The organism is Pseudomonas sp. NPDC087185, assembly GCF_044744955.1.
Taxonomy (GTDB): Bacteria; Pseudomonadota; Gammaproteobacteria; order Pseudomonadales; family Pseudomonadaceae; genus Aquipseudomonas.
Genome location: NZ_JBIUZK010000001.1, coordinates 500611 through 612323, shown reverse-complemented (window position 1 = coordinate 612323; position 111713 = coordinate 500611). Strand labels below are relative to the sequence as shown.

Sequence of the window (111713 nt, the reverse complement as noted above, 5' to 3'; positions counted from 1 at the left end):
GTGCTGGCCAGCCTGGGTTGCCAGATGACCCTGATCGAGCGCCAGCCGCTGATTGCGGCGTTGCTTGAGGATGGCCTGACACGGGCCAGCGCTGACCAAGAGGTGGGGCCGATTGTCGGCCGCATGCGCCTGCTCAATGGCAACGCCATCGAATGCATGCGCGCCTGGGAAGGCGAGCCGCCACAGGTGATCTACCTCGACCCGATGTTCCCTCATCGCGACAAGAGCGCATTGGTGAAGAAGGAAATGCGCGTGTTCCGCCCGTTGGTCGGTGATGACCTGGACGCGCCGGCATTGCTGGAAGCCGCATTGGCGCTGGCCAGTCACCGGGTCGTGGTGAAACGGCCGCGCAAGGCGCCGATCATCGAGGGGCCCAAGCCCAGCCATAGCCTGGAAGGCAAATCGAGCCGCTATGACATTTACCCGAAAAAAGCCTTGAAGGCCTGATTCAACCTGTATTGGGCTCTTCGCGGGCTTGCCCGCGAAGAGCCCATGGCAGGCGATATCAAGTCTCAGGGCTTGAACGCCCGAATGAACACCCCCACCACCTCGCGCACGTGCGCCTCGGCCTCATCCCCCTCCAGCGGCCCCGCACACCCCAGCAGCAAGCGATAATCCGGCGCCCCTTTGACCAGGCAGAAGAAGTGCTCGGCCGCGTGCAGCGGGTTGTCGATGCGCAGCAAGCCGCGTTCGGCCACCCCGCGCAGCAGCGCTTCCATGCCCGCCAGCACCCGCTTGGGCCCTGCCTCGTAGAAGAACTCGCCAAAGCCCGGGTCCTGGCTGCCCAGCGCCATGATCAGGCGGCTCAACTTGACGGCTTCATCACTGCTGATCAGCGCCTGGAACCCGCGGGCGATATTCAGCAGCACGTCTTCGACGGGCGCGCCCTCGGGGTACTCGAACATCAGGTCGGGCAACTGGTTCTGGCAGGTCGCCATGACCGCCGAGCCGAACAGCGTCTGCTTGTCGGTGAAGTGGCTGTACACCGTCAGTTTTGAAACACCTGCCGCCGCAGCGACCGCATCCATGCTGGTGTTGGCATAGCCAAGGCTAAGGAACAGCGTCTTGGCCGCTTCGAGGATCGCCTCGCGCTTGGCCAGGTCCTTGGGGCGACCTGGGCCGATGGGTGCGTCGTTGGGCATTGGAGTCCGCATCTGGTTCAAGGGGCGCCCATCTTACCGGCTCGGCTGCCATCCGGCTTCAGGGAATGCCCCATCGTTAATATTGATTTTCTTTCCGACGCTGGCTTCCCGGCTTCGGTTCCCTGACTTAATATACTCGCCAGTATAAATATTCGATGCGCTCGTCGCGAAAGGATTCATCATGTTGCGTCATGCCTTGTCCCTCGCCCTGCCTGCCGCCGCCGTGCTGTTCCTGGTGGCCTGCGGTCAGGAAGCCACCGCCCCGGCGGCGCCTCGCCCGGCGCTGGTGATTCAGCCGCAGCCGGCCGCCGCCGCCGCCGACAGCTACCCGGGCGAGGTGCGCGCGCGCCTGGAGCCGGAGCTGGCGTTCCGCATCGCTGGCAAAGTCAGCAAGCGCCTGGTCGAGGAAGGGCAGCGGGTCAAGGCCGAACAGCCGCTGGCCGAACTCGACCCCCAGGACGTGCGCCTGCAACTGGAGGCCAATCGGGCGCAACTGGCTGCCGCCGAGGCCAACCTGGCGCTGGTGCGCGCCGAGCGTGACCGCTACCAGAAGCTGCTAGACCGGCAAATGGTAAGCCACTCCCTCTACGACAATGCCGAGAACCTCTACCGTGCCGGGCTGGCGCGCCTGAAGCAGGCCAAGGCCGAATTCGACGTGGCCGGCAACCAGGCCGATTACGCGGTGCTGCGAGCGCCGCAGGCCGGGGTCATCGCCAAGCGCCAGGTCGAAGTCGGCCAGGTGGTGGCTGCCGGGCAGACGGTGTTCACCCTGGCCGCCGACGGTGAGCGGGAAGTCGTGATCGGCCTGCCGGAGCAGCAATTCGCCCGCTTCGCCGTGGGCCAGGAGGTCAGCGTCGAGCTGTGGTCGCATGGCAACGAGCGCTTCCCGGGCCGCATCCGCGAGCTGTCGCCGGCTGCCGACCCGCGCTCGCGCACCTTCGCCGCGCGCATCGCCTTCACGTCGGCCAAGGTGCCGGCAGACATCGGCCAGAGCGCACGGGTGTTCATCGCCCATGATGGGTTGATCCCGCTGGCAGTGCCGCTGTCGGCAGTCACCGCGGAGAACGGCCAGGCTTATGTCTGGCGGGTGAACCAGGACCGTCGCCTGGAGCGGGCGGCGGTGCGCCTGGGGCCTTATGGCACCGACAGCGTGCCCGTGCTCGAGGGCCTCGACCCTGGCGACTGGGTGGTCGCTGCCGGCGGCCATGTGCTGCGCGAAGGGCAGGAGGTGCGGCCTGTGGATCGCACCAACCGTGTGGTGAACCTGACGGCCAAGGAGTAAGTCCCGATGGGTTTCAACCTTTCCGCCTGGGCGCTGCGCAATCGCCAGATCGTACTGTTCCTGATGATCCTGCTGGCTGCCATTGGCGCCATGTCCTACACCAAGCTCGGCCAGAGCGAAGACCCGCCCTTTACCTTCAAGGCCATGGTCATCCGCACCCTGTGGCCGGGGGCCACGGCCGAGGAAGTGTCGCGCCAGGTCACCGAACGCATCGAGAAGAAGCTGATGGAAACCGGCGAGTACGAGAAGATCGTCTCGTTCTCGCGCCCCGGCGAATCGCAGGTCACCTTCATGGCCCGCGACTCCCTGCACTCCAAGGACATCCCCGAACTGTGGTACCAGATCCGCAAGAAGGTCGCGGACATTCGCCACACCTTGCCACCGGAGATCCAGGGCCCGTTCTTCAACGATGAGTTCGGTACCACCTTCGGCAATATCTATGCACTCACCGGCGCCGGCTTCGACTACGCGGTCCTCAAGGACTACGCCGACCGTATCCAGATCCAGCTGCAACGGGTCAAGGACGTGGGCAAGGTCGAACTGGTCGGCCTGCAGGACGAGAAAATCTGGATCGAGCTGTCCAACCTCAAGCTGGCCACGCTGGGTGTGCCGCTGCAGGCCGTGCAACAAGCCCTGAGTGAGCAGAACGCGGTGAGCACCGCCGGCTTCTTCGAAACCCCCAGCGAGCGCCTGCAACTGCGGGTCAGCGGGCAGTTCGACAGTGTCGAGCAGATCCGCCAGTTCCCCATCCGGGTCGGTGACCGTACCTTCCGTATCGGTGATGTCGCCGAGGTGCACCGTGGCTTTAACGACCCACCCGCGCCGCGCATGCGCTTCATGGGCGAGGACGCCATCGGCCTGGCGGTTTCGATGAAAGACGGCGGCGATATCCTGGTGCTGGGCAAGGCCCTGGAAGGCGAGTTCGAGCGCCTGGCGCACAACCTTCCAGCCGGTATGGAGTTGCGCAAGGTCTCCGACCAGCCGGCAGCGGTAAAGGCGGGGGTTGGTGAGTTCGTCCAGGTGCTGGTCGAAGCGCTGATCATCGTGCTGCTGGTGAGTTTCTTCACGCTGGGCCTGCGCACTGGCCTGGTGGTGGCGCTGGCCATCCCGCTGGTGTTGGCCATGACCTTCGCCGCCATGCACTACTTCGGCATCGGCCTGCACAAGATCTCGCTCGGTGCACTGGTGCTGGCCCTGGGCCTGCTGGTGGACGACGCAATCATTGCCGTGGAAATGATGGCGATCAAGATGGAGCAGGGTTTCGACCGACTCAAGGCGGCAAGCTACGCCTGGACCAGCACGGCGTTCCCGATGCTCACCGGCACCTTGATCACGGCTGCCGGCTTCCTGCCGATTGCCACGGCGGCGTCGAGCACGGGGGAGTACACCCGTTCGATTTTCCAGGTTGTGACCATCGCGCTGCTGACCTCGTGGGTCGCGGCGGTGGTGTTCGTCCCTTATCTGGGGGAGCGACTGCTGCCGGACCTGGCCAAGCTGCATGCGGCCCGTCACGGCAGCGACGGGCAGGCGCCCGACCCGTATGCCACGCCGTTCTACCAACGTGTGCGACGCGTGGTGGAGTGGTGCGTGCGGCGGCGCAAGACGGTTATCCTGCTGACCATCGCCGCCTTCGTCGGCAGCATCCTGCTGTTCCGCTTCGTGCCCCAGCAGTTCTTCCCAGCCTCTGGGCGCCCGGAGCTGATGGTCGACCTGAAATTGGCCGAAGGCGCATCGCTGGCCAACACCGCCGAGCGGGTCAAGCAATTGGAGGCACTGCTCAAGCAGCAGGACGGCATCGACAACTACGTGGCCTATGTTGGCACCGGCTCGCCCCGCTTCTATTTGCCCCTGGACCAGCAGTTGCCTGCCGCCAGCTTTGCCCAGTTCGTGGTGCTGGCCAAGTCGATGGAAGACCGCGAACGCCTGCGCAGTTGGCTGATCGATACTGTGGACCAGCAGTTTCCCGACCTGCGCGCCCGCGTCACCCGCCTGGAGAACGGCCCGCCCGTGGGTTACCCGGTGCAGTTCCGGGTGACCGGCGAGCATATCGAAAAGGCCCGCGCCCTGGCCCGTGAAGTGGCGGACAAGGTGCGCGAGAACCCGCACGTTGTGAATGTGCACCTGGATTGGGAAGAACCGAGCAAGGCGGTGTTCCTGTCGATTGACCAGGACCGTGCGCGCGCCCTTGGCGTCAGCACTGCCCACCTGTCGAGCTTCCTGCGAAGTTCGCTGACTGGCACCACGGTCAGCCAGTACCGCGAGGACAACGAACTGATCGAGATCCTCCTGCGCGGTACGCAGCAGGAACGCGGCGAACTGGGCAACCTCGGCAGCCTGGCGCTGCCCACCGACAACGGCCAGAGTGTGGCGCTGTCGCAGGTAGCGACCCTGGAATACGGCTTCGAGGAAGGCATCATCTGGCACCGCAACCGGCTGCCGACGGTCACCGTGCGCGCCGACATCTACGACAAGGAACAGCCGGCGACCCTGGTGCGACAGATCGAGCCGACCCTTAGCGAGATCAAGGCCAAACTGCCGGACGGCTACCTGCTGGAGGTGGGCGGCACCGTGGAGGATTCCGAGCGCGGGCAGAAGTCGGTGAATGCCGGCATGCCGCTGTTCATCGTGGTGGTGTTGAGCTTGCTGATGATTCAGCTGCGCAGCTTCTCGCGCACGGTAATGGTGTTCCTCACCGCGCCTCTGGGGCTGATCGGCGTGACCCTGTTCCTGCTGGTGTTCCGCCAGCCGTTCGGCTTCGTCGCCATGCTGGGCACCATCGCCCTGGCGGGGATGATCATGCGCAACTCGGTGATCCTGGTGGACCAGATCGAACAGGACATCGCTTCAGGGATGGACCGTTGGCAGGCGATCATCGAGGCCACGGTGCGGCGCTTCCGGCCGATCGTGCTGACGGCGCTGGCCGCGGTGCTGGCGATGATTCCGCTGTCACGCAGCGTGTTCTACGGGCCGATGGCGGTGGCAATCATGGGCGGTTTGATTGTCGCGACCGCGTTGACGCTGCTGTTCCTGCCGGCGCTGTACGCGGCGTGGTTCAGGGTCAGAAAAGGCTGAAGACCGCAGGGGGCTGCACAGCAGCCCCCTTGGCCATCAAAGGGCGCCGAAGACCTTCTTGGCCAGGCTGGTAGCCGCCTGCGCCGGGTTCTGGCGAATGCTCTGCTCCTGCTTGGCGATCATTTCGAACAGGCCGTCCAGCGCCTTTTCGGTCACATAGCTCTCGACATTGGCGCTCTTCGCGTTGCCCAACCCCAGCGCCGAAGCCTGGCCGGCAAAGCTGTTGTATTGCTGAACCACGCCGACCTTGTCGGTCGCCGCCTTGACGATCGGCAGGAACTTGGCGCGGATCTGCTCGCGGCTGCTCTTGTTCAGGTACTGGGTAGCCGAATCATCGCCACCGCTGAGGATACCCTTGGCATCAGTCACGCTCATGTTCTTCACCGCATCCACCAGGATTGCCTGGGCTTGCGGCACCGCCGCTTCGGCGGCTTTGTTCATGCTGTCTTCCAAGGCTGTGACTTGGTCACCTTTGCCGAACATCTTCATGGCCTTGGCGGCCTTGCCGAGGTTGCCCGGCAGTTCGATGCGCACGTCCGGGTTGTTGCTGAAACCGCCAGGGGTGCTCAGCTGTTTGACAGCGACCTGCGCACCTTGAGTGAGGGCGTCTTTCAGGCCGCCGGTGGCGTCCTTCTGGGTCAGGTCGCCCAGCGACAGGGCCAGGGCGCTGGCCGACAGCAGCAGGCCGGTGCACAGGGCAGTGAAGCGCAGGGAGGAGCGAATCATGAAGCTTTCCTTATCAACAGAAGTAGGCGGGTATCAACGCACGGGATCGACTTTGATCCGCACCGGCTGCGTGTCGCTGCCATCGAGCGTGACGCCGTGGTGTTCGATGTTGATGAACAGCAACTTGCCATTCAACTCGATGCGCGCGCTGACCGCGTAGCGGTGGCCGGGCTTGATCTGGGCAGGGTCATACGTGAGGTGGAACGGCAGTGGCACGTTGCCTTTGACCGGGCCGGCCTGGCGCGCCAGGGTCACGGCGGGCGCGTCCATCAGCGACACGTCCTGCAATTCCACGTTGAGGGTGGCGGCGGGCGGCAGGGCGATGCGCTGCAGGTAGAAGACTTCGCCATCCAGGCTGGCCTGGGTGGACGGGGTGTGGCTGGAACAGGCCGCGAGCAGGGATGCGCAACACAGCATTACGAGCTTTTTCATGGAATCTCCATTGTCCTTGGGGCTGGCTTGTGGCCAACCCCACGGACTTTAGCGGATTTTCCCCGCAGATGAAGCTTCAGAGGGCTGAAGTTTCCAGTGAGTCTTCGCGGTGCAGTGCTACCTGGCGGATCGACAGCCGCAGCTCGGCCGACAGCACGCGCTTGGCCGCGCCTTCGGCAAGTTCACCCAGCTTGTCGTGGTAGCCCAGCTTGCCGTTGCCATCCGGGCGCAGCACGCCTTGCTCGATCAGTGTCTGGATGAAGTGGCGGAACAGGGTCTTGTCGAAGAACTCCGGAGCGTTGAGGCCATGCAGGATCGACAGGCGCTGGGCCATCATCACGCAGAGGTCTTCCAGCTCTTCGGCGCTGAGCGTGTGCTGGCCGCTGTTGAGCAGCAGCGAGGTGGCCATGTAGAAGCGCTGCAGGGTCTGGGTGATGGTGCGGGCCAGCAGGGTCAGCAGGACGAACGGGCGCGAACTCGGCGCGGGGCGGATGTACAGGTCGTTTTCCCGGCGCAACAGGCCCTGTTCGACCAGCGCCGCCAGCCATTGGTCGATGACCTCGTCCAGCTGTTCGGGCGCCCAGCGCAGGAACAGTTCGGCCTGCAGGTACGGGTACAGCGCATGGACGTACTGGCCGAGCAGTTCGCGGCTCATGCGCGAGCTGCTGTGGAAGAAGCTCGCCAGCAACGCCGGCAAGGCAAAGATGTGCAGCACGTTGTTGCGGTAGTAGGTCATCAGCACCGCGTTGGCTTCGTCCAGGTACAGGATGCGGCCAAGGGCATCCTTCTGCTCGGACAGCAGGTCCATGCCCCTGACGTGTTCGATCAGTGCCTGGCCGTCACCCCCTGGCAGGGTGGTGTGCTCGGAGTAGGGCACCTTGCGCAGCAACGCCAGGTACAGGTCGAGCACGCGGGTCAGGGCGCTTTCGTCCAGGGCCAGGCGGCTGGTGGACAGCAGCGCCAGGGCCACCAGGTTGACCGGGTTGACGGCCGCGGCCTCGTTGAGGTGACGGGCTACGGTTTCGCCCAGGCGGGTGGTGGTTTCGTTGAGCCAGGCCGGGCGGAACTGCGGGCCCAGGTCCTGCTCGCGCCAGCCGGGTTGCTGCTGGTCGAGGAAGCCCGCCAGGCGGATCGGTTCGCCGAAGTTGACGTAAACCTGGCCGAAACGCTGCTTCAGCGCACCGATGACCTTGAAGATGTCGAAGATCGACTCCTTCTTCTTGCTCGCCCCGCGCAGTTCACCCAGGTAGGTACGGCCTTCGAGTACCCGTTCGTAGCCGATGTACACCGGTACGAAGACGATCGGCGTGCGCGATGAACGCAGGAAGCTGCGCAAGGTGATGGCCAGCATCCCGGTGCGCGGTTGCAGCATGCGCCCGGTGCGCGAGCGCCCGCCCTCGACGAAGTACTCGACCGGAAACCCCTTGGTGAACAGGGTGTGCAGGTATTCGTTGAACACCGCGGTGTACAGCGGGTTGCCCTTGAACGTGCGGCGCATGAAGAAGGCGCCACCACGGCGCAGCAGACCGCCGATCACCGGCATGTTGAGGTTGATGCCGGCGGCGATGTGTGGCGGCGTCAGGCCGTTGCGAAACAGCAGGTAAGACAGCAGCAGGTAGTCGATGTGGCTGCGGTGGCAGGGCACGTAGATCACTTCGTGGCCTGGCGCGATGCCTTGCACCTGCTCGATATGGTTGACCTTGATACCGTCGTAGATCTTGTTCCAGAACCAGCTGAGCACCACTTCGAGGAAGCGGATGGCGGTGTAGGTGTAGTCCGAGGCGATCTCGTTGCCGTAGCGCAGGGCTTGCGCCTCCGCCTTGGCCAGGGGGATGTTCTCCCGTTGCGCTTCGTCGCTGATCGCCTGGCGCACCATCGGCGCATGCACCAGGCCTTTGACCAGGTTGCGCCGGTGCGAGATGTCCGGGCCTATCACCGCGCTCTTGAGGTTGCGGAAATGCACGCGCATCAGGCGCTGGGCCATGCGCACCGTGCGTTCATGGCCTTTGTTGTGCTGCACCAGCTCGCGCACGTGGATGGGCGCGGAGAACTGCACACGGGTCTTGCGCCCGAGGATCAGGATGGTCAGCAACCGGCGCAGGCGCCCGGTGACCGCCCAGCTGTCCGCGAACAACAGCTTCCAGGGGCTGGACTCGCTGGCCGGGGTCTGGCCCCAGAACACACTGACCGGGATGATCTGCGCGTCTTCTTCGGCATGCTGGCTGACGGCGGCGATCACCCGCTCCAGGGTCGGTGGGGCGCCGCGCTTGTCGTGGCGGCCGAGCCAGTCCGGGTCGGGGGTGAGGTAGAAGAACCCGGCAGGTTCGTGCAGCGTGCCGACAGCCACCGGCAGCACCGGGCGCGGCAGCCCCGCCTTGGTGCACTCGTGGTCGAGCACGGCCAGGTCGGTGAGCGACGGCGAGGGCAGGGCATAGAACACCGGGCGGCTGCGGTCGAGCTGCAGGCTCATGGCGGACTGGTTGATGGTCTCGGAGCGCACCCACAGGTACAACAGGCGACGCAGAGCGCCGAAGATCAGGCGGCGCAGGGGGGAACGGGTCATGGGGTGAGTGCCCTGGGTGTGATTTTTAGTGAGTGTGCAATCAGTTAGTCTGCCGTATCTGCGTAAGTTCAGCAAAAAGCTGCAAATGGCGCGGCGGTCATGAAAATTATTTGTTCTGTGTCATATACTCGGCCTGCCACTTGCAGGATATTTCGGCAAGCGGCGTCGGCACGGGGAGGACACCCTGTGTCTACAAGGCGATCTTCACAATAAAAATCCGGAGTAGTTCAGATGTCGTCTCGTGAGACTGGGAATGTAAAGTGGTTCAACGATGCCAAAGGCTTTGGCTTCATTCAGCGCGAAGGTGGTGCGGATGTGTTCGTCCACTATCGGGCGATCCGCGGTGAGGGGCATCGTACCCTGGTCGAAGGGCAGCGGGTTGAGTACTCCTGCGTGCAGGGCCAGAAAGGCCTGCAAGCCGAGGATGTCGTCGGGCTCTGAGCCTCCTGAGGTTCTCAAGCTGTAGGAGCTGGCTTGCCGGCGATCACCGGCGAAGCCGGTGCCATTTGCCGCGGTGGCTGCATCGCCGGCAAGCCGGCTCCCACAAAGAATGCTGAGCATTCATGTGCGCCAGGTGATTTCCTCTTCACCGTCGGCGCTGATGCGGACCCAGCGGTCGGCATCTTCTTCACCATCTTCCTCGACCCAACCACCCGGTGCGCAGCGCACCTCGACGCCGAGTGCGGCGAATGCGGCGCGGGCGCAGGCGATGTCATCGTCCCACGGGGTGTGGTCACTTTGCAGGTACAAGCTGTTCCATTTCCCTACAGCTTTGGGTAACCAGGTGACCGGAATGTTACCGGCTGTGCATTTGAAGGTCTGGCCTTTTTGTTGCCAGTCGCTGCAAGGGCCGATCGCTTCGCCGAGCCACTGGGCAATCTGCTTGTGGTCGACGTCGGCGTCCTTCAGGTAGATCTCGATATCAGGTTGGCGCATAAGGGCTCCGGGTGTGCTCAGTCTTGGCGCACGAAATAGTCATAACGCATGGAAACCGTGACCTCGAACGGCTCGGGCTGGTCGATCACCCGTGCGCGTTTCTCGGCGCTGGCGCGCCAGCCGTGCGGGGTCATGGCCAGCAGGTCGGCGCGGGCCTTGGGGGCTGCCAGGCTCAGGCGGAACTCGAGGGTTTCACTGTGGGCGTGGACCATGCCCTCCGGGACCAGGGCCAGGTGCTTGTCGTCGGCGTAGGGGCGTACTTCATCGTAGAGCACCTCGCGCAGTTCCATCAGGTGGCCGCTGGTCGGGCCCACCCGCATCAGGCCGCCGCCCGGGCTGAGCAGGCGCTTGGCCTCGGCCCAGTCCAGCGGGCTGAACACGCTGGCGATGAACTGGCAGCTGGCATCGGCCAGCGGCACACGGGCCATGCTGGCGACCATCCAGGTGACCGAGGGATCACGCCGGCAGGCACGCTTGACGGCTTCGCGCGAGATGTCCAGGGCGTAGCCGTCAGCGTGGGGCAGTGCCTGGGCGAGCTGCGCGGTGTAGTAGCCCTCACCGCAACCGATATCGAGCCAGGCGCCGGGCTGGCGCTCGGCGGCCAACTGCGCCAGGCGGCGGGCCACCGGGGCGTAATGGCCGGCGTCGAGGAAGTCGCGGCGCGCTTCGACCATGGCTTGGTTGTCACCTGGGTCGCGGCTGTTCTTGTGCTGCACGGGCAGCAGGTTCAGGTAACCCTGGCGAGCGCGATCGAAGCGGTGGCCGGCCGGGCAGGTCACACCGTTGTCGAGCCGCGTCAGGGCCGCCTGGCAAATAGGGCAGGCGAGCATCAGGCGAGCAACCGGACCAGGGTCTGGTAGTAAATCTCGGTCAGCAGGTCGAGGTCGCTGGCCAGGATGCGTTCGTCGACCTGGTGGATGGTGGCGTTGACCGGGCCCAGTTCGACCACCTGGGTGCCCATGGTGGCGATGAAACGGCCATCGGAGGTGCCGCCACTGGTGGACGGTTGGGTGTCACGCCCGGTGACGCCCTTGATGCTCGCCGACACGGCATCGAGCAGTTCGCCCGGTTCGGTGAGGAACGGCAGGCCCGACAGCGCCCAGTCGATCGACCAGTCCAGTTCATGCTTGTCGAGGATGGCCGAGACCCGCGCCTGCAGGCCTTCGACCGTCGACTCGGTGGAGAAGCGGAAGTTGAACAGCGCGGTCAAATCGCCCGGGACCACATTGGTGGCGCCAGTGCCAGAGTTGAGGTTGGAGATCTGGAAGCTGGTCGGCGGGAAGAACGCGTTGCCTTCGTCCCAGTGCTCGGCGGCCAGTTCCGCCAGTGCTGGGGCGGCCAGGTGGATCGGGTTGCGCGCCAGGTGCGGGTAGGCCACATGCCCCTGTTTGCCACGTACGGTCAGCTTGGCGCCGAGCGAGCCACGGCGGCCGTTCTTGACCACGTCACCGAGCAGGGTGGTGCTCGATGGCTCGCCGACGATGCACCAGTCCAGGCGCTGGCTGCGCGCTTTCAGGCGCTCGACCACCGCCTTGGTGCCATGATGCGCCGGGCCTTCCTCGTCACTGGTGATCAGGAAAGCGACCTGGCCACGGTGGTCGGGGTAGTCACGCACGAAGCGCTCGCTGGCAACCACCATGGACGCCAGGCTGCCCTTCATGTCGGCGGCGCCACGGCCACAGAGCATGCCGTCGGCGTCGATCAGCGCCTCGAACGGCTCATGTTGCCACTGCTGCACCGGGCCGGTGGGGACCACATCGGTGTGGCCGGCGAAGCACAGCACCGGGCCATCCTGGTTGCCGTGTGTCGCCCAGAAGTTGTCGACGTCCTCGATGCGCATCGGTTCGAGCTGGAAGCCCACGGCGCCCAGGCGGTTCATCATCTGCGCCTGGCAGTCGGCGTCGACGGGGGTGACCGAGGGGCGGCGGATCAGGTCGCAGGCCAGTTGAAGGGTAGGCGAGAGCTCGGCTGGGGCCGTCATGGGGAACTCCGGGGCAAGGCAAGGCGGAAAAACGAGGGGCGTTATCTTATATCAAACCAGGGGCATCGGCACGGGCCAATGGGGCCGCTGCGCGGCCCCATTGGGTTTCAGGTTGCCTCAGCTTCCACCCCCTTGTCGCTTGGCTTGGGCAGTGACGACAGAAACGCCATCACCAACGCCGCCAGGTACGGCAGCGACTGCACCAGCAACATGGCCACCCAGAAGCGCATGTCCGAGCTCGGCAACCCTTGCACCAGGCAGATACCCGCCGCCGCCCCCCACAGCAGCAACATGATGAACAGCTCTTCGCGCGCTTCGGCAATCGCCACCAGCAAACCATGGCTGTCGGCATGCTTCGGCGTGCGGATGAACGGCATGCTGCTGGTGAAGAACCCGTACAGCACCGCCTTGGCGATGGTGTGCGACAGCGCCAGCCCTGCCAGCGCCGCGGCGAAGGCATCCTTGAGGTTGACGCCTACCGCCCGGCGATACAGGAAGATGATCTTGCCGACCTTGAAGAAAAACAGCGCCAGCGGCGGGATGGCGAAGATCATCAACGGTGGGTCGACCCGGTGCGGCACGATGATCATCGCCGCCGACCACAACAACGCACCGACAGTGAAGAAGATGTTCATGCCATCGGCGACCCACGGCAGCCAGCCGGCCAGGAAGTGATAGCGCTGGCCACGGGTCAGTTCGCTGCCTTTGCCGCGCAGCAGGGCCGCGGCGTGGTGCTTGATGATCTGGATGGCGCCGTAGGCCCAGCGGAAGCGCTGCTTCTTGAAGTCGATGAAGGTGTCGGGCATCAGGCCCTTGCCATAGCTGTTGTGGGCGTAGGCGGCCGACAGGCCCTTCTCGAACACCCGCAGGCCCAGTTCGGCATCCTCGCAGATGCACCATTCGGCCCAGCCCAGCTCCATGAGCACGCTGCGCCGGGTCATGGTCATGGTGCCGTGCTGGATGATCGCGTCACGGTCGTTGCGGGTGACCATGCCAATGTGGAAGAAGCCCTTGTACTCGCTGTAGCAGAGCTTCTTGAACGCGCTTTCGTGCTGGTCGCGGTAATCTTGCGGCGACTGCACCACGGCGATTTTCGGGTCGGCGAAGTGCGGCACCATGTGCTTGAGCCAATTGCGGTCGACGCAGTAGTCCGAGTCGATCACGGCGATCACTTCGGCATCCGCGGCGGTGTGCGGGATCAGGTAGTTCAGCGCCCCCCCTTTGAAGCCGGCCAGCGGCGCCACGTGGAAGAACTTGAAGCGTTCGCCGAGCTTTTCGCAGTGAGCCTTGAGCGGCTCCCACACGGCCGGGTCCTTGGTGTTGTTGTCGATCACCAGCACTTCGTAATCTGGGTAGTCCAGCGCGGCCAGGGCATCGAGGGTCTGTTTGACCATTTCTGGCGGCTCGTTGTAGCACGGCACGTGCACCGAGACCTTGGGCCGGTAGGCGCTGTCGCCCTGCACCGGCAAGAACTCCCGGCGGCGCTTGTGCGTCCACACCGCCTCCGCCAGTTCATGGGCCTCGGTCAGCAGCACGATGAACACCCCCAACGCGCCCAGTGCCAGCAACACGCCGACGGTCAGGCTGAACCAGGTGCTGTACTGCTGGCTGTAGTCATAACCGATCCACACCAGCACCGACCCGCAGAGGAAGGTGATGAAGGTCAGGAAGGTGCGCCCGCGCTGGCGCAAGGCCGAGCCGTCGATCAGCAGCACGGTCAGGGCGATCATCGCCAGCACCACCGAGGCGACCGCCAGGGCGCGCCATTGGGGGATCGCCACGACCGGCCCGTCGAAGTTGAATTTCTGCTGGCGCTCGGCGTTGAACACGCCCCAGTAGGCGCCGACCGAGCCTTCGTCGCTGGCCTTCCACGGCTGGTCGTAGGCTTCGATGACGAAGTAGTTGTAGCCGCGGCGGTTGAGGGTGTTGACCAACGTACGCAGGTAAATGGCCTGGTCGGCCTGGGTGGCGTCGGCGCCGCCGCGCATACGGCCATTGCTCGGCCAGCCGACTTCGGACAGCAGCAAGGGCTTGCGCGGGAACTGCTGCTTGAGTTCGCGGGCGCGGTCGAGGACGAACTCCACCGAATCCTTCATCGGCACGAATTCCCAGTAGGGCAGGATGTGCGCGGCGATCAGGTCGACGTGCTTGGCCAGTTCCGGGTGTTCTTTCCAGATGTGCCACTGCTCGCTGGTGGTGACCGGCACCTTGACGGCCGCGCGCACGCGGTCCAGGTATTGAATCAGCGCTTCGGGGGTAACCTCTTCGCGGAACAGCGCTTCGTTGCCGACCACCACGCGCACCACGCTGCGCGAGCTGTTGGCCAGTTCGATGGCTTTGGCGATCTCACGCTCGTTGCGCTCCAGGTCCGGGCTGATCCAGATGCCTAGGGTGACCCGCAGGCCAAGCTCTTCGGCCAGCCGCGGGATCTCGGCCTGGGTGCCTTCGACGGTGTAGATGCGGATGTTGTCGGTCAGCTTGTTCATCTGCTCCAGGTCCTGGCGCATCTCGTCGTCGCTGGGGTACTGGCCCTTCTGCGGGCTTTCTCCAAGACGGAACGGCGAGTACGAGAAACCGGCGATCTGCTCAGGCCAGGCAGGTGCGGAAACCGGGCGATTGACCAGCGCCCAGAACCCGGTGAACAGTGCGGCGATGGCCAGGACCACCACCAGGTTGAGGCCGAATTTGCGTGATGACATTGTGGTCCATTTCTATCTAGGTGGTAGGACATTAAAGCAGTATTAATAGGGTCTTTCCTAACGATGGAGCTCAAAGCGGCCAGTGGCCTATAATGCGCGCCGGTTTTTGGGGTATAGGTTTCGGGGTAGCAACATGAGCACAGAAGATCCACGCTTCGCCGGCGTTGCCCGGCTGTACGGCGACCAGGGGCTGCAGCGCCTCAGCCAGGCCCATGTGGCGATCGTCGGTATCGGCGGGGTCGGTTCGTGGGCGGCCGAGGCGCTGGCGCGCAGTGGCGTGGGTGAAATCACCCTGTTCGACCTGGACGACGTCTGTGTCAGCAACACCAACCGTCAGGCCCATGCCCTGGAGGGGCAGGTGGGGCGGCCCAAGGTCGAGGTCATGGCCGAGCGCCTGCGGGCGATCAACCCGGCGTGTACGGTGCATGCGGTAGCCGACTTCGTCACCCGCGAGACCATGGCCGAATACATCAGCGAAAACCTCGACTGCGTCATCGACTGCATCGACAGCGTGATGGCGAAGGCAGCGCTGATTGCCTGGTGCCGGCGGCGCAAGATCGCCGTCGTCACCACTGGCGGCGCAGGCGGGCAGATCGACCCGACGCAGATCCAGATCGGCGACCTCAACAAGACCTTCAACGACCCGCTGGCCTCGCGCGTGCGCTCGACCTTGCGCCGCGACTACAACTTTTCGCGCAATGTCAGCCGCAATTATGGGGTGCCTTGCGTTTTCTCAAGCGAGCAGCTGCGTTACCCCAAAGGCGATGGCAGCGTGTGCCTGCAGAAAAGCTTCGTCGGTGAGGGCGTGCGCCTGGACTGTTCGGGGGGCTTTGGCGCGGTGATGATGGTCACCGCGACCTTCGGCATGGTGGCCGCCAGCAAGGCGGTGGAAAAGCTGGTGGCGGGGGCACGGCGGCCGTCGGAGCGGGTCAAACCTGAGTGATTGTGTGGGCCTCTTCGCGGCGGTTCAACTGACTGAAACCAGCTCCGCCATTCGCAGCAACACCGCATGCAGCCCATTGCTGCGCGACGGCGACAACTGCCGCTCCAGCCCCAGCTGGGTAAACCACTCGCGCAGATCCAGCCCTGCCAGCTCTGCACTGTCGAGCCCCTGCACCCGCATCAGCAGCAGCGCCAGCAGCCCGCGCAGCAACCGCGCATCGCTGCCGGCCTTGAACCGCCATTGCCCTTCGTGCTGCTCAGCCACCAGCCACACCACGCTTTCACAGCCATGCACGCGGTTGCGCTCGGCCTTCTGCTCATCGCTCAGCGGTTCCAGCCGGTCGCCCATCTGCATCAGCAGCCGCGCTCGCTGCTCCCAGCCGCGGGCCTGCTCGAAACTGTCCAGTGCCTCCTGGGCCGCTGCCGGCAGGCTCATCGCAGCAGCTCCAGGCCTTGATCGAGCGCCTCGAAGAAGCGCTGCAGGTCGTCACTGTCGTTGTAAAGCCCCAGCGACACACGAATCGCCCCTTCCAGCCCAAGCCCCTTGAGCAGCGGCATAGCGCAGTGATGGCCGGCCCGCACGGCAATGCCCTGTTCCGTCAGCAGGTGAGCGATGTCGGCGTTGTGCACGCCGTCGATGACGAAACTGGCCAGGGCCGCCTGCGGTGTACCCAGTACCCGCACGCCATCCCGGTCGACCAGCCCGCGCAGCAAGTGTTGATGGAGGCTGGACTCATGGTTTTCGACCGCCAGGGCATCCAGGCTGGCCAGGTAATCAAGGGTTGCGCCCAGGCCGATCACTCCGGCGATGGGTGGCGTGCCAGCCTCGAAACCGAGTGGGGCCGGGCGGAAACTGGCGCTGTGGTAGTCGGCCAGTTGCACCATCTCACCGCCGAACTGCCAGTGGCGCAGCAGCTCCAGCGCCTGTGGGCGACCGTACAGCACGCCGACGCCTTCAGGGCCGTACAGCTTATGGCTGGAAAACACGTAGAAGTCGCAGCCCAGCTGCTGTACATCGTGGCGACCGTGCACCACACCCTGGGCACCATCGACGACGGTCAGCGCCCCTTGTGCGCGGGCATGGGCGAGCAGCGCGGGCAGCGGCTGCCAGGTGCCAAGCACATTGGACAACTGGCTGACGGCCAGCACGCGCGTGCGCGGGCCAATCAGCTGCAGGGCCTGGTCGAGGTCGATGCGGCCATGCTCGTCCACCGGCAGCACGACCAGGCGCATGTTGCGCCGCCGTGCCAATTGTTGCCAGGGCAGCAGGTTGGCGTGGTGCTCCAGGGCGCTGACGGCAATTTCTTCGCCCGCCTCGAAACGGTATTCCAGGCCATACGCCAGCAGGTTCAGCGCCGAGGTGGCGCCATGGGTGAAGATGATCTGCCTGGACTGGGCGGCATTCAGCCACGCAGCAACCTTGTCGCGGCTGGTCTCGAACGCCTGGGTGGCCAGCGCGCCGGGCAGGTGCTGGGCACGGTGTACATTGGCCGCGCCGTGGCCGTAGTAATGGCTCAGGGCGTCGAGCAGGGCCTGGGGCTTCTGGGTGGTGGCGGCGCTGTCCAGGTAGGTCTGGTGCTGCCGTTGCAGGGCGGCGATGGCGGGGAAATCGGCACGCCAGGGGGAGGGCTGGAACATGATCACGGGGCCTGGAATGAAAATCGGGTCTGGCGTGAGTGCGCCAGACCCGATCTTAACACTTCGAACCCGCGGGGAGTTCTCAGTTGTGGGCGTGCAGCGCCTCGTTCAGCTCGATCGCCGACTTGTGCGTCTTGCACTCGACCGCGCCATTGAGCGAGTTGCGGCGGAACAGCAGGTCGGTCTGGCCGGCCAGGTCACGGGCCTTGACCACTTTGACCAGCTCGTTGTTCTCGTCGAGCAGGTTCACCTTGGTGCCAGCAGTGATGTACAGGCCGGCTTCAACGGTGTTGCGGTCGCCCAGCGGGATACCGATACCGGCGTTGGCGCCGATCAGGCAGCCTTCGCCAACCTTGATGACGATGTTGCCGCCGCCGGACAGGGTGCCCATGGTCGAGCAGCCGCCGCCCAGGTCCGAGCCCTTGCCGACGAACACGCCTGCCGAGACGCGGCCTTCGATCATGCCTGGGCCTTCGGTGCCGGCGTTAAAGTTGACGAAGCCTTCGTGCATGATGGTGGTGCCTTCGCCGATGTAGGCGCCCAGGCGCACACGGGCGGTGTCGGCGATACGCACGCCAGCCGGGACCACGTAGTCGGTCATCTTCGGGAACTTGTCCACCGAGAACACTTCCAGCAGCTCACCCTTCAGGCGCGCTTCCAGCTGCAGCTCGGCCAGCTCGGCCAGGTCGACCGCGCCCTGGTTGGTCCAGGCGACGTTCGGCAGCAGCGGGAAGATACCCGCCAGGCTCAGGCCGTGCGGCTTGACCAGGCGGTGCGACAGCAGGTGCAGCTTGAGGTAGGCCTCTGGGGTCGAGGACAGCGCAGCGTCTTCGGCCAGCAGGGTGGCGACCAGCGGTTTGTGGCTTTCGGCCAGGCGGGTCAGCAGGGCGGCCTGGGCAGCATCGACGCCTTTCAGGGCTTCGGCCAGTTGTGCGGCCTGGGCATTGCTGAAGGTGATGGCCTGGTTGCCGCCTTCATAACCGAGGATCGGCGCAACTGCGGCGACCAGCTCGGCGCTCGGTTTGAGCAGGGGCTGTGCGTAGAACACTTCCAGCCAGGTGCCCTGGCGGTTCTGGGAGCCGACACCGAAGGCCAGGCTGAACAGGGTATTGGACATGTGATTACCTCGTGCGAAATAGGGTATGAAGCGCCAGCGCGCTCAGGCCAGCGCGGCGGCGTACAGGTCTGGCTTGAAGCCGACCAGCGTGCGCGTGCCCAGGTCAAGCACCGGGCGCTTGATCATCGACGGCTGGGCCAGCATCAGTTCGACGGCCTTGGCCTGGTCGAGGTCGGCCTTGCTGGCGTCGTCGAGCTTGCGGAAGGTGGTGCCGGCACGGTTGAGGATGACTTCCCAGCCGTGTTCGTCGCACCAGCGGTTCAGGCTGTCACGGTCGATGCCTTGAGCCTTGTAGTCGTGAAAGTCGTGGGCGATGCCTTTGTCTTCGAGCCAGGTACGCGCCTTTTTCATGGTGTCGCAGGCTTTGATACCGTAGAGCGTGTAGGTCATTGTGTGCATTGAGGCCACAGGATGCCCCAATCTCTCCGTATCCGAATGTCAGTCGCGGGATTATGCGGGAACGATGCTGTGAGCGCCACGGGTGTGCGCCCAAGCACACGTATCATCGTGTTACATATTCAGGCAGCACCTGCGACTATCGTGCAGCGGCCCTGCATTGCCATACGCCGCTAACATATTGTTTCAATGGCGATGTCTCGCCCCGCTGTGGTTATTGATTCATAAAGGAAGCCTTCACGGATGCAGTCAGCCTATACCGTCCTCATCCTGCTGACGCTGGTAAGCGTGTCGAAACTGGTCGGGCGGGTCGTCCCGCTGCCGCTGCCATTGGTGCAGATCGCCGCCGGTGCGCTGCTGGCCTGGCCAACCCTGGGCCTGCACGTGGCCCTGGACCCTGAGCTGTTCCTCTTCCTGTTCCTCCCGCCGCTGCTGTTCGCCGACGGCTGGCGTATCCCCAAGCGCGAGCTGTGGCGCATTCGCGGGCCGGTCGTGGCTCTGGCCGTGGGCCTGGTGCTGTTTACCGTGGTCGGTGCCGGTTACTTCATTCACTGGCTGCTGCCGAGCATCCCGCTGCCCGTGGCCTTCGCACTGGCGGCGGTGTTGTCGCCGACCGACGCCGTGGCCGTTTCGGCGATCACCCAGGACCGCCTGCCCACCCCGCTGATGCACATGCTCCAGGGCGAGGCGTTGATGAACGACGCGTCAGGCCTGGTGACCTTCAAGTTCGCGCTGGCAGCGGCGATTACCGGGGTATTTTCCTTTGCCGATGCCAGTTTCAGCTTTGTCCTGGTGGCCCTGGGTGGCCTGGCGGTCGGTGTGGCCCTGAGCTGGCTGATCGGCCGCCTGCGCGCCTGGATGATCGCCCGTGGCTGGGATGACCCTGCTACCCACGTGGTATTCATGCTGCTGCTGCCCTTTGCCGCCTATGTGCTGGCGGAACGCCTTGGGGTCTCGGGCATTCTTTCGGCAGTGGCGGCCGGCATGATGCAGAGCTGGCTTGACTTGCTGCCGCGTCAGACCAGCACCCGTTTGCTCAACAGAAGCGTCTGGTCGCTGCTGGAGTTCGCCTTCAACGGCTTGATTTTCCTGCTGCTGGGCCTGCAATTGCCGGACATCATCAAGGCCGTGGTCAGCCACGAAGCGACCGTCTGGCCGACCCTGGCGTGGCGCTGCCTGGATGTGCTGGCGATTTTCGCGGCGCTGATCTTGCTGCGTTTCATCTGGGTGCAGAGCATCTGGCGAGCGATTGGTGTAGTGCGGCGCTGGCGCGGCAAGCCGGCGTTGGTGCTGATGCCGACGGCACGCTCCTGTTGGCTGTTGACCCTCGGCGGTGTGCGCGGCGCGGTGACCTTGGCGGGTGTGATGTCGGTACCCCTGCTGATCGGCGCGGGCACAGCGTTCCCCGAGCGCGACTTGCTGATATTCATCGCTGCCGGGGTCATTCTGCTGTCGTTGATCAGTGCGTGCATCGCGTTGCCGATACTGCTGCGTGGGGTCACCAAGAGCCCGGACGAGCGCTTGCACCAAGAGGTCCAGGAAGCCTGGCGGCGCACTGCCGAGGCGGCCATTCACGCGCTGGAAGCGGAGGAGGTGATCGACGCCAGCTCGCCCCAGGATGCAGCGCAGGCGACACTGGCCACCGAGCTCAAGGCCAGATTGATGGCCGAGTACCGGGATGAGCTGGACAGCTACAACGACACGGCCGAAGCGAGGGCGCTGGCCGAACAGATGGACTTGCTGGAGCGGCGTTTGCGTTTGCGCGCGCTGCGGGCGCAGCGGCTGGAGCTGTACAACCTGCATCGCCAGCACCTGGTAGGCGATGAGGTGGTGCGGCAGGTGCTTGGCGAGCTGGATATGAGTGAAGCGAACCTGGGCGCGGTCAAGTAGATCGGCGGCGTTCGCTTCGCGCGTACGGCGCAATGCTCAAGGGCGGCCGATTACCTGTGGGACCGGGCTTGCCCACGAAATGGGCCGCATGGCGGCCCCGGTTCACTCAGCGGTTCTGCAGAAACGCACGGATCCGCTCGGCCGCCTCGATGCATTCGGCCAGCGGCGCAACCAGCGCCATGCGCACGCGGCCGGCACCTGGGTTGATGCCTTCCACTTCACGCGACAGGTACGACCCCGGCACCACGGTCACATGCTGGGCTTCGAACAGATCGCGGGTGAACGCGGCGTCGCAGCCCGGCACCTTGGCCCACAGGTAGAAGCTGCCATCCGGCCGCTGTACGTCCATCACCGGCTGCAGGATGTCCAGCACAGCATCATATTTGGCCCGGTACTGGTCACGGTTCTCGCGTACATGCGCCTCGTCCTGCCAGGCAGCAATGCTGGCCAGCTGGGTTTGCACGGGCATGGCGCAGCCATGGTAGGTGCGGTACAGCAGGAACGGCTTGATGATCGCGGCGTCACCGGCGACGAAGCCCGAACGCAGGCCTGGCAGGTTGGAGCGTTTGGACAGGCTGTGGAACACCACGCAACGCGCAAAATCGCTGCGGCCCAGTTCGGCGCAGGCGCTGAGCAGGCCCGGTGGTGGCGCGTCCTCGTCGAAGTACAGTTCGCTGTAGCACTCGTCGGCGGCAATCACGAAGTCGTGTTCGTCGGCCAGGGCAATCAGCTTTTTCAGGGTGTCCATCGGCACCAGTGCGCCAGTCGGGTTGCCCGGCGAGCACAGGAACAGGATCTGGCAACGCTTCCAGACCTCGGCCGGCACGGCATCGAAGTCGGGGTTGAAACCGTTGTCTTCCAGGCACGGCAGGTAGTGCGGGGTGGCACCTGCCAGCAGGGCTGCGCCTTCGTAGATCTGGTAGAACGGGTTGGGGCTGACCACCAGGCCGTCATCGGCGCGGTTGACCACCGCCTGGGTGAAGGCGAACAGCGCTTCACGGGTGCCGTTGACCGGCAGAATATGCCGGTCGGCGTCCAGCCAGCCGGCTGGCACCCCGAAGCGGCGCTCGCACCATTGGCCGATGGCCTGGCGCAGGGCTGGCAGGCCGATGGTGCTTGGGTAGACCGCCAGCTTGTCGAGGTTGTCGGCCATCGCCTGGGCAACGAATGCCGGCGATTCGTGCTTCGGCTCCCCGATCGACAGGGCGATGGCGCGCTTGTCCGCCGCAGGCTTCACGCTGCCCAGCAGGGCGCGGAGTTTCTCGAACGGGTAGGGCTGCAGCTGGGTCAAGGCATGGTTCATCGGCGCAAGGTCTCGTCAATCGTCTAATCGTTAAAAGGTCACGCGGTTCGGGCTGGTGTCGCTGGCCTGGCCGGCCTGCAGCTGCTGCACGATGGCTTCCTGCAGGCGGCTGCACAGCTGCGGGTCGGACAGCGGCTGGTTGTCGGCATCGGTAATGAAGAACACGTCCTCCACGCGCTCGCCGAGTGTGGCGATCTTGGCGTTCTGCAGCGACAGGTCGAACTCCAGGAAAATCCGCCCGATCCGCGCCAGCAGGCCTGGGCGGTCGGGGGCGGTGATTTCGAGGATGGTCACCGGCCGCTGGGCATCGTTGAGGATGGTCACCTGTGGCGGGAAGTTGAAGTGCTTGAGCTGGCGGGGCACCCGGCGCTGGATGATGGTCGGGTAGTCCTCGGGGTTGCGCAGCGCATCGGTCAGGCCGTCGCGGATCTGCTTGACCCGCTGCGGGTTGTCGCCAATCGAGCCGCCGTCGTTGTCGAGCACGATGTAGGTGTCGAGGGTGAACTGGCTGCTCGAGGTGATGATCCGCGCGTCATGGATGTTCAGGTTGAGCTGCGACATGGCCGCCACGGTCACGGCGAAGAAGTCGTGCTGGTCGGGGGCATAGATGAAGATCTGCGTGCCGCCCTCGAATTCGCGCTGGGTGGTTTCCTTGATCAGCACCAACGGCCCGCCGTCGGCCGGCTGCTGGAGAATGGCGTCGGTATGCCAGGCCACATCGGCGGCGTTGTGCTTGAGGAAGTAGTCGTCGCCCAGTTGCGACCAGAGTTGCTCGACGTCGTCTGGATCGGTGCCCTCGCGCACGAGAATATCCAGCGCAGCGCTTTGCGTCTGGCGGATCTGCTCTTCGCGATCCAGCGGGTTTTCCAGGCCCCGGCGCAGGGCGCGCTTGGTCTCGGTATACAGCTGGCGCAACAGGCTGGCGCGCCAGGAATTCCACAGGCTGGGGTTGGTGGCGTTGATGTCGGCCACGGTCAGCACGTAAAGGTAGTCCAGGCGCGTCTCGTCGCCGACATGCAGGGCAAAATCGTTGATCACCTGCGGGTCGGACAGGTCCTTGCGCTGGGCGGTGGTCGACATCACCAGGTGGTTCAGCACCAGCCAGACGATCAGGCGGCTGTCCCAGGCCGGCAACTGGTGGCGTTCACAGAACTGCTGCGCATCCACCGCGCCCAGCTCCGAGTGGTCGCCTTGGCGGCCTTTGCCGATGTCGTGATACAGCCCGGCCAGGTAGATCAGTTCTGGCTTGGGCAGGCGGCCCATGAGCTTGCTGGCCAGCGGGAATTTCTCGGACACCGGCGTGTACTGCAGCTTGCGCAGGTGCTTGATGAGGTTGAGGGTGTGCGCATCGACGGTATAGATGTGGAACAGGTCGTGCTGCATCTGCCCGACGATCAGGCCGAATTCCGGCAAGTAGCGGCCAAGGATGCCGTAACGGTTCATGCGCCGCAGGTTGCGATGGATGCCGATCTCGCACTTGAACAGCTCGATGAACAGGCTGGTGTTGCGGATATCGTTGCGGAAGGTGTCGTCGATCAGGTGCCGGTGCTCGCGCAGCAGGCGTACGGTATCGGCGCGCACCCCCTTGATCTCCGGGTGCTGGGCCATCAGCACGAAAATCTCCAGCATGGCGAACGGCGTGCGCTTGAACACGTTCGGGTTGACCGCCTCGATATAACCGTCGTGCAGACGGAAGCGCGCATTCAGCGGCTGCGTGGTGCCGCTGTCGTCGTCGGCAAGGATGACTTCCTCGAAGTGCTGGATGATCAGGTCGCACAGCTGGCTGATGCTCATCACCACCCGGTAGTACTGCTGCATGAACTGTTCGATGGCGCGCTTGGGGTTCTCGTCGCTGTAGCCCAGCAACGCCGCGATGCTGCGCTGGTGATCGAACAGCAGCCGGTCCTCGGCGCGGCCGGCGAGCATGTGCAGGGCATAGCGCACCTTCCACAGGAAGTCCTGGGAGGAGGCCAGCAACTCGTTCTCGCTTTCCAGCAGAAACCCTTCGCCAGCCAGGGCGTGCAGGTTCAGCGTGCCGTACTGGCGGCGGGCGACCCACAGCACCGTCTGGATGTCGCGCAGGCCCCCGGGCGAGCCTTTGACGTTGGGCTCGAGGTTATACTCGGTGTCGTTGTACTTGTGGTGGCGGGCCTTGAGTTCGGCGCGCTTGGCCAGGAAAAACTCCTTGCTCGGCCACATGTGCGCAGTGCCGATGACCTCGAGCATGCGCTGGCGCAAGGCTTCGGGGCCGGCGATGGTGCGGCTTTCCATCATGTTGGTGATGACTGTCAGGTCGGCACGTGCCTGTTCTGCGCATTCAGCGACGGTACGCACACTCTGTCCCACTTCCAGGCCGATGTCCCACAGCAGGGTCAGGAAGCGTTCGATGGCGTCGCGGTACTGCTCGTGCTCGGCGGCGCCGAGCAGGATCAGCAGGTCGATGTCCGAGTGCGGGTGCAACTCGCCGCGCCCATAGCCACCGCACGCCACCAGGGCGATGCCGCTGGTGTCGCCCCAGTCGAACTGGTTCCAGGCCTGTTGCAGGATGTTATCGACGAGCCAGGCGCGGTCCTCGATCAGCCGGCGGATGTCACGGCCGTCGCGAAAGCGCTTGTCGAGCACCTCGCCGGCCTGGCGGATGGCTTTCTTGAAGGCGGCGATGGGGCTCGCCTTGAGGGCTAGTTCCGCCTGGAACTGGCCACGGTCGAACAGCTCGGGATCCACCTGGGGCATCGAGTCGCGTTCCTGTGTTTGAAATCAGGCCGAGGTGCGCGGGATGGTGTCGTCCTTGCGCAGGGTGAAGATCTCGTAGCCGGTCGCAGTCACCACCAGGGTGTGCTCCCACTGGGCCGAGAGCTTGCGGTCCTTGGTGATGGCGGTCCAGCCGTCGCCCAGCACCTTGGTGTCGGCCTTGCCCTGGTTGATCATCGGCTCGATGGTGAAGGTCATACCTTCTTTCAGTTCCATGCCGGTGCCGGCGCGGCCGTAGTGAAGGATCTGCGGCTCTTCGTGGAACACCTTGCCGATGCCATGGCCGCAGAATTCGCGCACCACCGAGAAGCCATTCTTTTCGGCGTGCTTCTGGATCACTTCACCGATGTCGCCCAGGCGGCAGCCCGGCTTGACCAGTTCGATGGCCTTGTACATGCATTCCTGGGTGACCTGCGACAGGCGCTCGGCCCAGACCGGCACGGTGCCGACATGGAACATGCGGCTGGTGTCGCCGTGGTAGCCGTCCTTGATCACGGTGACATCGATGTTCAGCGTGTCACCGTCCTTGAGTGGCTTGTCGTTGGGGATGCCGTGGCAGACCACATGGTTGATCGAGGTGCAGATCGATTTCGGATAGCCCTTGTAATTGAGCGGTGCCGGGATGGCCTGCTGGACGTTGACGATATAGTCATGGCACAGGCGGTCGAGCGCTTCGGTGGTGACACCGGGCTTGACGTGCTCTTCGATCATTTCCAGCACTTCGGCGGCCAGGCGGCCGGCGATGCGCATCTTTTCGATGTCTTCTGCGGTCTTGATGGTAACGGTCATTACAGGCTCTCTACGGCGCCGCTGGCGGCGCGAACAAACGGGAAAGGCCGGATTCTAGCAGAGCAGGGCGGCATTCTGTCGGGATAAAGGCGGCCATGCTGCTGTCTATAGGAGGCATTCTGGCCTGTTTGGCGGGGTGCTGCAAAAGCCGCTGACGGACGTGAGCGTATCTGGGTTCCGTTCGTTCGCGGTCTGTGGTATAAAATGCGCCGCTTTCGGGGACGACCCCGTAAGCCTAAACCCACACACGTGTCGACACGATGACCTGGGTGCCCCGAATTCCAGAATTTGCGGGTTGGTCATTGGGATACGTGGAGGCCCAACCCGACTTATCAAGGAACTATCATGTCCCAAGTCAACATGCGCGATATGCTGAAGGCCGGTGTGCACTTCGGCCACCAGACCCGTTACTGGAACCCGAAAATGGGCAAGTACATTTTCGGCGCGCGTAACAAGATCCACATCATCAACCTGGAAAAAACCCTGCCAATGTTCAACGAAGCTCTGGCTTTCGTAGAGCGTCTGGCCCAGGGCAAGAACAAGATCATGTTCGTCGGCACCAAGCGTTCCGCCGGCAAGATCGTTGCCGAGCAAGCTGCTCGCGCCGGTTCGCCATACGTTGATCACCGCTGGTTGGGCGGCATGCTGACCAACTACAAAACCATCCGTGCTTCGATCAAGCGTCTGCGCGACCTGGAAACCCAGGCCGAAGATGGCACCTTCGCCAAGCTGACCAAGAAAGAAGCCCTGATGCGTTCGCGCGATCTGGAAAAGCTGGACCGCAGCCTGGGTGGTATCAAGGACATGGGCGGCCTGCCTGATGCCCTGTTCGTGATCGACGTTGACCACGAGCGCATTGCTATCACCGAAGCCAACAAGCTGGGCATCCCGGTTATCGGCGTTGTCGATACCAACAGCAGCCCGGAAGGTGTTGATTACATCATCCCAGGCAACGACGACGCCATCCGCGCCATCGAGCTGTACATGACTTCGATGGCTGACGCCATCATCCGCGGCCGCAACAACGTTGCTGGCGGCACCGAAGTCTACGCTGAAGAAGCGGCTGCACCTGCTGCTGAGTAATAGGCGCTAGCGTCTACTTGGCACGCAAAAAGGGGGCTTTGCCCCCTTTTTGCCACCTTGAAATCCTGCTGTCAGCAACGCCCCCGCATCATGGGCTGGCTGAGATAACAACAGCGGATTCGCAGAATTGAACGCCCGTGACGAGCGGGTGGAATGGTTGAAAAACTTTCCAAGAGGATTTTGAAATGGCAGCAATTACTGCAGCGCTGGTCAAAGAACTGCGCGAGCGTACCGGCGAAGGCATGATGGATTGCAAAAAGGCCCTGGAAAAGGCTGGCGGCGACATCGAAAAAGCCATTGACGACATGCGCGCCTCGGGCGCCATCAAGGCCGCCAAAAAGGCTGGCAACGTCGCTGCTGAAGGCGCTATCGCGGTCAAGACCGACGGTAAATCCGCCGTTCTGCTGGAAGTGAACTCGCAGACCGACTTCCTGGCCCTGCAAGACGACTTCAAGACCTTCGTCGCTGAAAGCATCGAAGAAGCCTTCGCCCAGAAACTGACCGACGCCGCTCCGCTGATCGCTTCGCGTGAAGCTGCTCGTGAAGCCCTGGTTGCCAAAGTCGGCGAGAACGTCAACATCCGTCGCCTGGTGCGCGTTGAAGGTGACGTTGTCGGTGCTTACCTGCACGGCAACAAGATCGGTGCCGTTGTTGTCCTGAACGGCGGCGACGTCGAGCTGGCCAAGAACATCGCGATGCACGTTGCAGCGTCGAACCCGGAGTTCCTGGATGCGTCGGAAATCTCCGCCGAGGCCATCGAGCGCGAGAAGGGCGTCTTCCTGCAGCTGAACGCCGACAAGATCGCCGGCAAGCCGGAAAACATCGTCGAGAACATGATCAACGGCCGTATCACCAAGTTCAAGGCCGAAGCCTCGCTGAAAGAGCAAGCCTTCGTCATGAACCCGGAAGTCAAGGTCGGCGAACTGGCCAAGAAAGCCGGTGCTGAAATCGTTTCCTTCACCTACTTCAAAGTAGGCGAGGGCATCGAGAAGCCAGTCGACAACTTCGCTGAAGAAGTTGCTGCTCAGCTGGCTGCTGCCAAGCAATAAGACAGACTCGTCTGTCGCCCCAAAGAGGCTGCCCGCTCACGCGCGCAGCCTCTTTGTCAAAGCGGGAGCGGTTTTCAAGGCCGTGCTCGCTGACGCAGTCGCTGCGTCACGTTAGAGTTACACGCAGGCTCAAGCAGCCCGCCAGAATTTTTACAAACGCCGCAGGAGAGATTCGCAATGGCTCAGCAGGGCAGTGGTTATCAGGCTCGCTATAAACGCATTCTACTCAAACTTAGCGGCGAGGCCCTGATGGGCTCGGAAGAGTTCGGGATCGACCCCAAGGTCCTGGATCGCATGGCGCTGGAGGTCGGCCAGCTGGTCGGCATCGGTGTTCAGGTAGGCTTGGTGATCGGTGGTGGCAACCTGTTCCGTGGCGCGGCGCTCAGTGCAGCCGGTATGGACCGCGTCACCGGCGACCACATGGGCATGCTGGCCACCGTGATGAATGCCCTGGCCATGCGCGATGCGCTGGAGCGGGCGAACATTACCGCCATCGTCATGTCGGCTATTTCCATGGTTGGCGTGACCGATCACTATGATCGCCGCAAAGCCATGCGTCACCTGAACGCCAAGGAAGTCGTAATCTTCGCTGCCGGTACCGGCAACCCGTTCTTCACCACCGACTCCGCCGCTTGCCTGCGCGCCATCGAAATCGATGCCGACGTGGTATTGAAGGCAACCAAGGTCGATGGTGTATACACTGCAGATCCGTTCAAGGACCCGCATGCCGAGAAGTTCGATCATCTGACCTACGATGAAGTGCTGGATCGCAAGCTGGGTGTAATGGACCTGACGGCAATCTGCCTGTGCCGAGACCACAAGATGCCGTTGCGCGTCTTCAATATGAACAAGCCCGGCGCCCTGCTGAACATCGTGCACGGCGGCGCGGAAGGAACCCTGATCGAGGAAGTTCAAAAATGATCAACGATATCAAGAAAGACGCCCAGGACCGCATGGGCAAGTCCATCGAGGCACTGGGTCGTAACCTGGCGTCCATCCGTACCGGTCGCGCCCACCCAAGCATCCTGGATAGCGTCAAGGTCCCTGCCTGGGGCAGCGACATGCCACTGAACCAGGTCGCTGCCGTGTCTGTTGAAGATGCGCGTACCCTGAAGATCGTCGCTCACGACAAGAACCTCAGCGCTGCCATCGAAAAGGCCATCCTGACTTCCGACCTGGGCCTGAACCCGTCCAGCGCCGGTACCACCATCCGCGTACCGATGCCTGCCCTGACCGAAGAAACCCGCAAGGGCTACACCAAGCAGGCCAGCGCTGTTGCCGAAGATGCCAAGGTTGCCGTGCGCAACGTGCGTCGCGACGCACTGGCTGACCTGAAGAAGCTGACCAAGGACAAGGAAATCAGCGAAGACGAAGAGCGTCGCGCAGCTGACGAGATCCAGAAGCTGACCGACAAGTTCGTCGCCGAAATCGACGCTGCGTTCAAAGCCAAGGAAAAGGACCTGTTGGCCGTCTAAGGCCGAGGTTTTTTAATGGAAAAGACCAAGCTGGCGGCACCGTCTTCGGTGCCGCGTCACGTCGCGATCATCATGGATGGCAATAATCGCTGGGCGAAGAAGCGCCTGTTGCCCGGCGTCGCCGGGCACAAGGCCGGCGTCGATGCCGTGCGTGCGGTTATCGAAGTCTGCGCCAAGTCCGGGGTCGAGGTACTGACCCTGTTCGCCTTCTCCAGCGAGAACTGGCAGCGCCCAGCCGAAGAGGTTGGTGCGTTGATGGAACTGTTCTTCTCGGCACTGCGCCGTGAGGCCAAGCGCCTCAACGAGAACAACATCAGCCTGCGCATCATTGGTGACCGTTCGCGCTTCCACCCCGAACTGCAGGCCGCCATGCGCGAAGCTGAGGCGCAGACCGCGGGTAGCAATCGCTTCATTCTGCAGATCGCCGCCAATTACGGTGGTCAGTGGGATATCGCGCAGGCTGCTCAGCGCCTGGCGCGTGAGGTGCAAGCCGGGCATCTGCGCCCGGACGACATCACCCCGGGCCTGCTGCAAACCTGCCTGGCCACCGGTGAACTGCCGTTGCCAGACTTGTGCATCCGCACCGGTGGTGAGCACCGCATCAGCAACTTCCTGCTGTGGCAGCTGGCTTATGCCGAGCTGTACTTCTCCGACCTGTACTGGCCGGACTTCAAACACGAGGCCATGCGCAACGCCCTGGCCGATTTCGCTTCGCGCCAGCGCCGCTTTGGTAAGACCAGCGAGCAGGTCGAGGCTGGAGCTCGTGCTTAATGCTTAAACAACGCATCATTACTGCGCTGATCCTGCTGCCGGTCGCGCTGGGTGGTTTCTTCCTGCTCAATGGCGGGGATTTTGCCCTGTTCATCGGCTTCGTGGTCACCCTCGGTGCCTGGGAGTGGGCGCGCCTGGCCGGGCTGATGGCCCAGCCGCTGCGCATTGCCTACGCCGCCGTGGTCGCTGGAGCGCTGATGCTGCTCTACCTGATGCCTGACCTGGCGCCCTGGGTGCTCGGTGCTTCGGTGATCTGGTGGGGGCTGGCCACCTGGTTGGTGCTTACCTACCCGCAAAGCAGCGAGCTGTGGTCCAGTGCGGCGTGCAAATTGCTGATCGGCTTGCTGATCCTGCTGCCAGCCTGGCAGGGGTTGGTGCTGCTCAAGCATTCCCAGCTGGGCAACTGGTTGATCCTGACGGTCATGGTGCTGGTGTGGGCCGCCGATATCGGTGCTTACTTTTCGGGCCGTGCTTTCGGCAAGCGCAAGTTGGCGCCGCAGGTTAGCCCGGGCAAGAGTTGGGAAGGTGTCTATGGCGGCCTGGCCGTGAGCCTGGTCATCACACTGGTGGTCGGGGTGAGTCGCGAATGGTCCTTCGGCCAGATTCTCCTGGGGCTGCTGGGTGCCGCGCTGGTGGTCATGTCCTCGGTGGTCGGCGACCTGACCGAGAGCATGTTCAAGCGCCGTTCCGGCATCAAGGACAGCAGCAACCTGCTCCCTGGCCATGGCGGGGTACTTGATCGTATCGACAGCCTGACGGCAGCAATCCCGATTTTCGCCGTGCTGCTGTGGGCAGCCGGGGGTGGGATGTGAATACGCCGCAACGCATTACCGTGCTCGGTGCCACCGGCTCGATCGGGCTCAGCACCCTGGATGTGATCGCGCGTCATCCCGAGCGTTATCAGGTGTTTGCGCTCAGCGGCTATTCGCGCATCGACGAACTGCTGGCTTTGTGCGTGCAACATCTCCCGGCCTTTGCCGTGGTGCCCAATGCTGAGGCGGCCGCGCGCATGCGTGAGGGTTTGGCTGCCCGCGGTTGTGCCACCGAAGTGCTCGAAGGCGAGGCGGGGCTCTGTGAAGTCGCGTCCGCTGGCGAGGTGGATGCAGTGATGGCGGCTATCGTCGGCGCGGCAGGCCTGCGCCCGACATTGGCTGCTGTCGAGGCTGGCAAGAAGGTGCTGTTGGCCAACAAAGAGGCGCTGGTGATGTCCGGCGCGCTGTTCATGGAGGCCGTGCGGGGCAGTGGCGCCGTATTGCTGCCGATCGACAGCGAGCACAATGCAATCTTCCAGTGCCTGCCCGGCGATTATGACCGTGGCCTGACCCAGGTAGGTGTACGCCGTATCTTGCTGACCGCTTCCGGCGGGCCGTTCCGCGAGACGCCACAAGCCGCCCTGGCCGATGTGACGCCAGAACAGGCCTGTGCTCACCCGAACTGGTCCATGGGGCGCAAGATTTCGGTGGACTCGGCGAGCATGATGAACAAGGGCCTGGAGTTGATCGAGGCTTGCTGGCTGTTCGATGCGGCGCCGGCCAAGGTCGAGGTGGTGGTGCATCCGCAAAGCGTTATCCATTCCCTGGTGGATTACGTCGACGGTTCGGTGCTGGCCCAGTTGGGCAACCCGGACATGCGCACCCCCATCGCCAATGCCCTGGCCTGGCCCGAGCGGATCGATTCCGGGGTTGCGCCGTTGGACCTGTTCGCCATCGCTCGTCTGGATTTCCAGGCCCCCGACGAACAGCGTTTCCCCTGCCTGCGCCTGGCGCGGCAGGCCGCCGAAGCCGGCAACAGTGCGCCTGCAGTGCTCAATGCGGCCAACGAGGTCGCGGTCGAGGCATTTCTTCAGCGGCGTATCCGCTTCCCGGAGATCGCGGGTATGATCGAACAGGTGCTCGATCAGGAACCGGTGGTGCCGTTGCCTTCGCTGGATGCGGTGTTCGCCGCCGACCAGCGCGCTCGGGAGCTGTCCCGTGAGTGGCTGAGGCGCAACGGTCGTTGATCTTGGTCGGCCTACCGCTTGTACGAAACGCCGTTCCGCTGAACGTCATTCGGAGAAAGACATGACTGCGCTGTACATGATTATCGGCACCCTGGTGGCCTTGGGTGTTCTGGTGACTTTCCACGAATTCGGCCACTTCTGGGTGGCCCGGCGTTGCGGCGTCAAGGTGCTGCGCTTTTCGGTAGGCTTCGGCCCGGGGCTGCTGCGTTGGCATGATCGTCACGGTACTGAATTCGTGGTGGCGGCGATTCCCCTGGGCGGCTACGTCAAGATGCTCGACGAGCGTGAAGGCGATGTGCCCCCCGCGCTGGCCGATCAGTCTTTCAATCGCAAGTCGGTGCGCCAGCGTATCGCTATCGTCGCCGCCGGTCCGATTGCCAACTTCCTGCTGGCCATCGTCTTTTTCTGGGTGCTGGCGATGCTCGGCACTCAACAGATTCGTCCGGTAGTCGGTGCGGTCGAGCCGGGCAGCCTGGCCGCATCGGCCGGCCTGCTCGCCGGTCAGGAAATTGTATCCATCGATGGCAAGCCGACCAGCGGTTGGTCGGCGGTCAACCTGCAGTTGGTTCGCCGTCTTGGCGAGAGTGGCACCCTGCAGGTCGGGGTGCGCGACGAGGGGGCCAGCGCCGAGCGTCAACTGCAGGTGAAACTCGACAACTGGCTGCGCGGCGCCGATGAGCCGGACCCGATCCAGTCGCTGGGCCTGCGCCCATGGCGCCCGGCGATTGCACCGGTGCTCGCCGAGATCGATCCCAAAGGCCCGGCCGCTGCCGCCGGCCTGAAGACTGGCGACACGCTGCTGGCCCTCGATGGCGCCGCGCTGAGCGACTGGCAGCAGGTGGTGGACAGTGTGCGGGCTCGCCCGGACGCCAAGGTGGTATTGCGCGTCGAGCGCGATGGCGCAGCCCTGGATGTGCCGGTGACGCTGGCCCGCAAGGGCGAAGGTAAAGCCGCGGGTGGCTACTTGGGTGCGGGTGTGAAAGGCGCCGAATGGCCGGCCAGCATGCTGCGCGAAGTCAGCTATGGCCCACTCGATGCCGTGGGCGAGGGCCTGTCGCGGACTTGGAACATGAGTGTTCTGACGCTCGAATCGCTGAAGAAAATGCTGTTCGGTGAGCTCTCGGTAAAAAACTTGAGCGGACCGATAACCATTGCTAAAGTGGCGGGCGCTTCAGCCCAGTCCGGCGTGGGGGATTTCCTGAATTTCCTGGCCTACCTGAGCATAAGCCTGGGGGTTCTTAACCTGCTGCCCATTCCAGTACTGGATGGGGGGCATTTGCTGTTTTACCTGGTCGAGTGGGCGCGCGGTCGTCCGCTGTCGGATCGGGTACAAGGTTGGGGGGTCCAGATCGGTATCAGTTTGGTCGTAGGGGTGATGTTGCTCGCCCTGATCAACGATCTGGGTCGACTATAAAAGCTTCGCTCAATTGCAAACCTGCCGCCTTTTTTGCGGCAGGTTGTTTATTGCCAGTTGGAATAAAAGGACTTCATGAAACGTCTGCTGCTAACTGCGGTCATGTCCGCACTGATGATCGCTGAAGTTCACGCCGAGTCCTTCACCATCTCCGATATTCGTGTCAACGGCCTGCAGCGGGTATCCGCCGGCAGCGTGTTCGGCGCCTTGCCACTGAACGTCGGTGATCAGGCCGATGACCGGCGCCTGGTGGATTCGACCCGTTCGCTGTTCAAGACGGGCTTCTTCCAGGACATCCAGCTGAACCGTGACGGCAATGTCCTGATCATCAACGTGGTCGAGCGCCCGTCGGTGTCGAGCATCGAGATCGAAGGCAACAAGGCGATCAGCACCGAAGACCTGATGAAGGGCCTGAAACAGTCGGGCCTGGCCGAAGGCGAGATCTTCCAGCGCGCCACCCTCGAAGGTGTGCGTAACGAGCTGCAGCGCCAGTACGTGGCCCAGGGCCGCTATTCGGCCGAGGTCGACGCCGAGGTAGTGCCGCAACCGCGCAACCGCGTCGCGCTGAAAATCAAGATCAACGAAGGCACCGTCGCTGCCATCCAGCACATCAACATCGTCGGCAATACCGTGTTCGACGATGAGGAGCTGTCGCAGCTGTTCGAGCTGAAGACCACCAACTGGCTGTCGTTCTTCAAGAACGACGACAAGTATGCCCGCGAGAAACTCTCCGGTGACCTGGAGCGCCTGCGCTCGTACTACCTGGACCGCGGCTACATCAACATGGACATTGCCTCGACCCAGGTGTCGATCACCCCGGACAAGAAGCACGTCTACATCACCGTCAACGTCAACGAAGGCGAGAAGTACACCGTTCGCGACGTGAAGCTGTCCGGTGACCTCAAGGTGCCGGAAGACCAGGTCAAGTCGCTGCTGCTGGTGCAGCCAGGCCAGGTGTTCTCGCGCAAGGTGATGACCACCACGTCCGAGCTGATCACCCGTCGCCTGGGTAACGAAGGCTACACCTTCGCCAACGTCAACGGCGTGCCACAGCCGAACGATGAAGACCACACCGTCGACATCATGTTCGTGGTCGACCCGGGCAAGCGTGCCTACGTCAACCGCATCAACTACCGCGGCAACACCAAGACCGAAGACGAAGTGCTGCGCCGCGAAATGCGCCAGATGGAAGGCGGCTGGGCGTCGACCTATCTGATCGACCAGTCCAAGACACGCCTGGAGCGCCTGGGCTTCTTCAAGGAAGTCAACGTCGAGACCCCGCCTGTGCCAGGCACCGACGACCAGGTCGACGTCAACTACAGCGTCGAAGAGCAAGCCTCCGGCTCGATCACCGCCAGCGTCGGCTTCGCCCAGAGCGCGGGCCTGATCCTGGGTGGTTCGATCAGCCAGAGCAACTTCCTCGGTACCGGTAACAAGGTGTCGATCGGCCTGACCCGTTCGGAATACCAGACCCGCTACAACTTCGGCTTCGTGGACCCCTACTTCACGGCAGACGGCGTCAGCCTGGGCTACAACGCGTTCTACCGCAGCACCGACTACGACGACCTCGACGTCGACGTGGCCAGCTATGCGGTCGACAGCCTGGGTGCAGGTGTGAGCCTCGGCTACCCGATCAGCGAAACCTCGCGCCTGACCTACGGCCTGAGCGTGCAGCAGGACAAGATCAAGACTGGCCGCTACACCGTCGATGAGATCTTCGACTTCCTCGATGAAGAAGGCGACAACTTCCTGAACTTCAAGGCGTCGGTCGGCTGGTCCGAATCCACCTTGAACAAAGGCGTGCTGGCGACCCGTGGTCACTCCCAGAGCCTGACCTTGGAGTCCACCATTCCGGGCAGCGACCTGTCGTTCTTCAAACTCGACTACCGTGGCCAGCTGTTCAAGCCAATCAACAACGACTATACCCTGCGCCTGCACACCGAACTGGGCTATGGTGATGGTTTCGGTGGCACTTCCGGCCTGCCGTTCTACGAGAACTACTACGCGGGTGGCTTCAACTCCGTGCGTGGCTTCAAGGACAGCAGCCTGGGCCCACGCAGTACGCCTAGTACTGGTGCGGCTAACAGGCCGGGTACCGAACTCGACCCGGATCAGGATCCGCTGCCATTCGGTGGCAACGTGCTGGTGCAAGGTGGTGTCGAGCTGCTGTTCCCGCTGCCGTTCGTCAAGGACCAGCGTTCGCTGCGCACCTCCGTGTTCTGGGATGTGGGTAACGTGTTCGACACCAACTGCGGCAGCAAACCGGATTGCGAAAAGGTCGGTTTCTCGGGTATGGCCAGCTCGGTCGGCCTGGGCGTCACCTGGATCACTGCCCTGGGCCCGTTGAGCTTCAGCCTGGCAATGCCGATCAAGAAGCCGGACGATGCCGATACCCAGGTGTTCCAATTCTCTCTGGGCCAGACCTTCTAAGGTCGGCCCTAGCTTAACGACAACGGTTTATCCAGGAGTGCATCGTGCGTAAATTGGCTCAACTGGCCGTAGTGGCCGCGGCGCTGGTCGCCACCCCGGCGTTCGCCGAAATGAAGGTTGCCGTGCTGAACTATCAGATGGCCCTGCTCGAATCCGATGCCGCCAAGAAGTACGCGGTGGATGCCGAGAAGAAGTTCGGCCCGCAACTGACCAAGCTCAAAGGCCTGGAAAGCAGCGCCAAAGGCATCCAGGACCGCCTGATTAAGGGTGGCGACAAGATGGCCCAGCCAGAGCGTGAGCGCCTGGAGCTCGAGTTCAAGCAAAAGGCCCGTGACTTCCAGTTCCAGTCCAAGGAGCTGAACGAAGCCAAGGCTGTTGCTGACCGCGACATGCTCAAGCAGCTCAAGCCGAAGCTCGATGGCGCTGTCGAGGAAGTGATCAAGAAGGGCGGTTACGACCTGGTCCTCGAGCGTGGTGCGGTCATCGATGTCAAACCTCAGTACGACATCACCCGCCAGGTCATCGAGCGCATGAACCAAGCCCGTTGATATGACCGTGACCATGACGCTCGGCCAGTTGGCCGAGGCCCTCGGGGCCACACTCCAAGGCTCCGAAGGGCTGCAGATTACCGGGCTGGCTACCTTGCAGGAGGCCGGCCCCGGTCAATTGAGCTTCCTCGCCAACCCGCAGTACCGCAAATACCTGGATAACTGCCAGGCAGCTGCGGTATTGCTCAAGGCTGCGGACGCCGAAGCCTTTGCCGGCAATGCGCTGGTTGTGCCAGACCCGTACCTGGCCTATGCGCGCATTTCCCACCTGTTCGACCCGAAGCCCAAGGCTGTGGCGGGAATTCATCCCAGCGCCGTGGTTGCCGAGGATGCACAGGTGGATGCCAGTGCCAGTATCGGGCCTTTCGCAGTGGTCGAAAGCGGTGCGCGCATCGGCGCGAACGTCAGCATCGGTGCGCATTGCGTGATCGGTGCTCGTTGCGTGGTGGGTGAGGGCGGTTGGCTGGCACCGCGTGTCACGTTGTATCACGACGTGACCATCGGCAAGCGCGTGGTCATTCAATCGGGCGCCGTGATCGGTGGCGAGGGCTTTGGCTTCGCCAACGAGAAGGGCGTCTGGCGCAAGATCGCCCAGATCGGCGGTGTCACCATTGGTGATGATGTCGAAATTGGCGTGAACACCGCCGTAGACCGTGGCGCGCTGTCCGACACGCGCATCGCCAACGGGGTCAAGCTCGACAACCAGATCCAGATCGCGCACAACGTGCAGATCGGTGAGCACACGGCCATGGCGGCCTGCGTCGGGATTTCCGGCAGTACGCGCATCGGCAAGCATTGCACCATCGCTGGCGGTGTCGGCATGGTGGGTCACATCGATGTCTGCGACAACGTATTCGTTTCCGGGATGACCATGGTCACCCGTTCGATCACCGAACCGGGTGCCTATTCTTCCGGCACTGCCATGCAGCCATTGGCTGACTGGCGCAAGAGCGCCGCGCGTATCCGCCACCTGGATGACATGGCCAAGCGTCTCCAGCAGCTGGAAAAACGCGTCGATACCGTGACCTCAGATGGCCAGCCGACATCAGAAGGCTGATACCATTTTCTGAGCAAGAGTGAACAGTCGCTTACTGGCTCCTCTTTGGATTGCAAAAGGAGCGTGTGGTCAGCACCTGCGCTCCCTATTCTTATTACAGGCTTCCCCCCGAAATGATGGACATCAACGAGATTCGCGAATACCTGCCTCACCGTTACCCGTTCCTGCTGGTGGACCGGGTAACGGAGCTGGACTTCGAGGCCCAGAGCATTCGTGCCTACAAGAATGTCAGCATCAACGAGCCGTTCTTCAACGGGCATTTCCCGGAGCACCCGGTCATGCCAGGCGTGCTGATCATCGAGGCCATGGCGCAGGCTGCAGGCATTCTCGGTTTCAAGATGCTCGATACCAAGCCGGCCGATGGCACCCTGTACTACTTTGTCGGCTCCGACAAGCTGCGTTTCCGTCAGCCTGTATTGCCGGGCGACCAGTTGGTGCTGGAGGCCAAGTTCATCGGCCGCAAGAAGACCATTTGGAAGTTCGAATGCCGTGCCCTGGTTGACGGTAAGCCGGTGTGCTCGGCCGAGATCACCTGTGCGGAACGTGCGCTATGAATTCGATTGATCCGCGGGCGATCATCGACCCTTCGGCCAAACTGGCCGACGGCGTCGAGGTCGGCCCGTGGTCGATCGTTGGCCCCGACGTTGAAATCGGGGAGGGTACCGTCATCGGTCCCCACGTGGTGCTGAAGGGCCCGACCCGGATCGGCAAGCACAACCGCATCTACCAGTTTTCCTCGATCGGTGAAGACACCCCTGACCTCAAGTACAAGGGTGAACCGACGCGCCTGGTGATTGGTGATCACAACGTGATCCGCGAGGGAGTGACCATCCACCGTGGCACGGTCCAGGACCGCGCGGAAACTACTTTGGGCGATCACAACCTGATCATGGCCTATGCCCACATCGGCCACGACAGTGTGATCGGCAACCATTGCATCCTAGTCAACAACACCGCGCTCGCGGGGCATGTGCATGTCGGTGACTGGGCGATCCTGTCCGGCTTCACCCTCGTGCACCAGTATTGCCACATCGGTGCGCATGCGTTCTCTGGCATGGGTACGGCAATCGGCAAGGATGTTCCGGCCTTCGTCACAGTATTCGGCAGCCCCGCAGAAGCCCGCAGCATGAACTTCGAAGGCATGCGCCGTCGCGGTTTCAGCGACGAGGTGATCCATGCGCTGCGTCGCTCCTACAAGATCGTCTACCGTCAGGGCCTGACCGTTGAAGAAGCGATCAAGGAGCTGGACGAGCTGGCCGGCAAGCACCCCGAGGTCGACCTGTTCCGTCAGTCGATCGTGAATTCTGCCCGCGGCATCACCCGCTGACATGGCGCAGCTTTGCGTAGCCCTGGTCGCGGGTGAGGCCAGCGGCGATATTCTCGGTTCCGGTTTGATGCGCGCCTTGAAGGCGCGCCATCCCGATGTGCGCTTCATCGGTGTCGGCGGCCCGCTGATGGAGGCCGAAGGCCTGCAGTCGTACTTTCCCATGGAACGCCTTGCGGTCATGGGCCTGGTCGAGGTGTTGGGGCGCCTGCGCGAGCTGCTCAAGCGGCGCAAGGCGCTGATCCAGACGCTGATCGCCGAAAAGCCCGATGTATTCATTGGCATCGACGCACCTGACTTCACCCTCAATATCGAATTGAAACTGCGCCAGGCCGGTATCAAGACCGTGCATTACGTCAGCCCGTCGGTCTGGGCCTGGCGGCAGAAACGCGTGCTGAAGATCCGTGAAGGCTGCGACTTGATGCTGACGCTGCTGCCTTTCGAGGCGCGCTTCTATGAAGAGCAGGGCGTGCCGGTGCGCTTTGTTGGCCATCCATTGGCCGACACCATCCCCCTGACCGCTGATCGCCAGGCCGCCCGCGCTGCGCTGGGGCTGGATGCAGGCCCGGTGGTGGCGCTGATGCCCGGCAGCCGGGGGGGGGAGGTGGGGCGCCTGGGCGCGCTGTTCCTCGATGCCGCCCAGCACCTGCTTGAGCGGGTACCCGGTGTACGCTTCGTATTGCCCTGTGCCAACGCGGCGCGGCGTGCGCAGATAGAGCAGATGCTCGAAGGGCGCGACTTGCCCCTGACGTTGCTCGATGGTCAGTCGCACCAGGCCTTGGCCGCCTGTGATGCGGTGCTTATCGCCTCTGGCACCGCCACCCTGGAGGCCATGCTGTACAAACGCCCCATGGTCGTGGCCTACCGCCTCGCGCCGCTGACCTACTGGATTCTCAAGCGCCTGGTAAAAAGCCCCTACGTGTCGTTGCCGAACTTGCTGGCCCAGCGCGAGTTGGTGCCCGAGTTGCTGCAGGACGCCGCCACCAGCGAAGCCCTGGCGCAAACCTTGGCCCCTCTGGTGGTCGATGGCAGCCAGCAGACCGAGCGTTTTGACGAAATCCACCGCACCCTGCGCCGCGATGCCTCCAACCAGGCGGCAGACGCGGTGCTCGCTTTACTGAAGGACCGCTGACATGCAGATTGGACTGGATTTCAACCTAGTCGAAGACCTGGTCGCGGGCGTCGATGAAGTCGGCCGTGGTCCGCTGTGCGGCGCAGTGGTGACGGCTGCGGTGATTCTCGACCCGGCACGGCCGATCCTCGGCCTGAACGATTCGAAGAAGCTCACCGAAGCCAAGCGTGAAGCACTGTTCGACGAGATTTGCGAAAAGGCCCTGAGCTTCTGCATTGCCCGCGCCGAAGTCGAAGAAATCGACCGGCTGAACATCCTTCAGGCCACCATGCTGGCCATGAAACGTGCGGTCGAAGGTTTGCATGTCACGCCCAAGCTCGCGCTGATCGACGGCAACCGTTGCCCCAAGCTGGCGGTGCCGGCTGCGCCGGTGGTCAAAGGGGATAGTCAGGTGCCGGCCATTGCTGCTGCATCGATCCTGGCCAAAGTCACCCGTGACCGTGAGATGAGCGCCTTCGAGCTGATCTATCCGGGATATGGGATGGGCGGGCACAAGGGGTATCCGACACCCGTACACCTGGAAGCATTGGCGCGGCTTGGGCCGACGCCGATTCATCGGCGCTCCTTCGCGCCAGTGCGGGCCGCCTGGGATGCCCGTGAAGGGATCACCGATTCTCTGATCTAGTACGTTGGGGCCGCTTTGCGGCCCTTTCGCGACACAAGGCCGCGCCTGCGGAAATGACGCGCCCCCCTGCAGAAGCGGCCTTGTGTCGCGATGGGGTGCGAAGCAGCCCCAAATCCCCCCCGCATTTACGCTACAATCCCGCCCTTGTCGTTCAGCACTGCTACAGGATCTTCCATGTCGGTTCCCTTCGTTCACCTGCGCGTCCACTCCGAATTCTCGCTGGTCGACGGCCTGGTGCGGATCAAACCGCTGGCCAAGGCGCTGGCCGGGATGAACATGCCGGCGGTGGCGATCACCGACCAGAGCAACATGTGCTCGCTGGTGAAGTTCTACAAGACGGCCATGGGTGCCGGCATCAAGCCGATCTGCGGCGCCGACCTGTGGCTGGCCGGTGCCGACCCGGAGGCGCCGCTGTCGCGTATCTGCTTCCTGGCCATGAACCCCAAGGGCTATCGCAACCTCACCGAGCTGATCTCGCGCGGCTGGACTGACGGCCAGCGCAACGGCCTGGTCATTCTCCAGCGCGACTGGATCGCTCCGGCCAGCGAAGGGCTGATTGCCTTGTCCGCCGGCAAGGAAGGCGATATCGGCATGGCCTTGATGGCAGGGCGGGCCGATGAGGCCGAGGTGCTGCTGCACGACTGGCTGGGCATGTTCCCCGAGCGCTTCTATGTCGAGGTGCAGCGCACCAACCGCGCCGGTGACGAAGAATACGTGCACGCGGCCGTGGCGCTCGCCGACAAGGTCGGCGCGCCGCTGGTGGCGACCAACGATGTGCGCTTCATCAAGCAGTCCGACTTCGATGCCCATGAAAGCCGCGTGTGCATCGGTGAAGGCTGGACCCTGGACGACCCGCGTCGCCCTCGCATGTATAGCGACCAGCAGTACCTCAAGAGCGCGGACGAAATGGCCGAGCTGTTCAGCGACCTCCCGGACGCCATCGCCAACACCGTCGAAATCGCCAAGCGTTGCAACATCCAGGTGCAACTGGGCAAGTACTTCCTGCCCGACTTCCCGACGCCCAACGGCATGGGTATCGACGACTACCTGCGCCACGTCTCCCACGAAGGCCTGGAGGAGCGCCTGGCGGTGCTCTGGCCCAAGGAGACCACGCCGAATTACGAAGAGAAGCGCCAGGTCTACCTGGACCGCCTGAAGTTCGAGCTGGACATCATCATCCAGATGGGCTTCCCCGGTTACTTCCTGATCGTAATGGACTTCATCAAGTGGGCGAAGAACAACGATGTGCCAGTAGGCCCTGGGCGTGGCTCGGGTGCCGGCTCGCTGGTGGCCTATGTCCTGAAGATCACCGACCTCGACCCGCTGGCCTACGACCTGCTGTTCGAGCGTTTCCTCAACCCTGAACGTGTTTCCATGCCCGACTTCGACGTCGACTTCTGCATGGATGGCCGTGACCGGGTGATCGACTATGTGGCCGAGGCTTATGGCCGCAACGCGGTCAGCCAGATCATCACCTTCGGCACCATGGCCGCCAAGGCGGTGGTGCGTGACGTGGCGCGGGTGCAGGGCAAGTCGTACGGCCTGGCCGACCGCCTGTCGAAGATGATCCCGTTCGAAGTGGGCATGACCCTGGAGAAGGCGTACGAGCAGGAAGAGATCCTGCGCGATTTCCTCAAGGGCGACGAAGATGCCCGCGAAATCTGGGACATGGCACTCAAGCTCGAGGGCGTCACCCGCGGTACCGGCAAGCACGCCGGCGGGGTGGTCATCGCCCCGACCAAGCTCACCGACTTCTCGCCGATTGCCTGTGACGAAGAAGGCGGCGGCCTGGTAACCCAGTTCGACAAGGACGACGTCGAGGCCGCCGGCCTAGTGAAGTTCGACTTCCTCGGCCTGCGTACCCTGACCATCATCAAATGGGCGATGGAGACGATCAATCGCGAGCAGGCCAAGAACAACCTGCCCGACCTCAACATCGACTTCATCCCGCTGGATGACCGCAAGACCTACGAGCTGCTGCAAAAAGCCGAAACCACGGCGGTGTTCCAGCTCGAATCGCGGGGCATGAAGGAGCTGATCAAAAAGCTCAAGCCCGACTGCCTGGAAGACCTCATCGCCCTGGTGGCACTGTTCCGCCCCGGCCCGCTGCAGTCGGGCATGGTGGACGACTTCATCAACCGCAAGCACGGCCGCGCCGAATTGGCGTACCCGCACGCGGACTACCAGTACGAAGGCCTCAAGCCGGTACTGGCGCCAACCTACGGCATCATCCTGTATCAGGAACAGGTGATGCAGATTGCCCAGGTCATGGCTGGCTATACCCTTGGCGGCGCGGACATGCTGCGCCGGGCCATGGGTAAGAAAAAGCCCGAGGAGATGGCCAAGCAGCGCGGTGGTTTCATCGAGGGTTGTGTCGCCAACAACATCGAGGCGGATCTCGCCGGTAACATCTTCGACCTGGTAGAGAAATTTGCCGGTTACGGCTTCAACAAGTCCCACTCGGCGGCCTATGGCCTGGTTTCTTACCAGACCGCCTGGCTCAAGACCCACTTCCCAGGGCCGTTCATGGCCGCAGTGCTGTCGGCGGACATGCACAACACCGACAAGGTGGTGGTACTGATCGAGGAAGTGCGCAGCATGAAGCTGCGCCTCGATGCGCCAGACGTGAATGCCTCCGAGTTCAAGTTTACGGTCAATGACGACGGCCGCATCATCTATGGGCTGGGCGCCATCAAGGGCGTGGGTGAAGGCCCGGTTGAGGCGATCGTCGAAGCGCGTGCCCAGGGCGGCCCGTTCAAAGACCTGTTCGACTTCTGCGAGCGCGTCGACCTCAAGCGTGTCAACAAGCGTACCCTCGATGCGCTGATCCGTAGCGGTGCCCTGGACCGGCTCGGCCCGCACTTCCATGATGAACTCAAGGCCTACCACGCCAGCATCGACCTCAACCGCGCAACCTTGCTGGCGGCACTGGAAGAGGCCATCAAGTCCGCTGAGCAGACGGCGCGTACCGCCGACAGTGGCCATGTCGACCTGTTCGGCGGTCTGTTTGTCGAGGAAGACTCCGACGTCTACGCCAACCATCGCAAGGTGCGTGAACTGACGCTCAAGGAGCGTTTGAAGGGCGAGAAGGACACCCTGGGCGTGTACCTCACCGGGCACCCGATTGATGAATATGAAGGTGAGATCCGCCGTTTCGCCCGCCAGCGCATCATCGACCTGAAACCGTCGCGCGAAACGCAGACCATCGCCGGGATGATCATTGCGCTGCGCGTGATGAAGAACAAGAAGGGCGACAAGATGGGCTTCGTCACCCTCGACGACCGCTCAGGCCGCATCGAGGCGTCGCTGTTCGCCGATGCCTACATGGGGGCCCAGGCATTGTTGCAAAATGATGCGATGGTGGTTGTCGAGGGTGAGGTCAGCAATGACGATTTCTCCGGTGGCCTGCGCCTGCGCGTGAAGCAGGTGATGACCATGGAGGATGCCCGCACCAAGCTGGCCGAGAGCCTGCGCCTGAAGATCACCCACGAGGCGCTCAAGGGCGACCGCCTGAATTGGCTGGGCGAGCTGATCACCCGCCACCGCGGCGGTTGCCCGATCACGCTCGAATACACCGGCAGCGACGCCAAGGCCATGCTGCAGTTCGGCGAGCAGTGGTCGATCGACCCGGCTGATGGCCTGATTCAAGCGCTGCGTGACCAGTTCGGGCGTGAGAACGTCTTCCTGCAATATCGTTGAACCGACGAAATTTAATCTCGACCTGAATGCGCCTGATCCCTTAAGGTAGGGCGCCAAACGGATCAACCGGCCGGCCGCCTGGCCGTAGACCCAAGACGGATGACTATGAACCCGAATTTTCTCGATTTCGAACAGCCGATTGCCGACCTGCAAGCCAAGATCGAAGGGCTGCGTTTGGTGGGTAACGACAACTCGCTGAACATCAGCGATGAAATTGCCCGTCTGCAAGACAAGAGCAACACCCTGACCGAAAGCATCTTCGGCAACCTGACCAGCTGGCAGATCGCCCGCCTGGCCCGCCACCCACGTCGTCCTTATACCCTGGACTACCTGGAGCACATCTTCACCGAGTTCGAAGAGCTGCACGGCGACCGCCACTTCTCCGACGACGCCGCCATCGTGGGTGGTACCGCGCGCCTGGATGGCAAGCCGGTCATGGTCATCGGCCACCAGAAGGGCCGCGAAGTGCGCGAAAAGGTGCGCCGCAACTTCGGCATGCCGCGCCCTGAGGGCTACCGCAAGGCGTGCCGCCTGATGGAAATGGCCGAGCGCTTCAAGATGCCGATCCTGACCTTCATCGACACCCCGGGCGCGTACCCGGGTATCGACGCCGAAGAGCGCAACCAGAGCGAAGCGATCGCCTGGAACCTGCGCGTCATGGCGCGTCTGAAAACCCCGATCATCGCCACCGTGATCGGTGAGGGTGGTTCCGGCGGTGCGCTGGCCATTGGTGTGTGCGACCAGCTGAACATGCTGCAGTACTCCACTTATTCGGTGATCTCGCCGGAAGGCTGCGCCTCGATCCTGTGGAAGACCGCCGACAAGGCGGCTGACGCTGCCGAGGCCATGGGCATCACTGCCGAGCGCCTGAAGAGCCTGAACATCGTTGACAAGGTCATCCCGGAGCCGCTGGGCGGCGCCCACCGTGACCCGGCGAAGATGTCCGAAAGCATCCGCGCCGACCTGGTTCAGCAGCTGGACATGCTCGGCAAGTTCGACAATGACGCGCTGCTGGCCCGTCGTTATGAGCGCCTCATGAGCTACGGTATCTGATGTAGTCTCGGGGCCGCGTTACGCCCCTTTCGCCGGCAAACCGGCGAAAGGGGCGTAACGCGGCCCCGGCGTTTTCGAATATGTGAGGCTTCAATGATTAACCTCACCCCCTGGCTCACCGCGCCCGCCTGGCACATCGCCTTCTCCGGCGGCCTCGACTCCACTGTCCTCCTGCACCTGCTGGCCGACCACGCCCACAGCCACGCAACGCCCCCGCTGCACGCCATCCATATCCATCACGGCCTGCAACCCGCCGCCGACGGCTGGCCTGCGCATTGCAAAGCGGTCTGTCAGCGCCTGGGTATCCCGCTTACCGTCATCCACGTCCAGATAGTGCCCGGTGCCAGCCTCGAACAGGCCGCCCGCGATGCCCGCTATGCGGCATTCAAGAACGTCCTCGGTCCTGGCGATGTGCTGTTTACCGGCCAGCATCGTGACGATCAGGCCGAAACCGTGCTGTTTCGGCTATTGCGCGGTGCCGGCCTGCGTGGGCTGTCCGCGATGCCGGCGCAGCGTCCGTTAGGGCAGGGCAAGCTGGTCAGGCCGTTGCTGGCGGTTTCGCGTTCGCAGCTGCGCACCTATGCACAAGGCCACGGGCTGAGCTGGATCGAAGATCCCTCAAACAGCGACACGGCCTTTACCCGCAACTTCCTGCGCGCAGAGGTGTTGCCGTTGCTACAGCAGCGTTGGCCACAAGCCAGCCAGAACCTTGCACGCAGTGCCGAGCACCTGGGTGAGGCGCTCGGGCTACTGGAAGAGCTGGCTCACGCTGACCTGGCCGAGGCCGGGGAAGGAGCCCCCGTAGCCTGGGCGGGCCTGGACTCACTCGGCCTGGCCAGCCTCACAGCGCTTTCGCCGGCCCGTCAGCGCAATGCGCTGCAATATTGGCTGAGCCTGCGCACCCGCTTGCCCGACAGCCGCCATTGGGCCGGCTGGGCAGATCTGCGTGATGCTGCAGGCGATGCCCAACCGGTCTGGCACCTGACCGACGGCAAGCTGGAGCGCAGCCACGGGCGTATCTGGTGGTTGAGTGGAGACTGGCTGCAGCCAGTCGCGGGGGCGTTGTGCTGGGCGCAGCCCGGCAGCACGCTGTCGTTGCCGGGTAACGGCAGTGTCCGCCTGCGGGGTGCGGCTCAAGGTGACGTGCGCATTGCCTACCGTCAGGGCGGCGAGGTACTGGACGTTCCCGGCCGTGGCAAGCGTGACCTCAAACGCCTGCTCAACGAGCTGCAGGTCCCGCACTTCGTGCGCCCGCGGCTACCCTTGCTGTACGCCGGCGAGCGTTTGCTGGCCGTGGCCAACCTGCCCGAACTCGGGCAGGCGAATTGCCAGCTGCTTTGGCAACCTCCGACGAACGCGCAAGGTTTGAGCTGAAGGGTACATTCCGGTAGACTACCCTCCCTTCTTGATACAACTTCTGTGCGTTCCTCGGAAACACGGCAGTTGCCGATTACCAAGCAGTTTTTTGCTGGGCTGATTCTGGAAATGACGAGCGAACTCCATGCCGGGGATACCCCTGGTCTGTACAGACGCGGCAGTTTTTCGAGATGCACTGTAATTGACGCAGGTGATCGGGGGCTTCGGCCTTCCTTCGCTTTCTTCGGCGGCGCTGGCCGCTTTAACGCAGACTTCTAGGGTTTTTCATGACGCGCTACATATTCGTCACGGGCGGTGTTGTTTCTTCATTGGGGAAAGGCATTGCCTCGGCTTCCCTGGCGGCCATCCTGGAAGCGCGGGGGCTCAAGGTCACCATGCTCAAGCTGGATCCGTACATCAACGTCGATCCTGGCACCATGAGTCCGTTCCAGCACGGTGAGGTTTTCGTCACCCACGATGGCGCCGAGACCGACCTTGACCTGGGCCACTACGAGCGGTTCATCCGCACGACCATGACCCAGAACAACAACTTCACCACCGGCCGCATCTACGAGCACGTGCTGCGCAAGGAACGCCGTGGTGATTACCTGGGCGCGACCATCCAGGTCATCCCGCACATCACCGACGAAATCAAGCGCCGCATCATCAAGGGTGCCGGCGATGCCGACGTGGCCCTGGTAGAAATCGGTGGTACCGTGGGTGACATCGAGTCGCAGCCGTTCCTCGAGGCAATCCGCCAGCTGCGTGTCGAAGTGGGCTCCAAGCGCGCCATGCTGATGCACCTGACCCTGGTGCCTTACATCGCCACCGCGGGCGAAACCAAGACCAAGCCGACCCAGCACTCGGTCAAGGAGCTGCGCTCCATCGGCCTGCAGCCTGACGTGCTGATCTGCCGTTCCGACCACCCGGTCGATGCCTCGTCGCGCCGCAAGATCGCGTTGTTCACCAACGTTGAAGAGCGTGCGGTCATCTCCCTGGAAGACGTCGACACCATCTACAAGATTCCTGGCGTGCTGCACGCTCAGGGCCTGGACGATTTCGTCGTCGAGCGCTTCGGCTTGCAGTGCAATGGCGCCGACCTGTCCGAGTGGGACAAGGTGGTCGATGCCAAGCTCAACCCTGAGCAGGAAGTGACCATCGCCATGGTCGGCAAGTACATGGAGCTGCTGGACGCGTACAAGTCGCTGATCGAAGCGATGAGCCACGCCGGCATCACCAACCGCACCAAGGTCAACCTGCGTTACATCGACTCCGAAGACATCGAGAATCAAGGCACCAGCCTGCTCGAAGGCGCCGATGCCATCCTGGTTCCGGGCGGTTTCGGCCTGCGCGGTGTGGAAGGCAAGATCACCGCGGTGCAATACGCGCGTGAAAACAAGGTGCCGTACCTGGGTATCTGCCTGGGCATGCAGGTTGCCGTGATCGAGTTCGCCCGTAACGTGCTGGGCTGGAAGGACGCCAACTCCACCGAGTTTGACCGCAACAGCGGCCACCCGGTCGTCGGCCTGATCACCGAGTGGGCCGATGCCACCGGTGCCGTCGAAACCCGTACCGAAGCTTCCGACCTCGGCGGCACCATGCGCCTGGGCGCACAGGACTGCCAGCTGGCTGCCGGCTCGAAGGTGCATGACTGTTACGGCAAGGACGTGATCACCGAGCGTCACCGTCACCGTTACGAGGTCAACAACAACCTGCTGCCTCAACTGATGGACGCCGGCCTGGTGGTTTCCGGCCGTTCCGAAGACGGCGCGCTGGTGGAAGTGGTCGAGTCCAAGGACCACCCATGGTTCGTCGCCTGCCAGTTCCACCCGGAGTTCACCTCGACCCCGCGTGACGGCCACCCGCTGTTCAGTGGCTTCGTCAAGGCCGCTCTGGCCCAGAAGAACAAGGCCTGAAAAAAGGCTTTGGTGAGTTTTCCGACGGTAGAAACCGCGCAAAGCTCATTTCTCGGGTAAAGTACCGCCCGTTCTGCCCCTGACCTGCCGGTCAGGGGCTGCTTCTGCCAGGCCTGCCTGCTGCATATCCGCCTGGTGCAAGGCAAGAATTTCCTAAAGCTGCGTTGTTTTCGTCAATTCTGGAGTGCTTACAACAATGGCAAAAATCGTCGACATCAAAGGTCGTGAAGTTCTCGATTCGCGTGGCAACCCCACCGTGGAAGCCGATGTACTGCTCGACAACGGCATCATCGGCAGCGCTTGCGCGCCGTCCGGTGCTTCCACCGGCTCGCGCGAAGCGCTGGAGCTGCGTGATGGCGACAAGAGCCGTTACCTGGGCAAGGGCGTGTTGAAGGCCGTCGGCAACATCAACGGGCCGATCCGTGAGCTGCTGCTGGGCAAGGATCCTTCCGACCAGAAGGCCCTGGACCGCGCCATGATCGACCTGGACGGTACCGAGAACAAAGCCAAGCTGGGCGCCAACGCCATCCTGGCGGTTTCCCTGGCTGCCGCCAAGGCCGCTGCCCAGGACCAGGACCTGCCGCTGTACGCGCACATCGCCAACCTCAACGGCACCCCGGGCCAGTACTCGATGCCGGTACCGATGATGAACATCATCAACGGTGGCGAACACGCCGACAACAACGTCGACATCCAGGAGTTCATGGTACAGCCGGTTGGCGCCAAGACCTTCTCCGATGGCCTGCGCATGGGCACCGAAATCTTCCACCACCTGAAAGCCGTGCTCAAGGCCCGTGGCCTGAACACCGCCGTAGGTGACGAAGGCGGCTTCGCGCCGAACCTGGCGTCCAACGAAGACGCGCTGGCTGCCATCGCCGAAGCCGTTGAGAAAGCCGGCTACAAGCTGGGCACCGACGTGACCCTGGCCCTGGACTGCGCGGCTTCCGAGTTCTACGAAGACGGCAAGTACAACCTGTCCGGTGAAGGCAAGTCGTTCGACGCCGAAGGCTTTGCCGAGTACCTGAAAGGCCTGACCGAGCGTTTCCCGATCATCTCGATCGAAGACGGCCTGGACGAGTCCGACTGGGCTGGCTGGAAAATCCTGACCGACAAGATCGGCGAGAAGGTACAGCTGGTCGGTGACGACCTGTTCGTGACCAACACCAAGATCCTCAAGGAAGGCATCGAGAAAGGCATCGGTAACTCGATCCTGATCAAGTTCAACCAGATCGGCTCGCTGACCGAGACCCTGGAAGCCATCCAGATGGCCAAGGCTGCCGGCTACACCGCCGTGATCTCGCACCGCTCCGGTGAAACCGAAGACTCGACCATTGCCGACCTGGCCGTGGGTACTGCTGCTGGCCAGATCAAGACCGGTTCGCTGTGCCGTTCCGACCGCGTCTCGAAGTACAACCAGCTGCTGCGCATCGAAGAGCAACTGGGCGCCAAAGCGGTTTACCGTGGTCGTGCCGAGTTTCGCGGCTAAGCAAGAGATGGTAAAAAGACAGCAGCCGAGGCTGTCGGATCTTTCGTACTGAGCTTTCGTACTGAATCATCTGACGCTTCATGCGGGTTTCTGTCTACGAAGCCTGGCCTCGGCCAGGCTTCGTGCTATTTGAGGCCTGCCCGTAGCTGGCGGTCTTTTTAACCTGGATACCTTGATGCGCAGTCCCTATTGGTTGTTTCTTGTCCTGCTCCTGCTGCTTGGTGGCCTGCAGTATCGCCTTTGGGTGGGTAATGGCAGCCTGGCGCAAGTGACCGAGCTCAAGCAGCAGATCGACGAGCAGCATGCCGAGAACGAGCGGCTGCTGGAGCGTAACCGCGTGCTCGACGCCGAGGTCCTGGAGTTGAAAAAAGGTATGGAGACCGTCGAAGAGCGGGCTCGTCATGAATTGGGAATGGTCAAAGAGGGCGAAACCCTCTTCCAGCTGCCGCAAAAATGATCGAAACACTACCGGCTTTCTGGGCCGTGATTCCTGCTGCGGGTGTGGGTGCCCGCATGGCTGCCGACCGTCCCAAGCAATATCTGCAACTGGGCGGGCAGACCCTTCTCGAGCATAGCCTCGACTGTTTTCTCGGCCATCCCACGCTCAAGGGCGTGGTGGTCAGCATTGCCGAAGATGACCCTTACTGGCCAGCCTTGCGTTGTGCCAACGATGCGCGTATCCAGCGTGCTGCGGGTGGGCGCGAGCGCGCCGACTCGGTGCTTAATGCCTTGCTGTTGCTGCATGCCCAGGGGGCGGCGGACAGCGACTGGGTGCTGGTGCACGACGCGGCGCGGCCGAACCTGGCGCGTACCGATCTGGACCGTTTGTTGTCGGAATTGGCCGATGACCCGGTCGGTGGCCTGCTGGCGGTCCCGGCACGCGATACCCTCAAGCGGGCGGATGCCGGCGGGCGAGTCAGTGCCACGGTGGACCGCAGCACCATCTGGCAGGCCTACACGCCGCAGATGTTCCGCCTCGGGGCTTTGCATCGGGCGTTGGCTGAATGCCTGGTGTCCGATGTGGTGGTTACCGATGAAGCGTCGGCCATCGAATGGTCCGGCCAGTCGCCCCGTTTGATCGAGGGGCGCAGCGACAACATCAAAGTAACCCGGCCGGAAGACCTGGAGTGGCTGCGCCAGCGGTGGGCGGGACGGCGCTGATCTTTGTAGGCCTGTGCCGGCCCCTTCGCGGGTAAACCCGCTAAGAGGCCAACAAATCTTTCATACCTGCCTGTACTCCGGCAACCCCGCCAACCCTTCCTTCAGATAATCCACCAGCCGCCGAACCTTGGGCGATAGATGCCGCTGCTGCGGGTAAAGCGCCCACACCGCCGTATTGGGCGGCTGATGGCCCTCCAGCAACGACACCAGCGCGCCGCTGTTGAGGTGCTCGAGCACGTAGTAGTCCGGCAGCTGGCACAAGCCCATCCCCAGCAGGGCAGCATCGAGCACCGCCTGGCCACTGTTGCAGCGCCAGTTACCCTGCACCCGCTGGCTGACCTCGCGGCCATCCTGCTGCACGGCCCAAAGATCGGAGCTGCCAATCAGGCAGTTGTGCCGCGCCAGTTCCGACAGGCTGTGTGGCCGCCCATAACGTTCAAGGTAAGCGGGGGAGGCGCACAGGTACATGCGCCTTGGCGCCAGGCGCGTCGCCACCAGCCGGGAGTCGGTGAGCCGGCCCAGGCGGATGGCCAGGTCCATGCCTTCGTGCAGCAAATCCAGGGTGCGGTTGCTCAGTTCCACATCGACCCGTAACTGCGGGTACAGCGCCATGAAGCGCGTTACCAGCGGCACGATGAAGCGTTCGCCATAGGCCACGGCGCAGGTCATGCGCAGCAGCCCCTTGGGCTCGCTGGCCAGGTCGCCCATGGCGCGCAGCGCTTCTTCGCGCCCATCCTGCAGGCGCTGGCAGTGTTGCAGGAAGGTCTGCCCGGCTTCACTCAAGGTTACCCGGCGGGTGCTGCGGTACAGCAGGCGCGTTTGCAGGCGCTCTTCCAGGCGGGCGATCTGCCGGCTGATATGCGACGACGACACGCCCATGCGCTCGGCCGCTGCGGTGAACTGGCCAGACTCGGCGACGGCGACGAATTCATCGATGCCTTCCCAGCGACTGCTCATTGATTATCCCTGTGTGGCAATAATGTTTTGTCTTGGCCTGGATTATTCATCAAAAGCACTTGAATTACACTGTGGGACTGAATCGACACTCTGTCTGGAGACCCGTGATGATCAAGTCCCGTGCTGCCGTTGCCTTCGAGGCCAAGAAACCCCTGGAAATCGTCGAAGTCGACGTGGCCATGCCCAAGGCAGGCGAAGTGCTGCTGCGCGTGGTCGCCAGCGGTGTCTGCCACACCGACGCCTACACCTTGTCGGGCGCCGACCCGGAAGGTATCTTCCCGTCGATCCTCGGCCATGAAGGTGGCGCGATCGTCGAGGCCGTGGGCGAGGGCGTGACTTCGGTGGCCGTCGGCGACCACGTGATCCCGCTGTACACCCCGGAATGCGGTCAGTGCAAATTCTGCCGCTCTGGCAAGACCAACCTGTGCCAGGCCATCCGCGCCACCCAGGGCAAGGGCCTGATGCCCGACGACACCACTCGCTTCTCGTACAAGGGCCAGCAGCTGTTCCACTACATGGGCACCTCGACCTTCTCCGAGTACACCGTGCTGCCGGAAATTTCCGTGGCCAAGATCCAGAAGGAAGCGCCGCTGGAGAAGGTCTGCCTGCTCGGTTGCGGCGTGACCACCGGTATCGGCGCAGTGCTCAACACCGCCAAGGTCAAGCCAGGTGATACCGTGGCCATCTTCGGCCTGGGCGGCATCGGCCTGTCGGCGATCATCGGCGCGGTCAAGGCCAAGGCCTCGCGCATTATCGCCATCGACATCAACCCGGCCAAGTTCGAGATCGCCCGCCAACTGGGCGCTACCGACTGCATCAACCCGAAAGAATACGATCGCCCGATCCAGGACGTGATCGTCGACCTCACCGACGGCGGCGTGGACTTCTCCTTCGAGTGCATCGGTAACGTACAGCTGATGCGCGCGGCCCTGGAATGCTGCCACAAAGGTTGGGGCGAGTCGGTGATCATCGGCGTCGCCGGTGCTGGCCAGGAAATCGCCACCCGTCCGTTCCAACTGGTGACCGGCCGCGTCTGGCGCGGTTCGGCCTTCGGTGGCGTGCGCGGCCGCAGCGAGCTGCCAAGCTACGTCGACATGGCCGAGAAGGGCGAGATCCCGCTGGACACCTTCATCACCCATACCATGGGCCTGGAGGACATCAACAAGGCCTTCGACCTGATGCATGAAGGCAAGAGCATCCGCAGCGTGATCCACTTCTGAGGTCTGCCATGAGCCTGGATAACATCTCCTGCCAAAAGAGCTTCGGCGGCTGGCACAAGCGTTACCGGCATCACTCCAAGGTGCTGGGCTGCGACATGGTGTTCGCCGTCTACCTGCCGCCGCAGGCCGAGCAGGGCGAGAAGCTGCCGGTGCTGTACTGGCTCAGCGGCCTGACCTGCACCGACGAGAACTTCATGCAGAAAGCCGGCGCCCAGCGCCTGGCCGCCGAGCTTGGGCTGATCATCGTCGCCCCCGACACCAGCCCGCGTGGCGAGCAGGTGCCGGGAGACCCTGACGGTGCCTGGGACTTCGGCCTGGGAGCGGGCTTCTACCTCAACGCCACCCAGCAGCCCTGGGCGCAGCACTACCGCATGCACGACTATGTGGTGGACGAGCTGCCCGCGCTGATCGAGGCGCATTTCCCGGCCTCCGACCAGCGCAGCATCAGTGGTCACTCCATGGGCGGGCACGGCGCGCTGGTCTGCGCCTTGCGCAACCCCGGCCGCTACCGCTCGATCTCGGCGTTTTCGCCGATCAGCAATCCGATGGATTGCCCGTGGGGCGAGAAAGCCTTCAGCCGCTACCTGGGTGAAGACCGTGGGCGCTGGCGCGAATGGGATGCCTGCGTGCTGCTGGCCGAGACGCCAGCGGGCAAGTGCCCGCCGTTGCTGGTGGACCAGGGCGACCGTGATGACTTCCTGGAAAAGCAGCTCAAGCCCGAAGCGCTGAAGCAGGCGGCACGCAAGGGTGGCCATGGGTTGAGCTTGCGCCTGCAGCCTGGCTATGACCACAGCTACTACTTCATCGCCAGCTTCATCGATGACCACCTGCGCCATCACGCAGTGGCACTTGGGCGGGTTTGACGAGACGGTCCAAAAGCCGCCCAACCACCTGCAAAGCAGGTAGAATCACGCCCTGACTCAATCAGGGCGTTTTTCTATGCGTATTGGCCACGGCTACGATGTGCACCGTTTCTGCGACGGTGATTTCATTACCCTGGGTGGGCTGCGTATCCCCCACACATTTGGCCTCCTGGCCCATTCCGACGGCGACGTGCTGCTGCATGCCCTGAGCGATGCCTTGCTCGGCGCCGCGGCGCTGGGTGACATCGGCAAGCACTTCCCCGATACCGACCCGCAGTTCAAGGGCGCCGACAGCCGTGTGCTGCTGCGCCATGTGGTCGGCATTGTCCAGGCCAAGGGCTGGAAGGTCGGCAATGTCGACGCCACCATCGTTGCCCAGGCACCGAAAATGGCCCCGCACATCGAGACCATGCGCCAGCTGATCGCCGAAGACCTGCAGGTTGAACTCGAGCAGGTCAACGTCAAGGCCACCACCACCGAAAAGCTGGGCTTCACCGGCCGCGAGGAGGGCATCGCCGTGCACGCGGTCGCCCTGTTGCTGGCAGCATGACCGAACTGGAACTGCTGGGCCCGCGTGCATCGGGTGAACCACTGGGTACCGCGGTACTCAAGGCAGTGGCCGAAGACTTCCAAGTTGATGAAGTGCTCGACATTCCGTTGTCCGGCCAGGGCGAGCACCTGTGGCTGTGGGTCGAGAAGCGCGACCTCAATACCGAAGAGGCTGCCCGCCGCCTGGCGCGCGCCGCCGGCGTGCCAGTGCGTTCGATCAGCTATGCCGGCCTCAAGGACCGCCAGGCGCTCACGCGCCAGTGGTTCAGCCTGCACTTGCCGGGCAAGGCCGACCCCGACCTATCGCGTGCCGAGGACGCTACCCTGCGCGTGCTCAAGCAGGTGCGTCACCAGCGCAAGCTGCAGCGCGGCGCCCACTCGGCGAACGGCTTCACCCTGCGCCTGACCGCGCTGGCAGCTGACCACCAGGCCCTCGATGCCCGCCTGGAGTGCCTAAAGCTGCGCGGAGTGCCGAACTATTTTGGCAGCCAGCGCTTTGGATTCGCTGGCGGCAACGTTCAGGATGCCCAGCACTGGGCCGAGCGCAAGGCCCTGCCGGAGCAGCGCAATGTGCGCTCTCGGCTGCTGTCGGCCGCGCGCAGCTACGTCTTCAACCAGGTACTGGCCGCGCGCGTTGCCGACGGCAGTTGGCAACGCGCGCAGGTCGGTGACTTGTTGGCCTTCACCGATAGCCGCAGTTTCTTTCCGGCGGGCGAGCAGGAATGTTCCGATCCGCGCCTGGCCATCCTCGACTTGCACCCCACCGGCCCGATGTGGGGCGAGGGCCCTTCGCCCGCAGCCGGCGCGGCCTCGGCGCTGGAGTCGAAGGTTGCCGAGGCGCATCCGGCACTGTGCCAATGGCTCGCCAATGCGGGCATGAGTCACGAACGGCGCATCCTGCGGCTCCCTATTGGCGGCCTGACGTGGCATTATCCCGAGCCTGATATCCTGCAACTGGAATTCGTCCTTCCGGCCGGATGCTTCGCCACCGTGGTGGTGCGCGAACTCGTCGATCTGGTGCCGGCAGGGCAGACGGACAGCCCATGCGTATTCTGATTTCGAATGATGACGGTGTTACCGCACCTGGCCTCGCCGCGCTCCATGGGGCGCTGGCGGATTATGCCGAGTGCGTGGTAATCGCCCCGGATCAAGACAAGAGCGGCGCCGGCAGTTCGCTGACGCTGGACCGGCCGCTGCACCCGCAGACCCTGGCCAACGGTTTCATCAGCCTCAATGGCACGCCAACCGATTGCGTGCACCTGGGGCTCAACGGCCTGTTGCCGGAACCACCGGACATGGTCGTGTCGGGCATCAACCTGGGGGCCAACCTGGGTGATGACGTGATCTATTCCGGTACGGTCGCCGCCGCGCTGGAAGGGCGCTTCCTGGGTGGTACGTCGCTGGCGTTCTCGTTGCTGTCGCGCCTGCCCGACAACCTGCCGACCGCGGCCTTCATCGCCCGTCGCCTGGTCGAGGCACAGTCTCGCCTGGAGCTGCCGCCGCGCACGGTACTCAACGTCAACATCCCCAACCTGCCGCTGGAGCACATCCGTGGCATCCAGCTCACCCGCCTCGGCCACCGGGCGCGGGCGGCAGCGCCGACCAAGGTAGTCAACCCGCGCGGCAAGGAAGGCTACTGGATTGCCGTGGCCGGCGATGCCGAGGATGGTGGGCCGGGTACCGACTTCCATGCAGTGATGCAAGGCTACGTCTCGATCACCCCGCTGCAGCTGGACCGCACCTTCAATGACGCCTTCGAGCAGCTCGACGGTTGGCTGGAGGGCCTGCTCTGATGCGTGAACAGGACGATCTGCAGCGTCGTGGTATCGGCATGACCTCCCAGCGTACCCGGGAGCGGCTGATCCAGCGCCTGTGCGAGGAGGGCGTGTCGAACCCCAAGGTGCTCGATGCCATCCGCCGCACGCCGCGCCACCTGTTCGTCGATGAGGCCCTGGCCCACCGCGCCTACGAAGACACCGCGCTGCCGATCGGGCACAACCAGACCATCTCGCAGCCGTTCATGGTGGCGCACATGAGCGAACTGCTGCTGGAGGCCGGCCCGCTGGACAAGGTGCTGGAGATCGGCACTGGCTCCGGTTACCAGACGGCGATCCTGGCACAGCTGGTCGAGCGGGTGTTCTCTGTAGAGCGAATCAAAGTACTGCAGGACCGGGCCAAGGAGCGCCTGATCGAGCTGAACCTGCGCAATGTGGTGTTCCGCTGGGGCGATGGTTGCGATGGCTGGCAGGCGCTGGCGCCCTACAATGCCATCATCGTCACCGCTGTGGCTGCGGAAGTACCGCAGGCACTGCTCGACCAGCTGGCGCCGGGGGGGCGCATGGTCATCCCGGTGGGGCCGGCAGGCGAGGTGCAGCAACTGATGCTGATCGTTCGCGAGGAGCAGGGCTTTTCCCGCCGCGTGCTGGGCGCTGTGCGCTTCGTGCCGCTGCTCAATGGCCCGTTGGCCTGAGCAACAGGGAATATTTGCCACGGCGACGAATTCTTGCCGCTTCGCCCTGTCTATCTGGCGGGGCATCAAGGCTATTCACCGGGCCATGCTCCGAGCCTGCCAATGCCGTTGGGCTCGGTTATAATTGCAACATTATTGCATTTCTTGTCGTATTATCGATTTTCGGCACCATGAGGGGAGCGCGGGTGGGTCACACAGTCATTCGGCAGCGCAAGGATCGGTCGGGTTTCAAGCTTCTGGTGATTGCACTGGCCATGGGTACCCTGCTGACAGGTTGCTCCAGCACCAGTTCGACTGGTGCGCGCGTGGTCGACCGCAACAATGCGGCACCCAAGCGGCCAACCGTGACCTCTGGCCAGTACGTGGTCAAGCCCGGCGACACGCTGTTCTCCATCGCCTTCCGCTACGGCTGGGACTACAAGGAACTGGCCGCGCGCAACGGCATCCCGGCGCCCTACACCATTCGCCCAGGCCAGGCGATCCGCTTCAGCAGCGGCTCCACCGGCAGCACCACGGTGGTCTCCAACCCGTCGTCCTCGAGCAAGACCACGGTCATTCGTCGCCCTGTTGGAACCGCTATCACCCCGCCGGCCAGCGGCGGAAAAACGACGCCAACTTCGCCCACCACGCCTGCGCCGGTGGTTACCACGGTGCCCGCCGCAGAGCGGGCCGTGGGCGGCTGGACGTGGCCGGCCAATGGCGTGCTGATTGGTAAATTTGCTTCAAACGGTAGTTTGAATAAAGGCATTGATATCGCGGGTGATTTGGGACAGCCTGTTTTTGCTGCGTCTGATGGTGCGGTGGTCTACGCCGGGAGTGGCTTGAGGGGCTACGGCGAGCTGATCATCATCAAGCACAGCGACACCTATGTCAGTGCCTACGGTCACAACCGCAGGCTGTTGGTTCGGGAGGGGCAGCAGGTCAAGGCAGGGCAGTCGATTGCTGAAATGGGGTCCACGGGCACTGATCGGGTGAAGCTGCATTTCGAGATTCGCCGCCAGGGCAAACCCGTCGATCCACTCCAGTTCCTGCCACGCCGTTGATTGTTGTACCCGGCCTGTTCCTGTGATGTAGAGGGGACGGGCTCCAGCGATGCCAGGGATGCAGGCGCCGCTCGAGTCTGAGTTCGAACTCAGCAAAGGACTATAACAATGGCTCTCAATAAAGAAGCGCCGGAGTTTGACATCGACGATGACGTCCTCCTCATGGAGACGGGCATCGTTTTGGAAACGGATGTGGTGTCAGACGAACCTGCTGTACCGTCGGTTCGGACCAGGGCCAAATCAGGCTCTTCGCTCAAGCAGCACAAGTATATCGATTACACCCGGGCGCTTGATGCTACCCAGTTGTATCTCAACGAGATTGGTTTCTCGCCTCTGCTTTCGCCGGAAGAGGAAGTGCACTTCGCGCGCCTGTCGCAGAAGGGCGACCCCGCTGGCCGCAAGCGCATGATCGAAAGCAACCTGCGCCTGGTTGTGAAAATTGCCCGTCGTTACGTCAATCGCGGCCTGTCGTTGCTCGACCTGATCGAGGAAGGCAACCTGGGGCTGATCCGTGCGGTCGAGAAGTTCGACCCGGAGCGCGGTTTCCGTTTCTCGACCTATGCGACCTGGTGGATCCGCCAGACCATCGAACGGGCGATCATGAACCAGACCCGCACCATTCGCCTGCCGATCCATGTGGTCAAGGAGCTGAACGTCTACCTGCGTGCCGCGCGGGAACTGACACAGAAGCTCGACCACGAACCTTCCCCTGAAGAAATCGCCACCTTGCTCGAGAAGCCGGTTGCCGAGGTCAAGCGCATGCTCGGCCTGAACGAGCGGGTCTCTTCGGTGGACGTTTCGCTTGGCCCGGATTCGGACAAGACCCTGCTCGATACCCTGACCGACGACCGGCCAACCGACCCTTGCGAGCTGCTGCAGGATGACGACCTGTCGCAGAGCATCGATCAGTGGTTGGGCGAGCTGACCGACAAGCAGCGTGAGGTCGTCGTGCGTCGCTTCGGCCTGCGCGGTCATGAGAGCAGTACCCTGGAAGACGTTGGCCTGGAGATTGGCCTGACCCGCGAGCGAGTCCGGCAGATCCAGGTAGAGGGGCTCAAGCGCCTGCGCGAGATCCTTGAGAAGAATGGCCTGTCCAGCGAGTCGCTGTTCCAGTAAGCATTACCCCTCGCATGCAAAGCGCCCCGACGACCTCGGGGCGTTTTTGTATGTGCGTGTTCGCCATGCCTGCCCAGGCCGGTGCCATGTGGCGGGGGAGCAATATGTACCGCGCTACCCCAGATGCTTTGCGTGTAAGCCTTTGCTTACTCGTGTTGTAAGACATCCATGTAAGGATGAGTAAATCATTGTCGTTTCCAGTGCCACAAAATTCATAAGCCCTTGAAGTAATAGAGGATTTTAGATTTGTGGAAATGTGTCCCTGGTAATGTCTTGTGAGGTTTCGCAGTTGCCCGGCCCACGGAAGTCGCTAGTATTCGAACTGTGCACACGGACATGCACAGGCTTTCAGGAAGAAGGCCAAGGACATCGCAAGAAGCGATTTCATTAAGGACGATGTTTGGGACAAGCAGGGACTACGGAAAAAAATGTGGGCGGGTCAAACCGCCCCTTTTTTTTGCCTGCAGAAAATGAAAAAAGGCCCGTTGCGGGCCTTTTTCGTATCCGGGCGCTTAGCGCACCAGGTCGGCAATCTTGCCAGGCTTGCCATCCCACTCTTCGGCGTCAGGCAGGGCATCCTTACGCTCGGTGATGTTTGGCCAGATTTCCGCAAGCTCGGCGTTGAGCTCGAGGAAGTTCTCCATGCCCGCAGGCACTTCGTCTTCCGAGAAAATCGCCTGGGCCGGGCACTCAGGCTCGCACAGTGCGCAGTCGATGCACTCGTCCGGGTGAATGACCAGGAAGTTCGGGCCTTCGTAGAAGCAGTCCACCGGACAGACTTCCACGCAGTCGGTGTATTTGCATTTGATGCAGTTGTCGGTGACGACGAAGGTCATTTCTAGTTCTCTCCTCAGGCAACGGCGGCGGCCCTTCCTCTCAGGGCCGCGCGGTTTACGGGTATGTGGCTGCAGGCCAGGCTAATAACCTGCAGCACCAGCAAACCGCGGCGGATTCTACCAGCTTGTAGTGGGCGCCGTTATAACAGGTTCTTTAGTTGATATAGCATTTCGATAGCTTGACGTGGGGTCATGTCGTCAAGGTCCAGCTTGCCCAGCTTGTCGATGGCCGGGTGCGGCAGGCTGGCGAACAGGTCGCTCTGGTGCGGTGCTTGTGGCTCGCCCTTGGCTTTTTTCGACACGGGTAATTCATGCGGCAGGCTGCTGGTTTCCAGGCGCCCCAGGTGTTCGCGGGCACGCTGGATGACCGGCGACGGCACACCCGCCAGTTGTGCCACGGCCAGGCCGTAGCTTTGGCTGGCGGGGCCAGGCAGCACGTGGTGCAGGAACACGATGCGTTCATTGTGCTCGGTGGCGTTCAGGTGCACGTTGGCCACCAAGGGTTCGCTCTCCGGCAGCACGGTCAGCTCGAAGTAGTGGGTGGCGAACAGCGTGTAGGCACGCAGCTGGGCCAGGCGCTCGGCAGCCGCCCAAGCCAGCGACAGGCCATCGAAGGTACTGGTGCCGCGGCCCACCTCGTCCATCAGCACCAGGCTGCGGTCGGTGGCGTTGTGCAGGATGTTGGCGGTTTCGCTCATCTCGACCATGAAGGTCGAACGCCCGCCGGCCAGGTCGTCGCTGGAGCCGATACGGGTGAAGATGCGGTCGACCAGCGACAGCTCGCAGCTGGCCGCCGGTACGAAACTGCCGATGTGCGCCATCAGCACGATCAGCGCGGTCTGGCGCATGTAGGTGGACTTACCGCCCATGTTCGGGCCGGTGATGATCAGCATGCGGGTGCTGTTGTCCAGGCCCAGGTCGTTGGCCACGAACGGCGTGGTCAGCACTTGCTCGACGACTGGGTGACGGCCCTGGTCGATGCGCAGGCAGGGCTCGTCGACGAAGCGCGGGCAGTTCAGGTCCAGGTTCAGCGCACGCTCGGCGAGGTTGCTCAGCACATCCAGTTCGGCCAGTGCGGCGGCGCTGTCCTGCAGCGGCGCCAGGTGGCTGATGAGGGTTTCCAGCAGCGCGTCGTAGAGCATCTTCTCGCGAGCCAGGGCGCGGCTCTTGGCCGACAGCGCCTTGTCCTCGAAAGCCTTCAGCTCCGGCGTGATGAAGCGCTCGGCGCCCTTGAGGGTCTGCCGGCGAATGTAATCGCCCGGAGCCTGTTCGGCCTGCTTGGTCGGCAGCTCGATGAAATAGCCGTGCACGCGGTTGTAGCCGACCTTGAGGTTGGCAAGGCCGGTGCGGGCCTTCTCGCGGGCTTCCAAGTCGATCAGGAACTGGCCGGCGTTCTCGCTGATCGCCAGCAACTCGTCCAGTTCGTTATCGTAACCGGCCTTGAGCACACCGCCGTCACGGATCACCGCTGGTGGGTTGTCGACCACAGCCCGCTCCAGCAGGCTGGCCAGCTCGGGATAAGTGCCGGTGATGGCGGCCAGGCGCGCCAGGTGCGGCGCCTCCAGTTCGGACATGGCGTTCTGCAGCTCGGGCAGGGCGCCGAGGGCATCGCGCAGGCGCGCCAGGTCGCGTGGGCGGGCGTTGCGCAGGCCGATACGGGCGAGAATCCGCTCGATATCGCCAATTTCCTTGAGCTGCGGCTGCAGTTTTTCGAAACGGTAGCCGTCGAGCAGGCAGCGGATCGAGTCCTGGCGCGCCTGCAGGACCTTGAGGTCGCGCAGCGGGCGGTTCAGCCAGCGGCTAAGCAGGCGGCTGGCCATGGCGGTCTGGCAGCGATCGATCACCGACTGCAGGGTGTTGTCACGCCCGCCGGCCAGGTTGATGTCCAGCTCCAGGTTGCGGCGGCTGGCGCCGTCGAGGATTACCGTGTCGTCCAGGCGCTCGTGGCGCAGGCTGCGCAGGTGCGGCAGGGCGGTGCGCTGGGTTTCCTTGGCGTAGGTCAGCAGGCAGCCGGCAGCGCCGATGGCCAAGGTCAGCTTGTCGCAACCAAAACCCTTGAGGTCCTTGGTCGCGAACTGCTGGCACAGGGCCTTGCGCGCCGAGTCACGGTCGAAGTCCCAGGGCGCGCGGCGGCGCGCGCCTGGGCGCTTCTCGGCCGGCAGGTCACGCGGCCAGTCGTCGGGGATCAACAGCTCGACCGGGTTCAGGCGCTCGAGCTCGGCCAGCAGGTTTTCCCAGCCTTTGATCTCCTGCACGCTGAAGTTGCCGCTGGTGATATCCAGCACCGCCAGCCCGAACAGGCGCTCGTCACCGAGCAGCGCGGCAATCAGGTTGTCGCGGCGCTCATCGAGCAGCGCTTCGTCACTGACCGTGCCCGGGGTGATGATGCGCACAACCTGACGCTCGACCGGGCCCTTGCTGGTGGCGGGGTCGCCAATCTGTTCGCAGATCACCACCGACTCGCCGAGCTTGACCAGTTTGGCCAGGTAGCCTTCCAGCGAATGGAACGGAATCCCGCACATGGGGATCGACTGGCCCGCTGACTGACCGCGCGCGGTCAGGGTGATATCCAGCAGTTTCGCGGCTTTTTTCGCATCTTCGTAGAAGATTTCGTAAAAGTCGCCCATGCGGTAGAACATCAGCTGGTCTGGGTGCTGGTTTTTCAGCTTCCAGTACTGCTGCATCATCGGGGTGTGTGCGGAAAGATCAGACATTCAGGGCCTTACAGCGGGTGATCTGGTTGGCGATTGTGAAACCGGCAATGGTACAGGCTTTTTCACCGAGATGCAGGCGGCGCAAGGCTGAGCACTGTGCTCAAGTGCCGCGCAGTAAACCGGGTGAACTGCCGGTGATCCGGGTGCTGACCGATCAGCCCCGATCGACATGCGCCAGCTGAACGCTTTCGACTGGTCGGGTGAGTGGCCGAACGGGCTGCCGCGCCTGGGCCGGCAGGATGAACACGCCTTCGGCGCAATCGCTCGCGAAGGCCTCAAGCGCGGCGACGTGCATTAACACAGCGATGCATTGCATTTCCTGCGGCGTGCCTGCATTATGCACGTTATGCAAAAACGCAATGTAGCCACCGTACTCAGAGAACTGCTCGACCGCCACGGCCTGTCCCCCACAGAGCTGCACCGGCGCACGGGCGTACCTCAATCCACGCTGTCTCGAATCCTCGCCGAGAAGATCGTCGACCCTTCGGACAAACATGTCTCGAAGATCGCCGACTATTTCGGCGTCAGCACCGAACAATTGCGCGGCCGTGCCGAACTGGGCGCGTCGCGCGAGGCCGCGCTGCCAGCACACGGCCATGCGGACCTCAGCGATATCAGCCTGTGGGACGATGAAACGCCCGTCGAGGACGACGAGGTGTCGGTACCCTTTCTTCGCGAGGTCGAATTGGCAGCAGGATCAGGAAGATTCGTCATCGAGGAAAGCGAGCGCGCTTGCCTGCGCTTCGGCAAGCGCAGCCTGCGCCATAACGGCGTGCAGTTCGACCACGCCAAATGCGTCACCGTGCGTGGCAATAGCATGCTGCCAGTACTGCGCGATGGGGCGACGGTCGGGGTCAACACCGGCAAGTGTTCGATCGGCGACATCATCGATGGCGACCTCTATGCCATCAACCACAACGGCCAGTTGCGGGTGAAGCAGGTTTACCGGCTGCCCACCGGCATCCGCCTGCGTAGCTTCAACCGTGATGAACACCCCGATGAAGACTACAGCTTCCAGCAGATGCAGGAGGAGCAGATCAGCCTGCTCGGGCATGTGTTCTGGTGGGGCATGTACGCCCGCTGACTGTTACGCCACATCAAAAACCCGCTTCGGCGGGTTTTTTTTCGGCTGCAGAAAAGCCCTACAGGCCTGACCGCACAAGGGCTTCATGCATAACAGCAAAATCCAATGCATAAAAATACGAAGAAATGCATTGACTGCATATGCATCAATGCATAGCCTGTGTCTCAAGCCGGACGGAAACCGGTTGTTACACAGGCAGCGATGAACAGGCCTCAACTGTTCAGAGGGTTGGCAACTGGCCCGGGTGCGCAGCGTAAAGCACCACGATCAGTTATCCGGCGGGCAAGTGGCCGCGGTCGGAATCACCAATTTGAAGCGGAACCGCTTGGCGTCACCAGTCGTGGCCGACGGTTCGACAACGCATTACTGAAAAGCCTGACACCCGGGCTTTTTGGAATGCCGAGTCATTTGAAATTCAGAGCATCCACAAACACCTGTTGGCCTCCGCCAGCAGGCTTCACACAGGAGACAGGACAGTGACGAACGAGCAACAAGCGTTGCTGGAGATGCCGCTCTGGCTGGTAATCGTCCTGGCATTGCTGGGCGGCCTCAGCGGCGAAATGTGGCGGGCCGACAAAGCGGGGGCCACCGGCTGGTCGCTGTTGCGGCGGTTGGTGTTGCGGTCCGGGGCCTGCGTGGTCTGCGGGGTGTCGACGGTCATGCTGCTGTATGCCGGCGGCCTGTCGATCTGGGCAGCCAGCGCGTTGGGTTGCCTGACTGCGGTGGGCGGGGCCGATGTTGCCATGCGCCTGTACGAACGCTGGGCGATCAGACGGCTGGGGCTGCGCGACAGCGCCCCAGGCGACGAGCGATAAGGAGGATAGGCATGAGCGAACTGGCCATTTTACAGACGGCAGTGACCGCAACCATTCGTGAGGCGATGCCGCAGCTGGCATCTGTCGATGCTTACACAGCGGTAGGCAATGCACCTGAGCGGCCAGCCTTGCGCCATGGCATCGTGCGCATGACGGCCGATGCGGCGCCGCGTGATGGGCGTTCGGTACTGATCGCCACCTTCGAGGCAGACATCACTGCCGACAGCGCCAACCCCGAAGCCCGCCTGCAGGGCAGCCTGCTGGCCGCGCAACTGATGGACCTGTTGCGCCAGCAGCACTGGGCGCTGGATTTTGTCGAAGCCACCCGCAATGTCCAGGCGCAATTCGACGGCAGCGCCTGGACGGTGCGCTGGGACCAGCCGGTGCTGCTCGGCGAGCCGCGTTGGCAGTGGCCAGACCAGCCGCCAGGAACCCTGATGCTGGGCTTTGCTCCGGCTATCGGACCGGGTAATGAGGGCAGTTACCACGCGCCGGAGGACCTGGCATGAGTTACGTCAGCGCAATGCATGACCGCATGCTGGCGTGCCTGCTGATCCCCTGCCGGGTGGTCGCGGTGGACTTTGCTGCGGCCAGGGTGCGGGTTTCCGATGGCAGTGGCTGGACCAGCGCCTGGCTGCGCTGGCATGCGTTGGCCGCAGGCAAGGCCCGGCATTGGCGAGCACCGAGCCTGGGCGAGCAGGGCGTGTTGCTGTGCCCCAGTGGTGAACCGGCCCAGGGCACCTTCATCCCCGGCCTTTATGGCAATGCCGGCAGCGCGGCGGACAACCGTGACCATGTCGAGATCTGGCGTTTCGACGATGGTGGCTCGCTCAGCTACGACTGGCAGGCCAGCCATTACGACATCCAATTGCCCGGCGGCAGCGCCACCATCACAGTCGGCGCCAGCACGGTGCAGGTCAGCGACGGTGCGATCAGTTTGCAGGCGGCGGCAATCAAGCTCACCGGCAACGTAGCCGTTGATGGCCCGTTGCAAGTCAGCGGCGATATCACTGGCGGCGGGCGCGTCATCGACACCGCCGGCAACACAGCCAACCACAAACACTGAACCAGGCCCGCCCATGCGGGCTTTTTCATACCTGGAGAATGCCATGCAAACCTATGAACGGGGCGCGGCCAGCGGAGGTGCGCCATGATCGGCATGGACCGCCGCACCGGCCAGCCACTGGCCGGCATCGATCACCTGCGCCAGTCTATCGAAGACATCCTCACCACACCGCTGGGCAGCCGCCGCATGCGCCCCGAATACGGCAGTCAGTTGCGGCGTTTCGTCGACCTGCCGGTCAACGAAGGCTGGAAAAGCGCCGTGCAGGCTGAGGTGGCCCGCGCACTGGGCCGCTGGGAACCGCGTCTGCAACTGGAGCGGGTAAAGGTCGTGGGCGTGCTCGACGGCCAGGTCAGCCTGGCCCTGAGCGGCCGTTACCTGGGCGACGACGCCCTGGTGGAGGTGAGCGCATGAGCCAGGTCGACCTGTCGAAACTGCCCGCCCCGCAACTGCTCGAAGACCTCGACTACGAGGCGCTTTACCAGGCCGACCTGGACACCTTCCGCGAGTACCTGGGCGACGGCTGGACCGCCAACCTGGAAAGCGACCCGGTGACCAAGCTGCTGGAGGTCGGCGCCTACCGCAAGCTGCTCAACCGCGCCCGCATCAACGATGCGGCCAAGGCGCTGCTGCTGGGCTATGCCGAAGGCAGCGACCTCGACCAGCTGGCCGCCAATGTCAGCCTCCAGCGCCTGGTGATCCAGGCTGAGGACCTGACCAGCGTGCCGCCCACCGAGGCCCTGCTCGAAGCCGACGACGCCCTGCGCGAGCGGGTGCAACTGGTCTACGAAGGCCTGACCACCGCCGGCCCGCGCAACAGTTACATCCTGCATGCCCGCAACGCTTCGGGGCAGGTGGCTGACGCCACCGCCGAAAGCCCGTCGCCGGCAGTGGTGGATGTGACCGTGCTGAGCCTGGAAGGCAACGGCGCAGCCAGCACGGCGTTGCTCGCTGAAGTGGCCAGCTACCTCAATGACGATGATATCCGCCCTGTCGCCGACCGGCTCAACGTGCGCAGTGCCATGGTGCTGCCGTACCGCATAGACGCCGTGCTGTTCATGGCCGACAGCGGCCCTGAATACGAGGCGATCCTTGCCGAGTGCCAGCGCCGCCTCGAGGCCTGGATCAACCCCCGACGACGCCTGGGCGTGGAGGTCTCACGTTCGGGTATCGATGCTCAATTGCATATCGACGGCGTCAGCCGGGTTGAGCTGAGCAACTGGGCCGACATCCGCCCGAGCAAGGCGCAGGCGGCCTGGTGCACCGGTTTCACGCTCAAGCGAGGAGGCTGACATGCATAGCCTCTTGCCGCTCAACCGCACACCGTTGGAGCGAGCCATCGAAGCCGCCGCCGACGAAGACCTCAAGGTCAGCCTGCGCCAGCTCTACAACCCGGACACCTGCCCATCGCACCTGCTTTATCAACTGGCCTGGGCATGGTCGGTGGACCGCTGGGAAGACAACTGGAGCGATGCGATCAAGCGTTCGGTGATCCGCTCGGCGTTCTTCGTCCACGCCCACAAAGGCACCCTCGGCGCACTGCGGCGGGTGGTGGAGCCGTTCGGTTACCTGATCGAAGTGGAGGAGTGGTGGCAAACCACACCGCCTGCGCCGGCCGGCACCTTCGCCTTGAAGATCGGCGTTTCCGATGCCGGCATCAGCGAAAGCACCTACCAGGAACTGTCGTCGTTGATCGACGACGCCCGGCCGGTCAGCCGCCACCTGAGCGGCCTAGTCATCAGCCTGGACAGCCAGGGCACCGTGCATTTCGGCTGCGCGATCCAGGACGGTGACGAACTCGACATCTACCCGCCGGCGCCGCGTGACATCGAGGTCATCGGTGCCATTGGCCGTGGTGGCCGCGAACACACAATCGATACCTTGGACATTGCATATGGTTGACCAGACTTCTCAGTTCTACGCCATCCTCACCAACGTGGGCGCGGCGAAACAAGCCAACGCGGATGCCTTGGGCATTGCGTGGAAAATCACCCAGATGGGCATCGGCGATGCCAACGGCACCGACCCGACGCCCAACGCCACCCAGGCCAGCCTGATCAACGAATGGCGCCGTGCGCCGCTGAACCAGCTGAAGGTGGACGACAAGAACAGTGCGATCATCGTCGCCGAGCAGGTCATCCCTGCGGATGTCGGCGGCAAGTGGATCCGCGAAATCGCGTTGTACGATGCCGATGGCGACATGGTCGCCGTAGCCAATTGCGCGCCCACCTACAAACCGCTGCTCAGCCAGGGCTCGGGGCGTACCCAGGTGGTGCGGATGAACCTGGTGGTCAGCAGCGCCAGTAATGTGCAGCTGAAGATCGACCCGGCCGTGGTTCTGGCGACCCGTGAGTGGGTGACCGAAGAGTTGGCGCGGCAGGACTTCAAGCATTCGGTGGTGGCGGCCACCACGGCAAACATCGCCTTGAGCGGGTTGCCGACCATTGACGGGGTGGCACTGACCGCAGGTGCGCGGGTGCTGGTGAAGAACCAGACAGCCGCCAAGGACAACGGCATCTACCAAGCTGCGGTAGGCGCCTGGAGCCGCAGCAGCGATGCCGATACCGATGCCAAGGTCACGCCGGGTTTACTGGTGCTGGTGGAGAAAGGCACCGTCAATGGTGACAGTGCCTGGCAGCTGGTCACGGATGGGCCGATCACGCTGGGCGTCAGTGCGCAGGCCTATGAGATGGCGTTTGGGCGCAGCGGCGTGGCCGCAGCTACTTATCGCAGCGTGACGGTCGACAAATATGGGCGGGTTACCGCTGCCACCAACCCGACCACGGTCGCGGGTTATGGGTTGACGGACGTCTACACCAAGGCCCAGGTAGACAGTGCGCTGGCGTTGAAGGCGCCGCTGGCGAGTCCGGCGCTGAGTGGCATTCCGACTGCACCTACAGCCAATGCCGGAACCAATACCACGCAGTTGGCAAACACGGCATTCGTCATGACCGCTGTAGCCAACCTCGTTGCTTCTGCCCCGGGGGCGCTTGATACCTTGAACGAGCTTGCTGCCGCTTTAGGTAACGATCCCAACTTTGCCACCACGGTGACCAATCAACTGGCCAACAAAGCCGCGTTGGCCAGCCCCACTTTCACGGGGGACCCCAAAGCGCCGACCGCTGCGGCCACCGACAGTGATACTTCCATTGCTACGACGGCTTTCGTCCGTTCAGCCATGGCCCTTTTCGGGCTCGGCGCACCCAGTGCAGCGGTAGCGAACATAGATGAACTGGCAGCCAATGGATTCTACGTCGTTGGAGAGGGTACAGCCGGTACCAAGCCCAAGCATCCAGTTACAGGCCAAGTGCTTGCTTCAGGGCAGGTCTTGCATATTCATCGACCGAGCACTGTGGCCGCGACGCAGCTTTGGGACACGCTGACAAGTGGAGAACCGTTCACCTTTATCCGCAGCCGGGTGGGTAATACGACTCAGTGGACCGCCTGGGCGCAATTATGGTCGAGCGGGAACACACCCAAGCAAGCATCACCCACCGATATAACTGAAGGCGCCATGGCTGTGGTGGGCTCCTTTGGGCTTGGCAAGGGGTATTTAAGTACTGAGACAGACCTCAACCAATATGTCGTTCCCGGTAACTACCTTACCCCCATGGCAGGCTTGACCAATGTGCCTAGAGGGTGGTTGGTCGCTGCGCGTTACAACTTGGTCGTCGAAGGTTTTGGCGCTTACAACTACTTGGTACAGCGGATTACCGGCGGGCTCTCGGTTGGCGCTACGCCCATACAGGCGATCCGCGTCATGCAAAACGCCAACGGATGGACTGACTGGCAGATCGTCAACACCAGCCTCAACTTGCCATTTCGGGGGCTGATGCAATTCAAGACTGCGGGCGTCTATCAATGGGTTGTGCCTGACGGCGTGCACAAAGTTGATGTAGAAGTGCGCGGCGGCGGTGGTAGTGGAGCGTTTGGGGCACGGGACTCCACTGTTATCGGACCCGGCGGTGGCGGCGGTGGGGGAATCAGCAAGCGCTTGTGCTCCGTTACCCCGGGTAGTGTCATCACCGTCACAGTCGGCGCCGGCGGCACGGCCGTAGCAGGCGAGGGTGAAAGTGGCGTCGCAGGTGGCTCCTCGTCTTTCGGTGCGTTTTGCTCGGCAACTGGAGGTACTGGCGGGGGTATGAATGTTGGTGTCTCGGGTGGACGGGGTTCAGGTGGCGACTTCAACGCATCGCTTGGCTCGGGTTTTCCTCCCGTACGAAGTTCGGGAGGGAGCACGAACTGGGGCGGGCAGGGTGGCGGCGGTGAAAGCATCTATGCGGCTTCCGATACTTCAGCGCTTACACAGCCTGGCATGGGTGGTGGGGGGCGGACTGTAACCCGTTCACAGGCCGGTGCAGTTGGATGTGTGTTTATAACATATTAAGGGGCGGACATGTGGGCATTAGTACAAGACGAGGTTGTGCTGGAAACAACCGAGATTGATCCAGACGGACGGTTTCACCCTGATCTGAAATGGCGACCCTGTTCGCCACAGGTCTTACCTGGCTGGCGATATGTGAATGGAAGTTTCGTAGAGCAAGTTGTCTCAATTGAAGACCGTGAAGCCTTGGAGCGCGGTTGGCGTGACGCAGAAATTACCCTTTACCAATGGCTACGTGATCGCCATCGGGACGAGCAGGTTCTGGGGCGCCCGACAACGGTCAGCGATGAGCAGTACCTTGAGTTGCTGGGCTACCTGCAGCAACTGCGTGAGTGGCCTAAAGACGAATACTTTCCCGATTCAGATTACCGGCCAAAGCCCCCGAGCTGGATCGATCTATATACCTGATGACGCCTCGCACTCCGGGGCGTTTTTAATTTCTGGCTACACCCCTCAGGCCCTGCACCGCAGGGCCTTTTCACATCTGGAGTTTCTATGAGCGGATTTTTCCACGGCGTCACCGTCACCAACATCGACACCGGCGCCCGCAGCATCGCGCTGCCGTCGTCTTCGATCATCGGCCTGGTCGACACCTTCACCGAAGGCGCTGGCGTCACGGCCAAGGCCAACGACCTGGTGTTGATCACCAGTGAGCGCGAAGCCGTCGCCGCCTTCGGCGAGAACGCGGCCATCACCCAGGCCTGCCGGGCCATCTATACCCGCGCCAAGGCGGTGATCGTCGCCTGTGGTGTGGCCAAGCTCGAAGATGCCGCCGAGCAGACCTCGGCGATCATCGGCACGGTGCAGGCCGACGGTAAACGCACCGGCCTGCAGGCGCTGCTCGACGGCAAGAGCCGTTTCAACACCCAGCCACGCCTGCTGGCGGCGCCACGCCACAGCGCTACCCAGGCCGTCGGCACCGCACTGGTGGCCCTGGCTGACAAGCTGCGCGGCATTGCCATCATCGACGGCCCCGCTACCACCGACGAGGCGGCCATCGACTATGCCAAGAACTTCGGTGCCAAACGTGCCTTCCTGGTCGACCCGGGTGTGCAGTACTGGGACAACGGCGAACAAGCCACCGTCGACGCGCCGGGCTCGGCCTGGGTCGCTGGCCTGTTCGCCTGGACCGACAGTGAGTATGGCTTCTGGGCCTCGCCGTCGAACAAGGCGTTCGTCGGCATCACCGGCACCACCCGCCCGGTGGAGTTCCTCGACGGCGACGACAGCTGCCGCGCCAACCTGCTGAACAACGCCAACATCGCCACCATCATCCGCGACGACGGCTTCCGCCTGTGGGGCAACCGTACCTTGTCGAGCGACCCGAAATGGGCCTTCGTGACCCGCGTGCGGACGATGGACATCGTCATGGACGCGATCCTCTACGGGCATAAGTGGGCGGTTGACCGCTCGATCACCGCGACCTACGTCAAGGACGTCACCGAAGGCCTGCAGGCCTTCATGCGCGACCTGAAGAACCAGGGCGCGATCATCAACTTCGAGGTCTTCGCCGACCCCGAGCTGAACACCGCCAGCCAACTGGAGCAGGGCAAGGTGTACTGGAACATCCGCTTCACCGACGTGCCGCCTGCCGAAAACCCCAATTTCCGCGTTGAAGTCACTAACCAGTGGCTGACCGAAGTCCTCGATTCCGCCGCTTAAGGAGCGCATTTACATGGCAATGATTCCCGAAACCCTGGCCAACCTGAACCTGTTCGTCGATGGCGTCAGCTTCCAGGGCGATGTCCCCAGCCTGACCCTGCCCAAACTCACCCTGAAGATGGAGGAGCACCGCCCCGGCGGCATGGACATGCCGGTCGAGATGGACCTGGGCATGGAGAAGCAGGAAGCCGCCTTCACCACCACCGGCGTGCGCCGTGAGGCCCTGAAGTTCTTCGGCCTGGCCGATGGCAGCGGCTTCAATGGCACCTTCCGTGGCGCCTTCAAGGGCCTCAAGGGCAAGATCACCCCGGTGGTGGTCACCCTGCGTGGCACGCTTAAGGAAATCGACATGGGCGACTGGAAATCCGGCGACAAGGCCGAGATCAAGCACAGCGTCGGCCTGACCTACTACAAGCTCGAAGTCGATGGGCGCCTGGTCTACGAGATCGACGCGCTGGGCATGAAACGTGTGGTCGACGGTGTCGACCAGTTGGCCGCCCAGCGCGCTGCGCTTGGCCTGTAAGGAGGCGACCATGGCTCATGCGAAAAAGCATCCGCAATGGCTGACCCTGAGCGCCGAGCGCGTCACTGTCCGCCTGTCCCGCGCCAGTGAGGCCAATGGCGTGCAAGTCGACAGCCTGTCGCTGCGCGCGCCGACCGTGCGGGATATCCGCAATGCCCAGGCTGGCGGCGGTGTCGATGACGAGCAGCGCGAGTTGAACCTGTTCGCGTCACTGGCCGAGGTCGGCATCAAGGACCTCGAAGGCCTAGCGCTGAAGGACTATAGCCGCCTGCAAAGCGGCTATTTTCGCCTGGTGCAGGACGACGAACTTTGACCCGGCCCGGCAGAAGGCCGCAGCAAAGCGGCTGGCCAAGGAGCTGAACTTTTCCGCGAGCGAAATCATGACCATGGCGTACCACGACATGGTCTGGTGGCTCACGGAGTGAAAGGGAGAACAGGATGGCGAACAGACCAGCGGTAACGCAGGCGTCGCAACAGCCACGCTCGGGCCCTGAGCATGATCGGGTCAACCTCGCGCAAGTGTTCAGTCATCAGAACCGAATCCTAGGGCGCGTCGTGCAGGCGTTGCGGCAAGGAGCGCCTCAGCTTACGCACGCCGAATCGGCTTCCTTGCCCATTGCAGAGCCTGTCGATGGCACGGGCGATGATGCCTTGGTACACAACGGGACGGCCCTGATGAATGCTGGTGTCGGGCCGCTCTCATCAAGGGCCGCTTCCAGGGCGCGGCCTACCCCTGTCGAGCATGATGATTACCCACTGGGCGCTGATGCTGCGCCTTCGACCGAGCCGGGCCACAGTGACCGGCAACGCCGCTCGCAAGCGCTTGGCGCCGCAAGGGCGGCAGGTCGAGACGGCAGGCTGGATGCGCTGTTGAAAGTGGGTACCACGGCAGCGACCGCTTCGACGGCGCAGGACTGGGGGGAAGGGCTGGGAGGTACGGTAGGGGGCCTTGCCGGAGGTGCGCTCGGTGCGGCCTTGAGTAAGTACATAGGCAAGCATGTCGACCACGGGAAAGTGGTGGGCAGCTTCTTCGGTGACAAGATGGGGGCTGCGTTAGGTAAGCGCGTGGCGCCTGAGCCCGAACCGGGCGTAGCGAGTGAGGTTGGCGCCCTAGCAACTGCCGCTCCCCAGGTGGCCACTGAAGCCTCACCGGGCTCGCCCGGGCAAGCCCTGCTGGCAGGGGTGAGCATTGGCTCGGTTGCGCGTATTCATGACATCGGTAAACGGCCTTCCGTGCCAGGTTGGAACACGCTGAAGGGAGGGTTCGGCAAAGACAGCCCGGCGGCCAATGAACCATATCCCCTCGGAGCAGATGCAGGCCCTTCGCCTACAGACATCGGCAAGCGCCCTGCACCTTGGAAGACAGTCGGGGAGGTGATCAAGGAGGAGGGGAAAAATGCTTTGCTGGAAGCGCTGTTGAAAGCGGGATACACCTCTCGGACCGCTACGACAGCAGAGGAGGCGTGGAAGGGTTATGGCGGAGCTGCTGGTGGCCTGATCGGCTCAGTGGCAGGGGGGGCGGTCGTCAAAAGATTCTTGCCTTTCATCAACCCTTCGATCGGCATGACAGTCGGCGGGACGTTGGGTGACCAACTCGGTACCGGATTGGGAGGGTGGGGCGCTCGGCAACTGGCCGGGGATAATCGTCCGCCTGAGGCTCGCACGCCCTTGCCTGCCGTTTCTCTCCTCGACCCAGCCAAGCAGCTCGTCACGCGCGTTCCGGCCCAGCCATTCTTTGACCTTCAGCTAGGGACGCAAACCGGCAAGCGCCTGTTGTCAGCGCCAGAACTGGCGCGAAAGCAGCAGAAGGCGCGACGCCCGTTGGCTCAGGTGTCACTGCTGGATCCGCTGAAGCAGTCGCTCACCCCGCTGCCCAAGGCGGTATTTCTCGATGAGCAGGTCGGCACTCGGCTCGCCGGGCAACTGCTGGCTCACGCTGGCGCGATTCAGGCCAGGCCAGTCAGGCAGCCGCCACTGGCGCCCGTGTCGCTGCTTCGGCCCACCTCGCGCGAGGCGTTGGATGAGGCAGCAGACGATCGGCCATTGCCCATGCGTGTGCCTCCGGCAGCCATAGCATTGCCAGATCCGGCCAGTCCGCTCACCCCCTCGGCCACAGCGCCTCAGCCGATCAACCCGCACTACACCTTCAATACCCACATGCCGGTAACGCTTTACGGCAGCCCTGATGATCCTGCCGTCATGCAGCGGTTGGAGGCGATGGTGCGACGCACGCTTGAAGAGCTGATCAGCCGTCAGACGGCTACCCAGCTTTCCGATCCCATTTACGCCTGAGGATCTTTCATGACCTATCTGGAACAGCTCCAAGGCGCCTTGCACGCCTTGGTCAAGGCCGGCGAGGAGGGGCGTCGGCGTGCCGACGCCATGCTCGACCCCATGCGCCAGGCGGTCGGCCATGCCAAGGAAGCGGCCGCCGAACTCGAAGCCTTGCCATGGATTGGCCCGCAGATCGGCAAGCGCCTGCAACGCACGATGCGCGCGATCGATTCGGCGAAGCAGCGCGTCGACAGCGTCATTGCCAAGTATGACCAGACCGTCGACGTGGTGCGCAAGGTGCGCGATCACGCCGATGCCTTCGCCGAGCACCTGGGCAAGGCGGGCGCGGCCATACGCCGGGTGATCGGCGATGCGCGTGCGGTCGCCCGTGGTGTGCTGTCGACCTTGGGCTTTGCGCCCGAGGCAACGCCAGCAGCACAGGCGATCAAACCGTTCCCGCACCTGCTGGTGCTGCAGCCGCTGAAGGCGAACGCGCCACCGTACTACTTCAACCTCGACACCGCCGCCTTCGACCAGTTGCGCCGGCAAACCCGTTTTCGCTGGGCCGGCCAGGAGCGTTTGAGCCGCGACGGCGCGCAACAAGCGGTGAGCCTGGGCGAAGAAACCATCAGTATTCGCGGAGCGATCTTCCCCGGCTTCAAGGGCGGCCTCGGCCAGTTGCAGGCGCTGCGCGGCATCGGCCGCCAACTGCTGCCCTTGTCGCTGACCACCGGTTACGGCGAAGTCCTGGGTACGTGGTGCCTGACCAGCATCGAGGAAGAACAGGGCGCCTTGCTGGCCGGCGGCATTCCACGCAAACAAGGTTTCTCACTGGAGTTCGTCAGCTATGGCCAAGACCTGCAAAACGTCTGAGGGCGACCTGCTCGATACCCTCTGTCACCACTATTACGGGCACCTCGACGGCAGCGTCGAAGCCGTGCTGCACGCCAACCAGGGGTTGGCCGATGAGCACCAGCCGTTTCGCAGCGGGGTGACGATCCGCTTGCCTGACGTAGCAACAGCCGCGGCCAGCACCGTACAGCTTTGGGACTGATGCCATGCAACCGCAATTTCGCATCCAGGCCGATGGCCAGGACATCACGGCATTGATCAACGACCGTCTGCTGTTGCTGCGCACCACCGACAAACCCGGCATGGAGTCCGACGACTTCGAGTTGCGCATCGATGCCCGTGACGGCGCCGTGGCGCTGCCGTCCCGTGGCGCGGTGATCGAGGTGTACCTGGGTTACGCCGGGCAGCCACTGACCCTGCTTGGCCGTTATACCGTGGACGAAGTGGAGCTGTCCGGCCCGCCCGATACCCTGGTGATACGCGGCAAGGCCAGCGACTTGCGTGGCAGCGGCCGGACCATCCGCAGCGGTAGCTGGGAGGCCGTGCCCCTGCAGCGCATCGTCGTCGAGATCGGTGCCCGCAATGGCTGGCAGGCGATCTGCCCGGTGACCCGGCAGGTACCGCGGGTCGATCAGTACAACGAATCGGACTTCAGTTTCATCACCCGCCTGGCCCGCCAGTACGACTGCACCGCCAAGCTCGCCAACGACCAGTTGCTGGTACTGCCGCGCCAGGCAGGGCGCAGCGCCAGCGGCAAGCCGCTCGATGTGGTCAATATTGCCCGCAGCGACGTCAGCCAGTGGCACTTTCGCCTGGATGACAAAGCCACGCGCAAGGCGGTGCGCACGCGCCATCAGGACAGTGCCAGTGGCGAGCTGAAAACGGTCGAGCTCAGCAATGAGGATGCCGCCGAGGAGGGTCGGCCGGTGCATACCGATCGCCATCTGTACCCCAACCGCGCAGCCGCCGAGCAGGCGGCCAAGGCCCGCCTGGCCAGCTTCAACCGCGATACCGCTAACGTGCGCCTCGACCTGCCCGGGCGCACCGACCTGTTCGCCGAACGCAGCATCGACCTGCAGGGCTTTGCCCTCGGCCTTGATGGCCAGTACCAGATCGACGCGGTGGAGCACGTGTTGACCGGCTCGGGTTGGCGCACCACGGTGCAAGGCAATGGCGGCAAGGCGGGCAAGGTGAAGGCCAAAGGCGTGGCGCCGCGGCGCCAGGCGGCGGCCAAGGCTTGAAGGGGCATTCCCTGCACACAAGGAAGGAGGTCTGACATGCTTACCGAACCACAATTGCTACAAATCTTGCCCAACGCCCGCCCTGTCGCGGGCGTTTTTCTTTCGGCGCTGAATGTCACGCTGCCACGCTGGGAGATCGACAACCCCAGGCGCGTGGCGGCTTTCCTGGCCCAGGTCGGGCATGAGTCGGGGCAGTTCCGCTACGTGAAGGAGCTGGGCAGCGAACGTTACCTGGCGCGCTACGACACCGGCAGCCTGGCCCTGCGCCTGGGCAACACCCCGCAAGCCGATGGTGACGGCCAGCTGTATTGCGGGCGGGGCCTGATCCAGGTCACCGGGCGCAACAACTACCAGGCCTGCAGCCGTGCGCTGTTCGGCGACGAGCGTCTGCTGGCGCAGCCACAACTGCTCGAACAGCCGCGCTGGGCCTGTGAATCGGCGGCGTGGTTCTGGCATTCGCGCGGGCTCAATGCCCTCGCCGACCGAGGCGAGTTCAACCGCATCACGCGCCATATCAATGGTGGCCTGAACGGGTTGGAGGACCGCCTGAAGCTCTGGGCGCGGGCACGTGAGGTGCTGTGTTGAGCCGATGGCAACTGGGGCTGGGTGCGTTCGCCTTGCTGGTGGCCGTGGCGCTGGCCTGGCACGTCCAGGGCTGGCGCTACGGGCGGCAGCTGGCACAACAGGCGCAAGCGCAGGCCGAAGCTATGGCGGCGCAGCAGCTCGCCGAGCGCGCGCAGCGCCAGGCCGCGGAGCAACGTCTGGCGGCCAGTGAACACCGTCATTTCAAGGAACTTGCCGATGCGCAACAGTCTCAAGCTCGCCTGCGTGATCGTCTCGCTACTGCCGATTTGCGCCTGTCGGTCCTGGTCGAGCGTGACACCACCTGTGCCGCAGTGCCTGCCGCCACCGGCGCCGGCGGCGTGGATCATGCAACCCTACGCGCCCGACTTGAGCCGGCGCATGCTCGACGAATTATCGCCATCACCGATGAGGGGGACCGGGGGTTGATTGCCTTGCGAGCGTGCCAGGATTATGTGCGGGGGGTGCGGCATTGAGTTTTTGCATGAGACAGAACTATGTCTGTCCCGCTCGTCCAGCTCAAATGCTAGGGTGTCGCTCAGCCCTCTTCCAGGAACCGACCATGGACCCGATCACCGTTCTCTCCGCCCGCCTTGGCGAACACCTGCGCCGCTTCAAAGCGCAGGTTACGACTGCCGAATCCTGCACCGGCGGCGGCATCGCCGAAGCCATTACCCGCATCCCTGGCAGTTCGGCATGGTTCGAGGCCGGTTACGTGACCTATTCCAACGCCCAGAAGACTCGCCAGCTTGGCGTCGCTGACGCGCTCTTCACGCAGGTGGGCGCGGTCAGCCAGGAGGTGGTCGAGGCCATGGCCCGCGGCGCCCAGGCAGCCAGCGGCGCGCGCTTCGCCGTGGCGGTCAGTGGTGTGGCCGGGCCCGACGGTGGTTCGCCGGCCAAACCGGTGGGCACTGTGTGGCTGGCCTGGGCCGATGGCGATCACGTGTTCAGTGAGCGGCGCCACTTTGAGGGCGACCGCGAAACCGTGCGCCGACAGACGGTGATCGCCGCGTTAGACGGCTTGTTACAGCTTGGTGCCGAGTAATTCGACGACAGGGGTTTGCTCAAACGCTTCCCTGTGGAATAATACTGGCTACTTATACAGGTATTCCGGCCATCAGGGCCAAGTCGAACACGTGAGGGTTTCAATGGACGACAACAAGAAACGCGCCTTGGCTGCGGCCCTGGGTCAGATCGAACGCCAATTCGGCAAGGGCGCAGTCATGCGCATGGGCGATCACGAGCGCACCGGCATCCCGGCCATTTCCACCGGCTCCCTGGGCCTGGACATCGCCCTGGGCATTGGCGGCCTGCCAAAAGGCCGTATCGTCGAAATTTACGGCCCGGAATCGTCGGGTAAAACCACGCTGACCCTGTCGGTCATCGCCGAAGCCCAGAAGAACGGCGCCACCTGCGCTTTCGTCGACGCCGAGCACGCCCTTGACCCGGAATACGCCGGCAAGCTGGGCGTCAACGTCGACGACCTGCTGGTTTCGCAGCCGGACACCGGCGAGCAGGCCCTGGAAATCACCGACATGCTGGTGCGTTCCAACGCGGTTGACGTGATCATCGTCGACTCCGTGGCTGCCCTGGTACCCAAGGCCGAAATCGAAGGCGAAATGGGTGACATGCACGTCGGCCTGCAGGCCCGTCTGATGTCCCAGGCGCTGCGCAAGATTACCGGTAACATCAAGAACGCCAACTGCCTGGTCATCTTCATTAACCAGATCCGTATGAAGATCGGCGTGATGTTCGGCAGCCCGGAAACCACCACCGGTGGTAACGCCCTGAAGTTCTACGCCTCGGTGCGCCTGGACATCCGCCGTACCGGCGCAGTCAAGGAAGGCGACGAAGTGGTCGGCAGCGAAACCCGCGTCAAAATCGTCAAGAACAAGGTCTCGCCGCCATTCCGTCAGGCCGAGTTCCAGATCCTCTATGGCAAGGGCATCTACCGCAACGGCGAAATCATCGACCTGGGTGTGTCTCAAGGCCTGGTCGAGAAGTCCGGTGCCTGGTACGCCTACCAGGGCAACAAGATCGGCCAGGGCAAGGCAAACGCTGCCAAGTACCTGCAGGAAAACCCAGCGATCGGTGCCGAGATCGAGAAGCAGATTCGCGAGAAGCTGCTCAAGGCGGGTGCTGTTGCCGAAGCAGGCAAGGCTGCTGCTGCCGACGCCAATGCCGACGACGTGGCTGACGCCGACGCCGGTTATTGATAGCGGCTTAGCCGACCATGTCCGCCGTACTCGACACCCCCGTCGCCGTTCGACGGACAGCCATGGACCTGCTTGCGCGCCGCGAGCATGGTCGCGTCGAGCTGACGCGCAAATTGCGTCAGCGCGGTGCTACGGATGAACTGATCGAGCCTGCGCTCGATCGGCTCGCCGAAGAGGGCCTGCTCAGCGAAGCCCGTTATCTGGAAAGCTTCATCAGGTACCGTTCCAACGCTGGCTATGGCCCCGCGCGCATTCGCGAGGAGCTAGGCCAGCGTGGTCTCAACCGTGGCGATGTCGATCAGGCACTGCGTGACAGCGGGGTGGACTGGGCGGAGCGGCTGCAGGAAGCCTGGCAGCGCAAGTATGCCGGGCAGCTCCCGCATGACCCCCGAAGCCGTGCTCAACAGACCCGATTTCTTGCTTACCGTGGTTTCCCCATGGACATGATCGGCCGCCTGCTCAGCGGCCGGGATTTGTACGATTAAGTTTGCCTAGCTGACCTTCAGTGCCTCCCGCGCACGCTGAGTCGTATGCATCGGTTGCGGCTTTGCCCAGTTTTCCGGCAGGTTGATAAAGTCCACCAGCTCACGCAGGCGCCCCTGATCACGACCATTGAAGGCAAAGGTCAGGCGGGTCAGGTGGTTGTAATTGCCTGTCTCGTGCTCCACGCCGCTGTCTGCATGCTGGTGATACTTGCCACTCAGGCGCAAATCGGCAAACGCTTCCTCAATCTCATACAGGGCCGCATCGCTCAGCCGATGGTGCATGCGAATCACGAACTGGTTCTTCAACCAGCGGCTGGAGTGGTAGTTGCTGTAGAACTGGTTGATCTCCTCCACGGCCTCGTCTGCGCTGTGTACCAGGCGCACCAGCTTGAGGTCGGTGGGCAGTATGTAGCGGTTCTCTTCCAACTGTCGGCTGATGAAATCCAGGCAGTCGCGCCAGAAGCTGCCGCCCGGTGAGTCCAGCAGCACCACCGGTACCAACGGGCTTTTGCCCGTCTGGATCAGCGTCAGCACTTCCAGCGCCTCGTCCAGCGTGCCGAAGCCACCTGGGCAGAGCACCAGGCCGTCCGCCTCCTTGACGAAGAACAGCTTGCGGATGAAAAAGAAGTGGAAGGGCAGAAGTTTGTCGGTGCCGTCCACCGTAGGGTTGGCATGCTGCTCGAAGGGCAGGGTGATGTTGAAACCCAGGCTGTGGTCGCTGCCAGCGCCTTCGTGCGCGGCCGCCATGATGCCGCCGCCGGCGCCGGTAATGACCATCAGGTCGGAGCGGGCCAGTGTGGCGCCCAGCTCACGCGCCAGCGCATACATCGGGTGTTCCAGTGGTGTGCGTGCCGAACCGAATACGGTGACCTTGCGCCGCCCCTTGTAGCGTTGCAGGGTACGGAAGGATTGGTCCAGTTCACGGAGGGCCTGCAAGGTGATCTTGGCGCTCCAGCGGTCACTGTCGTCGTGGGCCATGCGCAGGATGGTCAGCATCATGTCGCGGTACAGCGGCAGGTTGGGGCTGTCCGGCGCTACCAGCTGCAGTTGTTGGTCGATCTTGCTCAGGTCGATACCGCTGTCCCTGAAGTGATTGAACAAAGACTCATTGGATTGGTAAGGCATTCAACGTCTCCTTCTGCAGCAAAACCTCTGACCGAACCGATGGCCTGGTTCGGCCGCGACACTACGTGCGTCGCTGGCTGCTCTGGCTCGAGTGTGCATCCCGAGCATTGCAGTAGGCCTTCAAGGCCATGGTGCAGTTGCGTAAGTTCATCTTGTTGTTTTTTCGGCCTTCGCTATCAATCTAGACCCTTGTGCCCATTCGTGCCGACGGCATCGGGGTGGCCACTCGTCGGCGTACGGCCGTTGCGGGCGAAGGTTTGGTTAACTGGAGAAGCGAGTGTGTCGATGCAGGAGGTGGCGGTATGCATCGCTTGGTCATCGAAGTAGACCGGCAGCTGTATCAGCAGCTGGAAAATGCGGCGCAGGTTCACCATGTGAGCCTGGAGGCGGAGTGTCGGCGGCGGTTGGCGGCGCTGGAATGCCAGTCGCCCTACCTGAAGGCGCTGCTGGCGGAGATGCGCGCCGACGAAGAGCCGCGACGCGCAGAGGATGAGCGGGTCAGCTGATCACTTTTTCTTGTTGCCGGCGGTGCAGCTGGCAGCATCGAAGGCCTGGTCCATGACCGGCTGGTTGGTCTTGTAGACGGTGAAGCGATAGACCATCACGGCACCTTTGGACATCAGGTTACGGAAGCCGCTGTTACGGCATACGCTGTCACCCAATTGGCTGCGAACCTGCTCCGGGTTGCCCTGCATGCGCGCAGCATGCTCGGCACGCACGCTCAGGTGATTGACCAGCGCCTTGCCTTCAACGGTATAACCCTGGTCGAGGATGTCTTCGTTGATGGCGCGTGGGGTGCCGACGCTGCTTTCCTTGGCGACCTTCTGCAGTGTCTTGTTCAGCTCGAACTCCTGCTTGGAGGCCGCCTGGGCTGCCAGTGGCAGGGTGAGCAACAGGCTCAGGGTCGGGACGATAAGACGCAGCATGAATCTCTCCTGGTTCGATGACTGGCGCTTTGACATGCGCTGACGGCGGGCGTTCCATCTTGCCCGCATCATCACGTGCAACTTCGCGGCCGCCAAAGTGCAGATTATAAGGGACCAGGCCGTCCGCCTGCACGGCAAATGACGCCCGCTCTGGTAGACTGGCGGTTTGTTTTCGCCGAGTTATCGCAGTGTCCAGTCACAACCTGTCCCGAGGCTTGCCAGCATGAGCCACGCGGTAGCGCGCTTGCGCGCCGAACGCCTGGCCCGCAGCAACAAGCCGTTCATTGCCCGTGGCTCACGCGCCGAGCGCTGTCCTGACTGCCGGGTCATCGCCACCCATTGCCTGTGTGCCTGGAAGCCCAGGGTGCAGGCAGATTCCGGCGTTTGCCTGTTGATGCATGACACCGAGCCACTCAAGCCGACCAACACCGGCTGGCTGATTGCCGACTTGATCGAGGACACCTCGGCCTTTGGCTGGTTGCGCACGTCGGTGGACGAAGGTTTGCTGGCGTTGCTCGCCGACCCCCAGTGGCAGCCCTACATCGTTTTCCCCGGCGAATTCGTCGCGCAGGAGCGGGTGGTCAGCGAGGTCGTCCGCGAGCCGGGCAAGCGGCCGTTGTTCATCCTGCTGGATGCAACCTGGACCGAAGCCCGCAAAATGTTCCGCAAGAGCCCGTATCTTGAGCGCTTCCCGGTGTTGAGCCTGCAGGCCGAGCAGATGTCGCGCTATCGGCTGCGCCGTTCAAAGCGCGACGACCACTTCTGCACGGCGGAAGTCGCCGCCATGTGCCTCGACCTGGCCGGCGACAGCCAGGCCTCCCAGGCGCTGGATGCGTACCTGGATGTGTTCAGCCTGCATTACCTCAGTGGCAAGCGTCGCCTGCCGCTGGACGAACAGGACGATACCCACCAGCGTTTGCATACCTTCCTATAGTCCAAGGGGCACAAGCCCCGCTTTGGTTCATAATGACGGAGCTGGCAGCCAGGGCAGGGCGAGACGGCAGGGCGATTGGCTGTATGCCCCGACCGTACTCGGCAACCCCCTCGGCGCCGATTCCCCGCCAGGCGCGTTCACTCCCCCGCAAGCGCCTGGCACAGAACAGGATCCTTAGATCGATGGCCACTTACGAAATCCTGATTGCCGATGACCACCCGCTGTTTCGTGGCGCGTTGCGCCAAGCCGTTACCCTCTGCCTGGGCGCGGATGTCCGCCTGGTTGAAGTGGCGAGCATCGCCGAACTGGAAACCCGGCTGAGCGAAAAAGCCGACTGGGACCTGGTCCTGCTGGACCTGAACATGCCGGGCGCCTATGGCTTCTCCGGCCTGGTCCTGTTGCGTGGCCAGTACCCGCAGATCCCGGTAGTGATGGTCTCGGCCCAGGAAGAGGCGGCCGTCGTGGTCAAGTCCCGCGAGTTTGGCGCCAGTGGCTTCATTCCCAAGTCCAGCGGGCTGGAAGTGATTCAGGATGCAGTGCGCAAGGTGCTCGATGGCGAAGTCTGGTGGCCCCCACAGGCGTTTGAGAAGGTCGATGTCTCGGCCGAAGCCAAAGCCGCCAGCGAAGGCCTGGCCAGCCTTACGCCCCAGCAGTTCCGCGTGCTGACCATGGTCTGCGAAGGCCTGCTGAACAAACAGATCGCCTACGAGCTGAGTGTGTCGGAAGCGACCATCAAGGCCCACGTGACGGCAATCTTCCGCAAGCTGGGCGTGCGCACGCGTACCCAGGCAGCCCTGCTGCTGCAACAACTTGAATCGGTTGCGAGCACCTAACTGCCTGCGCCTTCACGCTTTTTTGACCCGTTTTGGACTAGTCTGCTGGCCTTTCATCGGTGAAGTGACACACATGTCGCCATTCAAAGGCCAGACCGGCCTCAAACGTATCTTCAACGCCGCCGGCTATTCGCTGGACGGCCTGCGCGCAGCCTTCAAGGGCGAAGCTGCTTTCCGGCAACTGGTGCTGCTCAACGTGCTGCTGATTCCGATTGCCTTCTGGCTGCCGGTCAGCCGCGCAGAGCGCGCCATCATGATCGCCGTGTGCCTGCTGGGCCTGATCGTCGAGCTGTTCAACTCGGCGGTGGAGGCGGCCATCGACCGTATTTCGCTCGAACGCCACCCGCTGTCAAAAAATGCCAAAGACATGGGCAGTGCTGCGCAGCTGGTGGCATTGACCATGGTGGCGCTGGTCTGGGGCGTGATTCTGCTTTAAGCGATCGGCGGCAGCACAATCTCATCACTGCGGGTGAAGCCCGCGGTGAAGTTGCGGCATAGCTCGAGAAACTCGCGCATGGCCGAGGTCTGGTATTTCTGCTTGTGCCAGATGAAGTAGAACTGGCGCATCAGGTCGAGCTCCGGCGTCTCGACCGGTACTAGGCTCCCACGGCGGAAGGCATCGCGCAGGGCAAGGCGCGAGATACAGCCTATGCCCAGGCCGGACTCCACGGCGCGTTTGATCGCTTCGGTGTGTTCCAGCTCCAGGCGAATGTTCAGGTTGGCGCGATGATGCCGCATGGCCTGGTCGAAGGTCAGGCGCGTGCCGGAGCCTTGCTCGCGAAGGATCCAGGCTTCCTGCGACAAGCTTTCAATGTTTGCACGGCCCAGCTTGGCCAGCGGGTGCTGTGGCGCGCAGAACACCACCAGTTCGTCCTCGACCCAGGGCTGTACCTCCAGGTCCGGGTGGTTGCAATCGCCTTCGATTAGACCCAGATCAATTTCGTACTGCGCCACCTGATGCACGATATGGGCAGTGTTCTGCACGTGCAGCTTTACCTGGCTCTCCGGGTGCACCTGCATGAAACTGCCGATCAGCAAGGTGGCCAGGTAGTTGCCGATAGTCAGCGTGGCGCCGACGGCCAGTGAGCCAAACCCCGACTTGCCGTTGAGCAGGTCTTCGATTTCCTTGGCCTGGTCGAGCAGCGCGACCGCTTGCGGCAACAGTTGATGGCCCAAGGCGTTGAGGGCCAGGCGCTTGCCCGCACGGTCGAACAGCTGGCAGCTCGATTGGCGCTCCAGTTCGGTGATGGACGTGCTCGCGGCCGACTGCGACAGGGCCAGCAGGCTGGCGGCCCGAGAGACGCTCTGATGCTGGGCCACGGCGACGAAGACCTGTAGCTGACGGAGTGTGAATCGCATATCTATATAACCGATAACACATATCTTGATAATTCAGTTAACAGATATTGTCGCTGCCCCTAAACTATTGCGCAACTGTGCGCTTTGCGCGCTGCGTTTTCTTCAGGAGCCCCATCGATGAGCAACATGAACCACGAACGTGTCCTCAGTGTGCATCACTGGAACGACACCCTGTTCAGCTTCAAGTGCACCCGCGACCCGGGCCTGCGCTTCGAGAACGGTCAGTTCGTGATGATCGGCCTGCAGCAGGAAAGCGGCCGTCCGCTCATGCGCGCCTATTCCATCGCCTCGCCGAACTGGGAAGAGCACCTGGAGTTCTTCAGCATCAAGGTGCCGGACGGCCCGCTGACTTCCCAGTTGCAGCACCTGAAGGAAGGCGACGAGATCATCATCAGCAAGAAGCCTACCGGCACGCTGGTGCTCGATGACCTGAACCCGGGCAAGCACCTGTACCTGCTGAGCACCGGCACTGGCCTGGCGCCGTTCATGAGCGTCATCCAGGACCCGGAAACCTACGAGCGCTTCGAAAAAGTGATCCTGGTGCACGGCGTGCGTTACGTGAACGAAGTGGCCTACCGCGAGTTCATCACCGAGCACCTGCCGCAGAACGAGTTCTTCGGCGAGGCGGTACGTGACAAGCTGATCTACTACCCGACCGTGACCCGCGAGCCGTTCGAGAACCAGGGCCGCCTGACTGACCTGATGCGCAGCGGCAAGCTGTTCAGCGACATCGGCCTGCCACCGATCAACCCGCAGGACGACCGTGCGATGATCTGCGGCAGCCCGAGCATGCTCGACGAGACCAGCGAAGTGCTCGACAGCTTCGGCCTGAAAGTCTCCGCCCGTATGCGTGAGCCAGGTGACTACCTGATCGAGCGCGCTTTCGTCGAGAAGTAAGGCGAACAGCGGTAACGAAAAAACGCAGACCGAGGTCTGCGTTTTTTTATGCCTGCAGCCTTTGCGCTGTCAGTCGGCTACAACCTCAAGCACCCGGATCACATCCGGCTGCGGGTAGTGCCACCTGACCTGTACATCCCAGAACTTCACCCCATACACCCGCTCCGGCGGCGGCACCTGGTAGGCCGGCCGCGGGTCCTGCGCCAGGCACTGCTCGATCAGTTCCACCAGTGGCTCGCCCAGGCGCAACGCATGCTCGTGGGCCTGGGGCAGGGCGCTTTGCGCCCATTGCACGGCAATGGCCTCAGGCGCATCGCTGGCCATCAGGTTACTGGCCCCGGCGATACTGTCGGCGTAAGGCACGTAGGGCTTGATATCCAGCACCGGCGTGCCATCAAGCAGGTCGATCCCGGACAGCAGCAGCCGCCCCGGCTCCACGCCTTCCAGGCGTACCACCGACTGGCCGATGCCGTTTGGCCGATGGGTCGCGCGCGTGGCGAACACGCCCATGCTCTTGTTGCCGCCCAAGCGCGGCGGGCGCACCTTCAGGCGGGGTTTGTCTTCCAGTGCCTGGTGGAACAGGAACAGCAGCCACACGTGGCTGACCTGCTCCAGGCCTGCCACGGCCTCGCCCTGGTCATACGGTGGCAATAGCTCCAACACCCCGCGTGCTGCCGGCGCCAGCTGTGGCTGGCGCGGGATGGCGAACTTCTCCTTGAAGCAGGAGCGCACGATGCCGACAGGCGAAACCGTATGCTGCATCGCCACTCAGCCGCGCACGCGCAGGGTCAGGCCCTTGAGGAAGTTGCGCAGCAACTGGTCGCCACAAGGCCGGTAGTTGTCGTGGCCCACCTTGCGGAACAGGGCACTGAGTTCAGGCTTGGACACCGGAAAGTTGACCGATTTGAGGATCGCATGCAGGTCGTCTTCCTTGAGCTCGAAGGCCACACGCAGCTTCTTCAGCACGGTGTTGTTGGTCACCGGCAATTCGACGGGCTGGGGCGCACGGCTGTCATCCTTGCCGCGACGGTAGGTAACCAGGCCGTCGAGAAAATGCGCCATGACCCGCTCGGGGCAACGCACGAAGCCCGGCTCGTCTTCTTTTTTCAGGTAGGTGGCGAGCACCACCGGGTTAACCTCCAGGCCCGACAGCGCGATGATCTCGGCCATCTTGGCGTCGTTCACCTTGAGCATGTAGCGCAGGCTGCGCAGGACATCATTGTGGTTCATTGCTGCAAAATCCTGTTCAGAAGCCACGCCGCAGCGTGGCGCATAGCTTAGAAACGTTCGGTGCCCGCCAGGTAGCGCCACTGGCCCAGGGGCAGCTTGCCCATGGACACACCGCCCAGGCGAATGCGACGCATGCTGAGCACTTCCAGGCGCAGGTAGGCGCATATCTCGGAAATCTGCCCCGGTTGCGGGTTTTTCAGGGCCAGGCGCAGGTGGGTCTCGTTCTGCCAGCTGGCCTTGGCCTTGGGCAGTTCCCGGTCATTACGGGTCGCCCCGCGCGCCAGGCGTTCCAGCGCCTGGGGCGTGGTCTCGCCGCGCACTTCGATGATGTATTCCTGTTCCAGTTTGCGCAGGTCGGCTTCGATCTTGCGGGTCACCTTCCAGTCCTGAGTGAACACCTGAAGGCCGCTGGCACCGCGCTCAAGCGGCGCGGAGCAGGTCAGCCGGGCGAAATGCCCGTGCAGAGGGCGCACGCCTTCGCGATGTGCATCGCTGAGGTTGGCCATGTTCATGCTGTCGCGGGCCGTGTCGATATCGACGCCGGCCGGCTGGTTGAGCAGCAGGGTCACCGGCTCCAGTGCCTCGGCGCTGGCGCCCGGCAGCAGTTCTACAGCCTGGTTCTCGACTTTGAACTGAGGCTGCTCGACCACAACGCCATCGACCGTCACCCAGCCCCCTTCGATATAGAGTTCGGCCTCGCGGCGGGAGCAGCCGAGCTGCTCGATGAGGCGTTTGGACAGGCGGACGGGTTCGGACATGGCGGGCAATTCGCAAGGCAGGGAAAGACCTCATTGTACCTGCCTGGAGCGGGTTGATGATGGGAATAAATGTCAGATACGCCCTTTTGACGTTGTTACAGACAGCCCCGGGACGTGTGAATGCACGAAAAGGGGAAACTCCATAGACCGTGACGACGGGCCTGCCAGCTACAGGCAGCACGCGTCTGAACGCTCGCTTTACAAGAAGACGGGCCGCGTACCGACGTCGAGGACATCACTCGCTACGGCTATGACGCCAAGGGTAATCTTACCCGGCTGACCAACGCGCTGGGGCAAGCGATCCAGTTCGCCGACTACGATGAGCGGGGCAAACCGCGCAGCATCACCGACGCCAATGGCGTGGTCAGCGAGCTGGTTTATGCCGGCGTGGAGTACCAACTGGTATCCATATCCACTGCAGGTAGTACGGCGGTTTTCGAGTACAACAGCGACGGCAAGCTGAGCAAGGTGGTACGCGGTGACGGTAGCTCGGTCGAGTATGACTACGACAGCATGGGCAATCGCACCGCCTTGCGCATCGAGGATGCCGATGAAGTCATCGTTCGTCAGCAGCAGTGGGACGTTCGACGAACTCGATCGCCAGATCACCCGAAAAGATGCCCTGAATGGCATCACCCAGACGCGTTATGACGCGTTTGATCGCCTGACCGAAGTGCAGGATCCGCGCGGTGTCACCACCCGCTACCAGTACGATGGCTTGGGCAATCTGGCCAAGCGCATCAGCCCGGACAGCGGCACCACCACGTTCGAATACGATGCCGCCGGTAACATCGTCAAGCGCACCGACGCCCGCGGGGTGGTGGTGGAGTACCGCTACGACGCCCTCGATCGCCTGATCGAGCGCCGCTATCCTGCCACGCCGTCACTGAACGAGCGTCGCGCTTACGACAGTCAGGACAACGGCAACTACGGCATCAGCCGGCTGACCTCCATCGAGGACAGCTCGGGCAGCCTGGTTTACCGCTACGACGCGCGTGGCAACCTGATCGAGCAGGTGCGCAGCCTGAGCCTCAACGGCCACACATTGTCCGAGCGCGTGGCCTACCGATACGACGCTGCCGACAACCTGATGGGCATCGATTATCCCGGCACGGTCAAAGTAGGTTACCTGCGCAACGCCGCGAGCCAGGTCGAACGCGTGACCCTGGCGCTCGACGGTGGCACCAGCAGCGACCTGGCCAGCCAGATCAGCTACATGCCGTTCGGCCCGCTCAAGCAACTGACCTGGGGTAACGGCCCCTGTCGCCATTGGATTGAGCGGAGATCGATCTCAAACGGAAAAATTTGCAGATCAGCTTTTGGCATTGTAAGGCGGGTCATTTAACACCCGAGCCACCTATTGTTCACCTGGCGATTAACCTATTGAGGCGGTGATCGAGTGCACGATTGGCGTCCTCTGTCGCTGCTTGTTGATTGGCCGACCTACACGGGGAGTATTGAAGTCAAAGGGCCTGAGGGGAGGGTAGAGTGACAGGAATCAGGACCCTACTCGAAATGGTCATTCCGAGTAGACTCTGATAGTGTCCGATGGCCCCGTATTCGTTGCATATGCAGCAGTGGATAAGGCTGCCCCAGGCCATCGGTCTCTGACCGTCCAACTACTTCGAACCCCTCATGCAGATAGAATCCCAAGGCCTGGGGGTTCTGTTCGTTGACGTCCAGCCGCTCGGCATTGAGTTCGTTCACCGCATAGTGCAGCAAGCGCTTGCCAACCCCTCGGCCACGCCAGGCCGCTGCGACGAACAGCATGTGCACACTGCCATTGGCCACGCCGGCGAAACCGCAGATGCGTCCGCGGTCCTTGCAGCAGACCAGCATCACCGCGTCCAGGTACTGGGCCAGAACATGCTCGCGCAACAGCAGGATATAGGCGTCCGGCAGAAAGTCGTGGGTCGCGCGCACCGAGTCTTCCCAGACTTGCATCAGTTCCGGGTAGTCGCTCAAGCGTGGGGTCTGTAGTGTCAGTGCCGCCTGCATTGCGAAATTCCTCCAGGGTCATGGAGAAACCATAGATGCAAAAAAAAGCCCCGCCAGTGGGCGGGGCTTGTTCATGTCAACTTGGCCTCAGACAGGCTCGGCCCACATGTCGTACTCGTCGGCATCGACCACTCGGCAACGGACCTTGTCGCCCGGCTTGAAGCCGTGGTCGCCATCGATGAACACGCTGCCGTCGATTTCCGGGGCATCGAAGAAGCTGCGGCCCACCGAGCCCTGCTCTTCGACTTCGTCGATCAGCACTTCGATTTCCTTGCCGATGCGCAGTTGCAGGCGCGCGCTGCTGATGGCCTGCTGGTGGGCCATGAAGCGGTCCCAGCGCGCCTGCTTGACGTCATCCGGCACTTCTTCGAGGCCCAGGTCGTTGGCCGGGGCGCCTTCGACCGGCGAGTACTGGAAGCAGCCGACGCGGTCGAGCTGGGCTTCGGTCAGCCAGTCCAGCAGGTACTGGAAGTCTTCTTCGGTTTCGCCCGGGAAGCCGACGATGAAGGTCGAACGGATCACCAGTTCCGGGCACTGCTCGCGCCAGTTCTTGATGCGCGCCAGGGTGCGGTCTTCGAAGGCCGGGCGCTTCATCGACTTGAGCACTTTCGGGCTGGCGTGCTGGAACGGGATGTCCAGGTACGGCAGGATCTTGCCGGCGGCCATCAGCGGGATCACGTCGTCGACGTTCGGGTACGGGTAGACGTAGTGCAGGCGCACCCAGGCGCCCAGGCTGCTCAGCGCTTCGCACAGCTCGAGCATGCGGGTCTTGACCGGGCGGCCGTTCCAGAAGTCGGTCTTGTACTTGACGTCGACACCGTAGGCGCTGGTGTCCTGGGAGATCACCAGGATCTCCTTGACGCCGGCCTTGACCAGGCGCTCGGCCTCGCTCAGCACTTCACCGACCGGGCGGCTGACCAGCTTGCCGCGCATCGACGGGATGATGCAGAAGCTGCAGCTGTGGTTGCAGCCTTCGGAAATCTTCAGGTAGGCGTAGTGGCGCGGGGTCAGCTTGACGCCCTGTGGCGGCACCAGGTCGATCAGCGGGTTGTGGTCCTGGCGTGGCGGTACCACTTCATGCACGGCGTTGACCACCTGCTCGTACTGCTGCGGGCCGGTGACCGACAGCACGCTCGGGTGCACGTCGCGGATGCTGCCTTCTTCGACACCCATGCAACCGGTGACGATGACCTTGCCGTTTTCCTTGATCGCTTCGCCGATCACTTCCAGCGATTCGGCCTTGGCGCTGTCGATGAAGCCGCAGGTGTTGACCACCACCACGTCGGCGTCCTCGTAGGTGGGCACGACTTCATAACCTTCCATGCGCAGCTGGGTCAGAATGCGCTCGGAATCGACCAGGGCTTTTGGGCAACCCAGGCTTACGAATCCTACCTTGGGGGTGGCGGGAGTGGTGGACATGACTAACCTCGGTATTGAATGCAGGTCGCCCGGCCGGAAACGGCGGCGAACTTGACGGGCGCTTTTTGGCGCCTCTGATCAAAAAGTGCGCAATTCTAGCGAGCGCAAGGTCGCTTGACCAGCACAAATGCGACGAACGCTGCGCTATGCTTCGCGCCGTTGCGCCCGGGTAGCTGCGATGCCCCGGCGCGGGGGTAAATTCTACCGGCCTCGATGGCCGTTTGCAGGAGTGGTCGATGGTTCAGGCAAGCAGTCACGCCGAGGGCGGGCAGGGGGCGGGAAGGTCGCTGAGCCTGCTGGTGGCAGCTGTTGGGGTGGTCTATGGCGATATCGGTACCAGCCCGCTGTATACCCTCAAGGAAGTCTTCAGCGGCGGTTACGGGGTGCCGGTCAACCATGATGGCGTGCTGGGGATCCTCTCGCTGATCCTCTGGTCGCTGTTGTGGGTGGTGTCTTTCAAGTACGTGATGTTCATCCTGCGCGCCGACAACCAGGGCGAGGGCGGCACCATGGCACTCACCGCGCTGGCGCGGCGGGCCACGGCGGCCTACCCACGGTTGCGCACGCTGATGGTCGTCTGCGGGCTGATCGGCGCTTCGCTGTTCTATGGCGACAGCATGATCACCCCGGCGGTGTCGGTGTTGTCGGCCGTAGAGGGCATGGGGCTGGCGTTCGATGGCATCGACCACTGGGTGGTGCCGATTTCGCTGGTGGTGCTGGTGGCGCTGTTCCTGGTGCAAAAACATGGCACCGAGAAGATCGGCAAGCTGTTCGGCCCGATCATGGTCACCTGGTTCGTGGTGCTGGGCGCGCTGGGCGTGCATGGCATCTCGCAGAGCCCGGAAGTGCTCAAGGCCTTCAACCCGGGCTGGGCGGTGAACTTCTTCATCGTCCACCCAGGCATGGGGGTGGCCATTCTTGGCGCGGTGGTGCTGGCCTTGACCGGTGCCGAAGCGCTGTACGCCGACATGGGCCATTTCGGCCGCAAGCCGATCGCCCGCGCCTGGTTCGCCCTGGTGCTGCCGGCGCTGGTGCTCAACTATTTCGGCCAGGGCGCGATCCTGCTGCAAAACCCCGATGCCGCGCGCAACCCGTTCTACCTGCTGGCGCCGGGCTGGGCGTTGCTGCCGCTGGTGGGGCTGGCGACCATGGCCACGGTGATTGCCTCGCAGGCGGTGATTTCCGGGGCCTTCTCCCTGACCCGCCAGGCCATCCAGCTGGGTTACATTCCGCGCATGCAGATCCAGCACACCTCCAGCGATGAGCAGGGGCAGATCTACATCGCGGCGGTGAACTGGGCGCTGATGGTCGGCGTGGTGCTGCTGGTGATCGGCTTCGAATCGTCCGGTGCGCTGGCCGCGGCCTATGGCGTGGCGGTCACCGGCACCATGCTGATGACCACCGTTCTGGTGTCGGCGGTGATGTTGCTGCTGTGGAAGTGGCCGCCGGTGCTGGCGGTGCCGATCCTGCTGGGCTTCCTTTTCGTCGACGGGCTGTTCTTTGCCGCCAACGTGCCGAAAATCGTGCAAGGCGGGGCCTTCCCCGTGCTGGCAGGCGGTGTGCTGTTCCTGCTGATGAGCACCTGGAAGCGCGGCAAGCAGATCCTCGTCGAGCGCATAGATGAAGGCGGGCTGCCGTTGCCGGTGTTCATCAGCAGCATTCGCGTACAGCCGCCGCACCGGGTCGAAGGCACTGCGGTGTTCCTCACTGCGCGGCCGGATGCAGTGCCCCATGCGTTGCTGCACAACATGCTGCATAACCAGGTGCTGCACAGCCAGGTGGTGCTGCTGACGGTAGTCAGTGAAGACCGGCCACGGGTGCCGGAGCAGGAGCGCTTCGAGGTGGAGGCCTATGGTGACGGCTTCTTCCGCGTGTTGCTGCACTTTGGCTTCATGGATGAGCCGGACGTGCCGGCGGCGCTGAAGTTGTGCCACCTGGACGCACTGGATTTCAGCCCGATGCGTACAACCTACTTCCTGAGCCGTGAAACGGTGATCGCGTCACGGCTGGAGGGCATGTCGCGCTGGCGGGGCAACCTGTTTGCCTTCTTGCTGAAGAATGCCAACGGTAACTTGCGTTTCTTCAACCTGCCGCTCAACCGGGTGATCGAGCTGGGGACGCAGGTCGAGATCTGAAAGCAAAGGGGCCGCATAGCGGCCCCTGGTTTACCTCAGTTCTGCTCCGCCACGCTGGACTTGCCCTGGCGCGTTTCGATCTCGCCAATCAAGCGCTTGGCCAGCGCTGGGTAGTTCTCGTCGAAGTGGTGCCCACCTGGCAGCTTCATGCGTTCGCCCACGGCAGTCTTGTCGGTGCAACCGCTTTCATCGGTCTCTTCCACGCCATACACGCACACCACCTTGGAGGCCGGCAGCCTGGCCATTTCCGGCCCGGTCGGCGCCTCTTGGCCTTCCTTGCCCAGCCAGCCCTCGACTTCGATCTCGAAGCTGCCGCTGCGGGCGAAGGCCAGCAGCATCACGGCGTCGATACGCTGCTGGTCTTCGGCCGGCAGGCGGTTGTAGATGGCTGGCAGCACGTCGGCACCGAACGAATAGCCGGTCAGTACAAAGCGCTTGGTGCCCCATTTCTGACGGTAATGCTGCATCAGTTCCGACAGGTCGGCGGCACTTTGCTCAGGCGTCTTGTGCTGCCAGTAGTAACGCAGGGTATCGATGCCGACCACCGGGTAACCGAGCTTGGCCATTTCACCCGCCACGTCGCGGTCCAGGTCGCGCCAGCCACCATCACCGGACAGGAACAGCGTGACGGTATCGGTGGTCTGCCCAGCCGGCACTTCCACCACAGGGATGGCCAGCGCGTTGCCGTCGCGGCCTACCAGCGCCTGGGTCAGCTGCGCCTTGAGCACTTGCGGCAGGTGGATGTCGTAGTCGCTGATGCTGGTTTCGGCATTGGCCTGGTCGCGCACGAATGCAGCGCTGGCGTCATCCGGGTTGTCGTTCCAGGCGACGTTCCAGTGACCATGGGCGGCGGTCTTCGGCAGGGCGGCGGTGCAGCCGGGCTGCTCGACATTGAAGTCGACGGAGATGGCGCGGGCCTTGTCGTCCGTCTGTGCCGCCAGCCAGCGCCAGGCCTGGACGGCGCCCGGGCCGATGCCGGCGACCAGGGTCGGCTTCTCCGCCAACTGGCCCAGCGCCTGGTCCATCGCCTGCTGCTGCTTGCTGCAGTCGCCTGGCGGCAGGATGACCTGCACCAGTTGGGCCTCTGCGGCCTGGCTCAGGTCCAGCAGCTGCTTGTCGGACAGGGCCTGGTCCTGGGGCACGCCGATGGCGACCCGGGCCTTGGCATGCACACCGGGGGTGACGCGGGTAATGCGGGTGTCGTTGAGGGCCAGTTGCTCCAGGCGTGCCTCGGGGGCTGGGCGGGCCCACAGCCAGAAGCCAGCGGCCCCGGCGAGTGCCGCCAGGATCAGGGGTATCAGTACGTACAGCCAATAGCGTCGGATCATCAACGTTTCACCAATCCAGTCAGGCCGCCTGCAATCAGGGCGGCGGTGTCAGCCAGAGCAACCAGCGGGTCTAGCCCGGCCGGCACGGCCATGTAACGGGGTTCCCAGTCCGGCTGGAACTTGTCCTTGAAGCGCCGCAGGCCCTGGAAGTTGTAAAGCTGTTCGCCGCGGCGGAATACCATCGAGCCCAGGCGTTGGGTCAAGGGCGCGCCGCGCCGTGGCTGCAGGCCGGAAAGCGGGACCATGCCTAAGCTGAAGCGGCCATAGTCATGGCTTTTGTAGTGCAGGATCAGGCCGATCATCATGAATTCCATGGTCAGCTTCGGCGCCTGCGGGTGGGCGCGCATCAGGTCGAGGCTGGCCAGTTCGTTGCCGTGGGTTTCCAGCAGGTTGGCAAAGGCCACCGGTTGGCCTTGGAAGCGGATCAGGGCGATGCGAAAATGCTGCAGGTACTCGGGGCTGAAGCGCCCCAGCGAAAAGCCTTTTTCGCGCACGTTCTTGCCACCCAGCCAGGCGTCTGAGATTTCCTTGAGCTCGGCCAGGGGCGCATGGCCGGGTTCGTGGATCTCCAGGCTCAGGCCATCGCGGCCGCCGCGGTTCCAGGTGTAGCGCAGGTCTTTCATTTCCTTGCCCTTGGCTTCGAGGTCGAAGCGGCGCAAGTCGACTCGGGCTTCCTCGCCGAGCTTGAGCGCGGTCAGGCCTATGTCCATGTAGAACGGCAGGTTCTCCGCGCGCACCTGGTAGAACACTGGGCGGGCGTGGTGCAAGTCGCACAGGTCGCGGAACTGCCAGATCATCTCGGCACGTTCCTGGGCCGGGCCGATCGGGTCGTACAGCGCCACCAGGCTGCGGCCGCGCCGTGCGTACATGAGGAAGGCATTGTCATTCGGGTGGAACAGTAGGGCCTTGTCGCCGGTAAGCGCCAGGCCGCCGTCGGGTTGTTCGGAAGCCAGCAGGATGCGATTGGCGCGCTGCAATTCCTCGTCGTCGGGCAGGTGGATGACCGGGCGGGCGGTACGCAACAGCCACGTTAGTGCGACGATCACCAACAGTACCGCGCTGCCCATGGCCGCGCGCAGGCCGCGTGGGGCGTCAGCGTCGAGGGTGAACTGCCACCACAGTTGATGGCTGTAGGGGACGTCCTGGTAGGCGAACAGCAGCAGCCACACCGACGCACCAACCACGCAGGCGCTGGCCACCAGGTATACCGGGGAGAACGGCAGCTCCAGCAGCCGGCTTGGGCGGTAGAACGAGCGGCGGAACAGGGCGAGCAGGGCGGCGGTAAAGATCAGCAGGCTGGCTTCTTCCCAGTCGAAGCCTTTGAGCAGCGACAGCAGCGCGCCAACCAGCAGCAGCACCGTGGTCAGCAACCAGGCCGCAGACAGGCGCCGACGCAAGCCTTGGGCGAGCAACAGGCAGAGCACACCGATCAGGCTGGCACCGAAGTGCGAAGCATCGATCAGGCGGTGCGGCACCAGGAAGCCCATGTGCTCAAGACGGGTGTCGATCTCGGGCGTAGCGCCCGAAAACAGCAGCACCACCCCGGAAAGAAACACCAGAATCGCCAGGATAGGCGCGGCCAGGCCCGATGCAGCCTTGATAGCCTGTTGGGCAAACAGCAGGCGCTTTGCTTCATTGGCCAGCAGCAGCACGCAAGCCAGCAGCAAAGGCAGCACCACGTAGATCAAGCGGTACAGCAGCAGCGCGGCGGCCAGCGGTGCTGCGCCAAGCTGGTCGGCGAAGGCGGCCAGCAGGATCGCCTCGAACACCCCGACACCACCTGGCACATGGCTGAGCACGCCTGCGGCCAGGGCCAGCAGGTAGACCAGGACAAATGCGCCGAACGGTGGGGCTTCTGGCAGCAGCAGGTAGAGCACGGTAGCGGCGGCGGCGACGTCCAGTGCGGTGATGAGCAGTTGCAAAGCGGCCAGGCGCGCGCCGGGCAGGCGCAAGGTACGCCGACCGAGTTGCACCAGCAGGCTGTCCGCCAGTGGCTGATCTGCGACACGTCGGCGATACAGTCCGACCACCAGCACGGCGGTCAGGGCCAGCACGGCCATGGCGACTCCGGCCAGTACACTGGCGGGCAGGCGCAAGGCGGCAGCGGCCGCCGGCAGGTTGCTCAAGGTGGCCAAAGCCGCCAATGGGGGGAGGGCGCAGCCCAGCGAGAGGCTGGCAAACACTGTCATGCGTGCGACTTCGGCGGCGCCCAGCCCTTGGCGAGCATACAGGCGATAGCGCACCGAGCCGCCAGAGAGCATCGACAGGCCAATGGCGTTGCCGATGGCGAACGCGCTGAAGCCACCGAGCAAGAGTGTTCGTGCGGGCAACTTCACGGCGGCATAGCGGCTGGCCGACCATTCGTAACCCAACAGGATCACGAACCCGACGATTGCAGCCAGCAAGGCGCCGAGCAGTGATTGGGCCGGTATGCTGAGCATGGCGTCGTGCAGCGCATAGATGTCCAGCTCGCTCAGCAGGTGGCGGCAGGCAATCAGCGCCATGGCGAACAGCACCAGGGTCACGCCGAGGCCGATGGGTTGGCGGTAGCGGCTCAGCCGCTCCAGCCAGGGCAGCCGCTGCGCAGCCGCAGGCAACGCCGAGGCGAGAGGTGCCTGGGGTTCTGGGTTATGGGAGGTCATGGGTTACCCCGGGCATGCAGCGCGAGGCAGGGGGAAGGTGCGGCCAAGTGAAAGTCCCTTTGGAAACGTATCCAGATATTACTCCGGGCAACGTGACTTTCAGCCGCCCGGCACGGTTAAAGATAGTTCATCCAGAAGACGAGCTCTCAAACCCGGGGATTGGCTGAATATGAAAGGGTTTTCACGCGACGAAAAGCAACAAACCCCGCGCTGCTGTTACACAGGCGGGGTTTGTTCTGACGAATATGGTTGCGGGAGCCGGATTTGAACCGACGACCTTCGGGTTATGAGCCCGACGAGCTACCAGACTGCTCCATCCCGCGTCAGAGGGGCGCATTCTACAGCTTTGAACTTGCCGGTCAAGCACTAACTGTTGATTCAGCTAATTATTTCAGCGATGCTTTTTTCAGAGCAAAGAAAAAGGCCACTGTGTTAACAGTGGCCTCTTCTCGAATCTGGTTGCGGGAGCCGGATTTGAACCGACGACCTTCGGGTTATGAGCCCGACGAGCTACCAGGCTGCTCCATCCCGCGCCTGTGGAATCGAATTCTACAGCTTAAGCCTGGGGTGTCAAGCGTTAGTTATTGATTTAGCTGATTTTTCTAGCTGTGACCTTTTTAAAGGCCAAAGAAAAAGGCCACTGCGTTAACAGTGGCCTTTTCTCGAATCTGGTTGCGGGAGCCGGATTTGAACCGACGACCTTCGGGTTATGAGCCCGACGAGCTACCAGGCTGCTCCATCCCGCGCCTGTGAGATCGAATTCTACGGATTTCCTTCCCCATGTCAAGCTTTTCGTTCAAAAAAACCTTTTTCGTTCAAACCCTTAGCAGCTGTATCAGGCACGCACCTCAGATGCGCCGGGGCTTTCAGCCCGATTATCGAGCGCTGCCAGGCAGTGGCTGTCTAGGAGAAGGAGCATGCGGTACTATCTGTATGAATTTACAGTGCTGACGGTCATCCATGTCCCTGCGCAAGATCATCCACATCGACTGCGATTGTTTTTATGCCGCAATCGAGATGCGTGACGACCCGCGTCTGGCCGGCCGCCCCATGGCGGTAGGCGGCTCACCGGACCATCGTGGGGTGATCGCCACCTGCAATTATGAAGCGCGTGCCTATGGTGTGCGCTCGGCCATGTCTTCTCGTCACGCGCTCAAGCTTTGCCCAGACCTTGAGATCGTCAAGCCACGATTCGAGGCCTACCGCGAGGCTTCACGTGAGATCCATGCGATATTTCGTGACTACACCGAGCTGATCGAGCCGTTGTCGCTGGATGAGGCCTACCTGGATGTCAGTGACAGCCAATGGTACGCAGGCAGTGCCACGCGGATTGCCGAAGACATTCGCCGGCGGGTTGCCCGCACCTTGCATATCACGGTCTCGGCCGGGGTGGCGCCGAACAAGTTTCTGGCGAAGATCGCCAGTGACTGGCGCAAGCCCAACGGGATTTTCGTGATCACCCCGGACCAGGTGGAGGCCTTTGTCGCTGCCTTGCCTGTCGCCAGGTTGCATGGTGTGGGCAAGGTGACCGCAGACAAGCTCGCCCGGTTGGGTATCGACACCTGCCTGGACCTGCGCGACTGGACGCGGCTGGCGCTGGTGCGCGAATTCGGCAGTTTTGGTGAGCGCCTGTGGGGGCTGGCGCGGGGTGTCGACGAGCGGGCCGTGCAAAACGACAGCCGCAGGCAGTCGGTCAGCGTGGAAAACACCTACGACACCGACCTGCCGGACTTGGCCAGTTGCCTGGAGCGCTTGCCCGAGTTGCTGGACAGCCTGAATGAGCGGATCGCTCGCATGGACAGCAGTTATCGGCCGGACAAACCCTTCGTCAAGGTCAAGTTCCATGACTTCAGCCAGACCACGCTGGAGCAGGCGGGCGCGGGCAGGGACCTGGAGAGCTACCGGCAGTTGATGAAGCAGGCGTTTGCTCGCGGTGGCAAGCCGGTGCGCTTGTTGGGGGTTGGGGTGAGGTTGCGCGATTTGCGCGGGGCGCATGAGCAACTGGAGTTGTTCGCGGATAAATAAAGAGGGGCTGCATCAGCAGCCCCTCTTTATTACTGCACGATCATTGCGCGCCGGGATCAGCCACCAACCGGCCAGTGGCCTTGGTCAGTGCCTGCAGAAACTCCTGCTGCAGCTCCGGATCGTTGCGGGTCAGCTCGATCAGGCTCTGCTCCATCTCGCTGGCTTCCTCTTCCAGGCCCAGCTCCGAAAGGCGCTTGACCCGGTGTACCCACTGGCCGACATCGTCGTCTTCAAGGTCGTCGAAAATCAGCTCATGGGCTTCGCGCAGCTTGTTGCGCAGGGTGGCGCTGACCAGCAGGCTGGCATCGCCACGTACGGCGTTGTCCTCATCGACGACCTGCAGGTGCAGGGTGCCGACATGGTTCAGGTGCTGTTCCGAGAACGGGCTGTCGAGCAGGTTCAGGCGCAGCACACCGTTTCTGTCGGTGGTCAGCTCGTGGGTCATCTTGCCGGCCTTGACCTCGACCAAGCGCTCGCTCCAGGGCAGGCTGGTGAACTCTTCGCGCTTGTCCTTCTGCACTTCGCCGATCCCGGCCAAGTTTTGCTGGGCGCGGCCGTTGGACTGCACGTTCATGAACGGGTTGAGCCCGGCCACGCCATAGCTGAGCCAATCGTGGGTCACGCTTTCTGGCAGGTTGCCCAGGGCGAAGACATTGACCACGTTGGCGCCCAAGCCGGCCACCACGGCCACCGCGCCCAGCGGGATCTCGTAGACCTCCCGCCACGGCTGGTACGGCGTGTAGCGGTCGTAGCGGCGGGTCACTTCGAACTCGGTGACTTCGAAGCGCTTCTGTTCATGCACGCGCACACGGCGCTGCGGAAGCTCCATCACCTTCGGCTCGCCGACATCGATCTGCAGGGTGTGTTCGAGCAGTTTTCGCTCGACGCGCTCCTCATGCTCACTGCGCTGGGACATCTGGTTGGCGCAGCCGCTGACGAGCAGGGCGCCGCACAGTGCGGCGCCCCCCAGGGTAAAGGTACTTCGCTTGGACATGATCACTCGTGCATTGATTATCAGCGGCGAACGCGGGCCTGCAGGAAGCTCAGCACTTCATTGAGTGGCAGCGCTTGAGCGTCCTGTTCGGTGCGGTGCTTGTATTCCAGGTTGCCTTCGGCCAGGCCGCGGTCGCTGACGACGATGCGGTGCGGGATGCCGATCAACTCCATGTCGGCAAACTTGATGCCTGGGCTGGTCTTCTTGTCGCGGTCATCCAGCAGCACTTCAAAGCCTGCGGCCGTCAGTTCGGCGTACAGCTTGTCAGTGGCTTCGCGTACCACGTCGGTTTCGTAGCGCAGCGGCACCAGGGCAATCTGGAAGGGTGCCAGGGCATCGTTCCAGATGATGCCCTTGTCGTCATAGCTCTGCTCGATGGCAGCGGCGACCACGCGGGAAACGCCAATGCCGTAGCAGCCCATGGACAGCACCACCGGCTTGCCGTTCTCACCCAGTACCTGGCACTTGAGCGCCTCGCTGTACTTGGTGCCGAGCTGGAAGATGTGGCCGACTTCGATGCCGCGCTTGATCACCAGGGTGCCCTGGCCATCCGGGCTTGGGTCGCCTTCGACGACGTTGCGCAGGTCGGCAACCTGAGGGACCGGCAGGTCGCGCTCCCAGTTGACGCCGAAGTAGTGCTTGTCGTCGATGTTGGCGCCGACGGCGAAATCGCTCATCAAGGCAACCGAACGGTCGATCACGCATTCCAGTGGCAGGTTCAGCGGGCCGAGCGAGCCGGCGCCAGCGCCAATGGCCTCGCGCAGGTCGGCCTCGGTGGCCATTACCAGTGGGTCGGCAACCTGCTCCAGCTTGGTGGCCTTGATTTCGTTGAGCTCGTGGTCGCCACGTACTACCAGGGCGATCAGTTTGCCTTCTTCTGCGCCGCGCACGATCAAGGTCTTGACGGTCTTCTCGATCGGCAGGTCGTGGTTTTCAACCAGCTCGGCGATGGTCTTGGCCTTTGGCGTGTCGACTAGGCGCAGCTCCTCGGCAGGGGCTGGGCGCACGGATTCGCGTGGGATGGCTTCGGCCTTCTCGATGTTGGCAGCATAATCGGAGCTGTCGCTGAAGATCACGTCGTCTTCGCCGGAGTCGGCCAATACGTGGAATTCGTGCGAGTAGCTGCCACCAATGGAGCCGGTGTCGGCTTGCACTGGGCGGAAGTCCAGGCCCAGGCGGGTGAAGACGTTGGAGTACGCCTGGTGCATGCGGTCGTAGGTTTCCTGCAGGGAAGCCTGGTCGGCATGGAAGGAGTAGGCGTCCTTCATGATGAACTCGCGGCCGCGCATCAGGCCGAAGCGTGGGCGGATTTCATCACGGAATTTGGTCTGGATCTGGTACATGTTGAGTGGCAGCTGTTTATAGCTGGACAGCTCGTTGCGGGCCAGGTCGGTGATCACTTCTTCATGGGTCGGGCCGACGCAGAAGTCGCGTTGGTGACGGTCCTTCAGGCGCAGCAGCTCAGGGCCGTACTGTTCCCAGCGGCCGGATTCCTGCCACAGTTCGGCGGGCTGGATGCTGGGCATCAGCACTTCCAGGGCCCCGGCGGCGTTCATTTCCTCGCGCACCACGGCTTCGACCTTGCGCATGACCCGCAGGCCCATCGGCAGCCAGGTGTACAGGCCGGAGGCCAGCTTGCGGATCATGCCGGCACGCAGCATGAGCTGATGGCTGATGACCACTGCGTCGGCAGGGGTTTCTTTCTGGGTGGCGAGCAAATATTGACTGGTGCGCATGGTTAGCCGTGTCGATTGCCTAAGACATTGAAATGACCCCGCATTGTACGGGGGCGAAACGAAGGCGTACAGGATGCCCCAGGGCGTGGCAAATGTCAGCCAAGAAAAAGCCCGGCAAGCGTGCCGGGCTTTCTCAGGTGCGGGGCACTATAAGCGAGGCTTACAGGATGCTCAGCGGGTATTCGACGATCAGGCGCAGTTCGTCGATCGAGTTCGAACCGTAATACACACCGTCGGCGGAGCGGTAGGTGGCTTGACGGACGCGGAAGCTCAGGTCTTTCGCCGGGCCGCTCTGCATCACGTACTTGACGTCGATGTCGCGTTCCCATTCCTTGCCGTCGTCGGTGGTGCGGGTGGTTGCACCGGTACCGCGAGCGTAACGGGTCATGAAGGTCAGGCCTGGCACGCCGAATTCGGCGAAGTTCAGGTCGTAGCGAGCCTGCCAGGACTTCTCGTCTTCGGCGTTGAAGTCGGAACGGGCGATGGAGTTGGCCAGGAACACGGTACCGCCACCGTCTACGCCGTAGGCGTAGTCGCCGTCACCGCTGACTTTCTGGTAGGCCAGGGTGAAGGTGTGGGCGCCGACGTTGTAGGCGGCCGACAGGCTGGCGGCGATGTTGTCGAGTTCATTGCTACCGTCGGACTTGGTGACGAACGCGCCAGTGCGGTTGTCGCCGATGGATTTGGTGTCATAGATGTTGAAGTCGAACACCAGGCCTTGCTTGTCGCTGATCGGCAGCGCCCAGTTGATGTTGCCGTACCACTTGCGGAAGTGATCTTCGACGCGCGAGTAGTAGACGCTGGTGCTGAGGCTGTCGGTAAAGGCGTAGGTGCCGCCGAAGATGTTGGCTTCGGTCAGGTTCAGGCTGTCGTGGTACGTCTGAGCCTGGGCATTCATGGCGGTGAAGTGACCGGCGTTCAGGGTCAGGCCTTTGATCTCGTTGCTGGTGATCAAGCCACCTTCGGCAACTTCCGGCAGCAGTCGGCTGTCGTCAGTGGCGAAGACCGGCATGGCAGTGAACTGGCTGCCGTACTTCAGCACGGTATTGGAGATGCGCAGTTTTACAGCGCCGCCGGCTTCGGAGTAATCATCCTGCGAACGGCCGTCGGAGCCAGTCGGGAACAGACCGGTGCCGGCACGACCCTTGCCGCTGTCCAGTTTCAGGCCGAGCATGCCGATGGCGTCTACGCCGAAGCCTACAGTGCCTTGGGTGAAGCCCGACTCGTAAGTGCCGAGGAAGCCGAGGCCGGTTTCTTCCACACGGCTTTGACGATCACCCGTATCAGGATCACGGTCGTTATTACGGAAGTCACGGCTGAAGTACAGCATGCGAGTTTTGACGTTCAGCTGGCTGTCTTCGATGAAACCCTTGGACTCGTCTTGTGCAGAGGCGAAGGCCAATTGCGAGGTCCCTGCCGATACGGCCAGGGCGATCATGCTCCACTTCATCACGCGCATCGTGATTTGCTCCTTTGGTTTTTAGGAAGAGTACCGCTGCGCCCAAGTGTTTTAGTTATATGGGGCAGCTCTTTCTTGTTATGTCGGCGGAAATGTATAGCACGCTGACTGTTGTTGGCGATATGGGTATAAACAACCTTTCGGGAACTTTACGGCCATGTCGCTTTTCGGTATTTCCATGTCGCAAATTACGTCCCGGAATTCCGGGGCGTACAACGCCAGCGCTGTGCCTGTCACCGTAACGATTCTGTAACTACCGGTTCCGGTTGAGGAAACTCCCTGGTGTATCCAAAGCGGCTGTTGTTATTTGTCGCGTACATCGCTTGATGCAGATGTCGTGCCGACTTGGTGTGGGAAGAATGCAACAAGCGTGCTCAAAATTAACAACGCTTCATGAAATTTTCACAAATGCGCCTTCAGAAGCCGAAAAGCCCCGAAAATACGGGGTGGGCACTGTCTGATGGTGTGCCAACTATCGTTGTGCTTTCAGGTGGAAAAGCTGTCATAAAAGTCAATGTGTTACCGGCAACTGTTCATGTTGAGTCGTTCGGGTGTGTAGAAGTGTGGTGGTGTACTCGTTTGCGGCCTCATTTTGGTGCGAAAAGTAGCGCGGTGTTACCTCGGTTGTGCAGGCGCCGGTCATTGATGAACTTAAAGTGTGCAACGGGGGTAGGCGTGCATGCTGTCACAAGAGAAGCAGGGTATCCTTGCGCGATGTTCTCGCGTGGCGCTGGCCCGCATAGTGTGTTGGAGGTTTTTGTGTTTGAGATGGATTCGCGTTTGCAGCAGGATGCCCTGGTGCTTGGAGAATTTCCGCTGTGCCGTCTGCTGCTCAGCAAGGATGCCAATTACCCTTGGTTCATCCTGGTGCCCAAGCGCGAGGGTGTGAGCGAGTTGTTCGACTTGAACCAGGCAGACCAGGTGCAGTTGTGGAAAGAAACCACCTACCTGGCTGAGGCCCTCAAGGGCGAGTTTGCAGCTGACAAGATGAACGTTGCCACGCTCGGCAACGTGGTCAGCCAGATGCATATGCATGTGATCGTTCGCCGCCATGGCGATGCCGCCTGGCCAGCGCCGGTCTGGGGCAAGGTGGCTGCGGTCGACTATGCGCCGGGGCAGGTCGACGCCATCCGTCAGCGTCTGCGCACGCTGCTAGACAACGATTACCAGGAGGCTTGAATGTCACTGGAATTGCGCATCATCGAGCTGGAAACCCGTCAGGCGTTTCAGGATGACACCCTCCAGGAGTTGAATGACGTGGTGGTCGAGCAGGGGCGGGTGATTCAGCGCCTGCAATTGCAGATGGCCGAGCTGATCAAGCGTTACGAAGAGATGGTCGGCCAGTACGGCAGTGAGGGTGAAGAAGCGCCGCCGCCTCATTACTGAGTGCTGCAGCCCTGGGGTTGCCCCAGGGCTGCACAAGGTCAGCGGCGGGTTACCGCGACCACATCTTCGGCCTGCAGGCCCTTGTCGCGGTGCATCACAGAGAACTCCACACGCTGGCCTTCGACCAGGATGCGGTGGCCTTCGCCGCGGATGGCGCGGAAGTGGACGAAGATATCGTCACCCGAATCGCGCGAAATGAAACCGAAGCCTTTGGAGGTGTTGAACCACTTCACGGTGCCGGTATCCCGCTTGCCGGTCTCCAGTGGCACGCCTTGGCTTGCGCGGGCTCTTCGGGGGCTGCGGGCAAAGCCCACGGCCAAGTGCAGGACAACGGCGAGTGCCGCGCAGACCAATGCGGCCAGGTTGCCCATTTCCGGGCGGGCCAGCAGGGTCAGGGTCTGCAGTACCACCGCTACTACCAGCAGGGCGCAGGCCAAGTGTTGCAGTTGCTGGCGGGCGCCTCGGTAATAGAGGGGGACAACCGGTGCCAGTAGCAGGTTGAGCAGGCCGAGCAGGGCCAGGTAGACCGCGTCGGGTTGCTGCAGGAAGGGTGTTGCGTCGGTTTTCAGGCTGGGTATGAGCGATAGCAGCAAAGCCGCAGCGCCCGTCACCAGGTGGACGATCTTGAACATGGGGTTGGCTCACAGTTGATAAGGCCGATCACAGGAAGAGCTGGCAGCACGGTGCGCATGAGGTGTAGAGCGCGAACACGTGGTGGGCCAGCCTATGCACCCGGCAATAACAGTCCGCACGGGTGGCACGGTGCCTATTTAACAGCAAAGCCTGAGCCTTCTCAAACCGCTGGCGCTTGCGGCCGATGTGTTGCCTTGGGTCATGGGCGCGTTGCGCCAAGTGTTGATACAGTGAATGGGGCTCGCTTGATCATCAAGCCATATGGAAAAGGGGAACTTCATGGCAATCGATATCGGTATCAGTGAAGAAGATCGCAAATCCATCGTCGAAGGGCTTTCCCGCCTGTTGTCGGATACCTACGTGCTGTATCTGAAAACCCATAACTTTCATTGGAACGTGACCGGACCCTCGTTTCGCACCCTGCACCTGATGTTCGAAGAGCAATACAACGAGCTGGCGTTGGCGGTCGATTCGATCGCCGAGCGGATTCGTGCGTTGGGCTTCCCGGCGCCGGGGTCTTATGCCTTTTATGCGCGGCATTCGTCGATCAAGGAGGAGGAGGGCGTGCCGGTGGCGGACGAAATGATCCGTCAGCTTGTCCAGGGGCAAGAGGCTGTGGTGCGTACCGCTCGCAGTATCTTCCCGGTGGTGGACAAGGTCAGTGACGAGCCGACCGCCGACTTGCTGACCCAGCGGATGCAAGTGCACGAAAAAACGGCCTGGATGCTGCGGGTGCTGCTTGACGGTAAATGACCTGACGCAAACATGAACGCGGCCTGAAAGCCCGGTCGAGCCCTGCTCGACCGGGCTTTTTCGATTGTGCGGGAAGGCTTTGCCGCTGCTTTGCGTCCGCTTGCGCGCGCTTCATTGCGCACTTGATTCCTGTGCCCGGTTTGTCTCGAGGCGCAGGGAAGACACCAGTGGCGAGGAAATGGAACGCATGATGCGAGGGAGCAAGCGTGTAGGCGGGCAGGGTCGCTGCCCGGTCAAGCAGTGCATCGATCCGTTCAGGGCGGATTTCGACATGTTGCAGATTCGGCCAGTGTCGCGCTCTGTGCGGCTTAACGGCTTTTCCACCTGCCTGCGCCTGGAGGCGGTGTATTGGGGTATTCTCGAGGGCATCGCCGAGGCCAATGAATGCTCGGTCAGTGCCGTGCTTTCCTATGTGGACCGCGAGGTACACCTGCGCCAGGGTGGGGTGCGTAACTTCAGCGGCCTGATCCGAGTGATCTGCGTGGCCTGGCTGCAGCAACCGTCCAGCGTACGCTGATCGCCAGGCGGGCTGCGCAGTGCCTGTTAACCATATATAATCCCGCTTTTTGCTGCCCCGGCAGCCAGTGTTATGGTTGACGAGAGACACCCATGCCCCTTTACGACTATCAATGTGCAGCCTGCGATCATCGGATGGAAGCGCTGCAGAAAATCAGCGCCTCGCCATTGACCGACTGCCCGGCCTGCCAGGCGCCGGCATTGAAGAAGCTGCTGTCGGTCCCCGGCTTTCGCCTGAGCGGTAGCGGCTGGTACGAAACCGACTTCAAGACCGGGGCGAAAAAGAATCTTGCAGGCGGCGACAAGGCCGACTGAGTTGAATTGCAGTAGCCGGGTCTTGCAGTATTAGCCCCCTGGGGCGGCCAAGGCCTCCATCGAATACACGAATCACGAGAAGCGAAACCACCATCATGATGCGCAGCCATTATTGCGGCCAACTGAACGAGAGCCTGGACGGCCAGGAAGTCACCCTTTGCGGCTGGGTCCATCGTCGCCGCGACCACGGCGGGGTGATCTTCCTCGACATCCGTGACCGCGAAGGCATGGCCCAGGTCGTGTTCGACCCGGACCGCGCCGAAACCTTCGCCGCCGCCGACCGCGTGCGCAGCGAATACGTGGTGCAGATCACCGGTAAGGTACGCAAGCGCCCTGAAGGCGCGGTCAACGCCAACATGGCCTCCGGCGGTATCGAGATCCTCGGCTACCAGCTGACCGTTCTCAACGAGGCGGAAACCCCGCCGTTCCCGTTGAACGAATATTCCGATGTGGGCGAAGAAACCCGTCTGCGTTATCGTTTCATCGACCTGCGTCGCCCGGAAATGGCCGAAAAGCTGCGTCTGCGCTCGCGCATCACCACCAGCATCCGTCGCTTCCTCGACGAGAACGGCTTCCTCGACGTCGAAACGCCGATCCTCACCCGGGCCACCCCGGAAGGCGCGCGTGACTACCTGGTGCCAAGCCGTACCCACGCGGGCAGTTTCTTCGCCCTGCCGCAGTCGCCTCAGTTGTTCAAGCAGTTGCTGATGGTTGCCGGCTTCGACCGCTATTACCAGATCGCCAAATGCTTCCGTGACGAAGACCTGCGTGCTGACCGTCAGCCAGAGTTCACCCAGATCGACATCGAGACCAGCTTCCTCGATGAGTCCGAGATCATGGGCCTCACCGAAAGCATGATCCGCAAGCTGTTCAAGGAAGTGCTGGACCTGGAGTTCGGTGAATTCCCGCACATGACCTTCGAAGAGGCCATGCGCCGCTACGGTTCCGACAAGCCAGACCTGCGTAACCCGCTGGAGCTGGTCGACGTTGCCGACCAGCTGAAAGATGTCGATTTCAAGGTCTTCGCCGGCCCGGCAAACGATCCGAAATGCCGCGTTACCGCGCTGCGCCTGCCAGGCGGCGCCAGCATGCCGCGCAGCAAGATCGACGAGTACACCAAGTTCGTCGGCATCTATGGTGCCAAGGGTCTGGCGTACATCAAGGTCAACGAGCGCGCCAAGGGTGTTGAAGGCCTGCAGTCGCCGATCGTCAAGAACATTCCCGAGGCCAACCTCAATGTGATCCTCGATCGCGTTGGCGCGGTCGATGGCGACATCGTGTTCTTCGGCGCCGACAAGGCCAAGATCGTCAGCGAAGCCTTGGGCGCGCTGCGGATCAAGGTCGGCAACGACTTCAACCTGCACACCTGCGAGTGGGCACCGATGTGGGTCGTCGACTTCCCGATGTTCGAAGAGAACGAAGACGGCAGCTTCACCGCGCTGCACCACCCGTTCACTGCGCCGAAGTGCAGCCCGGAAGAGCTCGAAGCCAACCCGGCCACCGCGCTGTCGCGTGCCTACGACATGGTGCTGAACGGCACCGAGCTGGGTGGCGGTTCGATCCGTATCCACCGTAAGGAGATGCAACAGGCGGTGTTCCGTCTGCTGGGTATCGAAGCGGCGGAACAGGAAGAGAAATTCGGCTTCCTGCTCGACGCGCTGAAGTTCGGTGCACCGCCTCACGGTGGCCTGGCCTTTGGCCTGGACCGCCTGGTGATGCTGATGACCGGCGCACAGTCGATCCGTGAAGTGATCGCCTTCCCGAAAACCCAGAGCGCCGCCTGCGTGATGACCCAGGCCCCAGGCCTGGTCGACGCCAAGGCCCTGCGCGAGCTGCACATCCGCCTGCGCGAACAGACCAAGGTCGAGTAAGCGGACCCCGGGCGCATCCACATGGATGCGCCTTTGCGTTACGGCGCAAGATTTTGTCGTTGCGCCCCGTCTTGGGGCGCAATTGTTTGTGTTTCAAGGATTTGGAGTTGTTATGGCTGGTCATTCCAAGTGGGCGAACATCAAGCACCGCAAAGAGCGCCAGGATGCCAAGAGAGGCAAGATCTTCACCAAGTGGATCCGTGAACTGACCGTCGCGGCCAAGCAGGGTGGTGGCGATCCGGCCTCCAACCCGCGCCTGCGCCTGGCACTGGACAAGGCCCTGGGTGCCAACATGAGCCGCGATATCATTGATCGCGCTGTGGCCCGGGGTGCTGGCACCAACGAAAGCGACAACGTCGAAGAACTCAGCTACGAGGGTTACGGCCCGGGTGGCGTGGCGATCATGGTCGAAGCCATGACCGACAACCGCAACCGTACCGCCGCCGCCGTGCGTCATGCCTTCACCAAGTGCGGCGGCAACCTCGGCACTGATGGTTCGGTGGCCTACCTGTTCGAGCGCAAGGGGCAGATCAGCTTCGCGCCGGGTGTCGACGAAGATGCGCTGATGGAAGCCGCCATGGAGGCCGATGCCGACGACGTGGTGAGCAATGAAGATGGCTCGTTCGAGGTCTTCACCTCGTTCAACAGCTTCTACGCCGTGCGTAACGCCTTGGAAGAAGCGGGCTTCAAGGCCGCGGACGCGGAGATCGTCATGCAGCCGACCACCAGCGCCGAACTGGATCAGGAGGGCGCAGAAAAAGTGCTCAAGCTGATCGACATGCTCGAAGACCTGGATGATGTGCAAAACGTCTATTCCAATGCGCAGATTTCCGACGAGATCATGGAAAAACTCGGCTAAGGTGTCGCCAGCAAGGTCGTAGTTGGGGCTGCTGCGCAGCCCATCGCCGGCAAGCCGGCTCCCACAGGTCGCGCGCTCGCTATGCCGGTGGGAGCTGGCTTGCCGGCGATGGGCCGCGCAGCGGCCCCAATGGCCTTGAATGGAGCTGAGGCTTTCACGCATTCCCCCCCTTATACGACAGGCGTTATGACTCTGATTCTTGGTATCGACCCCGGTTCGCGCATCACCGGCTATGGCGTTGTGCGCCAGACTGCCCGTGGTTGTGAGTACGTGGCGTCGGGTTGTATCCGCACCGGCAGCGGTGAATTGCACGAGCGCTTGCAGATCGTATTTCGCGGTGTCAGTGAAATCATTGCCCAGCATGGCCCTGTGACCATGGGCATTGAGCGCGTGTTCATGGCGCGCAACCCCGATTCGGCGCTCAAGCTTGGCCAGGCGCGTGGCGCGGCCATCGTCGCCGCCGCCGAGGCCGGCCTGGAAATCGCCGAATACAGTGCAACCCAGGTCAAGCAGGCGGTGGCTGGCACCGGCGGGGCCAACAAGGAACAGGTGATGCTGATGGTCATGCACCTGCTCAAGCTGACCCAGAAACCGCAGATCGACGCGTCCGACGCCCTGGCCATCGCTTTGTGCCATGCCCATACCCGCTCCAGCCTGGTGCCCCATGGCCTGGCTACGGCGCGACGGCGCGGCGGGCGCTTGCGTCTGTAGGCGCTTCATGCGCTGATACACATTTTGTCCGGGTGAATCGTTTGCCCGTTGCATTTGCTGATAGGGTTGAGCGGTCTTTGATCGGCTCCCCGAGAGGAAGGATCGGAACGTGATTGGACGTTTGCGCGGCACCCTGGCGGAAAAACAACCGCCGCACCTGATTATCGACGTCAATGGCGTGGGCTATGAGCTGGAAGTGCCGATGACCACCCTGTATCGCCTGCCCAAGGTGGGCGAAACGGTGACCGTGCATACCCACCTGGTGGTCCGCGAAGACGCCCACCTGCTGTACGGCTTCCACGAAAAGCGTGAGCGCGAGCTGTTCCGCGAGCTGATTCGCCTCAATGGCGTGGGCCCGAAGCTGGCGCTGGCGCTGATGTCCGGCCTTGAAGCCGATGAACTGGTGCGTTGCGTGCAAGCTCAGGACACCTCGGCACTGGTACGTGTGCCCGGTGTCGGCAAGAAGACCGCCGAGCGCCTGCTGGTCGAGCTCAAGGACCGCTTCAAGGCCTGGGAAACCTCGCCGGCCATGTTCACCCTGGTCTCCGATGGCCCGGTGCCGGCCAGCAGCGCCTCCACGGCGGAGGCCGATGCCGTCAGCGCCTTGGTTTCCCTGGGCTACAAGCCGCAGGAGGCCAGCAAGGCCGTGTCCGCAATCAAGGACAAGGCCGGCCTTAGCAGCGAA

At 62.9% G+C, this 111713-nt stretch carries 106 protein-coding genes, 3 tRNA genes and 1 pseudogene (2 of these 110 only partly in view); 75 read left to right on the top strand and 35 right to left on the bottom strand.

What is annotated here, in order from left to right; genetic code table 11:
* Positions 1-447, top strand: partial view of a class I SAM-dependent methyltransferase gene (locus tag ACIPIJ_RS02995; RefSeq protein WP_401072536.1) — the 3' portion only. Its footprint begins 336 nt before the window's first position; only the last 447 of its 783 coding nucleotides appear in the window; the start codon falls outside the window, past its left edge; its stop codon occupies positions 445-447.
* Between the two features lie 65 nt (positions 448-512).
* On the opposite strand, the gene ACIPIJ_RS02990 is transcribed toward ACIPIJ_RS02995, so the two are convergent.
* Positions 513-1154: a TetR/AcrR family transcriptional regulator gene (locus ACIPIJ_RS02990; RefSeq protein ID WP_401073420.1), complete on the bottom strand. Its 642-nt coding sequence runs from the start codon at positions 1152-1154 to the stop codon at positions 513-515.
* 169 nt (positions 1155-1323) lie between these two features.
* Between ACIPIJ_RS02990 and ACIPIJ_RS02985 the strand changes: the two genes are divergently transcribed.
* Both ACIPIJ_RS02985 and ACIPIJ_RS02980 read left to right on the top strand, forming a co-directional pair.
* The gene (locus tag ACIPIJ_RS02985) at positions 1324-2424 is read left to right on the top strand and encodes an efflux RND transporter periplasmic adaptor subunit (RefSeq protein WP_401072534.1); all 1101 of its coding nucleotides are present in this window, start codon (positions 1324-1326) and stop codon (positions 2422-2424) included.
* A 6-nt stretch (positions 2425-2430) separates the two neighbouring features.
* A complete protein-coding gene (locus ACIPIJ_RS02980) occupies positions 2431-5496 on the top strand; it encodes an efflux RND transporter permease subunit (protein WP_401072532.1) in 3066 nt (1021 codons plus the stop codon).
* 36 nt (positions 5497-5532) lie between these two features.
* Here ACIPIJ_RS02980 and ACIPIJ_RS02975 read toward each other — a convergent pair whose 3' ends face one another.
* The 3 genes from ACIPIJ_RS02975 to plsB form a co-directional block, all read right to left on the bottom strand.
* Positions 5533-6222, bottom strand: a complete 690-nt coding sequence (locus tag ACIPIJ_RS02975) for a DUF4197 domain-containing protein (protein ID WP_387525285.1) — start codon at positions 6220-6222, stop codon at positions 5533-5535.
* 33 nt (positions 6223-6255) lie between these two features.
* Positions 6256-6654, bottom strand: a complete 399-nt coding sequence (locus ACIPIJ_RS02970; RefSeq protein WP_401072530.1) for a YbaY family lipoprotein — start codon at positions 6652-6654, stop codon at positions 6256-6258.
* 76 nt (positions 6655-6730) lie between these two features.
* Positions 6731-9217, bottom strand: coding sequence for a glycerol-3-phosphate 1-O-acyltransferase PlsB (gene plsB / locus ACIPIJ_RS02965; protein ID WP_401072528.1), 2487 nt, complete (start codon positions 9215-9217; stop codon positions 6731-6733).
* Between the two features lie 231 nt (positions 9218-9448).
* Here plsB and ACIPIJ_RS02960 point away from each other — a divergent pair, with 231 nt between their 5' ends.
* Positions 9449-9658 carry a cold-shock protein gene (locus ACIPIJ_RS02960; protein ID WP_012315914.1) on the top strand — a complete coding sequence of 70 codons (210 nt, stop codon included), beginning with the start codon at positions 9449-9451 and terminating at the stop codon, positions 9656-9658.
* A 120-nt stretch (positions 9659-9778) separates the two neighbouring features.
* Here the strand turns inward: ACIPIJ_RS02960 and ACIPIJ_RS02955 are convergent, their stop codons facing one another.
* The 4 genes from ACIPIJ_RS02955 to ACIPIJ_RS02940 form a co-directional block, all read right to left on the bottom strand.
* On the bottom strand, positions 9779-10153 hold the full coding sequence (locus ACIPIJ_RS02955) for a hypothetical protein (protein ID WP_401072526.1): 375 nt from the start codon (positions 10151-10153) through the stop codon (positions 9779-9781).
* Positions 10154-10170: 17 nt separating this feature from the next.
* Positions 10171-10983, bottom strand: coding sequence for a putative RNA methyltransferase (locus ACIPIJ_RS02950; RefSeq protein ID WP_401072524.1), 813 nt, complete (start codon positions 10981-10983; stop codon positions 10171-10173).
* Positions 10983-12134: a succinyl-diaminopimelate desuccinylase gene (dapE, locus tag ACIPIJ_RS02945; RefSeq protein WP_401072522.1), complete on the bottom strand. Its 1152-nt coding sequence runs from the start codon at positions 12132-12134 to the stop codon at positions 10983-10985. The genes ACIPIJ_RS02950 and dapE overlap by 1 nt, the downstream gene beginning before the upstream one ends.
* A 107-nt stretch (positions 12135-12241) precedes the next feature.
* Complete coding sequence (locus ACIPIJ_RS02940; protein ID WP_401072520.1) at positions 12242-14833, bottom strand: glycosyltransferase; 2592 nt, start codon at positions 14831-14833, stop codon at positions 12242-12244.
* A 133-nt stretch (positions 14834-14966) separates the two neighbouring features.
* Between ACIPIJ_RS02940 and tcdA the strand changes: the two genes are divergently transcribed.
* Positions 14967-15776, top strand: a complete 810-nt coding sequence (tcdA, locus tag ACIPIJ_RS02935; protein ID WP_401072518.1) for a tRNA cyclic N6-threonylcarbamoyladenosine(37) synthase TcdA — start codon at positions 14967-14969, stop codon at positions 15774-15776.
* Between the two features lie 24 nt (positions 15777-15800).
* On the opposite strand, the gene ACIPIJ_RS02930 is transcribed toward tcdA, so the two are convergent.
* The 4 genes from ACIPIJ_RS02930 to ACIPIJ_RS02915 form a co-directional block, all read right to left on the bottom strand.
* Positions 15801-16211, bottom strand: coding sequence for a SufE family protein (locus ACIPIJ_RS02930; protein WP_401072516.1), 411 nt, complete (start codon positions 16209-16211; stop codon positions 15801-15803).
* Entirely contained in the window at positions 16208-17413 is a 1206-nt protein-coding gene (locus ACIPIJ_RS02925) for a cysteine desulfurase (protein ID WP_401072514.1), read from the bottom strand. Before ACIPIJ_RS02925 ends, ACIPIJ_RS02930 begins: the two co-directional genes overlap by 4 nt.
* 82 nt (positions 17414-17495) lie before the next feature.
* The gene (gene dapD, locus ACIPIJ_RS02920; RefSeq protein ID WP_401072512.1) at positions 17496-18530 is read right to left on the bottom strand and encodes a 2,3,4,5-tetrahydropyridine-2,6-dicarboxylate N-succinyltransferase; all 1035 of its coding nucleotides are present in this window, start codon (positions 18528-18530) and stop codon (positions 17496-17498) included.
* Between the two features lie 42 nt (positions 18531-18572).
* Positions 18573-18920: an ArsC family reductase gene (locus ACIPIJ_RS02915; RefSeq protein WP_401073417.1), complete on the bottom strand. Its 348-nt coding sequence runs from the start codon at positions 18918-18920 to the stop codon at positions 18573-18575.
* A 249-nt stretch (positions 18921-19169) separates the two neighbouring features.
* Here ACIPIJ_RS02915 and ACIPIJ_RS02910 point away from each other — a divergent pair, with 249 nt between their 5' ends.
* Positions 19170-20816 carry a Na+/H+ antiporter gene (locus tag ACIPIJ_RS02910; RefSeq protein WP_401072511.1) on the top strand — a complete coding sequence of 549 codons (1647 nt, stop codon included), beginning with the start codon at positions 19170-19172 and terminating at the stop codon, positions 20814-20816.
* Between the two features lie 106 nt (positions 20817-20922).
* Here the strand turns inward: ACIPIJ_RS02910 and dapC are convergent, their stop codons facing one another.
* The 3 genes from dapC to map are packed head-to-tail and all read right to left on the bottom strand — an operon-like array spanning position 20923 to position 25659.
* Positions 20923-22119 (bottom strand): succinyldiaminopimelate transaminase, encoded by a 1197-nt coding sequence (gene dapC / locus ACIPIJ_RS02905; protein ID WP_401072509.1) that lies wholly within the window; start codon positions 22117-22119, stop codon positions 20923-20925.
* Between the two features lie 30 nt (positions 22120-22149).
* Positions 22150-24852, bottom strand: coding sequence for a [protein-PII] uridylyltransferase (locus tag ACIPIJ_RS02900; protein WP_401072507.1), 2703 nt, complete (start codon positions 24850-24852; stop codon positions 22150-22152).
* A gap of 24 nt (positions 24853-24876) precedes the next feature.
* Entirely contained in the window at positions 24877-25659 is a 783-nt protein-coding gene (map, locus tag ACIPIJ_RS02895) for a type I methionyl aminopeptidase (protein ID WP_401072505.1), read from the bottom strand.
* Between the two features lie 345 nt (positions 25660-26004).
* On the opposite strand from map, the gene rpsB reads away from it, so the two are divergent.
* The 22 genes from rpsB (at position 26005) to ispD (ending at position 51237) form a co-directional block, all read left to right on the top strand.
* Entirely contained in the window at positions 26005-26742 is a 738-nt protein-coding gene (rpsB, locus tag ACIPIJ_RS02890; RefSeq protein ID WP_027595792.1) for a 30S ribosomal protein S2, read from the top strand.
* A gap of 185 nt (positions 26743-26927) precedes the next feature.
* Positions 26928-27791 carry a translation elongation factor Ts gene (gene tsf, locus ACIPIJ_RS02885; RefSeq protein ID WP_401072503.1) on the top strand — a complete coding sequence of 288 codons (864 nt, stop codon included), beginning with the start codon at positions 26928-26930 and terminating at the stop codon, positions 27789-27791.
* A gap of 177 nt (positions 27792-27968) precedes the next feature.
* Positions 27969-28712, top strand: coding sequence for a UMP kinase (gene pyrH, locus ACIPIJ_RS02880; RefSeq protein WP_016392310.1), 744 nt, complete (start codon positions 27969-27971; stop codon positions 28710-28712).
* The gene (gene frr / locus ACIPIJ_RS02875; RefSeq protein WP_401072501.1) at positions 28709-29266 is read left to right on the top strand and encodes a ribosome recycling factor; all 558 of its coding nucleotides are present in this window, start codon (positions 28709-28711) and stop codon (positions 29264-29266) included. The genes pyrH and frr overlap by 4 nt, the downstream gene beginning before the upstream one ends.
* Positions 29267-29281: 15 nt before the next feature.
* Positions 29282-30037 (top strand): polyprenyl diphosphate synthase, encoded by a 756-nt coding sequence (uppS, locus tag ACIPIJ_RS02870; RefSeq protein ID WP_401072499.1) that lies wholly within the window; start codon positions 29282-29284, stop codon positions 30035-30037.
* Positions 30037-30849: a phosphatidate cytidylyltransferase gene (locus tag ACIPIJ_RS02865; RefSeq protein ID WP_401072497.1), complete on the top strand. Its 813-nt coding sequence runs from the start codon at positions 30037-30039 to the stop codon at positions 30847-30849. Before uppS ends, ACIPIJ_RS02865 begins: the two co-directional genes overlap by 1 nt.
* The gene (gene ispC, locus ACIPIJ_RS02860; protein ID WP_401072495.1) at positions 30846-32036 is read left to right on the top strand and encodes a 1-deoxy-D-xylulose-5-phosphate reductoisomerase; all 1191 of its coding nucleotides are present in this window, start codon (positions 30846-30848) and stop codon (positions 32034-32036) included. The genes ACIPIJ_RS02865 and ispC overlap by 4 nt, the downstream gene beginning before the upstream one ends.
* 61 nt (positions 32037-32097) lie before the next feature.
* Positions 32098-33450 (top strand): RIP metalloprotease RseP, encoded by a 1353-nt coding sequence (rseP, locus tag ACIPIJ_RS02855; protein WP_401072493.1) that lies wholly within the window; start codon positions 32098-32100, stop codon positions 33448-33450.
* Between the two features lie 75 nt (positions 33451-33525).
* The gene (gene bamA / locus ACIPIJ_RS02850; protein ID WP_401072491.1) at positions 33526-35880 is read left to right on the top strand and encodes an outer membrane protein assembly factor BamA; all 2355 of its coding nucleotides are present in this window, start codon (positions 33526-33528) and stop codon (positions 35878-35880) included.
* Positions 35881-35924: 44 nt separating this feature from the next.
* Positions 35925-36428 (top strand): OmpH family outer membrane protein, encoded by a 504-nt coding sequence (locus ACIPIJ_RS02845; RefSeq protein ID WP_167069119.1) that lies wholly within the window; start codon positions 35925-35927, stop codon positions 36426-36428.
* A 1-nt stretch (position 36429) separates the two neighbouring features.
* On the top strand, positions 36430-37485 hold the full coding sequence (lpxD, locus tag ACIPIJ_RS02840) for a UDP-3-O-(3-hydroxymyristoyl)glucosamine N-acyltransferase (RefSeq protein ID WP_401072489.1): 1056 nt from the start codon (positions 36430-36432) through the stop codon (positions 37483-37485).
* Between the two features lie 113 nt (positions 37486-37598).
* Positions 37599-38039, top strand: a complete 441-nt coding sequence (fabZ, locus tag ACIPIJ_RS02835; RefSeq protein ID WP_401072487.1) for a 3-hydroxyacyl-ACP dehydratase FabZ — start codon at positions 37599-37601, stop codon at positions 38037-38039.
* A complete protein-coding gene (gene lpxA / locus ACIPIJ_RS02830; RefSeq protein ID WP_401072485.1) occupies positions 38036-38812 on the top strand; it encodes an acyl-ACP--UDP-N-acetylglucosamine O-acyltransferase in 777 nt (258 codons plus the stop codon). The genes fabZ and lpxA overlap by 4 nt, the downstream gene beginning before the upstream one ends.
* Before the next feature lies 1 nt (position 38813).
* The gene (gene lpxB / locus ACIPIJ_RS02825) at positions 38814-39941 is read left to right on the top strand and encodes a lipid-A-disaccharide synthase (protein WP_401072483.1); all 1128 of its coding nucleotides are present in this window, start codon (positions 38814-38816) and stop codon (positions 39939-39941) included.
* Between the two features lies 1 nt (position 39942).
* Entirely contained in the window at positions 39943-40566 is a 624-nt protein-coding gene (rnhB, locus tag ACIPIJ_RS02820) for a ribonuclease HII (protein WP_401072481.1), read from the top strand.
* A 174-nt stretch (positions 40567-40740) separates the two neighbouring features.
* Entirely contained in the window at positions 40741-44265 is a 3525-nt protein-coding gene (dnaE, locus tag ACIPIJ_RS02815; RefSeq protein ID WP_401072479.1) for a DNA polymerase III subunit alpha, read from the top strand.
* A 105-nt stretch (positions 44266-44370) separates the two neighbouring features.
* Positions 44371-45318 carry an acetyl-CoA carboxylase carboxyltransferase subunit alpha gene (locus tag ACIPIJ_RS02810; RefSeq protein ID WP_401072477.1) on the top strand — a complete coding sequence of 316 codons (948 nt, stop codon included), beginning with the start codon at positions 44371-44373 and terminating at the stop codon, positions 45316-45318.
* Positions 45319-45411: 93 nt separating this feature from the next.
* Complete coding sequence (gene tilS, locus ACIPIJ_RS02805; RefSeq protein WP_401072475.1) at positions 45412-46692, top strand: tRNA lysidine(34) synthetase TilS; 1281 nt, start codon at positions 45412-45414, stop codon at positions 46690-46692.
* Between the two features lie 269 nt (positions 46693-46961).
* Positions 46962-48590 carry a CTP synthase gene (locus tag ACIPIJ_RS02800; RefSeq protein ID WP_401072473.1) on the top strand — a complete coding sequence of 543 codons (1629 nt, stop codon included), beginning with the start codon at positions 46962-46964 and terminating at the stop codon, positions 48588-48590.
* A gap of 196 nt (positions 48591-48786) precedes the next feature.
* Positions 48787-50076 carry a phosphopyruvate hydratase gene (gene eno, locus ACIPIJ_RS02795; RefSeq protein WP_401072471.1) on the top strand — a complete coding sequence of 430 codons (1290 nt, stop codon included), beginning with the start codon at positions 48787-48789 and terminating at the stop codon, positions 50074-50076.
* 175 nt (positions 50077-50251) lie between these two features.
* Positions 50252-50533, top strand: a complete 282-nt coding sequence (ftsB, locus tag ACIPIJ_RS02790) for a cell division protein FtsB (RefSeq protein ID WP_008099637.1) — start codon at positions 50252-50254, stop codon at positions 50531-50533.
* Positions 50530-51237, top strand: coding sequence for a 2-C-methyl-D-erythritol 4-phosphate cytidylyltransferase (ispD, locus tag ACIPIJ_RS02785; RefSeq protein WP_401072469.1), 708 nt, complete (start codon positions 50530-50532; stop codon positions 51235-51237). Before ftsB ends, ispD begins: the two co-directional genes overlap by 4 nt.
* Before the next feature lie 60 nt (positions 51238-51297).
* Here the strand turns inward: ispD and ACIPIJ_RS02780 are convergent, their stop codons facing one another.
* The gene (locus tag ACIPIJ_RS02780; RefSeq protein ID WP_401072467.1) at positions 51298-52194 is read right to left on the bottom strand and encodes a LysR substrate-binding domain-containing protein; all 897 of its coding nucleotides are present in this window, start codon (positions 52192-52194) and stop codon (positions 51298-51300) included.
* Positions 52195-52301: 107 nt separating this feature from the next.
* Between ACIPIJ_RS02780 and ACIPIJ_RS02775 the strand changes: the two genes are divergently transcribed.
* From ACIPIJ_RS02775 to rpoS, 8 genes are all read left to right on the top strand, one after another.
* On the top strand, positions 52302-53414 hold the full coding sequence (locus ACIPIJ_RS02775) for an S-(hydroxymethyl)glutathione dehydrogenase/class III alcohol dehydrogenase (RefSeq protein ID WP_401072465.1): 1113 nt from the start codon (positions 52302-52304) through the stop codon (positions 53412-53414).
* 8 nt (positions 53415-53422) lie between these two features.
* Entirely contained in the window at positions 53423-54277 is an 855-nt protein-coding gene (gene fghA / locus ACIPIJ_RS02770; RefSeq protein ID WP_401072463.1) for an S-formylglutathione hydrolase, read from the top strand.
* Between the two features lie 76 nt (positions 54278-54353).
* Positions 54354-54827, top strand: coding sequence for a 2-C-methyl-D-erythritol 2,4-cyclodiphosphate synthase (gene ispF / locus ACIPIJ_RS02765; protein ID WP_401072461.1), 474 nt, complete (start codon positions 54354-54356; stop codon positions 54825-54827).
* Positions 54824-55882 carry a tRNA pseudouridine(13) synthase TruD gene (truD, locus tag ACIPIJ_RS02760; RefSeq protein WP_401072459.1) on the top strand — a complete coding sequence of 353 codons (1059 nt, stop codon included), beginning with the start codon at positions 54824-54826 and terminating at the stop codon, positions 55880-55882. The genes ispF and truD overlap by 4 nt, the downstream gene beginning before the upstream one ends.
* Positions 55870-56619 carry a 5'/3'-nucleotidase SurE gene (gene surE, locus ACIPIJ_RS02755; protein WP_317661507.1) on the top strand — a complete coding sequence of 250 codons (750 nt, stop codon included), beginning with the start codon at positions 55870-55872 and terminating at the stop codon, positions 56617-56619. Before truD ends, surE begins: the two co-directional genes overlap by 13 nt.
* 38 nt (positions 56620-56657) lie before the next feature.
* Complete coding sequence (locus tag ACIPIJ_RS02750) at positions 56658-57296, top strand: protein-L-isoaspartate(D-aspartate) O-methyltransferase (protein ID WP_401073415.1); 639 nt, start codon at positions 56658-56660, stop codon at positions 57294-57296.
* 185 nt (positions 57297-57481) lie between these two features.
* Complete coding sequence (locus tag ACIPIJ_RS02745) at positions 57482-58339, top strand: peptidoglycan DD-metalloendopeptidase family protein (protein WP_401072457.1); 858 nt, start codon at positions 57482-57484, stop codon at positions 58337-58339.
* 108 nt (positions 58340-58447) lie between these two features.
* Positions 58448-59455 (top strand): RNA polymerase sigma factor RpoS, encoded by a 1008-nt coding sequence (gene rpoS / locus ACIPIJ_RS02740; RefSeq protein ID WP_033700853.1) that lies wholly within the window; start codon positions 58448-58450, stop codon positions 59453-59455.
* A 512-nt stretch (positions 59456-59967) separates the two neighbouring features.
* On the opposite strand, the gene fdxA is transcribed toward rpoS, so the two are convergent.
* The gene (gene fdxA, locus ACIPIJ_RS02735; RefSeq protein ID WP_401072455.1) at positions 59968-60291 is read right to left on the bottom strand and encodes a ferredoxin FdxA; all 324 of its coding nucleotides are present in this window, start codon (positions 60289-60291) and stop codon (positions 59968-59970) included.
* 140 nt (positions 60292-60431) lie between these two features.
* The gene (gene mutS, locus ACIPIJ_RS02730; RefSeq protein WP_401072453.1) at positions 60432-63005 is read right to left on the bottom strand and encodes a DNA mismatch repair protein MutS; all 2574 of its coding nucleotides are present in this window, start codon (positions 63003-63005) and stop codon (positions 60432-60434) included.
* Between the two features lie 169 nt (positions 63006-63174).
* On the opposite strand from mutS, the gene ACIPIJ_RS02725 reads away from it, so the two are divergent.
* The 22 genes from ACIPIJ_RS02725 (at position 63175) to recX (ending at position 80186) form a co-directional block, all read left to right on the top strand.
* Positions 63175-63303, top strand: coding sequence for a hypothetical protein (locus ACIPIJ_RS02725; RefSeq protein WP_401072451.1), 129 nt, complete (start codon positions 63175-63177; stop codon positions 63301-63303).
* Positions 63304-63342: 39 nt separating this feature from the next.
* Positions 63343-64089 carry a helix-turn-helix transcriptional regulator gene (locus tag ACIPIJ_RS02720; RefSeq protein WP_401072450.1) on the top strand — a complete coding sequence of 249 codons (747 nt, stop codon included), beginning with the start codon at positions 63343-63345 and terminating at the stop codon, positions 64087-64089.
* Positions 64090-64565: 476 nt separating this feature from the next.
* The gene (locus tag ACIPIJ_RS02715; RefSeq protein ID WP_401072448.1) at positions 64566-64904 is read left to right on the top strand and encodes a phage holin family protein; all 339 of its coding nucleotides are present in this window, start codon (positions 64566-64568) and stop codon (positions 64902-64904) included.
* 11 nt (positions 64905-64915) lie between these two features.
* Positions 64916-65413 (top strand): hypothetical protein, encoded by a 498-nt coding sequence (locus ACIPIJ_RS02710; RefSeq protein WP_401072446.1) that lies wholly within the window; start codon positions 64916-64918, stop codon positions 65411-65413.
* Positions 65410-65970, top strand: coding sequence for a phage baseplate assembly protein V (locus tag ACIPIJ_RS02705; protein WP_401072444.1), 561 nt, complete (start codon positions 65410-65412; stop codon positions 65968-65970). The genes ACIPIJ_RS02710 and ACIPIJ_RS02705 overlap by 4 nt, the downstream gene beginning before the upstream one ends.
* An 84-nt stretch (positions 65971-66054) precedes the next feature.
* The gene (locus tag ACIPIJ_RS02700; RefSeq protein ID WP_401072442.1) at positions 66055-66381 is read left to right on the top strand and encodes a GPW/gp25 family protein; all 327 of its coding nucleotides are present in this window, start codon (positions 66055-66057) and stop codon (positions 66379-66381) included.
* A complete protein-coding gene (locus ACIPIJ_RS02695) occupies positions 66378-67259 on the top strand; it encodes a baseplate J/gp47 family protein (protein ID WP_401072440.1) in 882 nt (293 codons plus the stop codon). The genes ACIPIJ_RS02700 and ACIPIJ_RS02695 overlap by 4 nt, the downstream gene beginning before the upstream one ends.
* 1 nt (position 67260) lies before the next feature.
* Entirely contained in the window at positions 67261-67869 is a 609-nt protein-coding gene (locus tag ACIPIJ_RS02690; protein WP_401072438.1) for a phage tail protein I, read from the top strand.
* Positions 67862-70354, top strand: coding sequence for a phage tail protein (locus ACIPIJ_RS02685; RefSeq protein ID WP_401072436.1), 2493 nt, complete (start codon positions 67862-67864; stop codon positions 70352-70354). The genes ACIPIJ_RS02690 and ACIPIJ_RS02685 overlap by 8 nt, the downstream gene beginning before the upstream one ends.
* Positions 70355-70363: 9 nt before the next feature.
* Complete coding sequence (locus ACIPIJ_RS02680; protein WP_401072434.1) at positions 70364-70759, top strand: hypothetical protein; 396 nt, start codon at positions 70364-70366, stop codon at positions 70757-70759.
* Positions 70760-70846: 87 nt separating this feature from the next.
* Complete coding sequence (locus ACIPIJ_RS02675) at positions 70847-72013, top strand: phage tail sheath subtilisin-like domain-containing protein (protein WP_401072432.1); 1167 nt, start codon at positions 70847-70849, stop codon at positions 72011-72013.
* A 13-nt stretch (positions 72014-72026) separates the two neighbouring features.
* Entirely contained in the window at positions 72027-72536 is a 510-nt protein-coding gene (locus ACIPIJ_RS02670) for a phage major tail tube protein (RefSeq protein WP_401072430.1), read from the top strand.
* A 10-nt stretch (positions 72537-72546) separates the two neighbouring features.
* Complete coding sequence (locus ACIPIJ_RS02665) at positions 72547-72849, top strand: phage tail assembly protein (protein WP_401072428.1); 303 nt, start codon at positions 72547-72549, stop codon at positions 72847-72849.
* 662 nt (positions 72850-73511) lie between these two features.
* Positions 73512-74828, top strand: a complete 1317-nt coding sequence (locus ACIPIJ_RS02660) for a hypothetical protein (RefSeq protein WP_401072426.1) — start codon at positions 73512-73514, stop codon at positions 74826-74828.
* Positions 74829-74837: 9 nt separating this feature from the next.
* Positions 74838-75683 (top strand): phage tail protein, encoded by an 846-nt coding sequence (locus tag ACIPIJ_RS02655; protein WP_401072424.1) that lies wholly within the window; start codon positions 74838-74840, stop codon positions 75681-75683.
* Positions 75658-75864: a tail protein X gene (locus ACIPIJ_RS02650; protein WP_401072422.1), complete on the top strand. Its 207-nt coding sequence runs from the start codon at positions 75658-75660 to the stop codon at positions 75862-75864. Before ACIPIJ_RS02655 ends, ACIPIJ_RS02650 begins: the two co-directional genes overlap by 26 nt.
* Positions 75865-75868: 4 nt before the next feature.
* The gene (locus ACIPIJ_RS02645) at positions 75869-76903 is read left to right on the top strand and encodes a phage late control D family protein (RefSeq protein ID WP_401072420.1); all 1035 of its coding nucleotides are present in this window, start codon (positions 75869-75871) and stop codon (positions 76901-76903) included.
* A gap of 36 nt (positions 76904-76939) precedes the next feature.
* Positions 76940-77488, top strand: coding sequence for a glycoside hydrolase family 19 protein (locus ACIPIJ_RS02640; protein ID WP_401072418.1), 549 nt, complete (start codon positions 76940-76942; stop codon positions 77486-77488).
* Complete coding sequence (locus tag ACIPIJ_RS02635) at positions 77482-77961, top strand: lysis system i-spanin subunit Rz (RefSeq protein WP_401072416.1); 480 nt, start codon at positions 77482-77484, stop codon at positions 77959-77961. Before ACIPIJ_RS02640 ends, ACIPIJ_RS02635 begins: the two co-directional genes overlap by 7 nt.
* A gap of 86 nt (positions 77962-78047) precedes the next feature.
* Positions 78048-78530 carry a CinA family protein gene (locus tag ACIPIJ_RS02630; protein ID WP_401072414.1) on the top strand — a complete coding sequence of 161 codons (483 nt, stop codon included), beginning with the start codon at positions 78048-78050 and terminating at the stop codon, positions 78528-78530.
* 103 nt (positions 78531-78633) lie between these two features.
* Positions 78634-79701 carry a recombinase RecA gene (gene recA, locus ACIPIJ_RS02625; protein ID WP_401072412.1) on the top strand — a complete coding sequence of 356 codons (1068 nt, stop codon included), beginning with the start codon at positions 78634-78636 and terminating at the stop codon, positions 79699-79701.
* A gap of 17 nt (positions 79702-79718) precedes the next feature.
* Positions 79719-80186: a recombination regulator RecX gene (gene recX / locus ACIPIJ_RS02620; protein WP_401072410.1), complete on the top strand. Its 468-nt coding sequence runs from the start codon at positions 79719-79721 to the stop codon at positions 80184-80186.
* Positions 80187-80192: 6 nt separating this feature from the next.
* On the opposite strand, the gene ACIPIJ_RS02615 is transcribed toward recX, so the two are convergent.
* On the bottom strand, positions 80193-81311 hold the full coding sequence (locus ACIPIJ_RS02615; RefSeq protein ID WP_401072408.1) for an LOG family protein: 1119 nt from the start codon (positions 81309-81311) through the stop codon (positions 80193-80195).
* Positions 81312-81613: 302 nt separating this feature from the next.
* Between ACIPIJ_RS02615 and ACIPIJ_RS02610 the strand changes: the two genes are divergently transcribed.
* The gene (locus ACIPIJ_RS02610; protein WP_401072406.1) at positions 81614-81817 is read left to right on the top strand and encodes a hypothetical protein; all 204 of its coding nucleotides are present in this window, start codon (positions 81614-81616) and stop codon (positions 81815-81817) included.
* Here the strand turns inward: ACIPIJ_RS02610 and ACIPIJ_RS02605 are convergent, their stop codons facing one another.
* Complete coding sequence (locus ACIPIJ_RS02605; protein ID WP_401072404.1) at positions 81818-82237, bottom strand: quorum-sensing-regulated virulence factor family protein; 420 nt, start codon at positions 82235-82237, stop codon at positions 81818-81820.
* A 223-nt stretch (positions 82238-82460) separates the two neighbouring features.
* Between ACIPIJ_RS02605 and ACIPIJ_RS02600 the strand changes: the two genes are divergently transcribed.
* The 3 genes from ACIPIJ_RS02600 (at position 82461) to ACIPIJ_RS02590 (ending at position 84440) form a co-directional block, all read left to right on the top strand.
* Positions 82461-83171: a tRNA-uridine aminocarboxypropyltransferase gene (locus ACIPIJ_RS02600; protein WP_401072402.1), complete on the top strand. Its 711-nt coding sequence runs from the start codon at positions 82461-82463 to the stop codon at positions 83169-83171.
* Positions 83172-83353: 182 nt separating this feature from the next.
* Positions 83354-84004: a response regulator transcription factor ErdR gene (gene erdR, locus ACIPIJ_RS02595; RefSeq protein ID WP_401072400.1), complete on the top strand. Its 651-nt coding sequence runs from the start codon at positions 83354-83356 to the stop codon at positions 84002-84004.
* Positions 84005-84077: 73 nt separating this feature from the next.
* Positions 84078-84440 carry a diacylglycerol kinase gene (locus ACIPIJ_RS02590; protein WP_008094698.1) on the top strand — a complete coding sequence of 121 codons (363 nt, stop codon included), beginning with the start codon at positions 84078-84080 and terminating at the stop codon, positions 84438-84440.
* On the opposite strand, the gene finR is transcribed toward ACIPIJ_RS02590, so the two are convergent.
* Positions 84437-85363 carry a LysR family transcriptional regulator FinR gene (gene finR / locus ACIPIJ_RS02585; RefSeq protein WP_401072398.1) on the bottom strand — a complete coding sequence of 309 codons (927 nt, stop codon included), beginning with the start codon at positions 85361-85363 and terminating at the stop codon, positions 84437-84439. The genes ACIPIJ_RS02590 and finR overlap by 4 nt on opposite strands.
* A 117-nt stretch (positions 85364-85480) precedes the next feature.
* On the opposite strand from finR, the gene fpr reads away from it, so the two are divergent.
* The gene (gene fpr / locus ACIPIJ_RS02580; protein ID WP_167069020.1) at positions 85481-86260 is read left to right on the top strand and encodes a ferredoxin-NADP reductase; all 780 of its coding nucleotides are present in this window, start codon (positions 85481-85483) and stop codon (positions 86258-86260) included.
* Between the two features lie 69 nt (positions 86261-86329).
* Here the strand turns inward: fpr and tsaA are convergent, their stop codons facing one another.
* Genes tsaA through ACIPIJ_RS02565 form a run of 3 tightly spaced genes read right to left on the bottom strand, consistent with a single transcriptional unit; the run spans position 86330 to position 88248 of the window.
* Positions 86330-87022 carry a tRNA (N6-threonylcarbamoyladenosine(37)-N6)-methyltransferase TrmO gene (gene tsaA, locus ACIPIJ_RS02575; protein WP_401072396.1) on the bottom strand — a complete coding sequence of 231 codons (693 nt, stop codon included), beginning with the start codon at positions 87020-87022 and terminating at the stop codon, positions 86330-86332.
* Positions 87023-87028: 6 nt separating this feature from the next.
* The gene (locus ACIPIJ_RS02570) at positions 87029-87490 is read right to left on the bottom strand and encodes a DUF1456 family protein (RefSeq protein WP_401072394.1); all 462 of its coding nucleotides are present in this window, start codon (positions 87488-87490) and stop codon (positions 87029-87031) included.
* Positions 87491-87537: 47 nt separating this feature from the next.
* Complete coding sequence (locus ACIPIJ_RS02565) at positions 87538-88248, bottom strand: rRNA pseudouridine synthase (RefSeq protein WP_401072392.1); 711 nt, start codon at positions 88246-88248, stop codon at positions 87538-87540.
* Between the two features lie 234 nt (positions 88249-88482).
* On the opposite strand from ACIPIJ_RS02565, the pseudogene ACIPIJ_RS02560 reads away from it, so the two are divergent.
* A pseudogene (locus tag ACIPIJ_RS02560) lies at positions 88483-89506 on the top strand (RHS repeat protein); the annotation flags it as partial.
* 248 nt (positions 89507-89754) lie between these two features.
* On the opposite strand, the gene ACIPIJ_RS02555 reads toward ACIPIJ_RS02560, so the two are convergent.
* Positions 89755-90246 carry a GNAT family N-acetyltransferase gene (locus ACIPIJ_RS02555; protein WP_401072390.1) on the bottom strand — a complete coding sequence of 164 codons (492 nt, stop codon included), beginning with the start codon at positions 90244-90246 and terminating at the stop codon, positions 89755-89757.
* An 87-nt stretch (positions 90247-90333) separates the two neighbouring features.
* Positions 90334-91665: a 30S ribosomal protein S12 methylthiotransferase RimO gene (gene rimO, locus ACIPIJ_RS02550; RefSeq protein WP_387528544.1), complete on the bottom strand. Its 1332-nt coding sequence runs from the start codon at positions 91663-91665 to the stop codon at positions 90334-90336.
* A gap of 236 nt (positions 91666-91901) precedes the next feature.
* On the opposite strand from rimO, the gene ACIPIJ_RS02545 reads away from it, so the two are divergent.
* Positions 91902-93800 (top strand): potassium transporter Kup, encoded by a 1899-nt coding sequence (locus tag ACIPIJ_RS02545; RefSeq protein WP_401072388.1) that lies wholly within the window; start codon positions 91902-91904, stop codon positions 93798-93800.
* 35 nt (positions 93801-93835) lie between these two features.
* Here ACIPIJ_RS02545 and ACIPIJ_RS02540 read toward each other — a convergent pair whose 3' ends face one another.
* The 5 genes from ACIPIJ_RS02540 to ACIPIJ_RS02520 all read right to left on the bottom strand — a co-directional run bounded on the left by ACIPIJ_RS02540 (position 93836) and on the right by ACIPIJ_RS02520 (position 98516).
* On the bottom strand, positions 93836-95128 hold the full coding sequence (locus ACIPIJ_RS02540; RefSeq protein WP_401072386.1) for a virulence factor family protein: 1293 nt from the start codon (positions 95126-95128) through the stop codon (positions 93836-93838).
* Positions 95128-97770, bottom strand: a complete 2643-nt coding sequence (mprF, locus tag ACIPIJ_RS02535) for a bifunctional lysylphosphatidylglycerol flippase/synthetase MprF (protein ID WP_401072384.1) — start codon at positions 97768-97770, stop codon at positions 95128-95130. Before mprF ends, ACIPIJ_RS02540 begins: the two co-directional genes overlap by 1 nt.
* Positions 97771-98016: 246 nt before the next feature.
* A tRNA-Met gene (locus ACIPIJ_RS02530) sits at positions 98017-98093 on the bottom strand.
* Positions 98094-98226: 133 nt separating this feature from the next.
* Positions 98227-98303: transfer RNA gene (locus tag ACIPIJ_RS02525), tRNA-Met, on the bottom strand.
* 136 nt (positions 98304-98439) lie between these two features.
* A tRNA-Met gene (locus ACIPIJ_RS02520) sits at positions 98440-98516 on the bottom strand.
* A gap of 220 nt (positions 98517-98736) precedes the next feature.
* Here ACIPIJ_RS02520 and dinB point away from each other — a divergent pair.
* A complete protein-coding gene (gene dinB, locus ACIPIJ_RS02515; RefSeq protein WP_401073413.1) occupies positions 98737-99795 on the top strand; it encodes a DNA polymerase IV in 1059 nt (352 codons plus the stop codon).
* A 40-nt stretch (positions 99796-99835) separates the two neighbouring features.
* On the opposite strand, the gene ACIPIJ_RS02510 is transcribed toward dinB, so the two are convergent.
* The 3 genes from ACIPIJ_RS02510 to ACIPIJ_RS02500 all read right to left on the bottom strand — a co-directional run bounded on the left by ACIPIJ_RS02510 (position 99836) and on the right by ACIPIJ_RS02500 (position 103984).
* On the bottom strand, positions 99836-100789 hold the full coding sequence (locus tag ACIPIJ_RS02510) for a hypothetical protein (RefSeq protein ID WP_401072382.1): 954 nt from the start codon (positions 100787-100789) through the stop codon (positions 99836-99838).
* Positions 100790-100809: 20 nt separating this feature from the next.
* The gene (locus tag ACIPIJ_RS02505) at positions 100810-102525 is read right to left on the bottom strand and encodes a proline--tRNA ligase (RefSeq protein WP_401072380.1); all 1716 of its coding nucleotides are present in this window, start codon (positions 102523-102525) and stop codon (positions 100810-100812) included.
* 160 nt (positions 102526-102685) lie between these two features.
* The gene (locus ACIPIJ_RS02500) at positions 102686-103984 is read right to left on the bottom strand and encodes an OprD family porin (protein ID WP_401072378.1); all 1299 of its coding nucleotides are present in this window, start codon (positions 103982-103984) and stop codon (positions 102686-102688) included.
* Positions 103985-104743: 759 nt separating this feature from the next.
* Here ACIPIJ_RS02500 and ACIPIJ_RS02495 point away from each other — a divergent pair.
* Both ACIPIJ_RS02495 and ACIPIJ_RS02490 read left to right on the top strand, forming a co-directional pair.
* A complete protein-coding gene (locus ACIPIJ_RS02495; RefSeq protein ID WP_401072376.1) occupies positions 104744-105163 on the top strand; it encodes an HIT family protein in 420 nt (139 codons plus the stop codon).
* On the top strand, positions 105164-105370 hold the full coding sequence (locus ACIPIJ_RS02490) for a SlyX family protein (protein WP_401072374.1): 207 nt from the start codon (positions 105164-105166) through the stop codon (positions 105368-105370).
* Between the two features lie 38 nt (positions 105371-105408).
* Here ACIPIJ_RS02490 and ACIPIJ_RS02485 read toward each other — a convergent pair whose 3' ends face one another.
* Positions 105409-106002 (bottom strand): cold shock domain-containing protein membrane protein, encoded by a 594-nt coding sequence (locus tag ACIPIJ_RS02485; protein WP_401072372.1) that lies wholly within the window; start codon positions 106000-106002, stop codon positions 105409-105411.
* A gap of 280 nt (positions 106003-106282) precedes the next feature.
* Between ACIPIJ_RS02485 and ACIPIJ_RS02480 the strand changes: the two genes are divergently transcribed.
* From ACIPIJ_RS02480 to ruvA, 7 genes are all read left to right on the top strand, one after another.
* Entirely contained in the window at positions 106283-106756 is a 474-nt protein-coding gene (locus ACIPIJ_RS02480; protein WP_016392255.1) for a Dps family protein, read from the top strand.
* Between the two features lie 187 nt (positions 106757-106943).
* On the top strand, positions 106944-107273 hold the full coding sequence (locus ACIPIJ_RS02475) for a ribbon-helix-helix domain-containing protein (RefSeq protein WP_401072370.1): 330 nt from the start codon (positions 106944-106946) through the stop codon (positions 107271-107273).
* 92 nt (positions 107274-107365) lie between these two features.
* Entirely contained in the window at positions 107366-107587 is a 222-nt protein-coding gene (locus tag ACIPIJ_RS02470; RefSeq protein ID WP_401072368.1) for an FmdB family zinc ribbon protein, read from the top strand.
* A gap of 95 nt (positions 107588-107682) precedes the next feature.
* The gene (gene aspS, locus ACIPIJ_RS02465; RefSeq protein WP_401072366.1) at positions 107683-109458 is read left to right on the top strand and encodes an aspartate--tRNA ligase; all 1776 of its coding nucleotides are present in this window, start codon (positions 107683-107685) and stop codon (positions 109456-109458) included.
* Positions 109459-109570: 112 nt separating this feature from the next.
* Entirely contained in the window at positions 109571-110317 is a 747-nt protein-coding gene (locus ACIPIJ_RS02460) for a YebC/PmpR family DNA-binding transcriptional regulator (protein WP_401072364.1), read from the top strand.
* A 186-nt stretch (positions 110318-110503) separates the two neighbouring features.
* The gene (ruvC, locus tag ACIPIJ_RS02455; RefSeq protein WP_012315820.1) at positions 110504-111028 is read left to right on the top strand and encodes a crossover junction endodeoxyribonuclease RuvC; all 525 of its coding nucleotides are present in this window, start codon (positions 110504-110506) and stop codon (positions 111026-111028) included.
* A 109-nt stretch (positions 111029-111137) separates the two neighbouring features.
* Positions 111138-111713, top strand: the 5' portion of a protein-coding gene (ruvA, locus tag ACIPIJ_RS02450) for a Holliday junction branch migration protein RuvA (protein WP_401072362.1). The gene runs 42 nt beyond the window's last position; 576 of the gene's 618 nt are visible here — the first part of the coding sequence; its start codon is at positions 111138-111140; the stop codon falls past the right edge of the window.

Coding starts and splice junctions, on each gene's coding strand:
- ACIPIJ_RS02990 (WP_401073420.1), bottom strand. CDS start 1,154: ATGCGGACTCCAATGCCCAACGACGCACCCATCGGCCCAGGTCGCCCC.
- ACIPIJ_RS02985 (WP_401072534.1), top strand. CDS start 1,324: ATGTTGCGTCATGCCTTGTCCCTCGCCCTGCCTGCCGCCGCCGTGCTG.
- ACIPIJ_RS02980 (WP_401072532.1), top strand. CDS start 2,431: ATGGGTTTCAACCTTTCCGCCTGGGCGCTGCGCAATCGCCAGATCGTA.
- ACIPIJ_RS02975 (WP_387525285.1), bottom strand. CDS start 6,222: ATGATTCGCTCCTCCCTGCGCTTCACTGCCCTGTGCACCGGCCTGCTG.
- ACIPIJ_RS02970 (WP_401072530.1), bottom strand. CDS start 6,654: ATGAAAAAGCTCGTAATGCTGTGTTGCGCATCCCTGCTCGCGGCCTGT.
- plsB (WP_401072528.1), bottom strand. CDS start 9,217: ATGACCCGTTCCCCCCTGCGCCGCCTGATCTTCGGCGCTCTGCGTCGC.
- ACIPIJ_RS02960 (WP_012315914.1), top strand. CDS start 9,449: ATGTCGTCTCGTGAGACTGGGAATGTAAAGTGGTTCAACGATGCCAAA.
- ACIPIJ_RS02955 (WP_401072526.1), bottom strand. CDS start 10,153: ATGCGCCAACCTGATATCGAGATCTACCTGAAGGACGCCGACGTCGAC.
- ACIPIJ_RS02950 (WP_401072524.1), bottom strand. CDS start 10,983: ATGCTCGCCTGCCCTATTTGCCAGGCGGCCCTGACGCGGCTCGACAAC.
- dapE (WP_401072522.1), bottom strand. CDS start 12,134: ATGACGGCCCCAGCCGAGCTCTCGCCTACCCTTCAACTGGCCTGCGAC.
- ACIPIJ_RS02940 (WP_401072520.1), bottom strand. CDS start 14,833: ATGTCATCACGCAAATTCGGCCTCAACCTGGTGGTGGTCCTGGCCATC.
- tcdA (WP_401072518.1), top strand. CDS start 14,967: ATGAGCACAGAAGATCCACGCTTCGCCGGCGTTGCCCGGCTGTACGGC.
- ACIPIJ_RS02930 (WP_401072516.1), bottom strand. CDS start 16,211: ATGAGCCTGCCGGCAGCGGCCCAGGAGGCACTGGACAGTTTCGAGCAG.
- ACIPIJ_RS02925 (WP_401072514.1), bottom strand. CDS start 17,413: ATGTTCCAGCCCTCCCCCTGGCGTGCCGATTTCCCCGCCATCGCCGCC.
- dapD (WP_401072512.1), bottom strand. CDS start 18,530: ATGTCCAATACCCTGTTCAGCCTGGCCTTCGGTGTCGGCTCCCAGAAC.
- ACIPIJ_RS02915 (WP_401073417.1), bottom strand. CDS start 18,920: ATGACCTACACGCTCTACGGTATCAAAGCCTGCGACACCATGAAAAAG.
- ACIPIJ_RS02910 (WP_401072511.1), top strand. CDS start 19,170: ATGCAGTCAGCCTATACCGTCCTCATCCTGCTGACGCTGGTAAGCGTG.
- dapC (WP_401072509.1), bottom strand. CDS start 22,119: ATGAACCATGCCTTGACCCAGCTGCAGCCCTACCCGTTCGAGAAACTC.
- ACIPIJ_RS02900 (WP_401072507.1), bottom strand. CDS start 24,852: ATGCCCCAGGTGGATCCCGAGCTGTTCGACCGTGGCCAGTTCCAGGCG.
- map (WP_401072505.1), bottom strand. CDS start 25,659: ATGACCGTTACCATCAAGACCGCAGAAGACATCGAAAAGATGCGCATC.
- rpsB (WP_027595792.1), top strand. CDS start 26,005: ATGTCCCAAGTCAACATGCGCGATATGCTGAAGGCCGGTGTGCACTTC.
- tsf (WP_401072503.1), top strand. CDS start 26,928: ATGGCAGCAATTACTGCAGCGCTGGTCAAAGAACTGCGCGAGCGTACC.
- pyrH (WP_016392310.1), top strand. CDS start 27,969: ATGGCTCAGCAGGGCAGTGGTTATCAGGCTCGCTATAAACGCATTCTA.
- frr (WP_401072501.1), top strand. CDS start 28,709: ATGATCAACGATATCAAGAAAGACGCCCAGGACCGCATGGGCAAGTCC.
- uppS (WP_401072499.1), top strand. CDS start 29,282: ATGGAAAAGACCAAGCTGGCGGCACCGTCTTCGGTGCCGCGTCACGTC.
- ACIPIJ_RS02865 (WP_401072497.1), top strand. CDS start 30,037: ATGCTTAAACAACGCATCATTACTGCGCTGATCCTGCTGCCGGTCGCG.
- rseP (WP_401072493.1), top strand. CDS start 32,098: ATGACTGCGCTGTACATGATTATCGGCACCCTGGTGGCCTTGGGTGTT.
- bamA (WP_401072491.1), top strand. CDS start 33,526: ATGAAACGTCTGCTGCTAACTGCGGTCATGTCCGCACTGATGATCGCT.
- lpxD (WP_401072489.1), top strand. CDS start 36,430: ATGACCGTGACCATGACGCTCGGCCAGTTGGCCGAGGCCCTCGGGGCC.
- fabZ (WP_401072487.1), top strand. CDS start 37,599: ATGATGGACATCAACGAGATTCGCGAATACCTGCCTCACCGTTACCCG.
- lpxA (WP_401072485.1), top strand. CDS start 38,036: ATGAATTCGATTGATCCGCGGGCGATCATCGACCCTTCGGCCAAACTG.
- lpxB (WP_401072483.1), top strand. CDS start 38,814: ATGGCGCAGCTTTGCGTAGCCCTGGTCGCGGGTGAGGCCAGCGGCGAT.
- rnhB (WP_401072481.1), top strand. CDS start 39,943: ATGCAGATTGGACTGGATTTCAACCTAGTCGAAGACCTGGTCGCGGGC.
- dnaE (WP_401072479.1), top strand. CDS start 40,741: ATGTCGGTTCCCTTCGTTCACCTGCGCGTCCACTCCGAATTCTCGCTG.
- ACIPIJ_RS02810 (WP_401072477.1), top strand. CDS start 44,371: ATGAACCCGAATTTTCTCGATTTCGAACAGCCGATTGCCGACCTGCAA.
- tilS (WP_401072475.1), top strand. CDS start 45,412: ATGATTAACCTCACCCCCTGGCTCACCGCGCCCGCCTGGCACATCGCC.
- ACIPIJ_RS02800 (WP_401072473.1), top strand. CDS start 46,962: ATGACGCGCTACATATTCGTCACGGGCGGTGTTGTTTCTTCATTGGGG.
- eno (WP_401072471.1), top strand. CDS start 48,787: ATGGCAAAAATCGTCGACATCAAAGGTCGTGAAGTTCTCGATTCGCGT.
- ftsB (WP_008099637.1), top strand. CDS start 50,252: ATGCGCAGTCCCTATTGGTTGTTTCTTGTCCTGCTCCTGCTGCTTGGT.
- ispD (WP_401072469.1), top strand. CDS start 50,530: ATGATCGAAACACTACCGGCTTTCTGGGCCGTGATTCCTGCTGCGGGT.
- ACIPIJ_RS02780 (WP_401072467.1), bottom strand. CDS start 52,194: ATGAGCAGTCGCTGGGAAGGCATCGATGAATTCGTCGCCGTCGCCGAG.
- ACIPIJ_RS02775 (WP_401072465.1), top strand. CDS start 52,302: ATGATCAAGTCCCGTGCTGCCGTTGCCTTCGAGGCCAAGAAACCCCTG.
- fghA (WP_401072463.1), top strand. CDS start 53,423: ATGAGCCTGGATAACATCTCCTGCCAAAAGAGCTTCGGCGGCTGGCAC.
- ispF (WP_401072461.1), top strand. CDS start 54,354: ATGCGTATTGGCCACGGCTACGATGTGCACCGTTTCTGCGACGGTGAT.
- truD (WP_401072459.1), top strand. CDS start 54,824: ATGACCGAACTGGAACTGCTGGGCCCGCGTGCATCGGGTGAACCACTG.
- surE (WP_317661507.1), top strand. CDS start 55,870: ATGCGTATTCTGATTTCGAATGATGACGGTGTTACCGCACCTGGCCTC.
- ACIPIJ_RS02750 (WP_401073415.1), top strand. CDS start 56,658: ATGACCTCCCAGCGTACCCGGGAGCGGCTGATCCAGCGCCTGTGCGAG.
- rpoS (WP_033700853.1), top strand. CDS start 58,448: ATGGCTCTCAATAAAGAAGCGCCGGAGTTTGACATCGACGATGACGTC.
- fdxA (WP_401072455.1), bottom strand. CDS start 60,291: ATGACCTTCGTCGTCACCGACAACTGCATCAAATGCAAATACACCGAC.
- mutS (WP_401072453.1), bottom strand. CDS start 63,005: ATGTCTGATCTTTCCGCACACACCCCGATGATGCAGCAGTACTGGAAG.
- ACIPIJ_RS02725 (WP_401072451.1), top strand. CDS start 63,175: ATGCGCCAGCTGAACGCTTTCGACTGGTCGGGTGAGTGGCCGAACGGG.
- ACIPIJ_RS02720 (WP_401072450.1), top strand. CDS start 63,343: ATGCACGTTATGCAAAAACGCAATGTAGCCACCGTACTCAGAGAACTG.
- ACIPIJ_RS02710 (WP_401072446.1), top strand. CDS start 64,916: ATGAGCGAACTGGCCATTTTACAGACGGCAGTGACCGCAACCATTCGT.
- ACIPIJ_RS02705 (WP_401072444.1), top strand. CDS start 65,410: ATGAGTTACGTCAGCGCAATGCATGACCGCATGCTGGCGTGCCTGCTG.
- ACIPIJ_RS02700 (WP_401072442.1), top strand. CDS start 66,055: ATGATCGGCATGGACCGCCGCACCGGCCAGCCACTGGCCGGCATCGAT.
- ACIPIJ_RS02695 (WP_401072440.1), top strand. CDS start 66,378: ATGAGCCAGGTCGACCTGTCGAAACTGCCCGCCCCGCAACTGCTCGAA.
- ACIPIJ_RS02690 (WP_401072438.1), top strand. CDS start 67,261: ATGCATAGCCTCTTGCCGCTCAACCGCACACCGTTGGAGCGAGCCATC.
- ACIPIJ_RS02685 (WP_401072436.1), top strand. CDS start 67,862: ATGGTTGACCAGACTTCTCAGTTCTACGCCATCCTCACCAACGTGGGC.
- ACIPIJ_RS02680 (WP_401072434.1), top strand. CDS start 70,364: ATGTGGGCATTAGTACAAGACGAGGTTGTGCTGGAAACAACCGAGATT.
- ACIPIJ_RS02675 (WP_401072432.1), top strand. CDS start 70,847: ATGAGCGGATTTTTCCACGGCGTCACCGTCACCAACATCGACACCGGC.
- ACIPIJ_RS02670 (WP_401072430.1), top strand. CDS start 72,027: ATGGCAATGATTCCCGAAACCCTGGCCAACCTGAACCTGTTCGTCGAT.
- ACIPIJ_RS02665 (WP_401072428.1), top strand. CDS start 72,547: ATGGCTCATGCGAAAAAGCATCCGCAATGGCTGACCCTGAGCGCCGAG.
- ACIPIJ_RS02655 (WP_401072424.1), top strand. CDS start 74,838: ATGACCTATCTGGAACAGCTCCAAGGCGCCTTGCACGCCTTGGTCAAG.
- ACIPIJ_RS02650 (WP_401072422.1), top strand. CDS start 75,658: ATGGCCAAGACCTGCAAAACGTCTGAGGGCGACCTGCTCGATACCCTC.
- ACIPIJ_RS02645 (WP_401072420.1), top strand. CDS start 75,869: ATGCAACCGCAATTTCGCATCCAGGCCGATGGCCAGGACATCACGGCA.
- ACIPIJ_RS02640 (WP_401072418.1), top strand. CDS start 76,940: ATGCTTACCGAACCACAATTGCTACAAATCTTGCCCAACGCCCGCCCT.
- ACIPIJ_RS02630 (WP_401072414.1), top strand. CDS start 78,048: ATGGACCCGATCACCGTTCTCTCCGCCCGCCTTGGCGAACACCTGCGC.
- recA (WP_401072412.1), top strand. CDS start 78,634: ATGGACGACAACAAGAAACGCGCCTTGGCTGCGGCCCTGGGTCAGATC.
- recX (WP_401072410.1), top strand. CDS start 79,719: ATGTCCGCCGTACTCGACACCCCCGTCGCCGTTCGACGGACAGCCATG.
- ACIPIJ_RS02615 (WP_401072408.1), bottom strand. CDS start 81,311: ATGCCTTACCAATCCAATGAGTCTTTGTTCAATCACTTCAGGGACAGC.
- ACIPIJ_RS02610 (WP_401072406.1), top strand. CDS start 81,614: ATGCATCGCTTGGTCATCGAAGTAGACCGGCAGCTGTATCAGCAGCTG.
- ACIPIJ_RS02605 (WP_401072404.1), bottom strand. CDS start 82,237: ATGCTGCGTCTTATCGTCCCGACCCTGAGCCTGTTGCTCACCCTGCCA.
- ACIPIJ_RS02600 (WP_401072402.1), top strand. CDS start 82,461: ATGAGCCACGCGGTAGCGCGCTTGCGCGCCGAACGCCTGGCCCGCAGC.
- erdR (WP_401072400.1), top strand. CDS start 83,354: ATGGCCACTTACGAAATCCTGATTGCCGATGACCACCCGCTGTTTCGT.
- ACIPIJ_RS02590 (WP_008094698.1), top strand. CDS start 84,078: ATGTCGCCATTCAAAGGCCAGACCGGCCTCAAACGTATCTTCAACGCC.
- finR (WP_401072398.1), bottom strand. CDS start 85,363: ATGCGATTCACACTCCGTCAGCTACAGGTCTTCGTCGCCGTGGCCCAG.
- fpr (WP_167069020.1), top strand. CDS start 85,481: ATGAGCAACATGAACCACGAACGTGTCCTCAGTGTGCATCACTGGAAC.
- tsaA (WP_401072396.1), bottom strand. CDS start 87,022: ATGCAGCATACGGTTTCGCCTGTCGGCATCGTGCGCTCCTGCTTCAAG.
- ACIPIJ_RS02570 (WP_401072394.1), bottom strand. CDS start 87,490: ATGAACCACAATGATGTCCTGCGCAGCCTGCGCTACATGCTCAAGGTG.
- ACIPIJ_RS02565 (WP_401072392.1), bottom strand. CDS start 88,248: ATGTCCGAACCCGTCCGCCTGTCCAAACGCCTCATCGAGCAGCTCGGC.
- ACIPIJ_RS02555 (WP_401072390.1), bottom strand. CDS start 90,246: ATGCAGGCGGCACTGACACTACAGACCCCACGCTTGAGCGACTACCCG.
- rimO (WP_387528544.1), bottom strand. CDS start 91,665: ATGTCCACCACTCCCGCCACCCCCAAGGTAGGATTCGTAAGCCTGGGT.
- ACIPIJ_RS02545 (WP_401072388.1), top strand. CDS start 91,902: ATGGTTCAGGCAAGCAGTCACGCCGAGGGCGGGCAGGGGGCGGGAAGG.
- ACIPIJ_RS02540 (WP_401072386.1), bottom strand. CDS start 95,128: ATGATCCGACGCTATTGGCTGTACGTACTGATACCCCTGATCCTGGCG.
- mprF (WP_401072384.1), bottom strand. CDS start 97,770: ATGACCTCCCATAACCCAGAACCCCAGGCACCTCTCGCCTCGGCGTTG.
- ACIPIJ_RS02510 (WP_401072382.1), bottom strand. CDS start 100,789: ATGTCCAAGCGAAGTACCTTTACCCTGGGGGGCGCCGCACTGTGCGGC.
- ACIPIJ_RS02505 (WP_401072380.1), bottom strand. CDS start 102,525: ATGCGCACCAGTCAATATTTGCTCGCCACCCAGAAAGAAACCCCTGCC.
- ACIPIJ_RS02500 (WP_401072378.1), bottom strand. CDS start 103,984: ATGCGCGTGATGAAGTGGAGCATGATCGCCCTGGCCGTATCGGCAGGG.
- ACIPIJ_RS02490 (WP_401072374.1), top strand. CDS start 105,164: ATGTCACTGGAATTGCGCATCATCGAGCTGGAAACCCGTCAGGCGTTT.
- ACIPIJ_RS02485 (WP_401072372.1), bottom strand. CDS start 106,002: ATGTTCAAGATCGTCCACCTGGTGACGGGCGCTGCGGCTTTGCTGCTA.
- ACIPIJ_RS02480 (WP_016392255.1), top strand. CDS start 106,283: ATGGCAATCGATATCGGTATCAGTGAAGAAGATCGCAAATCCATCGTC.
- ACIPIJ_RS02475 (WP_401072370.1), top strand. CDS start 106,944: ATGATGCGAGGGAGCAAGCGTGTAGGCGGGCAGGGTCGCTGCCCGGTC.
- ACIPIJ_RS02470 (WP_401072368.1), top strand. CDS start 107,366: ATGCCCCTTTACGACTATCAATGTGCAGCCTGCGATCATCGGATGGAA.
- aspS (WP_401072366.1), top strand. CDS start 107,683: ATGATGCGCAGCCATTATTGCGGCCAACTGAACGAGAGCCTGGACGGC.
- ACIPIJ_RS02460 (WP_401072364.1), top strand. CDS start 109,571: ATGGCTGGTCATTCCAAGTGGGCGAACATCAAGCACCGCAAAGAGCGC.
- ruvC (WP_012315820.1), top strand. CDS start 110,504: ATGACTCTGATTCTTGGTATCGACCCCGGTTCGCGCATCACCGGCTAT.